84 protein-coding genes, 1 tRNA gene and 4 pseudogenes are annotated in these 85,375 nt (G+C 70.6%); 51 read left to right on the forward strand and 38 right to left on the reverse strand.

What is annotated here, in order from left to right; all coding sequences use genetic code 11:
* The 4 genes and pseudogenes from ABR571_RS13045 to ABR571_RS13060 form a co-directional block, all read right to left on the reverse strand.
* On the reverse strand, window positions 1–304 hold a 304-nt coding region (locus ABR571_RS13045; RefSeq protein WP_409453638.1), incomplete at its 3' end, for a TerD family protein.
* Between the two features lie 46 nt (window positions 305–350).
* Window positions 351–482 (reverse strand): annotated as a pseudogene (locus tag ABR571_RS13050) (TerD family protein); the annotation flags it as partial.
* A gap of 163 nt (window positions 483–645) precedes the next feature.
* A pseudogene (locus tag ABR571_RS13055) lies at window positions 646–1,029 on the reverse strand (TerD family protein); the annotation flags it as partial.
* A 37-nt stretch (window positions 1,030–1,066) separates the two neighbouring features.
* Complete coding sequence (locus ABR571_RS13060; RefSeq protein WP_409453639.1) at window positions 1,067–2,659, reverse strand: TerD family protein; 1,593 nt, start codon at window positions 2,657–2,659, stop codon at window positions 1,067–1,069.
* Window positions 2,660–2,764: 105 nt separating this feature from the next.
* On the opposite strand from ABR571_RS13060, the gene ABR571_RS13065 reads away from it, so the two are divergent.
* From ABR571_RS13065 to ABR571_RS13075, 3 genes are read left to right on the forward strand one after another with little or no spacing between them, the layout of a single operon-like run.
* Window positions 2,765–3,925, forward strand: a complete 1,161-nt coding sequence (locus ABR571_RS13065; protein ID WP_409453640.1) for an HpcH/HpaI aldolase/citrate lyase family protein — start codon at window positions 2,765–2,767, stop codon at window positions 3,923–3,925.
* Entirely contained in the window at window positions 3,922–6,258 is a 2,337-nt protein-coding gene (locus tag ABR571_RS13070; RefSeq protein WP_409453641.1) for a phosphoribosyltransferase, read from the forward strand. Before ABR571_RS13065 ends, ABR571_RS13070 begins: the two co-directional genes overlap by 4 nt.
* Complete coding sequence (locus tag ABR571_RS13075; RefSeq protein WP_409453642.1) at window positions 6,255–7,073, forward strand: HAD family hydrolase; 819 nt, start codon at window positions 6,255–6,257, stop codon at window positions 7,071–7,073. Before ABR571_RS13070 ends, ABR571_RS13075 begins: the two co-directional genes overlap by 4 nt.
* A gap of 21 nt (window positions 7,074–7,094) precedes the next feature.
* Here the strand turns inward: ABR571_RS13075 and ABR571_RS13080 are convergent, their stop codons facing one another.
* The 7 genes from ABR571_RS13080 to ABR571_RS13110 all read right to left on the reverse strand — a co-directional run bounded on the left by ABR571_RS13080 (window position 7,095) and on the right by ABR571_RS13110 (window position 15,080).
* A complete protein-coding gene (locus tag ABR571_RS13080; RefSeq protein ID WP_409453643.1) occupies window positions 7,095–7,982 on the reverse strand; it encodes an SRPBCC family protein in 888 nt (295 codons plus the stop codon).
* 27 nt (window positions 7,983–8,009) lie between these two features.
* Window positions 8,010–8,867: an FAD binding domain-containing protein gene (locus ABR571_RS13085; protein WP_409453644.1), complete on the reverse strand. Its 858-nt coding sequence runs from the start codon at window positions 8,865–8,867 to the stop codon at window positions 8,010–8,012.
* Between the two features lie 58 nt (window positions 8,868–8,925).
* Window positions 8,926–11,391 carry a xanthine dehydrogenase family protein molybdopterin-binding subunit gene (locus tag ABR571_RS13090; RefSeq protein WP_409453645.1) on the reverse strand — a complete coding sequence of 822 codons (2,466 nt, stop codon included), beginning with the start codon at window positions 11,389–11,391 and terminating at the stop codon, window positions 8,926–8,928.
* On the reverse strand, window positions 11,388–11,876 hold the full coding sequence (locus ABR571_RS13095) for a (2Fe-2S)-binding protein (protein WP_409453646.1): 489 nt from the start codon (window positions 11,874–11,876) through the stop codon (window positions 11,388–11,390). The genes ABR571_RS13090 and ABR571_RS13095 overlap by 4 nt, the downstream gene beginning before the upstream one ends.
* 87 nt (window positions 11,877–11,963) lie before the next feature.
* Window positions 11,964–13,082, reverse strand: coding sequence for an XdhC family protein (locus tag ABR571_RS13100; RefSeq protein WP_409453647.1), 1,119 nt, complete (start codon window positions 13,080–13,082; stop codon window positions 11,964–11,966).
* Window positions 13,075–14,202 (reverse strand): vWA domain-containing protein, encoded by a 1,128-nt coding sequence (locus tag ABR571_RS13105; RefSeq protein ID WP_409453648.1) that lies wholly within the window; start codon window positions 14,200–14,202, stop codon window positions 13,075–13,077. The genes ABR571_RS13100 and ABR571_RS13105 overlap by 8 nt, the downstream gene beginning before the upstream one ends.
* Before the next feature lie 5 nt (window positions 14,203–14,207).
* Window positions 14,208–15,080, reverse strand: a complete 873-nt coding sequence (locus tag ABR571_RS13110) for an AAA family ATPase (RefSeq protein WP_409453649.1) — start codon at window positions 15,078–15,080, stop codon at window positions 14,208–14,210.
* Between the two features lie 47 nt (window positions 15,081–15,127).
* Between ABR571_RS13110 and ABR571_RS13115 the strand changes: the two genes are divergently transcribed.
* A complete protein-coding gene (locus tag ABR571_RS13115; RefSeq protein WP_409453650.1) occupies window positions 15,128–15,700 on the forward strand; it encodes an NTP transferase domain-containing protein in 573 nt (190 codons plus the stop codon).
* Between the two features lie 18 nt (window positions 15,701–15,718).
* Here the strand turns inward: ABR571_RS13115 and ABR571_RS13120 are convergent, their stop codons facing one another.
* Window positions 15,719–16,558, reverse strand: coding sequence for a phospholipid scramblase-related protein (locus tag ABR571_RS13120; protein ID WP_409453651.1), 840 nt, complete (start codon window positions 16,556–16,558; stop codon window positions 15,719–15,721).
* A 158-nt stretch (window positions 16,559–16,716) separates the two neighbouring features.
* On the opposite strand from ABR571_RS13120, the gene ABR571_RS13125 reads away from it, so the two are divergent.
* Complete coding sequence (locus tag ABR571_RS13125; RefSeq protein WP_409453652.1) at window positions 16,717–17,232, forward strand: DUF2231 domain-containing protein; 516 nt, start codon at window positions 16,717–16,719, stop codon at window positions 17,230–17,232.
* 3 nt (window positions 17,233–17,235) lie between these two features.
* On the opposite strand, the gene ABR571_RS13130 is transcribed toward ABR571_RS13125, so the two are convergent.
* Both ABR571_RS13130 and ABR571_RS13135 read right to left on the reverse strand, forming a co-directional pair.
* Complete coding sequence (locus ABR571_RS13130; protein WP_409453653.1) at window positions 17,236–17,766, reverse strand: gamma carbonic anhydrase family protein; 531 nt, start codon at window positions 17,764–17,766, stop codon at window positions 17,236–17,238.
* A 13-nt stretch (window positions 17,767–17,779) separates the two neighbouring features.
* Entirely contained in the window at window positions 17,780–18,919 is a 1,140-nt protein-coding gene (locus ABR571_RS13135) for a CapA family protein (protein ID WP_409453654.1), read from the reverse strand.
* A gap of 57 nt (window positions 18,920–18,976) precedes the next feature.
* Between ABR571_RS13135 and thrS the strand changes: the two genes are divergently transcribed.
* From thrS to ABR571_RS13160, 5 genes are all read left to right on the forward strand, one after another.
* Entirely contained in the window at window positions 18,977–20,989 is a 2,013-nt protein-coding gene (gene thrS / locus ABR571_RS13140) for a threonine--tRNA ligase (RefSeq protein WP_409453655.1), read from the forward strand.
* On the forward strand, window positions 20,982–21,527 hold the full coding sequence (locus tag ABR571_RS13145; RefSeq protein WP_409453656.1) for an HIT family protein: 546 nt from the start codon (window positions 20,982–20,984) through the stop codon (window positions 21,525–21,527). The genes thrS and ABR571_RS13145 overlap by 8 nt, the downstream gene beginning before the upstream one ends.
* 72 nt (window positions 21,528–21,599) lie before the next feature.
* A complete protein-coding gene (locus tag ABR571_RS13150) occupies window positions 21,600–24,521 on the forward strand; it encodes a S8 family serine peptidase (RefSeq protein ID WP_409453657.1) in 2,922 nt (973 codons plus the stop codon).
* A 19-nt stretch (window positions 24,522–24,540) separates the two neighbouring features.
* Complete coding sequence (locus tag ABR571_RS13155) at window positions 24,541–25,617, forward strand: amidohydrolase family protein (protein ID WP_409453658.1); 1,077 nt, start codon at window positions 24,541–24,543, stop codon at window positions 25,615–25,617.
* Window positions 25,618–25,639: 22 nt separating this feature from the next.
* On the forward strand, window positions 25,640–26,983 hold the full coding sequence (locus ABR571_RS13160) for an MFS transporter (RefSeq protein ID WP_409453659.1): 1,344 nt from the start codon (window positions 25,640–25,642) through the stop codon (window positions 26,981–26,983).
* Window positions 26,984–26,996: 13 nt separating this feature from the next.
* Here the strand turns inward: ABR571_RS13160 and ABR571_RS13165 are convergent, their stop codons facing one another.
* Together ABR571_RS13165 and ABR571_RS13170 are read right to left on the reverse strand one after the other, a co-directional pair.
* A complete protein-coding gene (locus ABR571_RS13165; RefSeq protein WP_409453660.1) occupies window positions 26,997–28,460 on the reverse strand; it encodes a glycoside hydrolase family 1 protein in 1,464 nt (487 codons plus the stop codon).
* A gap of 45 nt (window positions 28,461–28,505) precedes the next feature.
* Window positions 28,506–29,531, reverse strand: a complete 1,026-nt coding sequence (locus ABR571_RS13170; protein ID WP_409453661.1) for a LacI family DNA-binding transcriptional regulator — start codon at window positions 29,529–29,531, stop codon at window positions 28,506–28,508.
* Window positions 29,532–29,783: 252 nt separating this feature from the next.
* On the opposite strand from ABR571_RS13170, the gene rpsP reads away from it, so the two are divergent.
* The 13 genes from rpsP (at window position 29,784) to ABR571_RS13235 (ending at window position 39,436) form a co-directional block, all read left to right on the forward strand.
* A complete protein-coding gene (gene rpsP / locus ABR571_RS13175; RefSeq protein WP_409453662.1) occupies window positions 29,784–30,257 on the forward strand; it encodes a 30S ribosomal protein S16 in 474 nt (157 codons plus the stop codon).
* Entirely contained in the window at window positions 30,250–30,498 is a 249-nt protein-coding gene (locus ABR571_RS13180; protein WP_409453663.1) for an RNA-binding protein, read from the forward strand. Before rpsP ends, ABR571_RS13180 begins: the two co-directional genes overlap by 8 nt.
* 7 nt (window positions 30,499–30,505) lie before the next feature.
* Entirely contained in the window at window positions 30,506–31,030 is a 525-nt protein-coding gene (gene rimM, locus ABR571_RS13185) for a ribosome maturation factor RimM (RefSeq protein ID WP_409453664.1), read from the forward strand.
* Window positions 31,027–31,740, forward strand: a complete 714-nt coding sequence (trmD, locus tag ABR571_RS13190; protein WP_409453665.1) for a tRNA (guanosine(37)-N1)-methyltransferase TrmD — start codon at window positions 31,027–31,029, stop codon at window positions 31,738–31,740. Before rimM ends, trmD begins: the two co-directional genes overlap by 4 nt.
* 162 nt (window positions 31,741–31,902) lie before the next feature.
* Window positions 31,903–32,259: a 50S ribosomal protein L19 gene (rplS, locus tag ABR571_RS13195; protein ID WP_409453666.1), complete on the forward strand. Its 357-nt coding sequence runs from the start codon at window positions 31,903–31,905 to the stop codon at window positions 32,257–32,259.
* A 257-nt stretch (window positions 32,260–32,516) separates the two neighbouring features.
* The gene (gene lepB, locus ABR571_RS13200; RefSeq protein ID WP_409453667.1) at window positions 32,517–33,434 is read left to right on the forward strand and encodes a signal peptidase I; all 918 of its coding nucleotides are present in this window, start codon (window positions 32,517–32,519) and stop codon (window positions 33,432–33,434) included.
* Window positions 33,435–33,470: 36 nt separating this feature from the next.
* Window positions 33,471–34,199 (forward strand): ribonuclease HII, encoded by a 729-nt coding sequence (locus ABR571_RS13205; protein ID WP_409453719.1) that lies wholly within the window; start codon window positions 33,471–33,473, stop codon window positions 34,197–34,199.
* A 43-nt stretch (window positions 34,200–34,242) separates the two neighbouring features.
* Window positions 34,243–34,566 carry a DUF2469 domain-containing protein gene (locus ABR571_RS13210; protein WP_409453668.1) on the forward strand — a complete coding sequence of 108 codons (324 nt, stop codon included), beginning with the start codon at window positions 34,243–34,245 and terminating at the stop codon, window positions 34,564–34,566.
* Window positions 34,567–34,568: 2 nt separating this feature from the next.
* Window positions 34,569–35,174, forward strand: a complete 606-nt coding sequence (locus ABR571_RS13215; RefSeq protein ID WP_409453669.1) for a transposase — start codon at window positions 34,569–34,571, stop codon at window positions 35,172–35,174.
* 39 nt (window positions 35,175–35,213) lie between these two features.
* A complete protein-coding gene (locus tag ABR571_RS13220) occupies window positions 35,214–35,585 on the forward strand; it encodes a YraN family protein (protein WP_409453670.1) in 372 nt (123 codons plus the stop codon).
* Window positions 35,585–37,117, forward strand: coding sequence for a YifB family Mg chelatase-like AAA ATPase (locus ABR571_RS13225; protein ID WP_409453671.1), 1,533 nt, complete (start codon window positions 35,585–35,587; stop codon window positions 37,115–37,117). The genes ABR571_RS13220 and ABR571_RS13225 overlap by 1 nt, the downstream gene beginning before the upstream one ends.
* 7 nt (window positions 37,118–37,124) lie before the next feature.
* The gene (dprA, locus tag ABR571_RS13230) at window positions 37,125–38,375 is read left to right on the forward strand and encodes a DNA-processing protein DprA (protein ID WP_409453672.1); all 1,251 of its coding nucleotides are present in this window, start codon (window positions 37,125–37,127) and stop codon (window positions 38,373–38,375) included.
* Between the two features lie 95 nt (window positions 38,376–38,470).
* Window positions 38,471–39,436, forward strand: coding sequence for a tyrosine recombinase XerC (locus ABR571_RS13235; protein WP_409453673.1), 966 nt, complete (start codon window positions 38,471–38,473; stop codon window positions 39,434–39,436).
* 4 nt (window positions 39,437–39,440) lie between these two features.
* Here ABR571_RS13235 and ABR571_RS13240 read toward each other — a convergent pair whose 3' ends face one another.
* Window positions 39,441–39,980 carry a murein hydrolase activator EnvC family protein gene (locus tag ABR571_RS13240; protein WP_409453674.1) on the reverse strand — a complete coding sequence of 180 codons (540 nt, stop codon included), beginning with the start codon at window positions 39,978–39,980 and terminating at the stop codon, window positions 39,441–39,443.
* Between the two features lie 264 nt (window positions 39,981–40,244).
* Between ABR571_RS13240 and ABR571_RS13245 the strand changes: the two genes are divergently transcribed.
* From ABR571_RS13245 to ABR571_RS13280, 8 genes are all read left to right on the forward strand, one after another.
* Entirely contained in the window at window positions 40,245–43,154 is a 2,910-nt protein-coding gene (locus ABR571_RS13245; RefSeq protein ID WP_409453675.1) for an AAA family ATPase, read from the forward strand.
* 300 nt (window positions 43,155–43,454) lie between these two features.
* Window positions 43,455–44,297 carry a 30S ribosomal protein S2 gene (rpsB, locus tag ABR571_RS13250; RefSeq protein WP_409453676.1) on the forward strand — a complete coding sequence of 281 codons (843 nt, stop codon included), beginning with the start codon at window positions 43,455–43,457 and terminating at the stop codon, window positions 44,295–44,297.
* Window positions 44,298–44,334: 37 nt separating this feature from the next.
* Window positions 44,335–45,156, forward strand: coding sequence for a translation elongation factor Ts (gene tsf / locus ABR571_RS13255; protein ID WP_409453677.1), 822 nt, complete (start codon window positions 44,335–44,337; stop codon window positions 45,154–45,156).
* A 55-nt stretch (window positions 45,157–45,211) separates the two neighbouring features.
* Window positions 45,212–45,979: a UMP kinase gene (pyrH, locus tag ABR571_RS13260; RefSeq protein WP_409453720.1), complete on the forward strand. Its 768-nt coding sequence runs from the start codon at window positions 45,212–45,214 to the stop codon at window positions 45,977–45,979.
* Complete coding sequence (gene frr, locus ABR571_RS13265) at window positions 45,976–46,533, forward strand: ribosome recycling factor (RefSeq protein WP_409453678.1); 558 nt, start codon at window positions 45,976–45,978, stop codon at window positions 46,531–46,533. Before pyrH ends, frr begins: the two co-directional genes overlap by 4 nt.
* Window positions 46,534–46,536: 3 nt before the next feature.
* Entirely contained in the window at window positions 46,537–47,559 is a 1,023-nt protein-coding gene (locus ABR571_RS13270) for a phosphatidate cytidylyltransferase (protein ID WP_409453679.1), read from the forward strand.
* Between the two features lie 48 nt (window positions 47,560–47,607).
* Entirely contained in the window at window positions 47,608–48,723 is a 1,116-nt protein-coding gene (gene rlmN, locus ABR571_RS13275; protein ID WP_409453680.1) for a 23S rRNA (adenine(2503)-C(2))-methyltransferase RlmN, read from the forward strand.
* Window positions 48,724–48,785: 62 nt separating this feature from the next.
* A complete protein-coding gene (locus ABR571_RS13280; RefSeq protein ID WP_409453681.1) occupies window positions 48,786–50,864 on the forward strand; it encodes an FUSC family protein in 2,079 nt (692 codons plus the stop codon).
* Between the two features lie 14 nt (window positions 50,865–50,878).
* Here ABR571_RS13280 and ABR571_RS13285 read toward each other — a convergent pair whose 3' ends face one another.
* Window positions 50,879–51,076, reverse strand: coding sequence for a hypothetical protein (locus tag ABR571_RS13285; protein ID WP_409453682.1), 198 nt, complete (start codon window positions 51,074–51,076; stop codon window positions 50,879–50,881).
* A gap of 149 nt (window positions 51,077–51,225) precedes the next feature.
* Complete coding sequence (locus ABR571_RS13290; RefSeq protein ID WP_409453683.1) at window positions 51,226–51,477, reverse strand: nickel-binding protein; 252 nt, start codon at window positions 51,475–51,477, stop codon at window positions 51,226–51,228.
* Window positions 51,478–51,525: 48 nt separating this feature from the next.
* On the opposite strand from ABR571_RS13290, the gene ABR571_RS13295 reads away from it, so the two are divergent.
* The 3 genes from ABR571_RS13295 to ABR571_RS13305 are packed head-to-tail and all read left to right on the forward strand — an operon-like array spanning window position 51,526 to window position 53,706.
* Entirely contained in the window at window positions 51,526–52,551 is a 1,026-nt protein-coding gene (locus ABR571_RS13295) for an AraC family transcriptional regulator (RefSeq protein ID WP_409453684.1), read from the forward strand.
* A 4-nt stretch (window positions 52,552–52,555) separates the two neighbouring features.
* Window positions 52,556–52,906, forward strand: a complete 351-nt coding sequence (locus tag ABR571_RS13300) for a YidH family protein (RefSeq protein WP_409453685.1) — start codon at window positions 52,556–52,558, stop codon at window positions 52,904–52,906.
* 20 nt (window positions 52,907–52,926) lie between these two features.
* Window positions 52,927–53,706: a trypsin-like serine protease gene (locus tag ABR571_RS13305; RefSeq protein WP_409453686.1), complete on the forward strand. Its 780-nt coding sequence runs from the start codon at window positions 52,927–52,929 to the stop codon at window positions 53,704–53,706.
* Between the two features lie 59 nt (window positions 53,707–53,765).
* On the opposite strand, the gene ABR571_RS13310 is transcribed toward ABR571_RS13305, so the two are convergent.
* Window positions 53,766–55,310 carry an MFS transporter gene (locus ABR571_RS13310; RefSeq protein WP_409453687.1) on the reverse strand — a complete coding sequence of 515 codons (1,545 nt, stop codon included), beginning with the start codon at window positions 55,308–55,310 and terminating at the stop codon, window positions 53,766–53,768.
* 124 nt (window positions 55,311–55,434) lie between these two features.
* Between ABR571_RS13310 and ABR571_RS13315 the strand changes: the two genes are divergently transcribed.
* Window positions 55,435–56,064 (forward strand): TetR/AcrR family transcriptional regulator, encoded by a 630-nt coding sequence (locus ABR571_RS13315; RefSeq protein WP_409453688.1) that lies wholly within the window; start codon window positions 55,435–55,437, stop codon window positions 56,062–56,064.
* On the opposite strand, the gene ABR571_RS13320 is transcribed toward ABR571_RS13315, so the two are convergent.
* Genes ABR571_RS13320 through ald form a run of 3 tightly spaced genes read right to left on the reverse strand, consistent with a single transcriptional unit; the run spans window position 56,040 to window position 59,179 of the window.
* Entirely contained in the window at window positions 56,040–56,696 is a 657-nt protein-coding gene (locus ABR571_RS13320) for a pyridoxamine 5'-phosphate oxidase family protein (protein ID WP_409453689.1), read from the reverse strand. The genes ABR571_RS13315 and ABR571_RS13320 overlap by 25 nt on opposite strands.
* A complete protein-coding gene (locus ABR571_RS13325) occupies window positions 56,693–58,060 on the reverse strand; it encodes an NAD(P)/FAD-dependent oxidoreductase (protein WP_409453690.1) in 1,368 nt (455 codons plus the stop codon). Before ABR571_RS13325 ends, ABR571_RS13320 begins: the two co-directional genes overlap by 4 nt.
* A 3-nt stretch (window positions 58,061–58,063) precedes the next feature.
* Window positions 58,064–59,179 (reverse strand): alanine dehydrogenase, encoded by a 1,116-nt coding sequence (gene ald / locus ABR571_RS13330; RefSeq protein ID WP_409453691.1) that lies wholly within the window; start codon window positions 59,177–59,179, stop codon window positions 58,064–58,066.
* Window positions 59,180–59,275: 96 nt separating this feature from the next.
* Between ald and ABR571_RS13335 the strand changes: the two genes are divergently transcribed.
* Complete coding sequence (locus tag ABR571_RS13335; protein WP_409453692.1) at window positions 59,276–59,788, forward strand: Lrp/AsnC family transcriptional regulator; 513 nt, start codon at window positions 59,276–59,278, stop codon at window positions 59,786–59,788.
* A 4-nt stretch (window positions 59,789–59,792) separates the two neighbouring features.
* Here the strand turns inward: ABR571_RS13335 and ABR571_RS13340 are convergent, their stop codons facing one another.
* Entirely contained in the window at window positions 59,793–60,665 is an 873-nt protein-coding gene (locus ABR571_RS13340) for an SCO6745 family protein (protein ID WP_409453693.1), read from the reverse strand.
* 93 nt (window positions 60,666–60,758) lie between these two features.
* Here ABR571_RS13340 and ABR571_RS13345 point away from each other — a divergent pair, with 93 nt between their 5' ends.
* Genes ABR571_RS13345 through ABR571_RS13355 form a run of 3 tightly spaced genes read left to right on the forward strand, consistent with a single transcriptional unit; the run spans window position 60,759 to window position 64,149 of the window.
* Window positions 60,759–61,370 carry a hypothetical protein gene (locus tag ABR571_RS13345; RefSeq protein ID WP_409453694.1) on the forward strand — a complete coding sequence of 204 codons (612 nt, stop codon included), beginning with the start codon at window positions 60,759–60,761 and terminating at the stop codon, window positions 61,368–61,370.
* A 35-nt stretch (window positions 61,371–61,405) separates the two neighbouring features.
* A complete protein-coding gene (locus ABR571_RS13350) occupies window positions 61,406–63,352 on the forward strand; it encodes a PAS domain S-box protein (protein WP_409453695.1) in 1,947 nt (648 codons plus the stop codon).
* Between the two features lie 47 nt (window positions 63,353–63,399).
* Complete coding sequence (locus ABR571_RS13355) at window positions 63,400–64,149, forward strand: response regulator (protein WP_409453696.1); 750 nt, start codon at window positions 63,400–63,402, stop codon at window positions 64,147–64,149.
* Here ABR571_RS13355 and ABR571_RS13360 read toward each other — a convergent pair.
* From ABR571_RS13360 to ABR571_RS13370, 3 genes are all read right to left on the reverse strand, one after another.
* Window positions 64,143–64,523, reverse strand: coding sequence for a hypothetical protein (locus tag ABR571_RS13360; protein WP_409453697.1), 381 nt, complete (start codon window positions 64,521–64,523; stop codon window positions 64,143–64,145). The genes ABR571_RS13355 and ABR571_RS13360 overlap by 7 nt on opposite strands.
* A 68-nt stretch (window positions 64,524–64,591) precedes the next feature.
* Entirely contained in the window at window positions 64,592–65,356 is a 765-nt protein-coding gene (locus ABR571_RS13365; RefSeq protein WP_409453698.1) for an SDR family NAD(P)-dependent oxidoreductase, read from the reverse strand.
* A 72-nt stretch (window positions 65,357–65,428) separates the two neighbouring features.
* Complete coding sequence (locus ABR571_RS13370) at window positions 65,429–66,916, reverse strand: MFS transporter (protein ID WP_409453699.1); 1,488 nt, start codon at window positions 66,914–66,916, stop codon at window positions 65,429–65,431.
* A gap of 138 nt (window positions 66,917–67,054) precedes the next feature.
* Between ABR571_RS13370 and ABR571_RS13375 the strand changes: the two genes are divergently transcribed.
* Entirely contained in the window at window positions 67,055–67,960 is a 906-nt protein-coding gene (locus ABR571_RS13375) for a DMT family transporter (RefSeq protein WP_409453700.1), read from the forward strand.
* Here the strand turns inward: ABR571_RS13375 and ABR571_RS13380 are convergent, their stop codons facing one another.
* From ABR571_RS13380 to ABR571_RS13390, 3 genes are all read right to left on the reverse strand, one after another.
* Window positions 67,961–69,361, reverse strand: a complete 1,401-nt coding sequence (locus ABR571_RS13380; protein ID WP_409453701.1) for an aspartate aminotransferase family protein — start codon at window positions 69,359–69,361, stop codon at window positions 67,961–67,963.
* A 26-nt stretch (window positions 69,362–69,387) separates the two neighbouring features.
* Window positions 69,388–69,852, reverse strand: coding sequence for an Lrp/AsnC family transcriptional regulator (locus ABR571_RS13385; protein ID WP_409453702.1), 465 nt, complete (start codon window positions 69,850–69,852; stop codon window positions 69,388–69,390).
* Window positions 69,853–69,994: 142 nt separating this feature from the next.
* On the reverse strand, window positions 69,995–71,584 hold the full coding sequence (locus ABR571_RS13390) for an APC family permease (RefSeq protein WP_409453703.1): 1,590 nt from the start codon (window positions 71,582–71,584) through the stop codon (window positions 69,995–69,997).
* Window positions 71,585–71,706: 122 nt separating this feature from the next.
* Here ABR571_RS13390 and ABR571_RS13395 point away from each other — a divergent pair, with 122 nt between their 5' ends.
* Complete coding sequence (locus tag ABR571_RS13395) at window positions 71,707–72,924, forward strand: saccharopine dehydrogenase family protein (protein ID WP_409453704.1); 1,218 nt, start codon at window positions 71,707–71,709, stop codon at window positions 72,922–72,924.
* Window positions 72,925–73,007: 83 nt separating this feature from the next.
* Window positions 73,008–73,952, forward strand: a complete 945-nt coding sequence (locus tag ABR571_RS13400) for an acyl-ACP desaturase (RefSeq protein ID WP_409453705.1) — start codon at window positions 73,008–73,010, stop codon at window positions 73,950–73,952.
* A 9-nt stretch (window positions 73,953–73,961) separates the two neighbouring features.
* On the opposite strand, the gene ABR571_RS13405 is transcribed toward ABR571_RS13400, so the two are convergent.
* Window positions 73,962–74,240, reverse strand: a complete 279-nt coding sequence (locus tag ABR571_RS13405) for a DUF2631 domain-containing protein (RefSeq protein ID WP_409453706.1) — start codon at window positions 74,238–74,240, stop codon at window positions 73,962–73,964.
* Window positions 74,241–74,316: 76 nt separating this feature from the next.
* On the opposite strand from ABR571_RS13405, the gene ABR571_RS13410 reads away from it, so the two are divergent.
* Window positions 74,317–75,939 (forward strand): Rieske 2Fe-2S domain-containing protein, encoded by a 1,623-nt coding sequence (locus ABR571_RS13410; RefSeq protein ID WP_409453707.1) that lies wholly within the window; start codon window positions 74,317–74,319, stop codon window positions 75,937–75,939.
* Here ABR571_RS13410 and ABR571_RS13415 read toward each other — a convergent pair.
* The 4 genes from ABR571_RS13415 to bcp form a co-directional block, all read right to left on the reverse strand.
* Window positions 75,928–76,782 carry a DNA-methyltransferase gene (locus ABR571_RS13415; RefSeq protein ID WP_409453721.1) on the reverse strand — a complete coding sequence of 285 codons (855 nt, stop codon included), beginning with the start codon at window positions 76,780–76,782 and terminating at the stop codon, window positions 75,928–75,930. The two genes, ABR571_RS13410 and ABR571_RS13415, sit on opposite strands and share 12 nt — an antisense overlap.
* A gap of 38 nt (window positions 76,783–76,820) precedes the next feature.
* Window positions 76,821–76,893, reverse strand: a tRNA-Leu gene (locus tag ABR571_RS13420).
* 108 nt (window positions 76,894–77,001) lie between these two features.
* Complete coding sequence (locus tag ABR571_RS13425) at window positions 77,002–77,322, reverse strand: TraR/DksA family transcriptional regulator (RefSeq protein WP_409453708.1); 321 nt, start codon at window positions 77,320–77,322, stop codon at window positions 77,002–77,004.
* A 20-nt stretch (window positions 77,323–77,342) separates the two neighbouring features.
* On the reverse strand, window positions 77,343–77,813 hold the full coding sequence (gene bcp / locus ABR571_RS13430) for a thioredoxin-dependent thiol peroxidase (protein WP_409453709.1): 471 nt from the start codon (window positions 77,811–77,813) through the stop codon (window positions 77,343–77,345).
* A 77-nt stretch (window positions 77,814–77,890) separates the two neighbouring features.
* Between bcp and ABR571_RS13435 the strand changes: the two genes are divergently transcribed.
* The 3 genes from ABR571_RS13435 (at window position 77,891) to ABR571_RS13445 (ending at window position 79,850) form a co-directional block, all read left to right on the forward strand.
* The gene (locus tag ABR571_RS13435; protein ID WP_409453710.1) at window positions 77,891–78,124 is read left to right on the forward strand and encodes a DUF3618 domain-containing protein; all 234 of its coding nucleotides are present in this window, start codon (window positions 77,891–77,893) and stop codon (window positions 78,122–78,124) included.
* Between the two features lie 96 nt (window positions 78,125–78,220).
* Window positions 78,221–78,838 carry a DUF47 domain-containing protein gene (locus ABR571_RS13440; protein WP_409453711.1) on the forward strand — a complete coding sequence of 206 codons (618 nt, stop codon included), beginning with the start codon at window positions 78,221–78,223 and terminating at the stop codon, window positions 78,836–78,838.
* Between the two features lie 4 nt (window positions 78,839–78,842).
* Window positions 78,843–79,850 carry an inorganic phosphate transporter gene (locus ABR571_RS13445; protein ID WP_409453712.1) on the forward strand — a complete coding sequence of 336 codons (1,008 nt, stop codon included), beginning with the start codon at window positions 78,843–78,845 and terminating at the stop codon, window positions 79,848–79,850.
* On the opposite strand, the gene ABR571_RS13450 is transcribed toward ABR571_RS13445, so the two are convergent.
* From ABR571_RS13450 to ABR571_RS13460, 3 genes are read right to left on the reverse strand one after another with little or no spacing between them, the layout of a single operon-like run.
* Window positions 79,831–80,658, reverse strand: a complete 828-nt coding sequence (locus tag ABR571_RS13450) for a biotin-dependent carboxyltransferase family protein (RefSeq protein WP_409453713.1) — start codon at window positions 80,656–80,658, stop codon at window positions 79,831–79,833. The genes ABR571_RS13445 and ABR571_RS13450 overlap by 20 nt on opposite strands.
* Window positions 80,655–81,257, reverse strand: coding sequence for a 5-oxoprolinase subunit B family protein (locus tag ABR571_RS13455; protein WP_409453714.1), 603 nt, complete (start codon window positions 81,255–81,257; stop codon window positions 80,655–80,657). The genes ABR571_RS13450 and ABR571_RS13455 overlap by 4 nt, the downstream gene beginning before the upstream one ends.
* On the reverse strand, window positions 81,254–82,009 hold the full coding sequence (locus tag ABR571_RS13460) for a LamB/YcsF family protein (RefSeq protein ID WP_409453715.1): 756 nt from the start codon (window positions 82,007–82,009) through the stop codon (window positions 81,254–81,256). Before ABR571_RS13460 ends, ABR571_RS13455 begins: the two co-directional genes overlap by 4 nt.
* Window positions 82,010–82,166: 157 nt before the next feature.
* Here ABR571_RS13460 and ABR571_RS13465 point away from each other — a divergent pair, with 157 nt between their 5' ends.
* From ABR571_RS13465 to ABR571_RS13485, 5 genes and pseudogenes are all read left to right on the forward strand, one after another.
* Entirely contained in the window at window positions 82,167–82,529 is a 363-nt protein-coding gene (locus ABR571_RS13465; protein ID WP_409453716.1) for an FTR1 family protein, read from the forward strand.
* A complete protein-coding gene (locus ABR571_RS13470) occupies window positions 82,421–83,116 on the forward strand; it encodes an FTR1 family protein (RefSeq protein ID WP_409453717.1) in 696 nt (231 codons plus the stop codon). Before ABR571_RS13465 ends, ABR571_RS13470 begins: the two co-directional genes overlap by 109 nt.
* A gap of 70 nt (window positions 83,117–83,186) precedes the next feature.
* Window positions 83,187–83,474 (forward strand): annotated as a pseudogene (locus ABR571_RS13475) (deferrochelatase/peroxidase EfeB); the annotation flags it as partial.
* A gap of 142 nt (window positions 83,475–83,616) precedes the next feature.
* Complete coding sequence (locus ABR571_RS13480; protein WP_409453718.1) at window positions 83,617–84,786, forward strand: lactate 2-monooxygenase; 1,170 nt, start codon at window positions 83,617–83,619, stop codon at window positions 84,784–84,786.
* Window positions 84,783–85,375 (forward strand): annotated as a pseudogene (locus ABR571_RS13485) (1-deoxy-D-xylulose-5-phosphate reductoisomerase); the annotation flags it as partial. The gene ABR571_RS13480 and the pseudogene ABR571_RS13485, both read left to right, overlap by 4 nt.

Here is an 85,375-nt window from a genome sequence, read left to right on the forward strand (position 1 = left end):
CGTCGTGGAACTCGCCGATCGCTCGCATCTCCCACGGCCCGGCACTCGTGCGCCGCAGCATCGCCATGATCACAGCGCTGCGCGGCTCGGCCTCGGACAGGTTGTACCGCACGAGCTCCTGCCGGCTGTTCGTGTCCACCACCCGACAGAACGCATTGGCCACCTCGTTGAAGGTCTGCCCCCTGAATGACGTGATCGTGAAGACGATCGACGCGACCTCCGGCGGCAGCTCGGCCAGGTCGACCAAGATCATCTCGTCGTCGCCCTCGCCGTGGCCGGTCAGGTTGTCGCCGGCATGCAGCAACGCACCCTTGAACTTCCTTCAGATGGGTGAACCACACCATGCCGAGCCGCTGGCCATGCGCGTCGAACGCGATCGCCGATGCATCGAGATCAACTCCGCGCTTGCCGGGCGCCGGGTCCCACCCCAGGCCCATGGTGACCTGCACGAGTGGCGGTTGGCCGGTCTTGACCAGGCTCACCCGGGCGCCCTTGACGAGGCTCGCCCGGCCTGCGTCGAGGGTGTCCGACTGGACGGGCGCGGCCGCGCCCGGCGGTGCAACAGGTGTCGGCGCGGCGGGCCCCCCACTCGGAAAAGGAGGCGGGACGAGTCCGGGCGGCGGCGGTGGGGGGACGAGTCCGGGCGGCGGCGGTGGCGGGGCGAGTCCGGGCGGCGGCGGTGGCGGCGTCGGAGACCGTGAGGCGCAGGTCCGGCACCTGGCCGAACGTCCCGCCGTCCGCGGACGCGGCGAGGACCACCCGCTCGACCTCAGACTTCAACGCCGACAGGTCGACGACCTCGACGGTGTCGGCCGTCCCGCTTTTGCCGGCGTGGCGCACCGCGCCGCTCGGGTGCCGCGGCCGGTTGTAGAAGACGAAGTCGTCGTCGGAGGCCACCCGCCCGTCAGCCCGGAGCAGGAGCGCCGAGCCGTCGATGTCGGGAACTCCGCTTCCGGCGGTCCACGACAGTTGCGCGCGGACTGCGCTTGCCGGCACGGGCAAATTCGCGCCCTTGGAGATGGTCGTCATGGGTTCATCGTGGCCCATCGATCAGTGCGGCCCCGGGTCACTGACTGACGCGCGCGCCCAGCTGCACCTGTCGCGCGGCCGCGGGCACGAGCTTCTTCACCGTTCGGTAGTCGTGGAACTCACCGATCGCCCGGATCCGCCATTGGCCGGGCTGCTCGCTGCGCCGCAGTTCGGCCATCAATACCGCGGTGCTCGGTTGCGTGTCGGTCAGGTCGAAGCGGACGAGCGGCTCGCCGGTGTCGACATCGCGCACCGCGCAGTACGCGTTCTGGATGTCGGTGAATGTCTGCTTGTGAAACGAGTTGATCGCGAACACCAAGGACGTGACGGTGGCCGGCAGCCGGCCGAGGTCGACCAGGATCTGCTCGGCGTCTCCGCCGACGCCGCCTTTGCGGTTGTCGCCGGTGTGCTGAAGGCATCCGTAGAACTCGTTGGTGTGCATGTACCAGACGATCGCCAGTTTCCCGGCGTTGGCGTCGAAGGCGATCACTGAGGCGTCGAGGTCGACGTCGTGTCCTTCCGCCGGTGTCCAGCCGAGGCTGAAGACGACCCGGGTCAGCGGCCCGGCCGTGGTGTGGGTGAGCTCCACGTGCTGGTTCTTCTGCAGGTTGACGCCACCTGAGTTGGGCGGAGCGGCAGCGGTCTGGATGAAGGCCGGGTCGGGCACCGGCGCGGGGGGCGGCTGGTAGGCCGGCGGCGGCGGAAGCGGGTTCTGATCGGTCGGCTGCGGTGGTACATACGGGGGCGCGGCCGACGCGGCGTACTCGGTCGCAGCTGGTGCATCGGTTGTTGGCGTAGCGGGGTACGTCAGCGGGGCGGTCGGCGGAGCGAGTGGGGGAGGCGGTGGCGGAGGCGGCGGCAGGAATGCCGCCGGGGCGACCGGCGGCGGGGGCTCCGCCGGTGCGGCCGACAGCGGCGCGGAGGTGCTCCCGCCGAAGCCGGCGTCGGTGCCGAGGTCCAGCCCGGTCGACACCGGCTGCGGAGCCGGCGGCGCAGCTGGAGGTGCCGGCTCCGGAGCGGGCGGCGCAGCTGGAGGTGGAGGTGGCGGTGCAGCGGGCGGCGGCGGCGCGGGCGCGGCAGCCGCCGCTGGCTCGCTCGTCGGTTCGGCCGCACCGGTGTCGATTCCGAAGTCGCCGGCCAGGCCGGCGAGGCCGGACGCGTAGCCCTGTCCCACGGCGCGGAACTTCCACCCGTTGTCGCGGCGGTAGATCTCCCCGCTCAGGAACGCGGTCTCGGCGCCCGCCTGCATCGGGAAGGCGGCCAGCGCCTGCCCGGTGGAGAGATCGGTCAGCACCAGCTGCAGGTCGGGGACCTGTCCGAACGTGCCGCCGTCCGACGAGGCGACGAGGACGATCCGCTGATAGTCGGCGGGAACCCGGGGCAGCTCGATGTCGACGGAGTCCGAAGCGTGCGGGACGGTCGTCTTGCCGCCCATCCGCACCGCTGCGCTGTAGTGCTGTGGCTGGTTGTAGAAGACGAAGTCGGCATCGGAGCCGACTTCGCCGTTCTCCTCCAGAAGCAGCGCGGACGCGTCCACGTCGGGCACGCCCGGTCCCGCCGTCCACCACAGTGTCGCGCGCACTGCAGCGGCGGGGATGGCGATGTTGCTGCCCATGCTCATCTGCGTCATGAGCGGATCGTGCCAGACGTCATCCTGGTCGAACAGGAGGCGAACAGCCCGGAAAGTCGTGTTCTACACAGCTATGACCTCCTCCGCACATGGCACCATGCGCGGATGCGGCATTTCGACTTCCTGGGACGCAGCGAGCGGGAGCGGCTCTTCCTGCATGCTCCCCGGCCGTTCCTGGCCGACGCGGAACCCCAGCGGCTGGGCGTGGCTCTCGGCGCGACCTTGTACTGCCCGGCCACGCGTCCCCACCTCGGCCGCGACATCGCGAAGCGCGCCGCCCAGGGCGTGGTCAGCATGGTCGTCTGCCTCGAGGACTCCGTGCCCGATGCCGAGGTCGCGGGCGCTGAACGCAACGCGATCACCCAACTGGCGGAGCTGGGACGCTCCGGCGTCCCGTTGCCGATGATCTTCATCCGGGTGCGCAAGGTCGCCCAGGTCTCCATGATCGTCGCCGGCCTGGGCGACCAGGTCGGAGTGCTGACCGGTTTCGTCGTGCCCAAGTTCGGCGAGGAGACGGGAGGCGCCTACTTCGACGAGATCATCGGCGCGGGCGACCGGACGGGGCACCGGTTGCTGGTGATGCCGGTGCTCGAGTCGCCGGACCTGAGCTACATGGAGTCGCGGATCAGCAGCCTGCTCGGTGCCCGCCGGCTGGTGGACAAGTACCGCGACTACGTCCCGGCGGTGCGGATCGGCGCCACCGATCTCTCCGGCCTGTACGGCTTGCGCCGGGCGCGCGAGTTCACGGTGTGGGACCTGCGCGTGGTGGCCGACGTCATCTCGGCCGTGGTGAACGTGTTCGCCCGGGTGGAGGGCGATGGCTATGTCGTGGCCGGCCCGGTGTGGGAGTACTTCTCGAGCACCGAGCGCATCTTCAAGCCGCAGCTGCGCCTCTCACCGTTCGTCGGCCAGGAGGAGCGCGCGCTGCGCACCCAGCTGATCGCGGCCGACCTGGACGGGTTGATCCGCGAGGTCGCCCTCGACCGGGCCAACGGGTTGATCGGCAAGACCGTCATCCATCCCACGCATGTCGCCGCCGTGCACGCGCTGTCGGTCGTCCCGCACGAGGAATACGCCGACGCCTGCGACGTCGTCGCCACCGATGCGCAGGGGGGCGCCGCCGCGTCCAGCTTCGGCAACAAGATGAACGAGAGCAAGCCGCACACGGCGTGGGCACGGCGGGTTCTCCTGCGGGCCGAGACCTTCGGCGTCGCCCGCGAGGGCGTTTCCTTCGTCGACCTGCTCGGGGCGGGGCTGCATCCATGAGCTGGGTGGCCGACCGGTTCGGCGTGCGGCTGGAGGGTGACTCGGCGCTGACCGATCTCGTTCAGGTCGCGCTCCGCCGCAACCCGAGGCGGGCCCACCTCCTGGTGTCGACGGTCCTCGGAAAGCATGTGCCGGCCGATCCCCGGACCGTCCACGACACCGGGCTCGAGCTCGGCCGCGTGGTCGGCAAGACGCTCGACGGACGCAGCGCGCTCGTCCTGGGCTTCGCCGAGACGGCGACCGGGCTCGGTCACTGCGTGGCTGAGGCGCTCGGGGCCGACTACCTGCACTCGACGCGACGGTCGGTTGCGGGTGTCGCCGCGCGCGGTTCGTTCGAGGAGGAGCACAGCCACGCGACGTCGCATCAGCTGTTGCCGGAGGATCCCGGGCTGTTCGCGCGCACCGAGACCCTGGTCCTGGTCGACGACGAGCTGTCGACCGGTCGGACGGCGCGCAACACGATCAGGGAACTGCACGGCGCGGCTCCACGGAGCCACTACGCGATCGCCGCACTGGTGGACCTGCGAACGGACGAGGACCGGGCCGCGATGACGCGGTTCGCGGCCGAGCTCGGCGCGCAGATCGACGTCGTCGCGCTCGCGTCCGGCACCATCAGCTGGCCGGCCGACTTTCCTGCGGCGGCGGCCGAGCTGGCCGACCGAACGCCGGCGCCGAGCGGAATGGTCGGTCACCGGCCGGCGGCCGTTGTCGAAGACGTCAGAACGTGGCCCGCCGGCGTACGCGAGAGCGGCCGGCACGGGTTCGGAGCCGACGACGTCCGTGCCGCCCGCGAGGCCACCGCCGTAGTGGCCGAGGCCCTCGCCGTCGGCGAGCGGGTCCTGGTGCTCGGCACCGAGGAACTGATGTACGTGCCGACGCTGATCGCACTCGACTTGACCGGGAGGGTGGCCAACGTCTGCGTCTCGTCCACCACTCGCTCACCGGTGGTCGTACTGGACGAGCCGGGCTATCCGATCCGCACGGCGCTGACGTTCCCCAGCTCCGACCCGGCCGCCGACGGTCCGGGTTCGCGCTTCGCCTACAACGTCGGCGACGACTTCACCGACGTGGTGCTGGTCGTGGACGCCGACGCCGACACTGCGGCGCTTCGCACCGGCCTGGTCCAGCAGTTGCGCGAGCACACCGATCGGGTCCATGTCGTCGTCCTGCCGACGTCCCGACCGCTCCCGCCGCCGCTGCGCGGACCGCACTTCGGCACTTACGCACCGGACGACGTGGCGTGGTTGCTCACCGACCTGTCCGCCGTTGCCCTCGAGGCGCCGATCGAGGAGCGCGAGGAAGCAATCCAGTCCGGCGGCGCGCACTACGCCGAATCGCTCCCCGTCGAATACCAGCCCGACGCCGAGTACCAGCAGCTGTTCGAGCAGGCGCTGACCGAGACGGCAGCCCGGATCGCCCACGCCGTGGGCGTGGTGAGCGAGACGGTGCTGGCCGAGCGGGGACCGGCGCCGGTACTGGTGTCGCTGGCACGCGCCGGCACGCCGGTCGGAGTGTTGATGCGCCGCTGGCTCCGGTTCGCGCACGGGGTCGACGTCGCGCACTACGCGGTGAGCATCGTGCGGGGACGCGGCATCGACGTCCAGGCGCTGCGTTATCTCGCCGCCCACCACGACCCGGCCGAGGTGGTCTTCGTCGACGGCTGGACCGGCAAGGGCGCGATCGTCCGCGAACTCGCCGCCGCGGTGCAGGCGGCCAACGTGATGCTGGATACCGCGTTCTCGCCGGAGCTCGCCGTGCTCGCCGACCCCGGGTCCTGTGTGTCGACGTTCGGCACCCGGGAGGACTTCCTCGTCCCGTCCGCCTGCCTCAACTCGACGGTGTCCGGGCTGGTGTCGCGGACGGTGCTCAACCCGGACATCCTCCTGCCGGGGCAGTTCCACGGCGCGAAGTTCTACCGCGAACTGGCGCCGGCCGACGTGTCCGGCCATTTCCTGGCGGCAGTGGCCGCCCGCTTCGCCGACGTGGCCGGCGACGTGCGCCGCGATTGGCCGGCCCTGCAGGCTGCCGACCGCACGCCGACCTGGGCCGGCTGGGCCGATGTCGAGTCGCTCAGCGAGCGGTACGGCATCGGCGACGTCACGCTCGTCAAGCCCGGCGTCGGCGAGACGACGCGGGTGCTGCTGCGGAGGGTGCCCTGGGCGGTGCTCATGCGCCCGGACGCGGGTCGCGATCTCGACCACGTCCGTCTTCTCGCCCAGCGTCGCGGCGTGCCGGTGCACGAGGTTCCGGATCTCACCTACCGCTGCGTCGGGCTCATCCATCCGCGCTACACGCGCGGGGCAACCGGCGCCGACGGGCGAGCCGTGCAGTGACCGCACTGATCGCCACCGATCTCGACCGCACCCTCATCTACTCGCGCGGGGCGGTCGAGGCGCATGGCGGCGGCGACCTGGACCTCGTGGCGGTGGAGCGCCACGAGGAGAAGGACGCGTCGTGGATGACCGGGGCCGCGGCGGCGGCGTTCGCGGCGCTGCACGAACGCGCGCTCGTCGTCCCGGTCACCACCCGAACCCCTGAACAGTGGCACCGCATCCGGCTGCCCGGGCCCCCCCCGCGGTACGCGATCACCGCCAACGGCGGCAGCCTGCTCGTCGACGGACGAATCGACCACGGCTGGGACTCGGCGGTCGCGGCCGAACTCACTCAGGCGGCACCGCTTGCCGAGATCTGGGATCACGCATCGCGGGTCTGCCGGCCCGAGTGGACGGTCAAGCTACGCAACGCGCGCGGTCTGTTCTGCTACGCGGTGCTGCATCGCAAGCGGATACCGGCCGGTTTCCTGGCTGAGGCGGCTGGCTGGGCCGAGCAGCGGGGATGGCAGCTGTCGCTGCAGGGCCGCAAGCTCTACTGGGTGCCCCGCTCGCTGACCAAGAGCGCCGCGGTGGCCGAGGTCGCGCGCCGCGCCGGCACGGACAAGGTCTTCGCGGCGGGCGACTCGCTCCTCGATGTCGACCTGCTCGAGGCGGCCGACCGGGGGATCGTCGCGCGGCACGGCGAGCTGGTCGCCAGCGGCTGGCGCTCGCCCTCGGTTGGCGTGACCGCCGCAAGCGGAATTCGGGCCGGCGCCGAAATCGTCGGTTGGTTCACCGCGCAGGTGGAGAGTTGTCCGCGCTACACCGGGACGTGAGCCGGGGAAGCGCGGACGAGGTCAGGTGTTGCGCTTGCTCCGGCGGCGGCGGACACCGAGCAGGACAACGACCACGGCCACGGCGACGGGCGCGATCCGCTTAGCGACGGCCGGACCCGCGGACTCGAGCAGATTGATGGGCTCAACCTCTCGTTGAAGTGGACCCGCGGTCGCGGCTGAATGCCCGTTGACGGAGCTGACGGACGAGACGGCGTTCGGGATCGTCGCGGGCGGTTCCGCGGCGGCGGGCTCGTCCGCCGCGAGCTCGACGGCCGGCAGCGGGGAGTCGGCCGGTGCGGGCGGTTCGGTGGGCGGCTCCCCGGCCAGCGTCACGGCCTCGCCGACGGGCGCCGACGTTTCATCCGGTGGCGCCGCCTTCACCGGCTTCGGTCGAGTTCGCTTGGCCGGCGCCTTGGTGGCGCCCGCCGTCCCCGCCGCGTCGGCCCGCTCCGACCCGCCGTCGCCGGCGGCTATCGTGCCGGCCAACGAGTCGGCGAACTGGCCGATGAGCTTGTTGCCCACGTCCACCATCACTCCGCGGCCGAACTGCGCCGGCTTGCCGGTGATGTCCAGATCGGTGTTCACCTTGACGGTCGTGCGCGCCGCGCCCGTCTCCGTCAGCACCGCGGTCACCTTCGCGGCGGCCGTTCCGTTGCCGCGCGCGTCCTTGCCGCGGGCGTCAATCACCGCCCGGTGCGCCGCCTCGTCCTTCTCGACGAACGACGCCTTGCCCTTGTACGTGAGGTTGATCGGACCGAGCTTCACCTTCACGGTTCCGGTGAAGTCGTCGCCCTCGACCGAGTCGATCGCGGCGCCGGGCATGCAGGGCCCGATCCGCTCGATGTCGAGCAAGATCCTCCACGCCTCGTCGATGCCTACCGGAACGCTGAAGGAATGCTCGAGCTGCACGACTGGTGTCCTTTCTGCGATGTCTCCTCAGTGCCCGGCCGCTGCCAGGACAGCTCGCTTGGTGAGCACCCTAGCGAGGTGCTCGCGGTAATCGGCTCGCCCCGACAGGTCCGACGGCGGTGTCGTGCCGTCGGCCGCGTGCGAGGCCGCCGTTCCCACCCCGTCGGCGTTCGCCGCGACCCCGCTCAGCGCCGATTCGGCCGACCTCGCCCGCAGCGGGGTTGAACCCATGTTGGTCAGGCCGATGCGGGCCTCGGCGATCGAACCGTTCTCGCGGCGGACGAGCGCGGCCACCCCGACGATCGACCAGGCCTGCGCGACCCGGTGGAACTTCTCGTAGTGCGACGACCAGCCGGCGCCGAGCTTGGGCACCCGGATCGCGGTCAGCAGCTCGCCCGGGCTCAACGCTGTCGTCAGGTAGTCGACGAAGAAGTCACCGGCGGGGATGCGCCGCTCGCCGTTCGGCCCGGTCGCCACGAACTCGCACTCCAGGGCGAGAGCCACCGCTCCGAGGTCGCCGGCCGGATCGGCATGGGCGAGAGCACCGCCGAAGGTTCCGCGGTGGCGCACCTGCGGGTCGGCGATCGTCTCGGTCGCCTGCCTGATCAGCGGCGCGTGCTCGGCCACCAACGGGTCGTGCAGCACGTCGTGATGCGTCGTCATCGCCCCGATGACGATCGCGTCGCCGTCGTCGCGGACGCCGCGCAGTTCGGGCACCCGGCCGACATCGACGACCGTGGACGGATACGACATCCGCAGGCGCAGCACCGGGATCAGCGACTGGCCCCCGGCCAACACCTTGCCGTCCTCGCCGGCTTCAGCCAAGGCTGACACCGCCTCGGACACTGACGACGGCCGCACGTACTCGAACGCCGCGGGGATCATTTCGGGCCCCGGCGGAACTGCGGAGCGCTTTTTGCGGAGCAGTTTCGTTGGGTGTCGATCATGCCGTGCCTCCGTCCGTGCGGCCGCCCTTGGAATCGGTACTCGAACCGCCGTAGGCGGTGGTGCCCGCCTCGGCCCGGTCGGAGTGCTCGGCGCCGTGGACCGCTCGCCAGACCCGTTCCGGGGTCGCCGGCATCTGGATGTCGCTGACTCCGAACGGGCGCAGCGCGTCGACCACCGCGTTCATGACCGCCGGCGTGGACGCGATCGTGCCCGCCTCGCCGACCCCCTTGACACCCAAGGGGTTGGACGTGGCCGGCGTCTCGGTGCGCTCAGTGGTGAAGGAGGGAAGGTCGGCGGCCGACGGCAGCGTGTAGTCGACGAACGTGCCGGTCGTCAGATTGCCCGACTCGTCGAACACCGCTTCCTCGAACAGGGCTTGCGCGATGCCCTGCGCGAGGCCGCCGTGCACCTGGCCCTCGATGATCAGCGGGTTGATCGGCGTCCCGACATCGTCGACGCAGACGTACCTGCGGATCTTGGTCATCCCGGTCTCGGTGTCTACCTCCACCGCGCACAGATGGGTGCCGTGGGGGAAGGAGAAGTTCTCAGGGTCGTAAGCGGCGTCGGAGTCGATCGACGGCTCGACCCCGTCGGGCAGGTTGTGGGCGGCGAAGACGGCCAGCGCGACGTCGGCGATCCCGACCTCGGAGCCCGGTGAGCCCTTGACCGAGAACTTGCCGCCCGCGAAGTCGAGGTCGTCCTCATTGGCCTCGAGCAGGTGGGCGGCGATCTTCTTCGCCTTCTCGATCACCTTGTCGGCCGCCTTGACGATGGCGATCCCGCCGACGGCCAACGACCGTGAGCCGTAGGTGTCCAGGCCGCGGGGCGAGCTCGCGGTGTCACCGTGGATGAGCTCGACGTCTTCCCACGCGACTCCGAGGCGGTCGGCCACGATCTGGGCGAACGCCGTCTCGTGACCCTGTCCGTGGGGTGACGCACCGGTGACGACCTCGACCTTGCCGGTGGGCAGCATCCGGATCGACGCGTGCTCCCAACCACCGGCGCCGTAGTCGAGCGAACCGAGCACGCGCGAGGGCGCTAGACCGCACATCTCGGTGAACGTCGAAATGCCGAGGCCGAGCTGCACCGGATCCTTGGCGTCGCGCCGCCGCTTCTGCTCGGCCCGCAGCTCGTCCCACCGCATCAGCTCGAGGGCTTTGTCCGTGGCGGTCTCGTAGTTGCCGCTGTCGTAGGTCAGCCCGGCGACGGTGGTGAAGGGGAACTCCTCGTGTTTTATCCAATTCTTGCGGCGCAGCTCCATCGGGTCCATGCCGAGTTCGACCGCGAGCTCGTCCATGATCCGTTCGATCGCGTACGTGGCCTCCGGGCGGCCGGCGCCACGGTAGGCGTCGGTCGGCGTCTTCGTCGTGAATATGCCTTCGCACACGAAGCGGTACGCGGGAATCTTGTAGATGGCATTGAACATGAACGCGCCCAGAACGGGGACGCCCGGACCGACGAGCCGCAGATACGCGCCCATGTCGGCGAGGAGGTGCACGTCCAGCCCGGTGACGGTGCCGTCGCGCTTCGCCGTGATCGTGATGTCCTGGATCTGGTCGCGGCCGTGGTGCGCCGACATCAGCGATTCCGAGCGCGACTCGGTGTACTTCACCGGCTTGTTCAGCCGGCGGGCCACAAGCACGCTGATGATCTCCTCCGGGGTGACCGGGATCTTGCCGCCGAAGCCGCCGCCGACGTCGGGCGCGATGACCCGCAGCTTCTGCTCGGGGATGCCGAGTGTCAACGCGAGCATCACCCGCAGGATGTGCGGGATCTGGGTGGTCGACCAGACGGTGACGTTGTCGCCCGACGGCTGGACCACCACCGACCGCGGCTCCATGAATGCCGGGATCAGGCGCTGCTGGATGAATCGGCGTTTGACCGTCACCTCGGCCTCGGACAGCGCCTGCTCGATCGGGGCGCCGGTGCCGGCCGCGCCGGACTCGAACGGCCAGGTGTAGGACCGGTTGGACTCGGTGTGCCCATGGACGAGCGGCGACCCGTCCTTGATCGCCTCTTCCATGTTCAGCACCGGTGGCAGCGGCTCGTAGTCGACGTCGATGCCCTCGAGCGCGTCCTGCGCCTCGACCTTGGTGCGGGCGACGACCACGGCGACGCACTCGCCGACGTGGTTGACCTGGGTGACGGCCATGGCCGGCGCGCCGGGATTCACCATGTCCGGCGTGACGGGCCAGGCGCAGGGGACGTCGCCCTGGACGTCCTTGAAGTCCTGGCCGGTGAAGACCGCGACGACTCCCGTTCGGCCCTTGGCCTCAGTGGTGTCGATGGCGGTGATCTTGGCGTGGGCCATCGGGCTGCGCAGGATGGCCAGGTGCAACATCCCGGGAAGCGACATGTTGTCGGTCCAGGTCGTGCGCCCGGTGATCAGGTGCGCGTCCTCCTTGCGCCGCCGTGCCTTGCCGATCTCGGCCGTGACCGGAGCGTCCTCCACGGCCGTCATGCCTGCGCCCCCGCGGTCGCGCCGGCGGCGCCGGCGGCGGCCTGGGCCGCCTTGACGATGTTCTGGTAGCCGGTGCAGCGGCAGAGGTTGCCCTCGATGCCCTCCCGGATCTCGTCCTCGGACGGGTTGGGGTTGTTCTTCAGCAGGTCCCGGACGGCCATGATCATTCCCGGCGTGCAGAAGCCGCACTGAAGGGCGTGGTTCTCGTGGAAGGCCTGCTGGACGGGGTGCAGCGTCCCGTCCTCGGCGGCGAGTCCCTCGATCGTGGTGACCCCGCCACCGTCGGCCTGGACGGCCAGGACCGTGCAGCTCTTCACGCTCTGCCCGTCGAGATCGACGGTGCATGCGCCGCAGTTGCTCGTGTCGCAGCCGACCACCGTGCCCACCTTGCCGATCTGCTCACGCAGGTAGTGCACGAGCAATGTTCGGGGCTCCACCTCGTCGGTGTAGGCCACTCCGTCGACTTTGAGATTGATCTTGGTCATCAAGCCTCCACAAACCGGTGCCGGTTCCTCGAAGCTAGCGTTGTGTGACCTGGATTACGAGAGGCAGTTCGCGGGCGGAAGGTTCTCCTAGGTACGCAGATCCATTTCGCGGTGAATGGGACCCGCGATCTGGCGAAGTTGGGCCCCCGTGCCGCCCCACCGCGCCGCGATGATCTCGGCCGCCACGGAGATCGCGGTCTCCTCGGGTGTGCGGCCGCCCACGTCCAGACCGATCGGCGCGTGCAGGCGGGCGAGGTCGGTGTCGGTGAACCCGAGTTCCTTGAGCCGGTGCGCCCGGTCCTCGTTGGTGCGCCGGGAACCCATGGCCCCCAGATAGGCCAACGGCATGCGCAGCGCGATCTCCAGCAGGGGCACGTCGAACTTGGGGTCGTGGGTCAGCACGCAGACCACCGTCCGCTCGTCCACCTCGGTCGCGGCCAGGTACCGATGAGGCCAGGCAACGATGACCTCGTCGGCGTCCGGGAACCGCTTCTTGGTCGCGAAGGTAGGACGGGCGTCGCAGACGGTGACCCGGTAACCGAGGAAGGCGCCGACGCGGGCCACCGCCGCGGCGAAGTCGATGGCGCCGAACACGATCATCCGCGGCCTTGGCGCGTAGGACGCGACGAAGAGACCCACCTCGTCACCTCGCCGCTCGCCGTCCGGCCCGTAGTGGATGACGCCGGTCGTGCCCTGCAGGAGCAGGCCCTTGACGTCGTCGCCCACCGCCGCGTCGATGCGGGCGCTGCCCAGCGATCCGGTGACCGAGTCCGGCCGGACGATGAGCCTGGTGCCGAGCCGCTCTGGACCGACGCCGCTGATCAAGGTGGCGACGGCCACCGGACGACCGGCCCGGATGTCCTCGACGACTGCGCCGAGTTCGGGGAAGGTCTGTTGGTTCACCGGCTCGACGAAGATGTCGATGATGCCGCCACAGGTCAGCCCGACCGAGAACGCATCGTCGTCACTCACCCCGTAACGCTGCAGCACGGGGGCCAGTGTCCGGCGTGACTGCTCGGCCAGCTCGTACACCGCCCCCTCGACGCAGCCGCCTGACACGCTGCCGACGGCAGTGCCGTCCGGGCCGACGAGCATCGACGCGCCCGGTTGCCGCGGAGCGCTCTTCCAGGTCCCCACGACCGTGCCGAGGCCGACGGTCTCACCGGCGCGCCACCACGTCTCGAGGTCGGACAGGACGTCACGCATGGGCAATCACATCCGCCAGGGTATGGAGCGCGTCCAGGGTGTGGCCAGCGAGCAGCTCGTCGACGTGGGGGAGCGCCGCGGTCATCCCACCGGTCACCGGCGCGAAGCCGTCCTTGCCCCGGTGCGGGTTGACCCAGACGACCCGGTACGCGAGCCGGGCCAGGCGACCCATCTGCTCGCCGAGCAGGGCCGAGTCGCCGCGTTCCCAGCCGTCGGAGGCGATGACCACGACGGCCCGCCGGGCCGTGCCGCGCTGGCCCCAGAGATCGAGGAAGGCCTGCAGTGACTGGCCGAGCCGGGTACCGCCACTCCAGTCGGGGATCGCCGTGCCGGCCGTGGCCAACGCCTCGTCGGCGTCCCGCAGCCGGAGTTGACGGGTGACGCGCGTCAGCCGGGTGCTCACCGTGAAGACCTCGGTACTGGCCGGGGCGACGCGGACAGCGGCGTGGGCGAAGCGCAGGAGCACGTCGGCGTACGGGCTCATCGAGCCGCTGACGTCGAGCACCAGCACGAGACGCCGCGGCTTGCTCCGCGGGCGCAGCCGGGCCAGCTCGGCCGGCTCACCTCCGTCGCGCAGCATGGCCCGTACCGTGCGCGGGACGTCGATGGCGCGGCGACCGCCCGGCCGGTGCCGCCTGGTCCGGCGCCGGCCGACCCGAGGCGTCAGCAGGGCGATGAGCCGGTTGATCTCGTCCCGCTCGGCATCGGACAAGGCGGTGACGTCGCGGTGCCGCAGCACTTCGGCGTCGCTGGCCGCGGTCCGCAGCGGGTCCTCGTCGTCGTCGACTTCGGTGTCCCCGGGCTCCCCGCCGGCCGGGCGAAGCTGGACGACCTGGCCGGGTCGCCCGGGCTGGGCCGGCGGCGCCACTGGTGCAAGCCGGCCGCGGAACCAGGCGTCGAAGACGGCGTCGTAACGCGGGAGGTCGTCCGGTTCGGCGCACAGCGTGACCCGGCCCGTCCAGTAGACCTGCTCGGCGTCGAGGGGATCGACGTGGGCGAGTGCCTCGATCGCGTTCGTGAGCCGGGTCGGGTCGGCGGCGACGCCGTTGGCCCGCAGGGCGCGGGCGAACCCCGTCATCGTGACGACCGGATCAGCTGCGTCGCCGGTCCCCGCGCTCATTGCGGTCAGCCGCCGATCAGCGTGGCCAGTTCGCGCTGAACGCGGACCATGTCCTCGCGGTACTTCAACGCCGCCCCGAGCGTCGCTTCCGCAGTTTCCGGGTCGAGCCGACTCACCCCGAGCACATGCAGCGCCTGCGTCCAGTCGATCGTCTCGGACACGCCCGGAGGTTTCAGCAGGTTGGCCTCACGCAGCCGCCCGACGGCGGCGGCGACGTCCTGGACGAGCTCGACGGCGGCATTCGGGATTCGTCGACGGACGATGGCCACCTCGCGCGTGAAGTCCGGATGCGGCACCCAGTGGTAGAGGCAGCGCCGCTTCAGCGCGTCATGCACCTCGCGCGTGCGGTTGGACGTGATCACTACCAGCGGTGGGACGTCCGCCGTGATCGTCCCGAGTTCCGGGATCGTGACCGCGTTGTCGGCCAGCACTTCCAGCAGGAACGCCTCGAACTCGTCGTCGGCGCGATCCAGCTCGTCGATCAGCAGGGCGGACGGGCTGTGCTCGAGCGCCTGCAGGATCGGCCGGGCCACGAGGAAACGGCGGTCGTAGAGGGATGCCTCCAGCTCGGCCCGATCGGCGGTGTCGCCGGCCGCGCGCAGGTGCAGGATCTGACGCGGGAAATCCCAGTCGTAGAGCGCCTGGCTCGCGTCGATGCCCTCGTAGCACTGCAGGCGGACCAGCCGCGATCCGGTGATCGTCGCGAGCGCATGCGCCAGCGCGGTCTTGCCGACGCCGGGGTCGCCCTCGAGGAACAAGGGCCGCTGCATGACGATCGCCAGATAGGCCGCGGTGGCCAGTCCCGTGTCGGGCAGGTAACCGGCCGAGTCGAGCGCGTCGGCGACGGCGGCGGGATCGGCGAAGGTCACGGGGTCCATCCCTCGAGCATGGTCCGTTCCGGCGCCGCGCGCATAGTGTCGATCCCATGGTGGCGGTGCGGGTGGCGGCGGCGGTCCTCGCCGCGGGCGCCGGACGGCGGATGGGGACGCCGAAGGCCGACCTCGTCGTCGCCGGGATGCGGTTGCTCGACCGGGCGGTGACGACGGCCCGAACCGCCGGCTGCACGCCGGTGATCGCCGTGGTTCGGCCCGGCACCGCGGTCGCGGGCACCGAGATCGCCGGCGCCCAGATCGTGGTGAACCCCGACCCGGACCGGGGGATGCGCAGCTCGTTGGCCCTTGCCGTCGAGGCGGCCGGCAGCGCCGACGCGCTGGCCGTGCTGCTGGTGGACGTTCCCGGCATCGGAGCCGACGCGCTCCGGTCGGTGGTCGGCGCCTGGGCTCCGGGGCGCATCGCGGTCGGCCGGTACGCCGACCGGTGGGGTCACCCGATCGTCATGGCGCCCGAACTGTGGCAGACGGCGCTGGCGGCCGCAGGGCCCGACGAGGGTGCCCGCGGACTGCTGGCCGGGCGGGCCGACCTCGTGGACCTTGTCGACGTGACCGGCGATCCGACCGACCTGGACACCCCGGACGACCTCGCCCGCTGGCCGGGCTGACCGGCCGGCGCGGGTCGGTCAGCCGAACCCGCGCGAGTCCTGCTTGAGCGCGGTGTCCACACTGACCGCCGCCGCCACGACCAGGGCCTGTAACGGGCCTTGCAGCGGCCGGTGCACCTGCACGACGTAGTTGTCCGCGGTGGTGAACATCGTCTTCGCGAGGCCCTCCCACGTCTTGGTGATCCGCGCGATCTCGGTGTCGGTGTGGTCGCGGATGCTGAAGTTCCACGCGCGCCAGTTCTCGGCGTTGATCGAGCCGAGCGTCTGCCCGCCGGACTCGAGCGCGAACCGGATCTTGCCGATCATGTTCTGCTGGACGATCTGGCCGACCTCGTTGCCGGCCGGATCCTGCACGATCAGCCGCGACTTCATGACCTTCGCCGGGCGGGTGATCGTCAGCAGGGGCGTGCCCTGCATGTCGACGATCTGCAGCTTGTGCGTCAGGAACTGGTCGTAGGAGCTGAGCAGCCGCACGGCCTTCTTCAACCCACTCTGGCCGACCTCGCGGACCGCCGCGATCTGCCGCGCGTTCTGGTCGTAGATGGCGTACTCGTTGTTGATCTCGATGAGCTTCGCCTTCTGGTTCACGACGAGGACCGGCTCGGTGAACACCGACCCGCCGCCACTGGGGGATCGGTAGGACGCGTCAGGTGTGATCCCGGCCCGCTGCACGTCGTGCTGCACCTTCTCCGGCGCCCGCTGGACGGTCGGGACGTGGCTGACGCCGCCGGGCGGGTCGACGCCGGCTCGGCCGTGGGACGAGACGTGCTCGGTCCAGTCCGAGCCACTGAAGTAGCGGGCCTCGTGCCGGCCGAAGGGATCGGCGTACCAACCGGCGGGCGGCGGCGTCTGAGTCATGCGCAGAGCGTACGGACTCCGCCGGCTGTCGCGACGACGGCACGGCGGGGCTCGCCGGAAGAAGGGGCGCGGAGAGTCGCCTGGTCCGCGAGTCTTGACTCCGGGTGGGGAATATGACCAAACTTCATTGTCTAAATTCGACGCCGGCGGAGGTCGGAATGGCTACTGAAGTGCAGTCCGCAAAACAACCGGTCAATGCCGTCCTGGCCGGCCCGTACGGTCATCCGTACCACCCGATGCTGGTGACCGTGCCGATCGGCAGCTGGGTCGCGAGCCTCGTATTCGACATCGGCTCGCACGTCGTCGCCCACCCCGGGTTCCTCACCCGCGGCTCGGAATGGCTGATCGCGATCGGGGTCATCGGCGCCGCGCTGGCCGCCAGTGTCGGCCTGCTTGACCTGCTGGCGATTCCGAGGGGTACGAAGGCGTTCAAGACCGCGCTCATCCACATGAGCCTGAACCTCACCGTCACCGCGGCCTACGTCGTCAACTTCTTCTGGCGGCACGGTGAATACACCCACGCCGTGAAGAGCGGCCAGCTGGTGCTGTCGATCGTCGCGCTCGCCCTGCTCGGGGCGTCCGGCTGGCTGGGCGGCAAGCTGAGCTACCGCTACGGCGTTCGCGTGGCCGACGAAAGGACCCAGGCGGAGGGCTTCACCGCCGGTCGCGCGTAGGGGTCAGCGTTCGATGCGCTTGATCCCCGCGATGTGCCGCTTCGCCAGCTCCGGGTAATACACCGGGTTCATCTTGACCCAGAACTCCGCGGCCGTGCCGGCGATCTCCTTCTTGACCTGGGCCGGGACGCCGGCCGCGAGCACGCCGGGCGGGATCTGGACGCCGGGCTGGACCAGCGACATGGCGGCGATCATCGAGCGGGCACCGATCCGGGCGCCGTCGAGCACCACGCACCCGTTGCCGACCAAGGCCTCCTCCTCGAGCACCGCCCCATGGATCATGCATTGGTGCGCGACGGTCGCCCGCGGGCCGATCTCCGTCGTCACCTCAGGCGTCGTGTGGATGACCGTTCCGTCCTGCACGTTCGCCCGCTCCCGCACGATGATCGGGCCGTCGTCGCCGCGCAGGACGGCGCCGTACCAGATCGACGCGCCGGCCTCGATCGTCACGTCACCGATGATCGTCGCGGTCGCCGCAATGAACGCGTCGTCGGCGATCGTCGGGCGCTTCCCCTCGTACTCGAACAGGTTCATGCGGCGGTTCTCCTCAGCGCGGTGCGGTGACGGCGAGATCGGTGCACTTGCGGGCAGCCTTCCACTCGGCCGCGATCCGCTCCTTCTCGGCTCCGGTCGCCGGCAGCGGCACGCCGCGGCTGTCCAAGTGTGACGGCGCGAAGGCGTCCGACACCACCGACGCGTGCCGGAACGTCAACGTCAGCACGCCGTTGTCGTCCTGGTTGTTGCCGAACGACATCCACCAGAGGTAGTTGCCGAGGCCGTAGGCGACGTAGGTCCCGTCCGGTCGCCAGCCGGCGCCCTGCAGGACGTGCGCATGCGTACCGATCACCGCATCGGCCCCGGCGCGGGCCAGCGCGCCCGCGAGGGTCGTCTGCAGGCCGGACGGGCAGGTCTTGTACTCGATGCCCCAGTGCACGTAGACGATCACGACGTACCCTGCGGCCTTGGCCTTGCGCACGGCCTCGGTCAGCTGAGGCGAGAAGGCGTTCGCGACGCCGGGTTGGTGCGGGCCGGCGCTGAACAGCCGCAGCGTCGTCTCGTCCTGCACCTGGTCGGCGCCGATGAGCGCGACACGCACCCCGTTGAGCGTGGTCGTGTACGGCGCGAACGCATGCGCGGCGTCCTGGCCGATCCCGATGACCGGGAAATGCGACGACCGGATGGCGGCCAGCGAGTCGCGCAGCCCGTCCGCACCGAAGTCGGCACCGTGGTTGTTCGCCATCGTCGCGACGTCCACGCCGGCGTCGCGCAGGGCAGTGAACGCCGTGGGCGGCGCGCGGAACGTGAATGCCTTGTTCTGCGCCTGGCCACCCGTCGTGATCGCGGTCTCGAGATTGACGACCGTCAGGTCGGCCTTCGCCAGGCCCGGCGCGGCCTCGCCGAACGCGGTGGCCGGGTCGTCGACCAAGCGCTTCGCCACCCGACCGGCGAAGTGGACGTCGCCGGCGAAGGAGATCGTGAACTCGCCGGCGCGGTGCGGACCGGACGGGGCAGTCGCGGTCGGTGGCCTGGCCGACGCTGTCCGCGGATGGCTGGCCGGACTCGTCCCGGCTGTCGACTCGGGCCCGCGGGGCGGCGGCACGTGCGTCCCGCCGCTGGTGCAGCCGGCGATCAGCAACGCTGCGGCGGAGACGACGAGGCTGATACGCAGTCGGTCCCTGGCAATCACGCCACTAGCATCCAGGGCGAGCCGTTCGGTTCCCCAGCGACCCACCGAGGAGTTCCGTTGTCCGCCAGCGCCCGCGCGTCCGATCCCGCCCAGCCCGTCCGGGTCGCGGCCGGGACGACGGCGTTCGACGCGCTGCGGGAAAGCGGCGCCGAACTGAACGGGCCACTGGGCGCGGTCGTCGTCCGCGATCAGGACGGCGCCCTGCGCGATCTGGACTGGGCTCCGGACGCTGACACCGACGTCGCCCCGGTGCCGGCGCAGTCGCCCGACGGCCTGGCGGTTATGCGTCACTCCGCCGCACACGTCATGGCCCAAGCGGTGCAGGACCTCTTCCCCGGCACGCTGCTCGGCATCGGGCCGCCGATCGAGGACGGCTTCTACTACGACTTCCTGCCGTCGCGGCCGTTCACCCCGGAGGATCTCGCCGCCATCGAGAAGAAGATGGGCGAGATCATCAAGGCGAACCAGCGCTTCGCCCGCCGGCCGATCGACGACGACGCCGCCCGCGATGAGCTCAAGGGCGAGAAGTTCAAACTCGAGCTGATCGACCTCAGGTCCAGCGCCACCGGTGAGGAAGTCACCGAGGTCGGGGCCGGCGGGCTGACCATGTACGACAACCTCGACAACAAGACCGGCGAGCGCGTCTGGACCGATCTGTGCCGCGGCCCGCACCTGCCCTCCACCCGGCGGATCCCCGCGGTGAAGCTGATGCGCAGCGCCGCGGCCTACTGGCGCGGCAGCGAGAAGAACGAGCAACTCCAGCGCATCTACGGCACCGCGTGGGCGAGCCGCGACGACCTCAAGGCCTACCTCAACCGACTCGAAGAGGCGGCCAAGCGCGACCACCGCAAGCTCGGCATCGAGCTGGATCTGTTCAGCTTCCCGGACGAGCTCGGTTCCGGCCTCGCCGTCTTCCACCCGAAGGGCGGCATTCTGCGCCGCGAACTGGAGAACTACGTCCGGCAACGGCACATGGACGAGGGCTTCGACTTCGTCAGCACCCCGCACATCAGCAAGGACGGGTTGTTCTACACGTCCGGCCACCTGCCGTACTACGCCGACACCATGTTCCCGCCGATGGAGCTGGAGAACGCCGAGTACCGCCTCAAGGCGATGAACTGCCCGATGCACAACCTCATCTACCGGTCGCGCGGACGCTCCTACCGCGAGCTGCCACTGAGGCTGTTCGAGCTGGGCAGCGTCTACCGATTCGAGAAGTCCGGCGTCGTCCACGGCCTGACCCGGGTCCGCGGCCTCACCATGGACGATTCGCACAGCTATTGCACCCCGGAGCAGGCGCCGGGTGAGATCAAGAAGCTGCTCGAGTTCCTGCTCGGGCTGCTGCGCGACTTCGGCCTCGACGACTTCTACCTCGAGCTGTCGACCCGCGACGCCACGTCGGACAAGTTCATCGGCTCGGACGAGGACTGGCAAAGCGCGACGAAGACCCTCGAGGACGTCGCGATCGCGTCCGGTCTTGAGCTGGTGCCCGACCCGGGCGGCGCTGCGTATTACGGCCCGAAGATCTCGGTGCAAGCGCGTGATGCGATCGGTCGCACCTGGCAGATGTCGACCGTGCAGCTCGACTTCAACCAGCCGGCCCGCTTCGAGCTCGAGTACCAGGCCGCCGACGGTTCGCGGCAACAGCCGGTGATGATCCACTCGGCGAAGTTCGGTTCGGTCGAGCGCTTCATCGGGGTGTTGACCGAGCACTACGCCGGTGCCTTCCCGGCCTGGCTGTCGCCGGTTCAGGTGATCGGCATCCCGATCAGCGCCGATCAGAACGAGTACCTCGACGGCATCGCCGGGCAGTTGCGCCGGCGTGGCATCCGGGTCGAGGTGGACGCGTCCGACGACCGGATGCAGAAGAAGATCCGGACCGCGCAGAAGTCCAAGGTGCCGTTCATGCTGATCGCCGGTTCGACCGACGTGGACGCGGGCGCGGTGTCGTTCCGGTATCGCGACGGGTCGCAGCGCAATGCGGTCCCCGTGGCCCAGGCGATCGAGGAGATTGTCGACGTGGTCGAGCGGCGCGACAACGCGTCACCTTCCGCGGAGTCGCATGACTGAGGACGCCGGAGAGTTCGCCGGCGATGCCGATGGTTTCGGTCGGCTCTGGACGCCGCACCGAATGGTCTACATCAAGGGCGAGGGCAAGCCGGACTCCGACGCCGCTGGTCACGGCTGCCCCTTCTGCACGGCTCCGCACCGGTCGGACGAGGACGCGCTGATCGTCGCCCGTGGCGAGCACGTGTACGCGGTGCTCAACCTGTATCCGTACAACTCCGGCCATCTGATGACGGTGCCGTACCGGCACGTTGCCGACTACCCGGAACTGGACGAGCCGGAGACCCTGGAGCTGGCGCAGTTCACACAGCGGGCGATGCGCGTCATCCGCTCGGCCATGAGCCCGCACGGCTTCAACCTGGGCATCAACCAGGGGAATGTCGCCGGCGCCGGCATCGCCGCGCACCTGCACCAGCACGTGGTGCCGCGATGGGGTGGGGACACCAACTTCATGCCGATCGTCGGGCACACGCGGGTGCTCCCGCAGCTGCTTGCCGACGCGCGGGCCGAACTTGCGGCGGGGTGGCTGGCCGTCGGTTGATCATGCTGCTACCGTGCCCGTGCCGCTGACCGTTCCGCGGTGGTTAAAGCCGGTCTACCTCGGAGTTCCGTCATGCGCGCTCGTGTTCCTTTTTCCGTCACCGTCGCCCTCCTGGTGATCGCCGGCACCACCTCAGCCCTTGCCACCCCCACGTCGGTGACGGCGGCGCACTCCGGGTCAACCCGCCTTGTCGCCAATTCACGCGAGTGGCGCGGCCCCAAGTGGCCCGGTTCGAAGCCGCGCGCCGCCGCGCACCGCGACGTCCGCGCCCTGGCCGCGGGCCGAACGCACGCAGCGCCGACAACGGCCCTCGATCCGAACCTCACGGCGGACGCTCGTTCCCTGCGAAACGTCGAGGTGACCGTTTCCGGGGCCACGACGCGTATCACTTCAGCAATCGCCGCCGTGAACGGAAAGGTGATCGCGGCGGTCCCTGGGAAGGTCACCGCCCAGGTGCCGCGCGCGGCTCTCAGCCGGCTGGCGGCGAGCGCCGGTGTCGAGGCCGTCGACAAGCCTGTGCGCGGCTTCGCCCAGTCCACTGTCACGTCGGAGGGCGTCGCGGCCAGCAACGCCGGGCCGGCCGCGACACCCGGCACCTGGCAACAGGCCGGGGACACCGGATCCGGGGTCGCCATCGCGATAATCGATGGCGGCTTCCAGGGGCTCGCTGCGGCGGTCACGGCCGGCGATCTCCCGGCCGGGCTCACGATCACCGGAGACCACTGCGCCGACTCGTCCCTGTCGTCGCATGGAACGGCAGTCGCGGAGATCGTCCACCAGATGGCGCCCGACGCCACCCTGCACCTGTACTGCGTGGACGATTCGGTCGGAGTGAATCAGGTGGTCACCGATGAACTGGCGCTGCCGGTTCACGACAGCATCGTCTCGTGCTCGCTCGGTTTCCCCGGTGACGGCCGGGGCGACGGTACGGGCGCGAGCGGTTCGGTCGCGGCTGCGGTGCGCAAGGCGCGTCAGGCCGGGATCCTGTGGGTCGAGGCAGCTGGGAACTCGGCGTCGGACCACTGGGGCGGCACCTTGGCCGACGCCGACGCCGACGGTCTGGTCGACCTCGACGGCAGCGCCGATGAGGTGGACGGGGTTCTCGTGGCCGGCACGAATCTGGCTGGTCCGAGCGGAGGGCAGGCCGACCTGCACGTGCAGTGGGATCAGTGGCCGGCCTCGTCCGCCCCCCTCTCGATCGCGGCCTTCCCGTTCCAATGCACCGACGCGGCGTGCGACGCGGGCTACGACCTGCCTACGGTTGTGATCGATCAGCCGGCAGGAGCAGCGCCTTGGTTGGAGATTCCTGTCTCCAACACGGCCGCGTTCGATCAGGAATGGGATGTCGCCGTCTTCGTCGACCCTGGGTTCCCGAAGGTGCGTTACGACCTGACCTACTTGGGCGACGTTTCTCCGTCGTACTTGTCGGGCCAGAACCCGGCTCGTGCCGCGAGCCGCAGCATCGCCTCGCCGGCGGATTCTCCGTATGCCCTCGCGGTCGGAGCCGCCGACGTCGGCTTGGACGGTTTCCCGGCCGGCTCCCTCGAACCCTTCAGCTCGCAAGGGCCGACGATCGACGGACGGGCGAAGCCGGACATCACCGGTTGGGACGGCGTCAGCTCCCCGGTGTACGGCGTCCCGTCGCCTGGCGGCGGCGATGGGTTCTTCGGGACCTCGGCGGCCGCCCCTCACGTCGTCGGCGCGGCGGCTCTGGTCGCCGGAGCGAACCCCAACCTCGACGCCGCCCAAATCCAGAACTTCCTCGAGCAGCGCGCGAACTCCGGTGCGCCGAACAATCCGCCGACGAACACTTTCGGCCACGGCCTGCTCACCCTGGGCGCGCCGAGCGATGTCGCGGCGCCGCCGGGGTCGCGCTACCAGCCGACCGGACCGACCCGCATCCTGGACACCAGAACGACGACCGGTGGGCACAAGGCGCCACTCGGGGCCGGCGGAACCGTGCAGGTGACGGTGCCGGGACTCCCGGCGGACGCCACGGCGGTCGCCGTCAACATCACGGGAACCGGTCCGACGGCGAACACCTACCTGTCGGCCTACGCGGGGAACATGCCGTTCCCGAACACCGTGAACCTGGCGCTGCCGAAGGTCGAGGTCACCGCGTCGGTCTTCGCGATCGTGGCCGTGAAGAGCGGCAAGATCACGCTTCGCAACTCGACCGGTTCGGTCAACGTCGTAGTCGACGAGGTGGGCTACTTCGGCACCGCCGCGGAGCCCGGCCTGATGACCTCGTTCGCCGCGCCCAGTCGGGTCCTCGACACTCGCACGACCGTCGGGGGGCACCACGCGAAGATCGCCTCCGGCGGCACCGTGACGGTGACCACCGGTGCGCCCGCCGGGGCCACCGCGGCATTGGTCAACCTGACGACCATCGGCATGCTGGCCGGTGGGCGAGCGGGTGGCGGGCCCTCCTGCGCATCCGCCTGGTCGACGCTGTACTACAGCAAATACGTGCGCTCCAACCAGGCGATCGTGAAGCTGAGCCCAGCCGGCCAGTTCTGCCTCAAGGTCACTGGTGGCACGGCGGACTTCATCGTCGACGTCGAGGGCTACCTCGGCGCGTCCGGGTCGCACTACGTCGCGCTGGGTTCCCCGCAGCGGATCGTCGACACCCGCACCGGTACCGGCGGCTTCGCCGGCGGCCGGGCCTCCCTGCCCCTTGCACCCGGCGGCGCGCAGGTGATCTACGGTTCCAACCTCGGCGACGTGCCGGCGTCGGCAACCACGCTGGTCACCAACCTGCTCGAGGTGTCCGCCACGGCCACCGGCTATCTCGGGCACTATCCGGGATCGTCCCGGCCGTCCGGGCTGAAATCGGTGCTCAGCTTCACCGCCGGTCGGACGGTGTCCAACGCGGCCTTCGTGGGTCTTCCGCCCGGTACTGCGGCGCCGACCACGCTGAACCGGTTCGGGCTCTACAACAGCGCCGGTACCACCAACGCGGTAGTCGACCTGTCCGGCTACTTCCTGCCGTAGCGGTGGATAGGTTCCAAGCATGGTCGTCCACCTGCGCGGAATCTTCCTGCCCGACGAAGCCGAACGTGATGCGTGGGTGCTGGACGGACGACTGACGTTCAGCCGCCCGAGCGGCCCGGCCGACACCGTTGCCTCCGGCGGCTGGATCACGCCTGGGTTCGTCGACGCCCACTGCCATGTCGGGCTCGCGCCGAGCGGCCCGGTACCCGATCCAAACGGGCAGGCGGACCAGGCGCTGCTCGACCGCGCTGCCGGCGCGTTGCTGCTGCGCGATGCCGGCTCACCCGTCGACAACCGCAGCATCCAGTCCCGCGCCGACCTGCCCCGCCTCATCCGGGCGGGCCGGCACATCGCCCGGCCCAAGCGCTACGTGCGCGGTCTGGGCGTCGAGGTGGAGCCCGACGACCTGGTGGCCGAGGTCGAGCGGCAGGCGGCGGCCGGCGACGGATGGGTGAAACTGGCCGCGGACTGGATCGATCGGGAACTCGGCGACCTCGCGCCGGTCTGGCCCGACGACGCCCTGCGTGCAGGGGTCGCCCGTGCGCACGACCTCGGCGTGCGCGTCGCCGCCCATGTCTTCGGTGAGGACGCCCTGCCTGGTCTGATCGCCGCCGGCATCGACTCGATCGAGCACGGGACGGGGCTGACCGACGACCTGATCGCCGCGGCGGTGGACGCCGGTTGTGCGCTGGTCCCGACGCTGATCAACATCGACAACTTTCCGCAGATCGCGCACGCGGGCGCGGGGAAGTTCCCGGTCTACGCGGCGCACATGCGCGCCTTGTTCGCCACCTCGCGCGAACGCGTCCGCACTGCGCACGAGGCGGGGCTTCCCGTATTCACCGGAACCGATGCCGGCGGCTCGCTGCCGCACGGCCTCGTTCGCGACGAGATCCGGGCGCTCATCGGGGCCGGTATCCCGCAGCCCGAGGTGATCGCCCAGGGGTCGTGGCGCGCCCGGGAATGGCTGGGGCTGCCCGGCCTGGACGAGGGCGCGCCGGCCGATCTTGTGGTCTACGACAGCGATCCCCGGGTGGATCTGGCCGCAGTGCTGAAACCGCAGCGCATGATCCTGCGTGGCGTGGTGGTGGCCTGAGCGACCGTACGATTGAGAGGTCATGACCGCCTCGTCCGCAACCCCGAGTCGAGCGACGGCGGAGCGGCGGCGGGCGGTGTTCGGTTGGGCGCTGGCCGTCTCGGTGTACCTGCTCGCGGTGCTGCACCGGACGTCCCTGGGTGTCGCCGGGCTGCTGGCCGAGCGGCGATTCGGCATCACCGCCGCCCAGCTGAGCGTGTTCATCTTCCTGCAGCTGGGGGTGTACGCGGCGCTGCAGATCCCTACCGGCGTTCTCGTCGACCGCTACGGCCCGCGTCGGCTGCTCGTGGTGGCGTCCCTCGTGATGGGCGCCGCGCAGCTGCTCTTCGCCGCTGTCCCGTCCTATCCCGTGGCGCTGCTCGCCCGCTTCCTGCTCGGAGCCGGCGACGCGTTGACATTCGTCAGCGTGCTGCGCTTCGCGGCCCTGCGCTTCGGGCCGCGGCGCTATCCCCTGATCGTGTCGCTGACGGGCATGACCGGAATGATCGGCAACGTCCTGGCGACCTTGCCGCTGGCCCTCGTCCTGCGGCATGCCGGGTGGACCACCGGGTTCGGGGTCGCCGCCCTCGTCTCTCTCGTTGCCGCCGTCGCGGTGTTCGCGCTGCTACCTGACAACACCCCGGCGGCGCGGCCGGTCCGCGGCGTCGGCGACTTCCGCGCCGGAGTCGGCAGCGTGTGGACGCGGGTACGGGGCGCCTGGGCGCTGCCCGGCACCCGGCTCGGCTTCTGGGTGCACTTCGCCTGCATGTCGACGACGACCGCGTTCGGCGTGCTGTGGGGCAGCCCGTACCTCGTCAAGGCCGCCGGGCTGAGCACGGCCGGCGCGGGCACCGTGCTGATGTGCGGTGTGATCGGCGCCGGGGCCGCCAGCCCGGCTCTCGGCTGGCTGATCGGCCACCGCCCGGTCGTCCGCGTCCCGATCGCGCTGAGCGTGTGCCTGCTGACGATCGCGGGCTGGCTGGTCCTCGTCCTCGCCTACGCCGACCACCCGCCGACCGGCTACGTCGTCGCGCTGTTCGTGTTCATGGCGCTCGGCGGTCCGGCGTCCATGACCGCGTTCGCGCTGGCCCGCGACTACAACCACGCCCGCACCCTCGGCACGGCGTCCGGTGTCGTCAACGTCGGGGGCTTCCTCGCCACGGTCCTGATCGCACTGGGGATCGGCTGGGCGGTTGACGCCCAGGGCGCGACCACCGCCGGCACGCTGCGGTGGGCGGTGCTCGTGGCGGTCGCCGTGCAGGCGTTCGGCACCGTCCAGCTGACGATCTGGTACCTGCGGGTGCGTTCCTTCGCGCTCACTCGGCAACAGGTGGGCGAGCCGGTGCCGGTCCCGGTCGTGCGGCGGCGCTGGGACCTGTCCGGGTGAGCGGACGGCTGGCTCAGTTCAGGCCGTGCGCGGCGATGACGTCGCGGTACCAGACCGCCGAGTCCTTGAGCCGGCGCTGTCCCGACGCGTAATCGACGTGCACGATCCCGAACCGCTTCGACAGGCCCCACGCCCACTCGAAGTTGTCCATCAACGACCAGACGTAGTAGCCGCGGACGTCCACCCCCTGCGCGATCGCGTCGTGGACGGCGGCGAAGTGGCCCTGCAGGTAGTCGATCCGCCGGGAATCGTGGATCGCCCCATCGTCCTCGACCACGTCGTCGAAGGCCGCCCCGTTCTCGGTGATCATCAGTGGCAGGTCGGGATGCTCGCGGTGCACCCGCAGCAGCAGCTCGGTCAGCGTGCCGGGCTCGATGCGCCAGTGCATGGCCGTGTACGGCCCGTCCTGGGGAACCGACACCGCGAGGTCGGTGCCCGGGAACGGCGACGGCCCGTCGGTGCTCATCGGGTCGTTGACCCAGCGCCCGGACATTTCCGCCTGCAGCGCGGGTGTCGCCGCAGCCACCCGGGTGGGGGAGTAGTAGTTCACGCCGAGCAGGTCGATGGGCGCGTTGATGGCGGCCGCGTCGCCGTCCCGGATGAATGCCCAGTCGGTGATGTGCCGCAGGTCGTCCAGGACGTCCTCCGGGTAGTGCCCGTTGAGCACCGGATCCAGGAAGATGCGGTTCGCCAGGCCGTCGACGTGCCGGGCAGCGTCCCGGTCGGCCGGACTCTCCGTTGCGGCCCGGACGACGGCCAGGTTGAGGGTCAGCGAGACTTTGCCGGTGGCGGGCAGCTCCGCGCGCAGCGCGGCCGCGCCGAGGCCGTGCGCCAGGTTGAGATGATGGACCGCAGCGAGGGCGGCCGCGTTGTCGGTGATGCCCGGCGCGTGCACGCCCGATGAGTACCCCAGGAAGGCCGAGCACCACGGCTCGTTGAACGTCGTGATCGTCGGTATCCGATCGCCCAGCGCGCCTCCGACCACAGCCGCGTACTCGGCGAAGCGGTTCGCGGTATCGCGGTTGGTCCAGCCGCCGGCGTCCTGCAGCGGCTGCGGCAGATCCCAGTGGTACAGCGTCGCGAGCGGTTCGATGCCGCGCTCGAGCAGCGCGTCCACGAGCCGGCTGTAGAAGTCGATACCGGCCCGGTTCACCGCGCCGGAGCCGGTCGGCACTATCCGGGGCCACGCGATCGAGAACCGGTACGAGCCGAGGCCGAGCTGCGCCATGAGCGCGACGTCCTCGGGCATGCGGTGGTAGTGGTCGCACGCCACGTCGCCGTCGGTGCCGTCGATGACGCGCCCGGGGTCGTGCGTGAACGTGTCCCAGATGGACCGGCCGCGCCCGTCCTCGTCCACCGCGCCTTCGATCTGGTAGGCCGCGGTGGCGGTTCCCCAGACGAAGCTCCCGGGAAAGCGCAGTCGAGGCGGCACCCCGGTCGCGTGGGCGGCGGGACGGGCGGTGTCGATCGAACTCATGCGGTGACGGCTCCTAGCGGCGGGGGTGAGAGCGCTCCCAGCGTCTCATGCGGTCCCGCGGCGCACCAGTTCGGTCGGCAGCACCGTTCGCTGCGGTACCTCGTCGCCGCCGATGCGGGCGAGCAGCACCCGGGTCATCGACCGACCGAGCTCGTCGAGCGGTTGGCGCAGGGTCGTCAGAGGCGGCGTGGTGAGCTGTGCCTCGCGCACGTCGTCGAAACCGACGACCGCGACGTCAGCCGGGACCCGGCGCCCGCGCTCGGTCAGGGTCCGGATGGCCCCGAGCGCCATCAGATCCGAGGCCACGAACACGCCGTCCAGGTCGGGCTGCGCCTCGAGCAGCCGGGCCATCGCCTCGGCGCCACCTTCGACTGTGAAGTCGCCCTCCACCACCGCGCTGCTCCGGTACGGCAGTCCCGCCGCCACGAGCGCCTGCTGATAACCGCTGAGCCGGTCCTGCCCTACCGCCATGTCCAGCGGCCCGGTGATGGTGCCGATGGAACGGGCGCCCCGGGCGACCAGCACGTCGGTGGCCCGCCGGCCACCGCCGACGTTGTCCGAATCGACGCTGAAGATGCCGGTGTCGGGGGTGAACGGCCGGCCGTTGAGCACCGTCGGAACGCCGAGCGTCTCGAGGCGCCGTGCGAGGTGGTCGTCGCCGTGCAGAGACACGAGCAGCACCCCGTCGACGTGCCCACCGCCGACGAAGGTGGTGAAGTGCTCCACGTCAACCGCCGACGACGCGATCACGAACACCAATTGCATCCCGGCGGCGGCGGCCTCGGCCTGCGCCCCGCGCAGGACCCCGAGGAAGTACGGATCGCGGAACATCCGGTCCTCGTTCTCGGCCACGAGGAAGGCGATCGAGTCGCTGCGCCGCGTCACGAGGGCGCGGGCGGCCCGGTTGACCGTGTAGGCCATCTCGTCGGCGGCGAGCAGCACGGCTTCCCGGGCGCTGCCGCTGACCTTGCTCGATCCGCGAAGAACCCGGCTCGCGGTGGCCCGGGACACCCCGGCGCGCGCGGCCACCATCTCCAGCGTGGGCCGCGACGAACCGGAGGGAGGCTGCACTCGGCGCACCGTCATGCGCGCTCGCCTCCTCTGCTGCGGCACCTCCGCCGGGCGAAAGTGTAGGGGCGAGCAGGCCCGAATGACGTGTGGCGGCCACTGCCCGGTCCATCTGGCAGAATGGCGGGCTGAGTACCGGCAGGCGCGCGGCCCCTCTCACCTAGTGCCCGCCAGTCCATCCGGACGCCCGGACCCGGTGTACCCCACCCGGAACCGGTCCGTCCACACTTGACCAAGTCTGGAGCACCCACACTCGTGGCAACCAAGATCAAGCTGATGCGTCTGGGCAAGATGCGTGAGCCGCACTACCGGATCGTCGTCGCGGACGCCCGCACCAAGCGGGACGGCCGCTCGATCGAGACGATCGGCGAGTACCACCCGAAGAGCGACCCATCCGTGATCAAGGTCGACGGCGATCGGGCCGCCTACTGGCTCGGCGTCGGCGCACAGCCGACGGAGGCCGTCACCGCCATCCTGAAGGTCACCGGCGACTGGCAGAAGTTCAAGGGCCTGCCGGCTCCCGAGCCGATGAAGCTGCCCGCCGAGAAGCCCGACAAGCAGGCGCTCTTCAACGCCGCTCTGGCCGAGGTGTCCGGCGAACCCGGCGCCGACTCGGCCGCGACCACGCCGAAGAAGAAGGCGACCAAGGCGAGCGCGCCGAAGGCTGAGGCGCCGGCCGCTGAGGCGCCGGCCGCTGACGAGCCCTCGACGGAGACCGCTGGTGCTTGAGGAGGCCCTCGAGCATTTGGTGCGCGGAATCGTCGATCACCCCGATGACGTGCAGGTCGACATGATCGACAACCGGCGCGGTCAGCGACTCGAGATCCGCGTGCACCCCGACGACCTCGGCCGGGTGATCGGCCGCAACGGGCGCACCGCCAAGGCGCTGCGCCAGGTGATCAAGGGTGTCGGCGACGGGGTGGGCGCCCGTGGCATTCGCGTCGACGTCGTCGACGTCGACCGTCGCTGAGCCTGTCGTGTCCGCGGACCCGGACGATCTCGTCGTCGTCGGGCGGATCGGTCCGGCCCGCGGCGTGCGCGGCGACCTCTTCGTCGCGCCGTTCACAGACGCCCCCGAGGAGCGTTTCGCGCCGGGCGCGGTCCTGCGCACCGATCCGCCGTCGGCCGGTCCGCTGACCGTCATCTCCTCGACGTCGGCCAGCGGCAAGCTGGTCGTCCATTTCGACGGGATCGACGGGCGCCCCGCGGCCGAAGCCCTGCGCGGCGTCCAGCTGGTGGTGTCGGCGGCCGATCGCCCGCCCCTCGAGGACCCGGACGAGTTCTACGACACCGACCTCCTCGGGCTCACCGCGCGCACCGTCGCAGGCGAGGAGCTGGGACCGGTCTCCGACGTGATCCACGTGGGCGGCGCCGACTACCTGGTCGTGCAGATGGACGCCCGGGAGCAGCTGATCCCGTTCGTGGCGGCCATCGTCCCCACCGTCGACCTCGCCGGCCGGTCTGTCGTGATCGATCCCCCCGAGGGGCTGTTCGAGGTATGAGCGACGGCCCTCAGCTCAAGATCGATGTCGTCACGATCTTTCCCGACTATCTGGCGCCGCTGCGCCAGTCGCTTCTCGGGCGCGCGATCGAGCGCGGCCAGGTCGGACTCGGGATCCACGACCTGCGCCGCTGGACCGACGACGTCCACCGCACGGTCGACGACACGCCGTACGGAGGCGGCCCGGGGATGGTCATGCTGCCCGAGCCGTGGGGCCGGGCGCTCGACGAACTCGCCCCGCCGAACGGTCCGCAGCCGCGGCTGATCGTGCCGTCCCCGGCCGGACACCGCTTCACCCAGGCGACGGCCGCCCGGCTGGCGGCCGAGCCGTGGCTGCTGTTCGCCTGCGGCCGTTACGAGGGCATCGACGCCCGGGTCATCGACTACGCCGCGCAGCGGATGGAGGTCGAGGAGCTGTCGCTGGGCGACTACGTGCTTTCCGGAGGAGAGGTTGCGGTCCTCGTGATCGCCGAGGCCGTCTCCCGGCTGCTGCCCGGCGTCCTCGGCAACGAGCACTCCGCCGTGGACGATTCGTTCGGCGCCGGGCCGGCCGGACTGCTCGAGGCACCGGCGTACACCAGACCCGCCACCTGGCGGGGGCTCGACGTCCCGGACGTCCTGCTCTCGGGCAACCACGCGGCGATCGCCCGGTGGCGCTCGCAGCTCAGCCGGGAACGCACGGCGCAGCGACGCCCCGATCTGCTCGGCTGAGCGGCGGCTGGCAGCGGGCGGTCGATTACGGCCCGGACCCCTGGATGTGGCATCATCGTGGGGTTGCCCGCTGCGCTTCAGCGCGCGGGACCAGCCCGCATCCGGGCACCGGGCGAACGGTCCGGTCACCGTACGAGCCGACGAGAACGAGAGCGAAACCGCATGAACACCCTCGATTCCCTCGATGCCGCATCACTGCGCAGCGACGTCCCCGACTTCCGGCCGGGTGACACCCTGAAGGTGCACGTGCGGGTCATTGAAGGAAGCCGCTCCCGCGTCCAGGTCTTCCAGGGCGCGGTGATCCGCCGCCAGGGCGGTGGCGCCCGCGAGACGTTCACCGTTCGCAAGGTCAGCTTCGGCGTCGGTGTCGAGCGCACCTTCCCGGTGCACACCCCGGTGATCGAGAAGATCGAGGTCGTCACTCGCGGCGATGTTCGACGCGCCAAGCTGTACTACCTGCGCGATCTCCGCGGCAAGGCTGCCAAGATCAAGGAGAAGCGCGAGACCGTTACGCGCTAGGGCGCGGCAAGCGGGCGAGGCGCATGACAGATCAGGGCGGCACCGGCGGCTCCGTGCCGCCCGCCGACGGCGTGCCGTCGGCGTCACCTCCTCCCTTCACCCCGCCGCCCTTTGCTCCACCCCAGTTCGGCCCGCCGCCGGCCGCCCCCGAAGCGTTTGGGCCGGATGCTTCCGCGCCGCCCGCACCGTCCGGTCCGACATCGCCTTTCGCACCGGCCGCGGCGGCTCCGGAGACGGGCGACCCGCAGACCCAGGCGATGAGCTCCGTTCCGCCGGAAACCGTGGCGGCGCGTGAAGCCGCGAGTGGCCGGGCCTACACCGGCCGGCGGCGGGCGCCGAAGGCCGCCAAGAAGCAGAAGACGCGCCGGAAGGCTCCTTGGTGGGAGCTGCCCGGTCTCGTCCTGCTCGCCATCGTGATCGCCATCCTGGTCAAGACGTTCATCGTCCAGCCGTTCTACATCCCGTCGGAGTCGATGGAGAAGACGCTGCACGGGTGCCCGGGCTGCCACGGCGACCGGATTCTGGTCAACAAGCTGATCTACGACTTCCGCGATCCGCATCCCGGCGACATCGTGGTGTTCGACGCGCCGCCCGGCTGGGACGAGCCGACCAGCAAGCCGCCCAGCAACCCGATCGTGAGGACGATCCGCGGCTTCGGGCAGCTGATCGGTTTCGTGCCGCCGGACGGCCAGGTGCTCGTCAAGCGGGTGATCGCCACTGGTGGACAGACCGTCAAGGGCGACGCGGAGGGCCACGTCATGGTGAGCACGAAGGGTCCGAACGGGCCCTTCCGCACCCTGCACGAGCCGTACACGTACATGCCCGGGCCGGCCGCTCCCAGGGCGTTCGCGGCGGTGACCGTGCCCAAGGGCCGGCTCTGGGTGATGGGCGATCACCGCAACGACTCGGCCGACTCCCGCTACCACTGCGGAACAAGCGCGTCGGACTCCGGCGACGACAGCACCTGCGATCCGAGGACCAGCACCGTGCCCGTGGCCAACGTCATCGGCAAGGCCTTCGTGATCGCCTGGCCGCCGTCGCGCTGGCGCACCCTCGGGACCCCCTCGACGTTCAAGAGCGCGGCGCTCGCCGCCTCGTCCGACGTAGCGGCGTTCGTCTCCGGCGCGGTGCTGCTGCCTGTCTTCGCCGTGCGCCGTCGCCGTCGTCGCCGCTGACCCGACGGGTAGCCTCGGCCTGTCATGAGGGCGTCGATGCAAACCGCCGGGTCAAGCTTCCGGCCGCCGCGCTTCGTTGTGCGGCGGGACGGCCCGCTGGGCGGCTACGAATCCGCGCTGGCCCGCGCCGGGTTCGAACGTGTGGCCGGTGCGGATGAAGCGGGCCGCGGCGCCTGCGCCGGCCCACTGGTCGTCGCGGCCTGCATCCTGCCGGCCGGGCGCCGCATCGACGGGCTGGACGACTCGAAGGTTCTCACCGCGGCGACCCGGGAACGGCTGTACCGGCAGGTGACCCGCCGCGCCGTCGCCTATTCGATCATGGTGATCCCGGCCGCCGAGATCGACGCCTACGGCCTGCACGTCGCGAACCTGGCCGGGATGCGCCGCGCCCTGGGCACGCTCGCGCCGGCCGCCGACTACGCGCTGACCGACGGTTTCGCCGTGCCGGGCCTCGGTGTGCCGTCGACCGCCGTGTGGAAGGGCGACGCGACGGTCGCCTGCATCGCGGCCGCCTCGATCCTGGCCAAGGTCACTCGCGACGCGATCATGACGGAGCTGCACGACGAGTGGCCGCACTACGACTTTGCCCAGCACAAGGGCTACATCACGCCCTCACACGCCGCCGCGCTGGCGAGTCACGGCCCATGTCCGCAGCATCGCCGCCGCTACGTCAATGTCCGGCGAGCTCTGCGCGGGCTGGACCCGGTGGGTGAGAATGAATGGATCGACCTCGAGGTGCCCGAAGCGGCCGCGGTGATCGCATGATCACCGCGGCTCGGGCGGCGGGGGCTGGGGAGAGGATCGAAACATGAGCGCTGAAGATCTCGAAAATTACGAGACCGAGATGGAGCTGCAGCTCTACCGCGAGTACAAGGACATCGCGGCCCAGTTCAGCTACGTCGTCGAGACCGAGCGGCGCTTCTACCTGGCCAACGAGGTGGAGTTGCGGCCGCTGAATACCGAGGGCGAGATCTACTTCGAACTCACGATGCGTGACGCGTGGGTGTGGGACATGTACCGACCGGCGCGATTCGTGAAGAACGTGCGGGTGGTCACGTTCAAGGACGTCAACATCGAGGAACTCGACAAGCCCGATCTGTCGCTGCCGGAAAAGGGCGGCTTCGGCGCCTGACAGTGATCGATCGCCGGCTCCCGAGCGAACCGCGCACCGAGGCGGCGGCCTACGAGCTGCTCGAGCGGCTGCGGTGGGGCGGCGGCGCACCGTCGTGTCCGCACTGCGGGGCGGGAGGCCGCAGCCACTACCTCGCTCCCGCCGCGGGCACCTCGCGACCGACCCGAACGGGAACGCGATCCGAGCGCCGGGTGTGGAAGTGCGGTGCCTGCCGCCGGCAGTTCTCCGTGCTGGTCGGGACGGTGCTTCAGGGCACTCGGATCAGCGTGCGGACGTGGGTCGCCGTAGCGCAGGCGGCGCGCGGGCCAGAGGGCAGCCCGACGCCCGGCGAGGTGGCGCGCCGGCACGGGCTGAGCCGCGACGGCGCCCGCCAGCTGATCCGCCGGCTCGACCTCGCCTTCCAGCGTCGCCCGGTGGAGGCGGGAGACGACCCGCTGGCCGCGCTACTGCGCATACCGGCGGCCGAGGCGGACAGGATCCGGGCCGCGACGCCCCCGCGGGTGCGGCCGAGGCCGCAGCTCGGACCGAGCGCCGACTACGGGCCGGACCGGCAACCCGGCGGGTGTGTCAGTCCGTCGAAGGGCCGCCATCCACAACTGCAGCGCTGAGCGGGATCGCGGTCAGCGCTATCGGGCACGGTTGCGCCCATGCGAGTGAAGGACGCCGTCGGGCGCTACGGGGAGCAAGTCGCCGCCGACCATCTCGAGACGGCCGGGCTGGTCATTCTTGAGCGCAACTGGCGCTGCCGCGAGGGTGAGCTCGACATCGTCGCCCGCGACGGCGCCGAACTGGTCTTCGTCGAGGTCAAGACGCGGTCGTCCTTGGCGTTCGGCTCGCCCGCCGAGGCGGTCGGCCCGGTCAAGTCCGCCCGTATCCGCCAACTGGCGTTGCGCTACCTGTTAACCCGGCGGGAGGCGGGTGACGACTCTTCCTGGGCGGCTCTGCGCTTCGACGTGGTCGCGGTCGTTCGCTCAGCCGGCACCGGGCCTGAGGTCGTCCATGTCAGAGGCGCGTTCTGATGCCGCTGGCCTGCACGCTCGCGGTCGCCCTCACTGGGCTCGAAGGTCAGCTCGTCGAGGTGGAGTGCGACATCTCAAACGGCCTTCCCGGCCTGTCGTTCACCGGCCTGCCCGACGCCTCGGTACTCCAGTCCCGGGAGCGGGTGCGGTCGGCTGTCTTGAACTCCGGCGTCGACTGGCCGCACCAGAAGATCACCATGGCGCTGCTCCCGGCCGATCTGCCCAAGGTGGGCTCGCGCTTCGATCTCGCGCTCGCGCTGGCGGTGCTCGCAGCCGCCGGGTCGGTGCCGGCCAACTCGGTGGGCCGGGCGGTGTGGATCGCTGAACTCGGGCTCGACGGCCGCCTCCGGCCGGTACGGGGCGTGCTGCCGTCGGTGCTGACGGCACGCCGGCTCGGGGCGCGCCGCGTCGTGGTCGCCACCGCCAACGCCGCCGAGGCGGCTCTGGTCTCCGAGGTCGATGTCCGGTCCGCCGAACACCTCGGCGAGATCGTCGGCTGGTTGACCGGCGAGGGCCCGGCGCTGCCGCCGGTCTCGGCCGGCGATCCGGCGCCTGACCCCGCCGCCGGCGCCGACCTCGCCGACGTGGCGGGTCAGACGTTCGCCAAACGAGCGCTCGAGATCGCTGCGGCCGGTGCGCATCACCTGTACATGGTGGGCACCCCCGGCGCGGGCAAGACCATGCTCGCCGAGCGGCTGCCCGGGCTCCTTCCCCTCCTCGACGACGCCGAGTCGATGGAGGTCACCGCCATCCACTCCATCGCCGGCCTGCTGAGCGAACGACCACAGCTCGTCCGTCGGCCACCACTGCAAGCGCCGCACCACACCGCGACTGTGGCATCCCTCGTCGGCGGCGGCTCTCGCCTGGCGCGTCCGGGCGCGATCAGTCTGGCCCACCACGGAGTTCTCTTCCTCGACGAGGCGCCGGAGTTCTCGCCGAGAGTGCTCGATGCACTTCGCCAGCCGCTCGAGTCGGGCTCGGTCGTCCTGCACCGCAGCGGGGGAGCCGTGCGTTACCCGGCGCTGTTCCAGCTCGTCCTGGCCGCCAACCCGTGCCCCTGCGGAAAGCCGGCCCTCAACTGCACCTGCCCGCCCATGACCAAGCGGCGTCACGAACAGCGGCTCTCGGGCCCTTTGCTGGACCGCATCGACCTGCGGGTACAGGTCGACCCGGTTGCCCACGCCGACCTGTTCGACAAGACCGCCGGCCGTGAGTCGAGTGCCACCGTGGCGGCTCGGGTGGTCGCCGCACGGTCGGCGGCGGCCGCTCGGTGGAAGGCAACGCCGTACCGGCTGAACGCGGCGGTACCCGGTTCGATCCTGCGCAACGGGCCGTGGGCGTTGACCAGCGAGGTGCTGCGTCCGGCCCGCCACCAGCTCGAGAAGGGCGCGTTGAGCGCCCGAGGCTTCGACCGGGTACTGCGGCTCACCTGGACCCTTGCCGACCTTGCCGGACGGACGGTGCCGAGCGTGGAGGACATCTCCGAGGCGCTCTACTTCCGCACCGGGCAGGAGACCTCGTGGGCGGCATGAGCGACGCGTGCGAAGCGATCTGGCGACATGGCCGCTCGGCATGAACGAAGAGGTGCTGATGGCGCGCGCGTTCCTCAATCGCGTCGCCGAGCCGGCCTCGATCCCGGTGTGGGACATGGTCCGGCGCGACGGGCCGGTGCAGGCGGCAGAAGCGATCAGGGCCGGACGGGTCGACGACTGTGTGTCCGACGCGACCGCGGCCCGCGCCGCACATGCCGATCCGCTTGCCGACCTGGAGGCCGCGCATCGGCACGGAATCCGGCTCGTGGTCCCGGAGTCCGACGAATGGCCGCACTTCGCCTTCGCAGCGCTCGAGGCCACCGCGCTGCGCCGGCTGGAGACCTACCGCTCCGGCCAGCGCAGACACGCCGAGGGCGGCGAACTCATTCCGCCGCTTGCTCTCTGGGTGCGCGGGACGACCGACCTCGCCTCGGTCGGCGTGCGCTCCGTCTCCATCGTCGGCGCCCGGGCCGCCACACCGTATGGGGAGCGGGTGGCGCGCGAGCTGGCCAGCGGCCTCGCCGAACGAGGCTTCCTCGTCGTCTCCGGCGGCGCGTACGGGATCGACGCGGCCGCCCACCGCGGGGCGTTCGCCGTCGCCCAGGAAACCGTCGTCGTCTCCGCCGGCGGGCTCGACCGGGCCTACCCGCCGGGGAACACCGCCCTCTTCGAACGCGCGGCCGAGTCGGGACTGCTGATCTCGGAGAGCCCGCCCGGCTCGGCGCCGCAGCGCCGTCGCTTCCTCACCCGCAACCGGGTCATCGCGGCGCTGGGCACCGGAACGGTCGTCGTCGAGGCGGCCCGGCGGTCCGGGGCGATGAACACCGCACATCACTGCGTCGGGCTCGGCCGCCCTTTGATGGCCGTACCCGGCCCGGTCACCTCGGCGATGTCGGTCGGCTGCCACGCCTTGATCGCCGCGGAGTCCGGCGCTGCGCGCCTGGTGTCCGACGTGGACGACGTGCTGCTCATGATCGGTTCGGCCGGTGACCTGCCGGTCGACCCGCAACCGCCGTCCCCGCCGGACCTGAGGAGCCGGCTCGACCAATTGGATCAGCCGGCCCGCCAGGTGTTCGACGGGTTTCCCGCTCGCGCCTGGGTTCATCCGGACCGGTTGGCGGTGCGCACCGGCCTGTCGCCCCTGGCCGTCATCCGCGCGCTGCCGATACTCGAGATGTCCGGGCTGATCGAGGCGGCGGACGGTGGTTACCGCATCGCGCGGGCGACCCGCCCGACGACATCCACGCAAGCGCCATGACGGGTCGGTCGCCGGCGACCTGGATGGGCGGCGCTCCCAGCCGCCCGCGCGTGGCGGCTTGACCGAGCCATACCCTGCGCGCGACGGTTCGACCCATGTCGGCCGATCGAGCGCCCAGCGAGCGGATCGATGTCGCCCGCCTACGCGCGGAACTGCCGCCCGCTCTCGCCGATGCCGTCGACGCGTTCGAGAGGCATCTCCGCCTCGAACGCAACCGGTCGGCGCACACCGTCCGCGCCTACCTCGGCGACGTCGTCGGCTACCTCGATCACCTCGCCCGGCTCGGGGGCCGCTCGGTCGCCGATGTTGAGCTGTCGAACCTGCGCGGTTGGCTCGGCGTCCTGCGCGCTCGCGGCGTCTCCCGGGCAACCATGGCCCGCCGGTCCGCCTCTCTGCGCACGTTCTCCGCATGGGCCCATCGAGCGGGGCTCATCGCGTCCGACCCGGGCCAGCTGCTGGCCAGCCCGAAGACGCGGCGCACGCTGCCGGCCGTACTGCGGGTGGACGAAGCGCAGGAACTGATGACGGTCGAGCTCGACCCCAACGCCCCGCGCGAGATCGCGCTGCGCGACCGGCTCGTCGTGGAGCTTCTCTACGCCGCGGGCATCCGCGTCTCCGAGCTGGTGGGTCTGGACATCGACGACGTCGACCGCCAGCGGCGCGTGTTGCGGGTCCTGGGCAAGGGCGCCAAGCAGCGGACCGTGCCCTACGGTCTGGCCGCCGACCGGGTGCTCGACGACTGGCTGAATGACGGCCGGCCGGCCCTGACCACTGCAGCCGCCGGCCCGGCGCTGATCGTCGGCGTCCGCGGCAACCGGATCGACCAGCGCACCGTGCGCACCATCGTGCACCGACGCGCTGCCGCGGTCCCGGGGGCGCCCGGTCTCGGGCCGCATGGCCTGCGGCACACCGCGGCGACCCACCTGCTGGAAGGCGGCGCCGACCTGCGCAGCGTTCAAGAGGTCCTCGGCCACGCCAGCCTGTCGACCACGCAGATCTACACCCACGTGTCGGTCGAACGCTTGCGCCGCAGCTATCAGCAGGCGCATCCCCGGGCCTGAAGCGTCAGCCGTCACCGGGCCACGGGAGCAGCACCACCGGGCCCAACGGCCTCAGCAGGGTCAGCGGGTCGAAGTAGTCGTCGGCCCGCCGGGCGCCCCAATGCAGGCACGTGCCACGGCAGCCTGGATGGGTCCCCCGCACGTGACCGATCAGCTGGCCGGCCCGCACCAGGGCACCGGCCCGGACCGACGGCGCTACCGGTTCGTACTCCGTGCTGACGCCGTCGCCGTGGGCCAGGACGATCACTCCGCGGCCGGCGACTGATCCGGCGAACCGGACGATGCCCGCGCCGGCCGACCTGACCGCCCGGTCGGCACCAACGGCGAGGTCCACCCCCCGGTGCCCGGGGCCGTACCGACTCGCCGGCGCTCGGAACGGGCGAACGACGCGCAGCGGGTTGGCCGGCGCGACGTAGGTGACGACGCCGACCGCGCCCGGGCGCACCGCTCTCGGCTGCGGCGCCGGCCCTGCGCGTCCCGTAGCCGGCGGCGCGCTCGACGAGAGCGCCAACAGGCCCAGCGCGACGACGGCGCGGATCAGCATCGGTCCAGCCTGGCGAATTCGCCGCCGCTGCGGCGCCGGTTGTGGACGAGGGAGGTCCGCCGTCCACAACCCGGCGGCATTCTCGGCTAAGGCATGCCCGGCGCCGGAATAGGACGTTCTGCCGATGTAGCGGGTCCACTCAGGAGCGCACTGTCAGCCATGTGAGCGACAGGACCATGCCGTGAACCGTTCGCCCGTCGCGAAACTGCACGCGATCACGTGACCGGGCTCATATCTGTCGGTGGGCAGGGCCAAGATAGGACCGTGCCTCGTTCCACCGCGCCGCTGGTCGGCCGGGCTGCCGAGATGGCCACGCTGATCAACGCCATGTCCGAAGCCCGGGCCGGTACCTCGGCCGCGGTCATCATCGGCGGCGACGCCGGCGTGGGCAAGACCCGACTGCTCGCCGAGTGGCTCGGCGCGGCCACTGCCGATGGCGTCCTCTGCCTGATCGGGCACTGTGTCGACCTCGGTGACACGCCACCGCCCTACCTGCCCTTCACCGAGGCGTTCACCCGGCTCAGTGCCGAAGACCCCGAACTCGGCGAGAAGCTGGTGTCGAGTTTCCCGGCGCTCGCCCGGCTGCTGCCCGGCCGGGCGGCCGAACACCAGTTCCCGGTCGAGCGCGGGGAGCTCTTCGACTCGGTGCTCGCCGGACTTGCCTTCCTCGCCGCAGAGCGGCCGGTCGCCCTGGTCGTCGAGGACGCGCACTGGGCCGACCAGGCGACCCGCGATTTGCTCGGCTTCCTCTTCACCCGCATGGACGGTGAACGGGTCGCCCTCGTCGTCACCTATCGCAGCGACGACCTGCACCGCCGCCACCCGCTTCGCCGCACGCTGGCCGAATGGTCACGACTGCTCGCCGTGACGCGCATGCAGCTCGACCCCCTCGAGGCCGACGATGTCCGGGCGCTGGTGCGCTCGGTGCACGCAGGCCGCATGGCCGACAAAGAGATCGACAGCATCGTCACCCGCGCCGACGGCAACGCCTTCTTCGCCGAAGAGCTGATCAACGCCGCCGAGCAGTGCGCCGACGCCCGGCAGCTGCCGTGGCACCTCGCCGATCTGCTGCTCGTCCGCCTCGACCGGCTGTCCGACGATGCCCGACAGCTGGTCCGCGTCACGGCGGTGGGCGGCCGCCGGGTCACCCACGACATGCTCGAGGCGGTCGCCGATCTGCCCGGCTCGCGGCTCGACGACGCGCTGCGCGATGCGATCGACGCGCACGTCCTGCAGCTCACCTCCAGTGGCCGCGGCTACGTGTTCCGCCACGCGCTGCTGGCCGAGGCGATCTATGACGACCTCCTGCCCGGAGAACGGGTGCGCCTGCACGCCACCTACGCTGCCGTGCTCTCCGCCCGGCCCGACCGCCGCGCGGCCGAACTGGCCCGGCACGCCCGCGCATCCCACGACCTGCCGACCGCCTACTCGGCCAGCGTCGCGGCCGGTCACGAGGCGATGGCGCTCGCAGCACCCCAAGAGGCACTGCAGCACTACGAGACCGCACTCGAGCTGGCCCCCCAGGTCCCGAATGCGCCCGAGGACCGATCCGATCTCATCCTCGCCGCCGTCGAAGCCGCGGATGCCGCGGGCCATACCCAGCGGGGGCTCAAGCTGGCCCGGCGCGCGCTGGCCGAGCTGCCACCCGACGCCGCACCGGAACGGCGGGCGACGCTGCTGCTGGCCGTGGTCATCGCGGCGCTGGGCAACGAGATCGACGACGAGGCGATGGCGTTCACGTCTGAAGCGCTGCATCTCGTCCCGGCCGAGCCGCCGACTGCGTTCCGGGCGCGGCTGCTCGCCGTGCATGCGCGGGTCGCCCTGATCATGGGCCAGGAAGTCGATGCCGAGCGGACCGCGCGCGAGGCCCTAGCGGTCAGCGAGGCGATCGACTGCCGCAACTCGGCCACCGATGCCCGCACCACCCTCGCTCAGCTGGCGCGGCGCACGGTCGACCCCGGCGAAGCGGCCCGCCTGATCGCGACCGTGGTCGAGCAGGCGCGCGATTCCGGTGACGCGGCCTCCGAGCTGCGCAGCCGCTACAGCCTGGCCAGCCTCTGGCTCGAACAGTGCGAACTCGACAAGGCGCAGGACGAGTTCCAGCTCAACCGCAAGCGGGCCGTCGAGCTGGGCCGCACGTGGGACGCCTTCGGTCTGCACTCGCGGGCAATGTCGGCGACCATGCAGTACGTCCGAGGTGACTGGGACGGCGCGCTGCGCACGCTCGACACCCGCGGCCAGCAGCCGACGATGATGGCCGACGCGGTGTTCCGGTCGACCGCGCTGACCGTGCAGGCCGGCCGCGGCGAGGTCGATGCGTTGCCCGTCGTCGACGAGCTACGGCCGTACTGGCGCCGGGAAGGCCGCGTCGGCCTCTACTCCGTCTTCGGCGCGCTCGAGATCTACGAGCAGCAGGCGCAACCGGCACCGGCGTTGGCGCTCATCGACGACCTCGTCGAGGCGCTCGGGACCCTGTGGCTCGATCCGTGGTTCCTCGCCCGGATACAGCTGTCGGCGATGGGCATCGCCGTGTTGGGGGCCGCGGCCGCCCGCGCGCCGGAGTCCCAGCACGAGCTGCTGGCGGCCGACGGCGCCCGCCTGCTCGCCGACGGGTGCAAGAGCGCCGACAAGGGCCTGCCCCGCGGTCGAGCGCTCGGCCGGGAGGGCCAGGCCTGGCTGGCCCGGCTGGAAGCCGAGGGTGCCCGGCTGCGCTGGCTCACCGGGCAGAATCCACCGGCCGCCGAGGAACTCGTCGAGGCCTGGCGCAAGACCGTGGACGCCTTCGACTACGGGCAGGTGGTGGCGCAGGCCCGGTCGCGGGTGCGGCTGGCCGAGGCGCTGCGCGCGACCGGTCGCGCCGACGAGGCGGCCGAGCAGGCCGACCTCGCCCGGACCGCGGCCAAGACGATGGGCGCCACCCCGATGCTGATGGAGCTGCGGGCGCTGGGCACCACCGGCCGGCGCCCTGCTGATGACGAGCGGTCCGGCCTGATCGCGCTGACCGACCGCGAACGCGACGTGCTGAGCCACCTCGTCGAGGGCCGGACGAATCGCCAGATTGCCGGCACGCTGTACATCAGCGAGAAGACGGTCAGCGTCCACGTCTCCAACATCCTGGCCAAGCTCGGCGTCCGCAGCCGGGCCGAGGCCGCCGCGCTCGCCCGCCGTTCGTAGGGCGCCGGTCGCAGGCTGGGCCGGGCATGGTCCCGGCACCGGCCGGCTACGGGGTAAGCTTCATGTGCACCCCGAGAGATCGGGGTGACTTCGCGTGCCCGGCTCCTGAACGAAACAAGGGGCTTGGCGGCCAGCCTCGGTCCGTCCCGGCGACTTTGCCGGCCCGGCCCCCCTGACCGCGACACCGGGTACCAGGGCGAATCGGTCACCCGGCCGGTCCGCAACAACCGAGGCCGCGCACGACGTGGTGCTGTGCGAGCAGCGCCGCCTGCGCACGAACACGCAAGGAGGACGACCGGCATGGCCGTCGTCACCATGAAGGAGATGCTCGAGTCGGGCGTCCACTTCGGACACCAGACCCGTCGCTGGAACCCGAAGATGAAGCGCTTCATCCTCACCGAGCGCAACGGGCTCTACATCATCGACCTGCACCAGACGCTCACCTACGTCGACAAGGCGTACGAGTTCATCAAGGAGACCGTGGCCCACGGCGGCACGGTGCTCTTCGTCGGCACCAAGAAGCAGGCGCAGGAGTCCATCGCCGAGCAGGCGACCCGCGTCGGCATGCCCTACGTCAACCAGCGTTGGCTCGGCGGCATGCTCACCAACTTCCAGACCGTGTTCCAGCGGCTGCAGCGGCTCAAGGAGCTCGAGGCCCGCCAGCAGGCGAACTGGGAGGGCGTGGCGACCAAGAAGGAACAGCTCATGCTGACGCGTGAGATGACCAAGCTCGAGCGCTCGCTCGGCGGCATCCGGGAGATGACGAAGGTGCCCAGCGCGGTGTGGATCGTGGACACCAAGAAGGAGCACATCGCCGTCGGCGAGGCCCGCAAGCTCGGCATCCCGGTCGTCGCCATCCTCGACACCAACTGCGACCCCGACGAGGTCGACTACAAGATCCCCGGCAACGACGACGCGATCCGCAGCGCCGCCCTGCTCACCCGGGTGGTGGCTGACGCCGTCGCCGAGGGCCTCGTGGCCCGCGCGGCGAACGCGGCCAACGCCGGCCGGGACGACAAGCCGGAGCCCGCCACCGGTCAGCTGGCCGTCGACGAGCCGATGCCGGAATGGGAGCGCGAGCTCCTCCAGCCGGCCGCCGGAGCCGAGGCCGCGGCGACGCCGCCCTCCGCACCGTCCGCCTGACCCACTTCGACCACCAGGAACGGAAACAGAGACTGACATGGCGACGATTTCCGCCGCAGACGTGAAGAAGCTCCGCGACGCCACCGGCGCGGGGATGATGGACAGCAAGAAGGCGCTCGAAGAGGCTGAGGGCAACCACGAGCGGGCCGTCGAGATCCTCAAGGTCAAGGGCGAGGCCAAGAACGCCAAGCGGGGCGAGACCCGACAGGCGTCCAACGGCCTCGTCGCCGCGGCCGAGGGCGCGATGATCGAGATCGCGTCCGAAACCGACTTCGTGGCCAAGAACGAGCAGTTCCAGACGCTCGCCGGTGACATCGTGGCGCACTTCGCCTCCTCTCCGGCCTCGGACGCGGAGTCGCTCAAGGCGGAGAAGCTCAAGGACGGCAAGACGGTCGAGGAGAGCATCAGCGGCCTGGCTGCGATCATCGGCGAGAAGCTCGAACTGCGCCGCGCGGTCAAGCTCGACGGACAGGTCGCGACCTACCTGCACCGCAAGTCGTCCGACCTGCCCCCGCAGGTCGGCGTGCTCGTCCAGTTCACCGGCGACAACACCGAGGCGGCCCGCGGCGCGGCGATGCAGATCGCCGCGATGCGGCCGAAATACCTCACCCGCGACGAGGTGCCGAGCGAGATCGTCGACTCCGAGCGCCGGGTGGCCGAGGAGAAGACGCGCGCCGAGGGCAAGCCCGAGGCCGCGCTGCCGAAGATCGTGGAGGCCCGCGTGAGCGCGGCGCTCAAGGACATCGTGCTGCTCGACCAACCCTCCGTGGTCGAGGACAAGAAGTCCGTGAAGCAGGTCCTCGACGCCGCCGGAGTGTCCGTGTCGAAGTTTGTGCACTTCGAGGTCGGGCAGGCTTAGCGGTTAGGGTTCTTCCGAGAATCTCCTGACGACGAGAGGGGCCGCTGTGAGTGACATCGAGGTGGCCCCTCTGTCGTCGGCGCCGGCGCCCTCGGGGACGCCCGCGAACTGGTACCGGCGAGTCCTGCTCAAGCTGTCCGGCGAGGTGTTCGGTGGCGGCAAGATCGGCGTCGACCCCGACGTGGCCCACTCCCTGGCCGAGCAGATCGCCGAGGTCGTCGCCGGCGGGACGCAGGTGGCGATCGTCGTCGGCGGCGGAAACTTCTTCCGCGGCGCCGAACTGAGCCAGCGCGGCATGGACCGCGACCGCGCCGACTACATGGGCATGCTCGGCACGGTGATGAACTGCCTCGCCCTGCAGGACTTCCTCGAGAAGGCCGGCGTACCGACCCGCGTGCAGACGGCGATCACGATGGGCCAGGTCGCCGAGCCCTACATCCCGCGCCGCGCCGAGCGGCACCTCGAGAAGGGCCGCGTCGTCATCTTCGGCGCCGGCGCCGGCCTGCCCTACTTCTCCACCGACACCGTCGCCGCCCAGCGCGCGCTCGAGATCGGGTGCGAGGTGCTGCTGCTGGGCAAGAACGGCGTCGACGGCGTCTACAGCGCCGACCCGAATACCGATCCGACGGCAACCCGGTTCGACGAGATCACGTACGACGACGTGCTCCAGCGCGGCCTGAACGTCGCCGACGCCACCGCCTTCAGCTTGTGCCGCGACAACGGGATGCCGATCATCGTGTTCGGCCTGGCCGACGGCAACATCGCCCGGGTGGCGCGCGGCGAGAAGATCGGCACACGAGTGCGAGCGGAAGGAACGACGTGATCGACGAGATCCTCTTCGAGGCCGAGGAGAAGATGGAGAAGGCCGTCCACGTGGCCCGCGACGACCTGTCGGGGCTGCGCACGGGCCGCGCGAACGCCAGCGCTTTCGCCCGCCTCGTCGTCGACTACTACGGCGCTCCCACGCCGATCCCGCAGATGGCCACCGTCAACGTCCCCGAGGCGCGGATGGCGATCATCAAGCCCTACGACGCCGGGCAGCTCAACGCGATCGAGAAAGCGATCCGCGACAGCGACCTGGGCGTCAACCCGACCAACGACGGAACGATCATCCGCGTCGTCTTCCCGCAACTGACCGAGGAGCGCCGGCGCGAGCTGGTCAAGGTCGCGAAGGGCAAGGGCGAGGACTCCAAGGTCGCCATTCGCTCGATCCGCCGCCACGCCAAGGACGCCCTCGACAAACTCGTCAAGGACGGTGAGTCGGGCGAGGACGACGTCCACCGCGCCGAGGCCGAGCTCGACAAGTTGACCGGTACCTACACCGGGCGCATCGATGAGGCGGTCCGGGCCAAGGAATCCGAACTGCTCGAGGTCTGACGCGTGGCGTCCGACGACGAGCAGCGACCCGAGCCGGCCGCCCCGTCGGCGGTCTCCCGGGCTCGGCGCGTCGCCGGACTGGGCCGAACCGGGGGTGTCGCCGCGCCGCCGCCGCGGCCCAGACCGCCGGCCCGTGTCGCTGCCGAGACCGCGCCGACCGATCGCGCCGCGGCCGGGGGATCGGCGCCGTCCGACGCGGGCACCGCTGAACCGCCTCGATCGCGATCCGGACGCAACCTGCCGGTGGCCATCGGCGTAGGCGTCGGTCTCGGCGCGGTCATCGCGGCCAGCCTGTTCGCCTACCGGCCCAGCTTCGCGGTCATCGTCGGCGCCGCCGTCCTCTACGGCATCTACGAGCTGGCCCGGGCACTCGGATCGGCCGGGATCAGACCGGCGCTCACCCCGCTGCTCGTCGGTAGCGCCGCGTCACTCGTCGCCGCCTGGCAGCGCGGACCCAGCGGCCTGGTCGTCGGTGTGCTGATCACGCTAACCGGCGTCGTGGTCTGGCGCATCGCCGACGGCGCACTGGGATACACGCGTGATGTCACGGCGTCGGCGTTCATCCTGCTCTACGTCCCGGCCCTGGCCGGATTCGCAATCCTGCTCGCCCATCCCGGCGACGGAGCGGCCCGGGTGCTCGCCTTCGTCGCCACCGTCGTCTGCAGCGACACCGGTGGCCTGGCGGCGGGCGTCTTCTTCGGCCGCCACCCGCTCGCGCCGATCGTCTCGAAGGCCAAGACCTGGGAGGGTTTCGCCGGCTCCGCGCTGGCCTGCGCGGCCGCCGGGATCCTGTTCATGACGCTCACGTTCCACGAGGCATGGTGGAAGGGATTGCTGTTCGGGCTGGCCATCGTCGTCACCGCCACCCTCGGCGACCTGGGCGAGTCGATGATCAAGCGCGACCTCGAGATCAAGGACATGGGCAGCCTGCTGCCCGGGCACGGCGGGATCATGGACCGGCTCGACTCGCTGCTGCCCTGCGCCGCCGTCGCGTACCTGTTGCTGTCGGCGTTCGCCCCCGTGTGACGCGACCCGCGCTGACCAATCGATGAATCTGGGACAATCGACGGTGTCATGACTGCGCTTCCCCTCGTTTTCGACGCGCCCCGCCGCGGGCTGCCGCCGACCCACCTCGCCGACCTCGACCCAGCGGCCCTCCGGTCGGCGGTCACCGAGCTGGGGCTACCGGCGTTCCGGGCCGACCAGCTGGCCTGCCACTACTACGGCCGCCACGAGAACGACCCCGCCGCGATGACCGACCTGCCGGCCGGCGTCCGCGCGCAACTCGGTGCCGCCCTGCTCCCGACGCTGCTCACCGAGGTTCGCTCGCTCGAGACCGACGCGGGGACGACTCGCAAGACGCTGTGGCGGCTGCACGACGGCGCCCTCGTCGAGAGCGTCCTCATGCGCTATCCGGCCCGCCACGGCAGCCGGGAACGCATCACCGTCTGCATCTCCAGCCAGGCCGGCTGCGGCATGGCCTGCCCGTTCTGCGCGACAGGCCAGGGCGGGCTGACCCGCAACCTGGCCACCGCCGAGATCGTCGACCAGGTGCGCGCGGCCGCGCGGGTCGCGGCCGGCGGCCAACTGGGCGGGGGACCGGGCCGGCTGTCGAACGTCGTGTTCATGGGCATGGGCGAACCGCTGGCCAACTACAACCGGGTGGCGGCGACGCTGCGCCGGTTGATCACGCCGGCGCCGGCCGGCTTCGGGCTGTCCCGCCGCTCGATCACCGTCTCCACCGTCGGGCTCGTGCCGGCGATCAACCGGCTCGCCGACGAGAACCTGGACGTCACGCTGGCCGTGTCCCTGCACGCCCCGGACGACGAACTGCGCGACACGTTGGTGCCGGTCAATACCCGATGGAAGGTGGGCGAGGTGCTGGCCGCCGCCGACGCCTACGCCGCGCGCACCGGCCGTCGCTACTCCATCGAGTACGCGATGATCCGCGACGTCAACGATCACGCCTGGCGGGCCGACCTGCTCGGTGACCTGCTCGCGCCGCGGCTCGCGCACGTCAACCTCATCCCGCTCAACCCGACGCCGGGTTCGCAGTGGGACGCCTCGCCGAAGGCGGTCGAGCGTGAGTTCGTCCGACGCCTCGACATGCACGGGGTCCCGGTGACCGTGCGCGACACGCGAGGCCAGGACATCGACGGCGCTTGTGGCCAGCTGGCGGCCGCACCCTGATCGACACTGCCTCGCCATCCCCGCGGTCAGCTGTCGCCGGCTTGCTTCGGGATGCGGCTCGGTTGGACCGGACGCAGTCGGATCCGGTCGTCTCGTTCCGCAACGCGGTCGGCGTCGTCGCTCCGCTGGTGATCGGCACGGTGTCCGGCTCGGCCGCCTTCGGTCTGGCATCCACGATCGGGGCCCTGCAGACTGCATTGGCCGACCGGCCCGGGCCCTACCGATTGCGGATCCTGCGGATGCTGGGCACCGCGCTCGCGGCGGCGATCACCAGCGGCCTGGCCATCGCCGCCTCCCGCAGCGATGCGGCCTCGGTCCTGCTCCTGCTCGTCCTGTCCTTCGCGGCGGGGCTGTTGCTCGCCGGCGGACCGAGTGCCACGCAGGTGGGCATCGCGGGTGTCGCGGCCGCCCTCATTCTCGGCCACCTCTCGTCGCCCGGGTCGGCTGCTCCGCACGTCAGCCTGCTCGTGCTTCTGGGCGGCGTCGGGCAGACGCTGCTGGCGATCGCCGGCTGGCCGCTGCGGCGCCATCAGCCCGAACGCAGGGCGCTGGCCACGCTCTACCGCGAGCTCGCTGCCGCCGCCCGTGCGCAGCAGGGCAGCGTCGCCGGCCCGCCGGCCGGTATCACGCTGACGACGGTCCGGCAGACCCTCTACGGGCTGGGCCACGACCACGGCCCGAGCGTCGAGGCATATCGTGTGCTGCTGGACGAGGCCGAGCGGATCAGGCGCGAGATCGTCGTGCTCGTCGCCGTGGCCGAGCGGCTGGCCGACGAGGGCATGCCGATCCTGGCCGGGCTCGTCCGCGGTTCCCTGACGTCGGCCGCCTCCGTGCTGAACGAGGCCGGCGACGCGCTCGCCGAGGCCCGGCCCATCCGGGAATCGGCGCTGGCCGCCGCCCGCGCCGATTTCGGAAAGACGATCGAGCGCCTGGACAGCGACGATCACGCGGGCAACGAGCTGACCCGCCGGGCGGCCGCGGCCAGGCTGCGGGCGCTCGGCGGCCAATTGCGCGCGGTGGTGGAGAGTTCGCGCACCGGCGCCAGCGAGGGCCGCCGGGGTGAGGACACCGACCGCCTCGGGGTCCAGCTGTTGCGCGACCCGATCGCCATCCTGCGGGCCAACTTCTCGCTCGAGTCCGCCGTCCTGCGCCACGCGATCAGGCTGTCGGTGGTCGTGGCCGCGTCCGACCTGGTGCTGCGGTTGTCCCGCGTCGATCGGGGCTATTGGGTCTCCCTCACGCTGCTCGTCGTCCTGCGACCCGACTTCGCGACGACCCTGCAGCGATCGGTGATGCGCGTCGTGGGCACCGCGGTCGGCCTGCTGCTCGCCACCGGCCTCGTGCACTGGATTCCCGGCCGGGACTGGTGGCAGATCGCCCTCATCGCCCTGTTCGCCTTCGGCATGAGGTTCGCCGGCCCGGGCAACATCGCGCTCACTGCGGCCTGTCTGTCCGGCCTGGTGGTCGTGCTGCTGGAGATCAACGGGGTGCCGGCGCACACCACAGTTGTGAGCCGGGCCTTGGCGACCTTGGCCGGCGGCGGACTGGCGGTGCTGGCGGCGCTGGTCTGGCCGGCTTGGGAACGACGCTTCGTGGCGGTCCGGCTCGCGGAACTGCTCGACGCCTACAGCGACTACGCGCGCGTCGTCGTCGATCCGGATGCTGATCGCGGCACCGTCCAGCGGGCCCGGGCTGCGTGCCGGCTGGCCCGGACGAACGCGCAGGCCTCGGTCGACCGGGCCGGCTCGGAACCGGTGCGCGGTCAGGGCGAGGTCGAGCTGGGCCGGGCTGTCCTCGCGCACACGCACCGGTTCATCCACGCCATGCTGAGCGTGGACGCGGTGCGCCCGGCGATCCGCCGTGCCGGTGGCATCGATGCGCTGATCGAGTTCCTCACCGCCGCGGCGGGCGTGCTCGAGGCGGCGCACGACGCACTCAGTCGCGGTGAGCCGCCGGCCGCGGTCGCGTCGCTGCGCGGCCGGCAGGACGAACTGGCCACTCGGCTCGGCGCCGACCCGGACGCGGCGGACGGTCTTGAAACCGTGTCGACGCTGATCGAGGCGAGTGACCGGATCACCAACAGCCTCGACACCCTCGTCGAGGAGCTGCAGCGGCAGCTCCCGCTGACGTCGGGTCGGTGAGCACCAATTCCCCCTCAGCGCGGAGCGTGGGGCTTGGCCGAACGCCAGAGGTCGGCGGTACCGGACGGGATGTAGCAGTCGTCGGCGGGCCGGCGCCCCGCGGTCTTGCCGGCCGGATGCCGCACGGGCCAGTCGGCCTGCTGGCGCCACCAGAAGAACGGCATGCGGGCGAGAGCGGAACGGGACAACGACTGGCTGGACAGCGCGGTCATGGCGATCTCCTCGGATGCGGCCGCCGGAGCGGCGACGACACAGGGGAGGAGTGTCGGAACTAGAACGTGATACAGCTCGGATCGACGCGGCCGCAGTGTCCGCGGCCACTTCCGAGGCGCCGGCTCGGGAGCCGGCGCCTCGACAGCGGTCACTGCCCTTCCGACACCGGGTAGATCTCGCCGGCGACGAGGCCATGCGCTTCGTGGTGCACCTGCGCGGCTGCTTCGGCCGACGGCGCCTCGACGAGGCAGAAGATCTTGCCGTTCTGCTCGTCCACCCAGTGGCGCCGGTAGTCCACGCCGTACTTCCCCTGGGTGTTCAGATCGGCCTGATGCGCCTGCGCGGCATCGGCGAGGCCGATCGCTCCGTCCATCGTGTGGACATCTATGTACAAACCCATTTCCTTCTCCTTTTCTCGGCCGTGCGGCCGCTGTGAGGATCCAGTCTCATGCCCGCCGCGCGGCCCGACCATGACCGCGAAACCGGCGTACTTGACCCGGTGACCAGTCCTCCGTCACTCCAGATGGAAGCCGCGATCGCGCGGCTGCGGTTGCAGGGTGCGGTCTTCCTGCGGGCCGAGTACCGCGACCCGTGGGCCTACGAGTCGCTCACCGGCGCCACCGCGGCGTACCTGCGGCCCGGGACCGATCGCGTCATCCTGTTCCACGTCGTCAGTTCGGGCACCTGCTGGGTACAGGTCGGTGACGGCCCCAAGCACTGGGCCGCAACCGGCGACGTCATCGTGCTGCCCTACGGCGATCAGCACCAGATCGGCGGCGAGACGGAGACCGACACGGTGCCGATCGAGACGTCCCTGCAACCGCCGCCCTGGACGACGATGGCCGTGCTGCGGCACGGAACGGGCGGCCCGCGCACCGACGTGGTGTGCCGGGTACCTGCACATCACCGATCCGCTCTTCAACCCAGAGCTGCGCGTGTTCCCGCCGGTGTTCGTGGTCCGACCGGCGCCGCCGCCGAGTGGGTGAGCGCCAACATCGCCTTCGCGCTGCAACAGACGTCCGCGTCCCCGGCGACCCCGCCAGCAGGTGCGACCCGGCTGCCCGAACTGCTGTTGGTCGAGGTCCTGAGCCTGCATCTCGCCGGCGCGCCGGCGTCCGAACACGGCTGGGCGGCTGCCCTCACCGACCCGATCCTGGCGCCGGCCCTCGCCGCCATTCACGGCGCCCCGAAACGCCGCTGGACCGTCACCGAGCTGGCCGCGGCCGCGGCGGTCTCGCGCTCGCTGCTCGACAGCCAGTTCCGCAAGGTGCTCGGGCGCTCGCCGATCCGCTACCTCACGGAGTGGCGCATGCACCTCGCCCAGGATCTGCTCGCCACCACCGATCTCGGAGTGGTCGCCGCCGCGCACCGCGTCGGCTACTACGCCGAGGAGGCTTTCAGCCGGGCGTTCAAGCGCGTGGTCGGGTCGCCGCCCGGGGCCTGGCGCGCTGCTTTTGGGCAGCGCGGAGAATGACCGGGTGACCGACTCCGACGACGCGGCCGAGGGCGAACCGGACTACCGCGCCAGCATGGCCGCCGAGCGGACCTATCTGGCCTACGTCCGGACGGGGCTGGCCCTGCTCGTCGCCGGCGTGGCGGTCGTCGGCGCGCTGCCGCACGCCGGGGCCGACGTGCTGCGCCGGGTGATGGGAATCGGGCTGATCGTGCTCGGGGCGATCGTGCTGGCCACCGCCCGTCCACGCTGGCTCGCGATCGACCGAGCGATGCGCCGGCGCGAGCCATTGCCGGGCGCGCCGGTGGTCGGCGCACTGGGCTTCGTGCTGGTCGCGGCGGCGGCCCTGGCCGTCGTCATCGTCTTGTCCCTGTGACAGATGCGAGACCGGGCGGTATGAGTCTGCGTCCGTGCGGAGCCGTCCTGACGGCAGCGGGACTGATCGGGGTCGCCGCTGTCCTCCTCGGCGCGTCCCCGGCCGCCGCCGTGGCCGGCGCAACGCCGGCGACGGCCGGCCAGGCCCCGTTCGCAGTTCGCCTGACCATGACCCACATCCCACGCAGCGACGGCACGTTCTACGACAGCGCGTGCTCGGCGGCGTTGATCTCGCCGACCACGATCATCACGGCGGGGCACTGCTTCCACGATGTGAATCGCAACCCGGTGAGCGGTCCGGTCCCGTATTCGACGATGGCCACGTTGAACACCAACGACCTGGCGGTGTCGTCGGGGGAGAGCCGCAGTGTCCTGAGCGTGCAGCAGTCCCGCTCGACCGACGTCGCGATCGCGCGGCTGTCGGCCTCGGTCACGGACGTCACGCCGCTCGGCCTCAACCGGACCAAACCGGCCACCGGATCCATCGTGACGTTGGCCGGCTGGGGAGCGACGTCGTCGGTGAACCCGTCGCCGTCGACCGTTCTGCGCGTGGGTCGGCTGAAGATCACCAGCGTGAAAAACAGCTACGTCTACGTCGTCGGCTACGCGCCGTCGACCGAGACGAGTGCCTGCCTGTACGACTCCGGGGCTCCGTACTTCACGACGCCGGTCGCGGGAGCGCCGCTGCTCGTGTCGGTCGAGAGCGACGGGCCGGACTGCCCGCACACGACCCCGGAAACGACGGCACGGGTGGACAACATCGCAAGCTGGATCAGATCCGTGGTTGCGGACCTGCCGTAGCGCAGCGAGCCCGGTACCGCGTCGCCCGAACGCAGTACCGGGCTCCTCCGGCTCTGGTCTCAGTCGGCGAAGGCCGGGACCGGTTCGCCGTCGGGGGCCGATGCGGTCGGCTTGCGCTCCGAGCGGATCGCGAAGCTGACGAGCAGCAGCGTGCCGACCAGGAAGATCGTCGCCGTCCAGAACGACTTGTCCGCGGCGGTCACGAACACCCGCCGGGCCGCCTCTCCACTGGAGATGCCGGCCGGAAGATGCGCCGTCGCCGACTTGCTGGCACTGCCGAAGACGGTGACCAGCACAGCCAGACCGAGCGATCCGCCGACCTGCTGCATGACGTTGACCAGCCCCGACGCGGCGCCGGCGTCCTTCGGGTCGACCCCGTCGAGCGCTGCCGTCGTCAGCGGGACGAAGGCCAGCCCGTTGCCCATGCCGAACACGAGCAGCGGACCGACGAGCGACAGGTAGCCGCTGTTCTCGCCGAGCTGGGTGAGCCAGAGCATGCCGAGCGTCGAGAACGAGATGCCGATGATCATCAGCCGGTGGGCGCCGACCTTCTCCACCAGGTAGCGCGCGCTCAGCTGGGAGGCGGTGAACACGATCGCCGTCAGGGGGATGAAGGCGAAGCCGGTCTTCAGGTCGCTGTAGCCGAGCACGCCGCGCAGGAACTGGGTGAGGAAGAAGAACATGCCCATCATTCCGGCGACGAGCAGCAGCCGGGCGACGTAGGAGCTGCTCCGGTTCCGGCTCGCGAACAAGCGCAGGGGGGTGATCGGCGCTTCAGCGGTCAGTTCGATCCGGACGAAACCGGCGATCAGCACCAGCCCCACGGCGAACGATTCGATCGTGCGGGCGTTGGACCAGCCGTCGGATGCCGCATTCACGAAGCCGTAGACGAGCGCCGTCATGCCGAGCGTCGACGTCACCGCGCCGGCCAGGTCGAACCGACCGGGCTGACGGGCGGTCTCCGGCAGCGTGGGCCGAGCCAGAACCAGCAGGACCAGGCCGATCGGGACGTTGACGAACAGCACCCAGCGCCACGACGCCCATTGCGACAACATCCCGCCGGCGATGAGCCCGACCGCGCTGCCGCCGATGGAGACTGCCGTGTAAAGCCCGATCGCCCGCGTGCGCTCGCGCGCCTCGGGGAACATGGTCATCAACAGGGCGAGGGCCGACGGCGACGCCAGCGCTCCGCCGACGCCCTGCACAGCACGCGCGACGAGCAGTTCGCCGGGGTTGGTGGCGAAGCCGCCGACGAGCGAGGCCAGTGTGAACAGGGCGATCCCGGCCAGGAAGACCCGGCGCCGGCCGAGGATGTCACCGGCGCGGGCGCCGAGCAGGAGCAGGCCGCCGAAGGTGAGCGTGTACGCGTTGACCACCCACGACAGACCGGCGGAGGAGAAGCCGAGCGAGTTCTTGATGTCGTGCAGCGCGATGTTCACGATCGTCGCGTCGAGCACCACCATGAGCTGGCTGGTGAGAATGAGGGAGAGGACGAGCCCGGGGTGCCCGTGCCGCAGCCGGAGCCGGCGCCGCGGGGCCTCGGCCAGCTCGGCCGACGCTGCGGAGCGTGGGTCCGATGGGCGGGTAGCAGACTGGATCGTCACGAGCAATTCCTCGGTTCGGGTAGTAGCATCGATCTAAGCGGAAGGGCCCTCCGGTAATTCCGAACTATACGGAGGTGGCCTCCGGTTAGCAATCTGATTATCAGGAAATCCTTCGGAGGGCCGAGTGGTGCGGTCGGCGAGCACTCCGTACGCGTCGCGCGACGGCACCGTCGAACCAGCAGACGGTGCGGTTGCGCGGCCCTTACGCGCCGACGCCCAGCGCAACCGGGCCGCCCTGATCGCTGCCGCCCGCACGCTGTTCACCGAGCGCGGTTCCGAGGCGTCGCTGGAAGAGATCGCCCGCCGGGCCGGCGTCGGTGTCGGCACTCTGTACCGGCATTTCCCCAGCCGCCAGGACCTCATCGAGGCGGTCTACGTCGAAGAGGTCGAGGCGCTGTGCCGCTCGGCCGAGGACTTCACCGGCGGGTCGTCGTGGGACGCCCTGGTGCACTGGTTCGACCGGTTCGTCGACTACGTCGCCACCAAGAAGGCGCTGCTCGAGGAACTGATGGCGACCATCGGCCAGGACGCGCCGGTCTTCCGGACCTGCCACGATGCGATCTTCGCCGCCGGCCGGCCCTTGCTCGACCGGGCCAAGCGCGACGGCGTCGTCCGTCCCGAGGTCGAGTTCATCGACGTGCTCCGCATGGTCAGCGGGGTCACGATGATCCGTAACGCCGAGCCCGAGGACATCCGCCGGGTGCTGTCGATGGCGCTCGACGGGCTGCGCTACCGCCCGACCGGCCCAGCCTGACCGAGCTGACGCACGGAGGCCGGCAACGCGATCGCGCTTCGGAGATCGGGCGCCGGGACCGGCGTGGTGTAGCTCGTGACCATCGGCACGACGCCGGCCCACGCGTCGCCCGCGACGTCCTCGGGCGGGTCGTCGGGCCAGCCGTCGGACACCTTCAGCGACCACTCGACGATCGGCAGGGCGAGCACCTGTGTCGCGTCGAGTTCGCGCGGCGTCGGCCGGCGCAGTTCGCCCGATCGTCCCGGCAGCAGCGCCTCGGTGATCAGGTCGAGCGCCGATTCGCGCTCGTCGGCCCCGACCACCCCACACTCGCCGAAGATCACCGCACTGCGGTAGTGCAGCGATGACTCGAACGCCGAGCGGGCGACGACCAGACCGTCGAGCGCGGTGACCGCGAGGCACGCCGGCGCGCCGCCGGCCAGGGCGCGCATCCACGGCGAGCCGGTCGACCCGTGGGCCAGGACCCGGTCGCCGTCGCGCACGACCGCGGTCGGGATGACCATGGGCCGGCCCAACGGGTCGTTCAGCCCGAAGTGGCCGACCCGCGTCGAGTCCAGCAACGCGTCGAGCTCGGCCCGTTCCGGGCGTGCCTTCTTGCGCAGCCGGGTGATCGCCGTTCGTTCGATGGTCACGTACCCATCATCGCCGTCACCACCGACGCCAAGCGGGACGGGCGCCCGCGGCGCTGTTCGGCGGCGTCGGCCCAGGTCATGGCCCGCAGTCCGGCATTGGCGCCGAGCCAGCGCAGCGGTTCCGGCTCCCACCGGCGGCTGCGGTGCCCGACCCAGGGCAGGCGCGTCAGCTCGCTGTCGCGGCCGAGGATCAGGTCGGTGAGCGTCCGCCCGGCCAGGTTGGCCGTCGCGACGCCGTCCCCGACGTAGCCGCCCGCCCACCCCAGGCCGGTCGTGCGTTCCAGGCCGACCGAGGCGTGCCAGTCGCGCGCGATACCCAGCGGACCGCCCCAGCGGTGCGTGATCGCCACGTCGCGCAGCACCGGGAACAGGTCGACCAAGGATGCCTGCAGGGCGGCGAACACCGCGGGAACCCGGTCGTAACCGGCGGAGATCCGCGAGGCGTAGTGATACGGCGCGCCGCGCCCGCCGAAGACGAGTCGGCCGTCCGCACTGCGCTGGCCGTAGATGATGAGGTGCCGGTGGTCGCTGAACGTTTCCCGCTCACTCAATCCGATCTCGTCCCAGACCGCATCGTCCAGCGGCTCGGTCGCGATGATCAGCGAGTACACCGGGGCCAGCACCCGCTTCGATCCCGGCAGCTGGGCCGTGTACCCCTCGGTCGCCCGAATGACGTAGTCGGCCCGGACCGTCCCGCGATCGGTGGCAACGGCGTGCGGGTCGAGCCTGGCCACCGTCGTGTTCTCGGCGATCAGCGCACCCCGCTGGGCCACGACGTCGGCCAGTACGCGGACGAGCTTCGCCGGCTGGAGTGCGGCGCAGTGCGGCGTGTAACTGGCGCCGAGCACGCCCGTCGCGTCGAGCCGCGCCCGGGCCGCGGCCTCGTCGAGCAAGGTCACGCCGAGTCCGAACTCGGTCGACTCCGCCACCTCTTCCCGGGCGCGCTGCAGTTGGGGCACCGAGCGGGCCAGGACGACGGTGCCGCCCATCACGACGTCGGCGTCGATCTCCTCCGTCTCAGTGACCCTCACGACCTCGGCCACCGAATCGCGCATGGCGGCGTACTGAGCGGTGGCGGCGGCACGGCCGGCCTCGCGCGCGAGGGTGCTCGCGCCGACCGGGAAGAGCGCCGAGCACCAGCCGCCGTTGCGGCCGGACGCGCCGAAGCCGGCGACCTCCTTCTCGAGCACCGCGATCCGGATCGACGGTTCGGCCGCCTGCAGGTAGTACGCCGTCCACAGCCCGGTGAACCCGGCCCCGACGACGGCCACGTCGACGTCGAGGTCGCCGGCCAGCGCCGGCCGCGGCCGCAGCGGCTCGGCGAGCTGGTCGAACCACAGCGACACCGTGCGGTAGTCCCCCACCGGTCAGGCGAGCACGTCGTCCAGGGCCACCGCGGTGTAACCGTGCGCTTCGGCGACCGGCCCGTTCGTCAGCTGTCCCTCGTGGGTGTTCAGCCCGAGCGCCAGCGGTCGGTCGGCGCGCAACGCATCGCGCCACCCCCGATCGGCGAGTTCCAGGGCGTAGGGCAGCGTCACGTTCGTCAACGCATACGTGGACGTGTGGGGGACGGCGCCGGGCATGTTGGCCACGCAGTAGAAGACCGACTCGTGCACCTTGTAGGTCGGGTCGGCGTGCGTCGTGGGACGGGAGTCCTCGAAGCAGCCGCCCTGGTCGATGGAGATGTCGACGAGTACCGAACCCGGCTTCATCCGCGAGACGAGCTCGTTGCTGATCAGCGTCGGCGCCTTGGCGCCCGGGATGAGCACCGCGCCGATGACGAGGTCGGCATCCAGGACGGCCCGCTCGACCTCATAGGCGTTGGACGCGACCGTCTGGCAGTGACCCTGATAGATCGCGTCCATCTGCCGCAACCGGGCGACGTTCTTGTCGAGCAGCAGGACCTCGGCCTGCATGCCGAGCGCGATGGCGGCGGCGTTCTGCCCGGACACGCCGGCACCGATCACGACGACCTTCGCGGCGTAGACGCCGGGCACGCCGCCCATCAGCGTCCCGCGGCCGCCGCCTTGGCGCATCAAGTGGTACGAGCCCACTTGCGGTGCGAGGCGACCCGCGACCTCGGACATGGGGGCCAGCAGCGGCAGCGAATTGTCGGGCAGCTGGACGGTCTCGTAGGCGATGCCGGTCGTCCCGGCGGCGAGCAACGCGTCGGTGCACGCCTTGTCGGCGGCAAGATGCAGGTAAGTGAACAGCACCTGGTCCTTGCGCATCCGGTGGTACTCCTCGGCGACCGGCTCCTTCACCTTCAGCACGAGGTCGGCGCTGCCCCAGACCTCGTCCGCGCTGGGCAGGATCTGTGCGCCCGCGGCGACGAAGTCGTCGTTGGTGATCGCCGAACCCACGCCGGCCGCGTCCTCGATGAAGACCTCGTGGCCGTGCCGGGTCAGCTCGTTCACCCCCGCCGGAGTGATGGCCACCCGGTACTCGTTGTTCTTGACCTCGCGGGGAACGCCGACCTTCATCTCCGGACTCCTTCACGGTAATGGCAGCAGAGGCCAGAATGAAGGATCAGGCGATAAGTGGCTAGATCCCTGAACAAGATTCTGTAAGCTATGTCCATGCCGCGCAAATCAGCGAGTATCGCCGCAGATCCGGTCCGCCGGCCGAACATCCTTCGGCCGGTTCCCGACGAGGTCGACCGCCGGTTGCTCCGCGAACTCGCCGCCGACGCCCGGATACCGAACAACGCGCTGGCGCAACGGGTCGGCATCGCGCCGTCCACGTGTTTGGGGCGCGTGCGGGCGCTGCGCGAGAGCGGTGTGATCCGCGGCTATCACGCCGACATCGACCCGGCGGCACTCGGCCGGCCCATCCAGGCCATGATCGCGGTCCGCCTGCAGTCCCATGCTCGCGGACACATCCCCGACTTCATGGCCAAGATCGCAACGCTGCCCGAGGTGCTCAACGTCTTCTTCCTCGGCGGGGCCGACGACTTCCATGTGCACATCGCCGCGTCCAGCACCGACAACCTTCGCGACTTCGTGGTCGTCAACCTCAGCGGCGACCCCGACGTCGCGCTGACCGAGACGAATTTGATCTTCGACCACGTGCGGGCCGGGTTGGCGAACTGAGACGTCAGCCGCCGGAGCGGGCGAAGACCTCTGCCGAGAACGCTCCGGACGCGAGCAGCTGACGCGACAGCCCGCGGCCGAGCTCGATCAAGCGGTCGGTTGCCTCCGGCCCGATCGTGATCCACGGCGCCGCCCCGAGCTCGTCGGTCGCCCGCTCGACAGACTCCCGTAGCTCCAGGCCCGCAGCAGTGAGGCCCCCGTCGCCGTCCAGGATCCCGGCCGCCTGCAGGCGATCCGCGGCGGCGTCCCACTCGTCGTCCGACCAGCCGCGCGTCGCCTTCGCGGCCGGCACGGTGAATCCGCGGCCCGTCGCGGTGTGAGTGATGAGCGCGTCGAGGCCGGTCAGGCCCGACCCCAACAGGGTGGCGACGTGACCGTCGCCCCGGTATTCGCGTAACAGGGTCACGGCGTGCCAGAGCAGCAGATGTGGCTCGGTCGGCCAGGGGAGCTCGGCATGCGCCGCGTAGAGCGGGCGGCCTTGCGGGCTGAGGTCGACGGTGGCGGCCCGGGCCAGCTCGGCGGCCTCCTCGACGACAGGCGAAAGCGCAACGTCGTCGCCGAGCAGTCGGCGAAGGGCCCGGTCCGCGGCCCGCACGCGGGCGGCCAAGATGTCGTCGAGCGAGGCCAGCCCCCACGCGCGCGGGATGTGCCGCGCGACCAGGGCGGGATTGAAGTTGTAGAACGTTGCCGTCGTCACGCCGGCCGACACGGCGCCCATCGGGGCCGAGCGGCTGGCGAAGTAACACATCCGACCCGGCCGAAGCCCCACCGCGGTGAGCTCCTCGTCGGACTCCGGGGCGAAGTACAGCATCGCGTGCAGCGAGTCGACCGCTCGGTTCGCGCGCCCGGCCACACCGGCAGGAAGGGGAACGGGCACGCCGCCACCTTAGCCGCAGGCTGAGGCCACTGAACGCGATGGAGCGCCCGTCCGTAGTTTCAAGCAGGTCCCCAGACGAGACGGAGCGCACCTGTGCTGAACAAGATCCACGGCCTGCCCGCACACGTGCTGCTCATCCATGCGGTGGTGATCCTCTTCCCCCTTGCCGCGGGGATGCTCGTCGCCAGTGCGGTGTGGCCGGCCGCCCGTCGCAAGCTGACCTGGCTGACCCCCGCGCTGGCCTTCGCCGTGCTCGCTCTTGTGCCGGTGACCACGAACTCCGGCGAGTGGCTCCAGAAGCGGCTTCCCGACACCGCGGCGATCGAGAAGCACGCCCACCTCGGGCACGATCTGTTGCCCTGGGCCGTCGGGATCTTCGCGCTCGCCGCGGCGGTCTGGCTGCTCGACCGGCGCTACGACCTGTCCTGGCGGCCGACGCCCATCGACCGGGGCGAACCCGTGGAACCCCCGCCTCCGGCGCCGGCCGACAGGGGCGGTTCGGCGATGGCCACCCTGACCCGGCCGGCTGCGGCCGCAACGGCCCGACCGCTCCCGGTGTGGGTCACCGCCGTCGTCGCCGTCCTGGCCATCGGCGTCTCCACCGGCGGTGTCGTCCAACTGGTCCGGATCGGTGACTCCGGCGCCAAGGCGGTCTGGGGCAGCACCGCGGACCTGCCGGTGCAGAGCGGTTCCGGGGGCGACTGACTGGCGGTCGCGCCGGTATTGGATACCGTCGCGGGGTGAGTGCGGACCCCACCACCATCGTCATCGTCGACGATGCCGCCGAGGTGCGCGCGCTGGTCAAGACCCATCTGACCCTCTCTCGCCGCTACACCGTCCTCGCCGAGGGCGCCGACGGCCAAGAGGCGATCGACCTCGTCTCCCGCCACCAACCCGAGATGGTGCTGCTCGACGTCTCGATGCCGCGGATGGACGGGCTCACGGCGCTGCCCCGGATCGCCGAGGTTGCGCCGCAGGCCCGGGTAGTGCTCTACACCGGCTTCGACGAAGGTGGTCTCTCGGCCCGCGCTCGCGAGTTGGGCGCGGCCGGCCTGATCGAGAAGTCGGGCCAGATCGGCGAGCTGGCCGACCATCTCGACGCCATCAAGAACACCACCAAGGCCGGCCAGGCAGGCACGACGGCCTCGCAGGCAGCCCGCGCGCGCCGAGACGAACCGACCATCCTCGACGAGCACCTGGAACGGTTCCGGGAGGTGTTCGAGGAAGCCGCTATCGGCATGGCGACGATGACGCTCACCGGTCACATCGTCCGCGCCAACAAAGCGCTGGCTGCCCTCGTGGGTCGGCCGGTGCACGACCTGGTGGGCACGCCCTACTCGGACCTGGTCTCGAACAGCGACGGCGAAGCGGTCGCCCAGGCCCTGCGCGACGCACAGGACGGTCGCGCCGCCGCGGTCCAGTTCGAGCTGCAGGTCGGCCCCCCCGTCGAGCGACGCTGGCTGTTGGCCACGGCGGCGCCGGTCCGCGACGCGCGCGGCCGTCCGCTGTACCTGTTCGTGCAGAGCCAGGACATCAGCGCCCAGCGGCGAACCGAGGAGCAGCTGCGGCAGAGCGAGGAACGCTTCCGCCTGCTCGTCGAAGCCGTGCAGGACTACGCGATCTTCATGCTCGATCCGACCGGCGTGGTGATCAGTTGGAATGCCGGTGCGCAACGGATCAAGGGGTACGAGGCGCACGAGATCATCGGGCAGCACTTCCGGCAGTTCTATCCGGCGGAGATGCAGTCGATCAAGCATCCCGAGCACGAGCTCGAGTTGGCCCTGCGCGACGGTCACTACGAGGAAGAGGGTTGGCGCATCCGCAAGGACGGCAGCCGGTTCTGGGCGACCGTCGTGATCACGGCCGTCCACAACCCGCAAGGGGAACACATCGGCTTCGCGAAGGTGACCCGCAACATCGACGAACGGCGCCGGATGTTGCTCGAGGCCGAGGCCGCCGCCCATGCGCTGGCCACCGCCAACGCCGAACTCGAGGCGGCGAACGCCCGGCTCGCCCGTGAGGCCGCAGACCAGGCCCAGTTCCTCGCCGTGACCGCCCACGAGCTGCGCACACCGGTGAGCGTGCTCAGCGGATCGGCCTCGTTGCTGGTGCAGCACTGGGACCAGCTGACCGATAGTGAGCGGGCCGAGCTGTCCCAGTCGATGACGACCAGCGCGGGCCGGCTGCAGCGCCTGCTCACCGATCTGCTGAGTGCCTCACGCCTCGAGTCCAAAGTCATCAGTCTCGAGCTGCAGCCGGTGGAGGTGGCCGGCTTGCTCACCCGGGCGGTCGCCGCGGCTCGCGCCGCCGTGCCCGACGCCGACATACGTCTCGAGGAGCCCTCGGAGCTGTACGTCCTCGGCGAGCCGGATCGACTGGCTCAAGCCATCGACAACCTGATCACCAACGCGCTCCGGCACGGCGTCCCTCCCGTCTCCGTACGCGCCGACCGGCGCGCCGACCGGGTGGAGATCACCGTCAGCGATCGAGGAGCCGGGGTGGCCGAAGGCGTCGAAGGCCGCCTCTTCGAACGGTTCGCCACCGGGACTCATCGCGGCGGGACCGGCCTCGGACTGTTCATCGTGCGGGAGCTGGCCCGGGCCCACGGCGGTGATGCCTTCTACGCACCTGCGGCGGACGGGAGCTCGAGCTTCGTCGTGTCACTCCCGGTGTACGAGCGGGCCTGAGGTGGCCGCCGCACCGAATCGCCTCGCTCTGCCCTAATGTCAGGGAGGTGCCGATACGGGTCCTGCTCGTCGACGACGTCCCTGACGTCCGGCGACTCGTCCGGACGGCCCTGCGGTTCCGCGGCGCGTTCACCGTCGTCGGTGAGGCCGCCAACGGAACTGAGGCGATCGCCCTCACCGAAGAGCTGCGCCCCGACATCGTCGTCCTGGACATCGGCTTGCCCGACCTTGCGGGCCAAGAGGTGCTCACCCGGATCCGCGCGCTGGATCCGGCGACGAAGGTGGTCGTGTTCTCCGGCACCGAACCGCGCGATGTGGCCGGCCTGGCCGCGCGGGTCGACGGCTATGCCCTCAAGGACAGCCAACTCGACTACCTGGTGGAGTTGCTCGAAAGCCTGGGCGAGCGACGACCCTCCCAGACTTCGCGGCATCTGGACGGGTCGGTCACCAACGCCCGTGACGCCCGCGTCTTCACCCGGCAGACGCTCGAGGAATGGCGCATTCCCGACGACGTCGTCGACGACGTCCTGCTGGTCGTCACCGAACTGGTCAACAATGCCGTCACCCATGCGCAGTCCGGCAGCGAGCTGCGGTTGTCCCTCACCTCGACGTCACTGCGCGTCGAGGTGATCGACGAGGGGAGCGGGACGCCCGATCCGCTGCCGCCCAGCTCCACCCGCAACCACGGGCGGGGCCTGCACCTCATCGATGCGCTGACCGCCGCCTGGGGCTACGAGCCGATCGAGGCAGGCGGCAAGATGGTGTGGGCGGAACTGCTGCCGAGCTCCGCTCAGTAGGACTCGCGCGGGACGCTCAGCCGAGGTACGCCACCCAACCCCAGGTTGTACCGGACGCTGTCGGCGTACTCGGCCAGCTTGTTCCACAAGGCCGCGTGGGCCGGCCACGGGATGGGCTCGTCGCCGTCGAGCCAGCGCTCGCCGAACGTAACCCAGACGAGGGTCCAGCCGGCCGCGACGTCCCAGGCGCCCAAGCGCTGCTCCACCAGCGATCGACGGATCTGGAAGGCCAGGCGCGGGGCGTCGGGGAAGGTCGTCACGGTGTGCACGGTCCACACCCGGAAGTCGTTCGACATCAGATCGAGCTCGAAGTCGCCGAGCACGCGCGGGTCGACCAGCACGGTCGCGACGTTCTCGTAGCCCTGCCCTCGCACGATTCAATTATCCACCAACGCGGGGGCCCGACCACAGAGGTGGCCCGCGCTGTTGATGTTCGTAAGGCTCATTGCTCCTGTTCTGTGGGCCTGATCAACAGCTCGTTGACGGCCACGCGACGCGGTCGCGTGACGATGTACCCGATCGCGTCAGCGATGTCCTCCGCCTCCATGCGCTCCATGTTCGAGAAGCGGCTGCGCAGTCCTTCCTGGATCTCCGGCCGGTTGTGGCCGGCCAGCTCGGTCGCCACCGCGCCCGGTTCGACGAGTGACACCCGGACATGGCGGCGGGTGACCTCCTGACGCAGCGATTCGCCGAACGCCCCGACGCCGTGCTTCGTCAGGTTGTAGACGCCGCTGCCGTTGCGGGCGACGCGCCCGGCCACGCTGCTGAGCAACACCAGATCGGCGACATTGCGCGGGCCGGACGACGCGGCGGTCAGCAGATGCGGTAGGGCGGCATGCGAGGTGTACAGCAGGCCCAGGATGTTGACGTCGACCATCCGCTGCCACTCGTCCACGGGCGCGCCTTCGATCGGGCCGAGCAGCATCATGCCGGCGTTGGCCACGACCGTGTCCAACCGCCCGAGCTGCCGCACGGTCTGCTCGACCGCATCGCGCGCCGCTGCCTCGTGAGTGACATCGGCCTCGATCACCAGGGCTTCGCCGCCGGTCCCCGAGATCCGGGCGGCTAGGTCGTCCAGGCGCTCGCCCCGCCGGGCCACCAGGGCGACCTTGGCGCCGTGTCCGGCCAGTTCGAGGGCGGTCGCCTCGCCGATGCCACTGCTCGCGCCGGTGACGAGTGCGACGGTGTCGTCCAGTCGTTCTGCCATGCCACCATCCTTACCGCATGCCGCCCGCCACCTTATCGATCGGTGGTGACGGGGTGCCTACGGCGAGCGTCATCAGACCGACGCCGGTGTGGTCTCCGCCGCCGGCGCGGGCTCTGCGGCCAGGTGCACTTCCGCGCCCCGGGCATTGTGGGTCCGCAACCCGATGAGGGCAGCACCGAGCAGGAAGATGCTGGCGACCACCAGCGCGCGACCGAAGCCGTCGGTCAGCGCCGTCGGGACGGGATGCCCGGACCGCACCTGAGCATTCGTGCGCGACGTCGCGACGGCCGAGAGCACGGCCAAGCCCAACGCTCCGCCCACCTGTTGCGACGCGTTGATCAGCGCCGCTGCCAGCCCGGCCCGATCGGCCGGGACCCCGGCGTTGGCTGCGGTCGTGACAGCGACGAACACGAAGCCCAGGCCGACCGCCATGACCAACATGCCGGGCAGGAGGTCCGAGGCGTAGGAGCCGTGGACCGGGATGCGCGACAGCCAGAAGACGCCGCCGGCCGCGATCACTGAACCGGCGACGATGAGTGGCCGGGTGCCGACGCGGGCGAGCAGGTTGGACGCGATGCCGGCCGCGACACCCACGACGCCGCACAGCGGAAGGTAGGCCACGCCGGTCTTGATCGGCGAGTAGCCGAGGACGTTCTGCATGTACAGGGTGAGGAAGAAGAACATCGCGATCATCCCGGCCAGCGCGATCAGCTGGGTGACGTTGGCCGCGACCAGCCCCCTGATCCGCAGCGTGGGAAGGGGCAGCAGCGGCGTGCGACCGCGGTGCTCGACCCACAGGAAGGCCGCGAGCAGGACGGCCGCGCCGGCGAACTCGGCGATGGTCCGCCCAGCGCCCCACCCGTCGTCCGGCGCCTTGACCAGGCCGTACACCAACAGCAGCATGCCGCCGGTGACAAGCGTCGCGCCGAGCACGTCGAAGTCCCGTCGCCGACTCGTCCGGCGGTCGTTCGGAAGCAGCCGGAACACCGCCGGGAGCACGAGCACGCAAGCGATGGGATTGACCAACATCACCCAACGCCAGCCGGGGCCTTGGGTGAGCACGCCGCCCAGGAAGACGCCGACGGCCGAGGCCAGGCCGCCGACCCCGCCCCAGGCCCCCAGTGCCTTGTGCCGGTCCGTCCCCTCCTGAAACGTCGTCGTGAGGATGGACAGTGCGGCCGGCAGCATCAACGCAGCACCGATGCCCTGCGTGAGCCGGGCCGCGACCAGGAGCCCGGCGTCGCCGGCCAGGCCGCCGGCCAGTGACGCGAGGCCGATGATCACGGTGCCGGTGGCCAGCACGCGGCGCCGGCCCAGTAGGTCGGCGACCCGGCCGCCCAGCAGCATGAAGCCGCCGTAGGTGAGCAGGTAGCCACTCGGTACCCATTGCAGGTTCTGTACCGAGAAGTTCAGGTCCTTGCGGATGTCGGGCAGCGCGACGTTGACGATCGAGGCGTCGACGAAGTCCAGGAAGGCAACGGCGCAGAGCAGGGCGAGCACGAGTTTCCCGTGCCTGGTCGCGAGCGTTGACGAGGGCGAAGGCAGTGATGCGTCCTTCATGGGGCGGTCCCTTCGAGAAGCGGATACGTCGCCGGCGATGGGTGGCCCGCCGCGCGACCGGTCATCCGTATGACGGATCGTCGCCGGGCGAGGTGACCGGCCGGGGCGTGACGGTGGCCTCGGTTAGGCTCCCGACTCGTGCCGGGTCAGGATGCGTCGCACGTCGCCCTGGCGGTCGGGCTCGCGGCGTCGGCCGCGCTCGCGTTCGCGGTGGCAACGGTCACCGAGCAGCGGGCGGCGGCCCAGTCGTCAGACCGCGACGCGCGCGGCCGGAAGTTCCTGGGCCAGCTCGTCCGCAATCCGCGATGGCTCGCGGCGATGGGCGGCAACATCGTCGGCTACGGGCTGCAGGCCGCCGCGCTGGGGGTGGGATCGGTGGTCGTGGTCCAACCGATCCTGGTCACCTCGCTCGTCTTCGCCCTGCCCTTGAGTGCGCATCTTTCGCATCGCCGGATGGCCTGGACGTCGATCAGCTGGGGCATCCTTCTCGCGGCCGCGCTCGCCGTGTTCGTGGTCCTCGGCGACCCGAGGCACGGTGTCGATCATGCGTCGACCGGGGACTGGCTGGTGGTGACGCTGGTGGTGACTCCGCTCGTCGTCGCCTGTCTGGTCATATCCCACCCGCTGTCCGGTGCGGCCCGGGCCAGCCTGCTGGCCGTCGCCGTCGGCCTGCTCGGCGGCGTGCTCGCCGTCCTCACCAAGGCCGTGGTTGCGTCGGCCGGGCAGGGCCTGGTGCACCTGCTGGTGACGAGCGAGACCTACGGTCTTGCCGTCGTCGGGCTGGCCGGGGCGTACGTGCAGCAGCTGGCGTTCCAGGCCGGGGATCTGCACGCATCCCTGCCGATCCTGACCGTCCTCGAACCGGTGGTCGCCGTCCTGTTGGGGCTGACGGTGTTGCGCGAGGACCTGACCGCGCGCGGGGGCCAGCTCGTCGTGCTCCTGCTGTCCGTCGGCGTCATGACCGTGGCGACGCTGGCCCTGGCCCGGGCCCAGGCGGTCAGCGTCGGGCGGCCCACCGACGTTTCGGCGGGCCGGGCGGGCTGATCAGAGGCGCGTCCACGCCTCCGTCAGCACCGACCGGAGGATCTGCTCGATCTCGTCGAACTCCGGCTGGCCGATGATCAGCGGCGGAGCCAGCTGAACCACCGGGTCACCGCGGTCGTCGGCTCGGCAGTACAAGCCGGCGTCGAACAGGGCGCGGGACAGGAAGCCACGAAGCAGCCGCTCCGACTCGGCCTCGTCGAAGGTCTCCTTGGTCGCCTTGTCCTTGACGAGTTCGATGCCGTAGAAGTAGCCGTCACCGCGGACGTCACCGACGATCGGCAGATCGTTCAGCTTCTCCAGCGTCGACCGGAAGGCGCCCTCGTTCTGCAGGACGTGCTGGTTGAGTCCCTCGCGCTCGAAGATGTCCAGGTTGGCCATCGCCACCGCGGCCGACACGGGGTGACCGCCGAACGTGTACCCGTGCGGGAAGTAGTCGCTGCCGGAGTAGAACGGCTCGGCGATCCGGTCGCTGATCACGGCCGCACCGATGGGGGAGTACCCGCTCGTCAGGCCCTTGGCGCAGGTGATGATGTCGGGCACGTAACCGAACTTGTCGCACCCGAACATCGTGCCGAGGCGGCCGAAGGCGCAGATGACCTCATCGGACACGAGCAGCACGTCGTGCTTGTCGCAGATCTCGCGCAGGCGCTGGAAGTACCCGGGGGGCGGCGGGAAGCAGCCGCCGGAATTCTGCACCGGCTCGACGAAGACCGCGGCGACGGTGTCCGGGCCCTCCATCTCGATGGCGATGTCGATCTGGTCGGCGGCCCACCGGCCGAAGGCCTCGAGGTCGTCGCCGTATTCGGGGGCGCGGTAGAAGTTGGTGTTGGCGGCTTTGTGGGCACCGGGGACCAGCGGCTCGAACCACTTCTTCGCGTCCGGGATGCCGGTGATCGACAGGGCGCCCTGCGGCGTGCCGTGGTAGGCGATGGAACGGCTGATGACCTTGTGCTTCATCGGCTTGCCGGTGAGCTTGAAGTACTGCTTGGCGAGCTTCCAGGCGGTCTCGACGGCCTCGCCGCCGCCCGTGGTGAAGAAGACCTTGTTGAGGTCACCGGGCGCGTATGAGGCGAGCCGGTCGGCGAGGGCGATGGCCGGGGGATGTGCGTAGGACCAGAGCGGGAAGAACGCAAGCTCTGACGCCTGCTTGTAGGCGGCCTCGGCCAGCTCACGGCGCCCGTGACCGGCCTGCACGACGAACAGGCCGGCCAACCCGTCGAGGTAGCTGCGGCCGGTGGAGTCGTAGATGCGGGCGCCTTCGCCGCGGACGATCGTGGGAACCGGCGCCTCGGCGTAGGACGACATCCGGGTAAAGTGCATCCACAGGTGCTCGCGGGCGTCGGCCGAGAGCTGGTCGGTGTCATGGGCGGTCGAGCCGGGCTGGACGGGGGTGGTGGTCACGGGAACTCCGATGTCAGTGGGCGCGCTCAGCGCGCGCCCCAGTTGTAGGTCTGCTTGACGAGCTTCAGGTAGAGGAAGGTCTCGGTGCGGGCGACGCCGGCGATCGCCCTGATACGGCCGTTGACCAGACTCAGCAGGTGGGCGTCGTCGGCGACCACGACCTCGGCGATCACGTCGAAGGACCCCGCGGTCACCACGAGGTAGTCGACCTCGTCGATCTTGGCGAGTTCGTCGGCGACCGCTTCCACGTCGCCGTTGATCGAGATCGCGATCATCGCCTGCCGGGCGAACCCGATCTGCGTCGGATCGGTTACGGCGACGATCTGCATCACGCCGCTGTCGACGAGTTTCTGCACCCGCTGCCGAACCGCCGCCTCGGACAGCCCCACCGCCTTGCCGATCGTCGCGTACGGGCGGCGACCGTCCTCCTGGAGCTGCTCGATGATCGCCTTGGAGACGTCGTCAGGAGCGGTGCTCTGCGTGGAAGCCACCGGCCGACCCTTCTCTTCCTTCGTGTACTTCGCGCGGCCCGATCCACATTCGCGACCCTCGGGAACAAGCGAATTCGTTGTCTACAACGTATCAGACCACTGAATCAGCATCGAAATCCGCGTCAACAACGGAAACCGTTGCTCAGCGGACCACGTCGGGATCCGGCACGAGCGTCGGTGTTCCCTCGTGCAGCACCTCGCCGCGGAAGAACGCGGGAGCTGCGATCCGCCACGCGATCATCAGCAGCAGACCGACGACGAAGGTGACCGCGCCGATCAGGAACACCCCACCGATGTGCCAGTGCGGAGCGAAGGGCATGTCCCACACCGTGTAGCTGGTGCTGACGTCGCTCGGGGCCAGCCAGTCGTCGCGCAGCGCCCATCCCAGGACGAAGAACAGGATCAGACCGCCCAGGCCGGGGATCACCCCCTGCATGAAGAAGTTCCGCGGACTGCTGCCCAGGTTGCGCCGGTAGTACCAGGCACAGGCGAACCCGGTCAGGCCGTAGTAGAACGCGATCATCAGCCCCAGCGCGGACACGCAGTCGCCGATGACGCTGGTCGGGTTCTTGCTGTAGTTCAGGATCGCGTACAGGACGATGGAGACGGAGCCGAACGCGACGGTCGAGACCGACGGGGTGAGGTGGCGCGGGTGGATGCGCGCGAACGCCTTGGGCAGCGCCCTGTAGACCGCCATCGCCAGCGATGTCCGAGCCGTCGGCAGGATCGTCGTCTGCGTCGAGGCGGCGGCCGAGGTGAGCACCATGAGGATCAGCAAGTGGCTCATCGTCGTGCCGAATGAGCCGGAGCCGAAGACGGCCTTGCCCAGCACCGACAGGACGTCGCCGGCGTTGTCGGAGTTGTTCAGTCCGATGCCCTTGTCGCCGACCCCGGCGAACGACTGAGCCGCGATGGTCACCAGCGCGTAGGTGACGAGCAGCATCACGGTCGAGATGATGGCGGCCCGACCCGGCGTGCGCGTCGGATCCGCGGTCTCCTCATTCACCGAAACGGCGCTGTCCCATCCCCAGTAGATGAACAACATCAGCACCAGGCCGCGGATGAAGGCGGAGAAGCTGCCGATGTCGAACGGGTTCAGCCACGACCAGGCGAACTTGATCGATGTTGCGGCTCCGTTGTCGGTGCCGACCTTGACCAGGGCGGTCACCGCAAAGACGAGCAACATGATCAGCTCGATGGTCAGAAGCACTTTCTGGATGTTCGCCGAGAGCTCGACGCCGACGTAGCAGATCCAGGTCATCAGGGCGATCCAGCCGATGCCGACGAGAAGGACCCATCCGCTCGTCGGATCACTGCCGATGCCGTTGGCGTTGAACAGCAGGAACACGTACTGGCCGGCTATCTGGGCCAGGCTCGCCATGACCAGGATGTCGGCGGCCAGAATGCCCCAGCCGCCGAGCCAGCCCGTCTTCGGCCCGAAGGCCCGCGTGGCCCAGGTGAAGGTGGTGCCGCAGTCGGGGTCGGCCTTGTTCAGCTCCTGGTACCCGATGGCCGTGAAGAGCATGGGGACGAAGGCGAGGATGACGACGATCGGCGACTGATGCCCCACGAAGAAGACGATGAAGCCGAGGGTCGCGGCGAGACTGTACGCCGGAGCTGTCGACGCGACGCCGATGACCACGCTGGAGAACAGACCCAGCGCACCGGTCTTGAGGCCCTTCGGCTCCCAGGTGTCGTCGAGCGGGTGCGCGGACTCGGTCGCAGCGGTCACAGTCACTCCTGTCGAAAGAGGGAAAGATGCGTTTATCGCAGGATCTGAGGCCCTAGGCAAGGGTTTCCCGGTACGAAACGCCGGGCATCGATGGAATTCGTCGCTGACCCTATAGTCGGCCGATGCGCATCCTCATCCTCGGGGCCGGGGGCGTCGGTTCCGCGGCCGCCCGCATCTCCGCCCGGCGCCGGTTCCCGTCCGCGGTCGTCGTCGCCGACTACGACCCGGCCCGCGCGGAGGCCGCGGCCGCGGCCGTCGCCGACGATCGCTTCGTCGCCCGGCGGCTCGACGCGTCCGACCAGTCCGCCGTCGAAGCCTTGATCCGGGCCGAACGGATCGATGCCGTTCTGGGTGCCACCGACCCGCGGTTCACCATGCCGATCTTCCGCGCCGCGCTCGCGACGAAGATCCACTACCTGGACATGGCGATGTCGCTGTCGCGACCCCACGAGTCGGAGCCCTATACGCGAACCGGCGTGAAACTGGGCGACGACCAGTTCGCCCTCGCCGGCGAATGGGCCGCCTCGGGACGCGTGGCGCTGGTCGGCATCGGCGTTGAACCCGGGCTGTCCGACGTCTTCGCCCGCTACGCGGCCGATCACCTGTTCAGCGAGATCGAGGAGCTCGGGGTGCGCGACGGCGCGAACCTCGCGGTTGCCGGATTCGACTTCGCCCCGTCCTTCTCGATCTGGACGACGATCGAGGAGTGCCTGAATCCGCCGCTGATCTACGAGAAGGACCGCGGCTGGTTCACGACCGAGCCCTTCAGCCAGCCGGAGGTGTTCGACTTCCCGGAGGGGATCGGGCCCGTCGAGTGTGTGAACGTCGAGCACGAAGAGGTCGTGTTGATGCCGCGCTGGATCGACGCCAAGCGGGTCACCTTCAAGTACGGCCTGGGCGACGAGTTCATCAGCGTGCTCAAGACCCTGCACAAGTTGGGCCTGGACCGCACGGACACGGTCCGTGTCGGGGGGGTGGAGGTGAGCCCGCGCGACGTGGTCGCGGCCTGCCTGCCCGATCCGGCCACGCTCGGGGATCGGATGACCGGCAAGACCTGCGCCGGTGTCTGGGTGCGCGGGACCGGTACGGACGGCGCGGCCCGCTCGACGTACCTCTACCACGTCGTCGACAACGAGTGGTCGATGCGCGAATACGGCACCCAGGCGGTCGTCTGGCAGACGGCGGTCAACCCGGTCGTCGCGCTGGAGCTGCTGGCCACCGGCCAGTGGAGCGGCTCGGGCGTGCTCGGGCCCGAGGCGTTCGACGCAGTCCCCTTCCTCGACCTCCTAGCCGGCGAGTACGGATCGCCCTGGGGTTCCCAGGAGCTAGCGGCCACCTGAGAGCGGTGTTTGGTATCACGGCCCAACGGGCAATAACCGACGGTAACGTAGCCGTAGGTTTGACCCGACGATCTGGAGCCCCCTTGCCGACCCTCGAAGCCGACACCCGCGACGGTGCCGAGGCACGCCTGCTTCACGACCTGGAGCCGGTCGTGGCCGAGAACCTCGACCGCCACCTGCGGATCGCCAAGCCGTGGCACCCGCACGACTACGTCCCCTGGAGCCAGGGCCGCGACTTCGCCTTCCTCGGCGGGACGGACTGGCGGCCCGAGGACTCGCCGCTCGATCCGGTCGCTCGCACGGCGATGACGGTGAACCTGCTGACCGAGGACAACCTGCCCTCCTACCACCGCGAGATCGCGACCCGGTTCGGCCGCGACGGGGCCTGGGGCGAGTGGGTCGGCCGGTGGACGGCCGAAGAGGGCCGGCACGGCATCGCCCTGCGCGACTACCTCGTGGTCACCCGCGGGGTCGACCCCGTCGAACTCGAGAACCTGCGCATGGTCCACATGCAGGCGGGCTACGACTCGGGCGACAAGTCGGCGCTGCAAACGGTGGCTTACGTGTCGTTCCAGGAACTTGCGACCCGGGTGTCACACCGCAACACCGGAGCGGCCACCGGCTGCCCGCTGGCCGAACAGCTGCTCGCGCGGATCGCGACCGATGAGAACCTGCACATGGTCTTCTACCGCAACCTCGTCGCGGCGGCGCTCGACCGCGACCCCGACGTCACGATGTGCGCGATCCGTGAGGAGGTCGTCGGATTCCAGATGCCGGGGCAGGGCATGCCCGGCTTCGTCCGGAACTCGGTGACGATCGCCAAGGCGGGCATCTACGACCTGCGCCTGCACCATGACGAGGTCATCGCGCCGGTGCTCCGGTTCTGGAAGATCTTCGAGCGCGACGATTTCGGGCCGATGGGTGAGCAGGCCCGCGAGGAACTCGCGGTGTTCATGTCGGCGCTGGACGTCCAGGCGTCCCGCTTCGTCGAGCGACGGGAACGCCAGCGCGCCGCAGCGAAGGACTGAGGTCCGGCGCTACTGGCGCCAGGCGTTCTTGCGCCGCTGCCGGTCCCAGATGAGGGCGATGATGATCGCCGCCGCGAACGCGCCCAGGAACAACGTCCCCTGCTGGTTGTAGTGGGTGGTGGTGATCATCACCAGCAGGATGATCGCGACGATCCAACCGGCGACCCGGGCCGCGCGACCCCACTCGCCGTGCCAGCCCCAGTCGGTGGGGTGCTCGTCCGGGTGGTGGTGCTTGTAGTCGTCGGGCAGGCTCAGGTCGGCCGGCTCGCTGTCGGCGTTGAGGGCCACTACGCGCTCCTGTCGGACTGGTCGTTCGGCGGGTCTGCCTCATTCTGGCATCCGGCGCGCCGGTTACCGTGGGCGGATGCGAATCACCGGCCTTGGGCACGCCAGCGTGTTCATCGAGACCGCGCACGGCTCGGTCCTGACCGATCCGTGGGTCAACCCGGCCTACTTCGGTTCGTGGTTCCCCTTCCCCGACAACTCGCAGCTGGATTGGGACGCGTACGGGCGGCCCGACTACCTGTTCGTCTCCCACCTGCACCGCGACCACTTCGATCCCGAGCACCTGCGCAAGCACATCTCCAAGGACACGACCGTCCTGCTTCCCGAGTTCCCGACGAGTGAGCTCGAAGACGCTCTGCGCGACTGCGGCTTCACGTCGTTCGTCAAACCGGCCTCCGGCGACCCGATCGAACTCGACGGCTTGCAGTTGATGATCCACTCGTTGACCTCGCCCACGGACGGGCCGATCGGTGACTCGTCGCTGTGGCTGTCAGACGGGCAGTACCGCGTGCTCAACCAGAACGACGCGCGGCCGTCGGACCTCGATCTCTTCCGTGAGCTCGGTCCGGTCGACGCGTACCTCGTGCAGTTCTCGGGCGCGATCTGGTGCCCCATGGTCTACGAACTTCCGGCCCGCGCGAAGCAGGCGATGGGGCGGTCGAAGCGCGACCGGCAGTTCGACCGCACGCTGCGCTACATCGACGAGCTCGGCGCCGCGTACGTCTTCCCGACGGCCGGCCCACCATGCTTCCTCGACGAGGAGCTGTGGGGCTTCAACGACATCTTCGGCGACGAGTCGAACATCTTCCCCGACCAGACGGTGTACCTCGACTTCCTGGCGTCCAAGGGGCATGACGAAGGACGGCTGCTGCTGCCGGGCACGGTGGCCAAGTTGGACGAGCCGGGCTGCCCGGTCGTCCATCCCTACGACCCTGCGACGATCTATGCGTCGAACGCCACCAAGACGGCCTACCTGCGGCAGATGCAGGAGCGCCGGATGCCGCAGGTCGAGGCGCTCCGGGCGACCTGGGCCCATCCGGAAGTAGATATCCTCGCCTCGCTGACCGAGTGGTTCGCGCCGCTGCTGGCCGAGGCCGACCACCTGGCGGCCGGCATCGACGGCGGGGTGCGACTGACCTGCGAGGACTCCCGGCGTGGCGACGTCGACGTCCTGATCGACTTCGTCGCCCGCGAGGTCCGTCCGTACGCCGGTGAGAAGATCCGCTACCGGTTCCGCACGCGGCGGGCCTACGTCGAGCAACTGGTCGCCGACCACGAGATCGACTGGGTCAACTCGCTGTTCCTGTCCTGCCGGTTCTCCGCGCACCGCATCGGGCCGTACAACGAATTCGTCTACGTCTTCTTCAAATGCCTGTCGGAGGAACGGCTGAACTATGCCGAGGGCTGGTTCGCCGAGCAGAACGAGGCCGAGGCCAAGGAGACGATCACGCTCGGCGACTGGGACATGCAGCGACGCTGCCCGCACCTCAAGGCCGACCTTTCCCGCTTCGGGTCGATCGAGGACGGCGTCATGACCTGCCAAATGCACGGCTGGAAATGGCGCCTGTCCGACGGCAAGTGTCTGACCTCAGTGGGGCACGACCTGCGCTGCGCGCCGGCTGGCGAAGCGGTTCCGGGCGCCGAGCCCGTGGTGCACGACGACCACCGCGGTCAGCACGAGATGAGCGAATCAGTCGACTGAACCGGCTGTCGTGACCGTGGCCGCCGGCAGCCGCCGGCGCATGATCTCGACAGCCTCGGGATTGCGGTCGACGAGGAGGTAGCGGCGGCCCAGCGCACCGGCGACAGCGCCGGTGGTCCCGCTGCCGGCGAAGAAGTCGAGGACGCGGTCGCCGCGGCGGCTCGACGCCGACACGATCCGACGCAGAATGCCCTCCGGCTTCTGGTTGGGGTAGCCGGTCTTCTCCGGCCCCGCCGTCGGCACGATCGTGTGCCACCAGACATCGGTCGGCAGCTTGCCGCGAGCGGCCTTCTCCGGCCCCACGAGCCCCGGGGCGAGGTAGGGGATCCGCTCGACCGCGTCCTGGTCGAAGAAGTGCCCGCCCGGCGTGCGGACGTAGACCAGGATCGTGTCGTGCTTGGCCGGCCAGCGGTCGCGGGCCCGGCCGCCGAAGTCGTAGGCCCAGATCAACTCGTTGAGGAAGGCGTCCCGCCCGAAGACCTCGTCGAGCAGCAGCTTGACGTAGTGCGCCTCGCGGTAGTCGATGTGCAGGTAGAGGGTGCCGCTGGCGGTCAGCAGCCGCCGCGCTTCGACGAGCTTCGGCTCGAGCATGCCGAGGTAGTCGGCGTGCACGTCGTCGTACGCGCGCCGCGCCAGCTCGGTGGTGGTGTAGCGGCGGCCCTGGAAGCCGGTCCGGTCGCCGTCCGGGTCAGACACGGTGCGGATCGTGCGCCGCTTCTGGGCCTTGCCGGTGTTGAACGGCGGGTCGATGTAGATCAGCTGAAATGAGGCGTCGGGCAGCGCGGGCAGGACGACCGCGCAGTCGCCGAGCACGACGTAGTCAGTGGCGGCGTCCACGTCGATCACGGCCGGAGTCTAGGTCCGGTCGCGCTGATCCTCGGTAGGGCCGGGGGGATTCGAACCCCCACTGGACGGCACCTAAAGCCGCTGCCTCTGCCGTTGGGCTACGGCCCCGCTGCGCGACAGCCTACGAGCACTCGATCCGGCGCGTGTGGCGCGGCAGCGGGGCGACACGCCGGTGCCGCGCCCGCTGGGTCGCCACACACCGACGCAAGCGCGGCGTCAGCGGGACCGGGCGGCGCAGTGCACGCACCGGTTCGCGCTCGGCCGGGCGGCCAGCCGCTCCGCCCCGATCGGTTCGCCGCAGTCCACGCACAATCCGTACCCGCCGCCGGCGGCCCGGGCCAGGGCGTCGTCGATCTCGGCGAGCCGGGCCCGCGCCCGGTCGAGCAGCGACTGGGCCTGGGCCCGCTCGAAACCGACGGTCGCGCCTTCCGGGTCGTGCTCGTCGTCGCCCGTGGTCGACGACGCCGATGACAGGATGTCGTCCAGTTCGGCCTGCCGGGCCGCGATCCGCTCGAGCGCCTCCGCCCGGGCGGCCACAAGTGCGGCAAGCGGGTCGCTCAGCTGTCCAGCCCCAAGTCGCGGCGCAGCTTGGCGACGTGCCCGGTGGCCTTGACGTTGTACTGCGCCACTTGGACGCGGCCCTCTTCGTCGACCACGAACGTCGAGCGGATGACGCCGGTGACCTTCTTGCCGTACATGGTCTTCTCACCGAAGGCGCCGTAGGCCTCGAGAGTGGCCTTGGACGTGTCGGACAGCAGCGGGAAGTTCACCGAGTCACGCTCGCGGAACTTGGCGAGCTTCTCCGGTTTGTCCGGCGAGATGCCGAGGACGGAGTACCCCGCCGACTTCAGCGAGTTCAGGTTGTCGCGGAAGTCGCACGCCTGGGTGGTACAACCCGGCGTCATCGCAGCCGGATAGAAGTACACGACCACCTTGGAGCCGCGGAGGCCGCCGAGCGAGACCTCCTTGCCGTCCGCGCCGGGCAGGGTGAAATCCGGGGCGGTGTCACCGGGAGCTAGTCGGGCCATGCCCAAGACGCTACCGAGCGATCCGGCGCCCAATCGACGCACTAGGCTCGGCCGAAAGCTTACGAGAGGGGTCGCGAGTGGCCGGCGGAGAGCGAAGTGCGGACGACATCCAACGCGACATCGAGACGTCGCGGGCCGCGCTGGCGGAGGCGGTCGACCAGCTCGCGTATCGGACGAATCCGAAGCGGGCAGTCGACAACGTCAAGCAGACGCTGCGTCAGAAGGCCGAGTCGACCCAGGGCCGCATCGTCATCGGGGTGGCCGGCGGGCTCACCCTGCTGCTCATCATCCGCCGCATCGCCAAGCACTGAGACCGCGCGGCCAGTCGTCGCGCGGTGCCGGGGCCGACGAATGGTAATCACCGGACCGTTAGTCTCACCCGACCGCTTCCAACGCCGAGGAGCACTGTGGCCTTCCGGATAACTCCCCGGGACAACGCGTTCTACACGATGTTCACCGAGGCCGGCCGCAATGTGGCTGACACCGTCGACATCCTGAGCGGACTCATCGACCCCAACGCGAATCGCGAGGCCATCGCGAAGGAGCTGCGGGAGCGCGAGCACGCCGGCGATGCTGTGACCCATCGCATCATGCGCCAGCTCAACACCAGCTTCGTCACGCCGTTCGACCGCGAGGACATCTACCGTCTCGCGTCGGCCCTGGACGACGTGATCGACGCGGTGGAGGCAGCGGCCGACTTCATCGTCCTGGCCGACGTCGGGAAGCTTCCCCCGCTGATGATGGAGCAGATCCAGCTGCTGCAGCGCTCGGCCAACGAGACGGCCGAGGCGATGGGCCGGCTCAAGACGCTGCGCGACCTCGAGCCGTACTGGATCGAGGTGAACCGGCTCGAGAACGAAGCCGACCGGGTTTACCGCAAGCTGCTGTCCAAGTTGTTCAGCGGTGATTACGACGCGCTGACGATGGTGAAGCTGCGTGAGGTCGCCGACGGCTTCGAGGACGCGGCCGACGCACTCGAACACGTGGCGCACGCCGTCGAGTCGATCGCCGTCAAGGAGTCCTGATCCGGTGGACTCCACTGTCCTGGTGGTGGTCATCGTCGTCGTGGCCCTCGGCTTCGACTTCACCAACGGCTTCCACGATTCGGCCAACGCGATCGCGACGTCGATCTCGACGAAGGCTCTGACTCCGCGGGTCGCGCTCGCCATGGCGGCGATCTTCAACATCGTCGGCGCGCTCATATCGACGAAGGTCGCCAAGACCGTGGGCAGCGGCATCATCAACCAACCGGGCAAGGACCACGTCACGCACGGGCTCGTCGTGGTTCTCGCCGCACTGGTCGGAGCGATCGTCTGGAACCTCGGCACGTGGTACTTCGGGCTGCCGTCGTCGTCCTCGCATGCGCTGATCGGCGGACTGGTCGGCGCGGCGCTCGCGGCCTCGGAGACGGTCCACTGGCACGGCGTGGTCGACAAGGTCGTGATCCCCATGGTGATCTCGCCGCTGATCGGCTTCGGGCTGAGCTACGTCTTCATGATCGTGGTGCTGTGGGCGTTCCGCCGGGCGAACGCCGTCCGGGCCAACCGCGGCTTCCGATGGGCGCAGATCGCGTCGGCCGCGACGATGTCATTCGGCCACGGCACGCAGGACGCGCAGAAGACGATGGGCGTCATCGCGCTGACCCTGGTCGTGTCCGGTCACCTCGGCGCGAAGGACGAGATCCCGATCTGGGTCGTGCTGTCCGCGGCGGCGGCGATCGCAGCCGGTACCTACTCCGGTGGATGGCGAATCATGCGCACGCTCGGACGGCGCATCTTCTCCCTCACCCCGCCCAGCGGCTTCGCCGCCCAGACCGTGGCCAGCGCGGTGCTCCTCGGCACCGCCCACTACGGGCTGCCGGTGTCGACGACGCACGTGATCACCTCCTCGGTGATGGGCGTCGGCGCGACGCGCCGGGTGTCGGCCGTGCGCTGGGGCGTCGCCGGCAACATCCTCTTCGCCTGGGTGCTCACCATCCCGGCCGCCGCGGGGGTGGCCGCGCTGGTGTGGGCGATCTTCAACCCCTTCCTGGACTGAAGCGCAGTACGTCGCCGGGCCGCAGCTGGGCGGCTCGTCCGAGGTCGGTCACCACGGCGATCACCGGATAGCCGCCGGTCACCGGGGCGTCCGGGCCGAACACGATGGGCCGCCCGTCGGCCGCGACCTGCACGGCTCCGGGCAGCGTCGGTTCGCTGGCCAGTTCCTCGTCCCGCGCTCGCTCCAGCGGGGCCCCGTCGAGGCGGATCCCCACCCGGTCCGATTCGGTCCGCACCGTCCAGGCCGTCGCGAAAAAGCTGTGCCGCGCCTCGACGGTGAACCAGTCATCGCGCGGGCCGAGCTGTACCGGCAGGACGGGATCGCGGAGGGACGGCTCGGCCGACGTCGCGCCGACCAGCGCCCCGGACAGCCCACCGACCGGCAGCCGGTCGCCGGCCCGCAGCGGCGGCGGCCCCAGACCGCTGAGGGTGTCGGTGCTGCGGGATCCGAGCACCGGATCGACGGCCAGCCCGCCGCGCACAGCCAGATAACTGCGCAGCCCCTCCGGCGGCGGGCCGAGCCGTATCTCAGCCCCCTGCGGCAGGCTCACGGCCGCGCCCCAGTCGGGCGCGCCGGGGCAGACGGCGCCGGTGAGGGCGACCGTCGCCGGATCGGCGAGCCGGACATGCAGGCCGCCGAAGGTCATCTCGATCGCCGCCGCGTCGCCGGGGTTGCCAACCAACCGGTTCGCCAGATCCAACGCCGCCCGGTCGAAGGCACCCGATCGCGCCACGCCCAGGGCGGCGAAGCCGACTCGACCACGGTCCTGGACGGTGGCCAGCGGACCGGGCGCAAGAACGTCGATCATCGCGGTCGGAAGCGCACGCGGGCGCCGGGGACGAGTAGCGCCGGGGGAGTCCGGCCGAGGTCCCACAGCTCGGCGTCGGTCCGGCCGAGCAGGCGCCAACCGCCGGGCGAGGCGCGCGGGTAGACGCCGGTGAACTCGGCCGCGATCGCCACCGACCCGGCCGGGACGCGGGTGCGCGGCTCGGGCCGCCGGGCGACGTGCAGGCCGGCGTCCAACCCGCTCAGGTAGGCGAAGCCGGGGGCGAAGCCGCAGAACGCGACGACGTACTCGGGTTCGCAGTGGCGGCGGACGAGCTCGTCGGCGGTCAGGTGGAGTTCTGCGGCGGTGTCGGCCAGATCGGGGCCGTCGTAGCGAACCTCGAGGACGACCTGCTCGCAGACCGGTGCGGGCCGGGCGGTGACGGTCGCCGCCAGGGCCGTCATGCGCGCCCGCAGTCCCGCGAGGAGCGGGGGCTCGGCGCGGACGAGGAACGTCCGGGCGGCGGGTACCACCTCGACGACACCAGGTTCAGTCCGTGCCGCGGCGGCCAGGGCCAGCACGGCCGCCGGGTCGTCCGGTTCGACGAGCAGCGCCGCGTGGCCGTATGGGAGCACCCTCACGACGTGAACGGTGCCAGCGTCACGCCGGCGTCGACGAGCGTGCGCCGGATCTCTCCGGCGAGGTACACGGCGCCCGGCGTATCGCCGTGCACGCACAGCGATCGTGCATCGATGGGAAGGACCGAGCCGTCCGTCGTGGTGACGCACTGATGCAGTGCGAAAGCCGCAGCGCGGGCGACCACGTCGTAGGGATCCTCGATGAGCGCGCCGGCGACGCCGCGGGGGACGAGCCGCCCGCTCGGCAGGTAGGCCCGGTCGGCGAACGCCTCGGGCACGAACGGCAGGCCGGCGGCGTGCGCCGCGTCGGCCATCGCCGATCCCGGCAGCGCGAGCAGCGGCAGTGACCGGTCGTAGGCGGCAATGGCCGAGGCGATCGCCGCCGCCTGCTCAGGATCCTCGGCGGCGGTGTTGTACAGCGCGCCGTGCGGCTTCACGTAGCGCACGCCGGTGCCGGCCGCCCGGGCGCACGCGTCGAGAGCGCCGAGCTGATAAAGGACGTCGGCGGCGAGGTCCTCCGGGTCGATATCCATTCGCCGACGCCCGAAACCGGCCAGGTCCCGGTAACCGACCTGGGCGCCGATCACCACGCCGCGCGCCGCCGCGGCGGCGCACACCCGGCGCATGGTCGACGGATCACCGGCGTGGAAGCCGCAGGCCACGTTCGCGCTCGTGATCACGTCGAGCAGCCCCTCGTCGTCGCCGAGGCGCCACACCCCGAAGCCCTCACCGAGGTCGGCGTTCAGGTCGAGCACTGTGCCGCCTCTCCGAGATTCGCTGCTGTTGTCCGAACCAGCCTTGCACTCAATGGCCGCTGTTGCCCGTCGTTCCGGCCTCTTTTCGCCAACCTCCCATTCCAGCCTTCTCGCCCGTTCTGTTAGGTAGGCATGCCTTACTTACCGGAGGATGGTCATGCTGCCGACGTTCGTGATCGGGCTGCGCGAAGGGCTCGAGGCGGCACTCATCGTCGGCATCATCGCCGCTTTCCTGCGCAAGCAGGGCCGCCGGGACCTGCTGCGATCGGTGCTGCTCGGCGTCGCGGTCGCGGTCGGGTTGTGCGTCGCGGTCGGCGTCGGCCTCGACGCTTACTCGCACAACCTGCCGCAGCGCCGGCAAGAGGGCTCGAGACCGTCATCGGCGCGCTCGCGGTCGGCATGGTCACCTACATGGTCATCTGGATGCGGCGGAACTCCCGCCACCTCAAGGGCCAACTCGAGGGTCTGGCCGCCGGCGCCCTGGCCGGCCGATCGGGCGCCGGGCGCGCGATGGTGCTGATGGCCTTCCTGGCCGTGATCCGCGAGGGCCTCGAGACGGTCGTCTTCCTGCTCGCGGCGTTCAACGAGAGCGGCAGCGGGTCGGCCGCGGGCTTCGGCGCCGTCTTCGGCCTCGCGGTGGCGATCGCGCTCGGCTACGGCATCTATCGCGGCGGCGTGCGGCTCAACCTTTCCAAGTTCTTCCGGGCGACCGGGCTGGTTCTCGTCCTCGTGGCCGCCGGTCTCGTGGTCAACGCCTTGCACGCCGCGCACGAAGCCGGCTGGCTCGACGCCGGCCAGGGTGTCACCGTCGACTTGAGCCGACTGGTCGCTCCCGGCACCGTTCAGGCCGCGCTGCTCACCGGCATGCTCGGGATCCAGCCGCGTCCCGTCGTCATCGAGGTCGTCGGCTGGCTCCTGTATCTCATCCCGGTCGGCTGCTACGTCGCGTGGCCACCCGGGCGCCCGGTGCCCGGCCGCGCACTGGCGCGCGTCGGTGCGGGCGTCGGCGTCCTGGCCGGCATCACCGCCGTCGTCCTCGCGCTCCTAGCCCCCGGCCGACCGGTGGCCCGCCCACGACAGCCGCGCCGGGCCTCACCGCGACCGTGATCGACCGTAGCGGCACACAGGCCGTTGTGCGCACGGTCGACCACGAGCCGGTCACTGGCGCGACCGGGCCGCGCACATCCGCCTCGCCGCGCCGGAGACCAACGCGAACCAGAAGATCCTGCGCCGGGGCTACTCCTACACCGACGGGATCGACGCCGGCACCGGCCTGCTGGACGCGGGCCTCTTCTTCATCTGCTTCCAGAAGGACCCGCGGCGGCAGTTCGTGCCGATCCAGCGCAAGCTGGGCCGCCACGACGCCCTCAACGGGTACATCCGGCACACCGGCAGCGGGCTGTTCGCGGTGCCGCCGGGGCTGCGCGGACCCGGCGACTGGTGGGGTAATGCCCTGTTCACCTGAGGCCGTCCGGACGAGACCATCGGCTTTTCCTCCCTGGGGGACGCAATGGCGACCCGTCAGCGACGCCAGGGGAGGAAAACCTGATCGCGGAGTCGGATCCGGGGGGGACGCGCCCCGGCGGGCGGGTTGGCAAGATGCACGCATGACGACCCCCCCGCTGTCGATGTACTCCAGCGAGATCTACCTGCGCGGCATGGCCGGAGAGCGCCCGCCGTTCCCGACCGACCTGAGCGCCTTCGAGTCCTACGCCAAGGAACGGATGGAGCCTGAGCCCTACTGGTACGCCGCCGGAGCGGCGGGTTCAGGGGCCACCAACCGGGCCAACCTCGAGGCCTTCGACCATTGGCGGATCGTCCCCCGGATGCTCACCGGGGCGACGGCGCGCAATCCGCAGACGACGGTGCTGGGCACGACGATCCCGGCGCCCGTCCTCACCGCTCCGGTCGGGGTGCAGGGGATCATGCACCCGGACGGCGAGCTCGCCGTCGCCCGGGCCAGCGCGGAACTCGGCATCCCCATGATCCTGTCCACCGTGTCGTCCTATCCGATCGAACAGGTCGCCGAGGCCAACGGCGACGGTGTGCGGTGGTTCCAGCTGTACTGGCCCAACGACGAGGACGTCTGCGCCAGCTTCCTGTCCCGGGCCAAGGCGGCCGGCTTCTCGGCCCTGGTGGTCACCCTCGACACCTGGCTGCTCGGGTGGCGCCCGCACGACCTCGACCACGCCTACCTGCCCTTCCTGACCGGCAAGGGTCTTGCCACCTACTTCACCGACCCGGTGTTCCAGGCCGGCCTCGACAAGGCACCCGAGGACGACATGCAGGCCGCGGTTCTGCGCTGGCTGCCGATGTTCACCGGCGCCGACCACACCTGGGAGAACCTCGCCTTCATCCGGGACCACTGGGACGGTCCGATCGTGCTCAAGGGCGTGCAGCACCCCGACGACGCCCGGCGCGCGGCCGACGCCGGCATGCAGGGCGTCGTCGTGTCCAACCACGGCGGCCGGCAGGTGGACGGCGCCATCGCCTCGTTGGACGCACTGCCCGGCGTCGTCCACGCGGTGGGGGACCGCCTCGAAGTCCTGTTCGACTCCGGGGTCCGGACCGGCTCCGACGTCCTCAAGGCAGTCGCGCTGGGTGCGAAGGCGGCGCTCGTCGGGCGGCCGTGGGTTTACGGGCTGGCCCTCGGTGGCTACGACGGCGTGCGGCACGTCCTGCGCTGTCTGCTGGCCGACCTCGATCTCGGTCTTGCCCTGTCCGGCAACTCGAGCCTCGCCGACCTCGGCGCGCACACCCTGCAGCGTCGCCGATGACCGCGCGGCGCGACGTCGTCATCCTGGGATCCACCGGCTCCATCGGCACCCAGGCCGCTGACGTCGTGGTGGCCGCGCCCGACCGGTTCCGGGTCACCGCGGTCGCGGCCGGTGGCGGCAACGTGGCGCTGCTCGCCGAGCAGGCGGCCCAGCTGCGGGTGCGGGCGGTCGGCGTCAGCCGCAACGATGCCGCCGACGAGTTGCGGGCCCGCCTGGACGCGACCTGGCCGGGTGACGTCCCCCCGCCGACCATCCACGTCGGCCCCGATGCGACCACCCGGCTCGCCCAGCTCGGCTGTGACGTCGTGTTGAATGCGGTCGCCGGCTCGCAGGGGCTGCGCGCCACCCTCGCCGCGCTCGAGGCCGGGCTGGTCGTTGCGCTGGCGAACAAGGAGTCGCTCATCGCCGGCGGCCCCCTCGTGACCGCCCGGGCCGCGCCCGGCCAGCTCGTGGCCGTCGACTCCGAGCACTCGGCGCTGGCCCAGTGCCTGCGCGCCGGCACGCTCGATGAGGTCCGCCGCCTCGTGCTCACCGCGAGTGGCGGGCCGTTCCGGGGCCGGCGGCGTGTCGAGCTGGCCGACGCCACACC

Source organism: Jatrophihabitans sp. (assembly GCF_046262535.1).
Classification (GTDB): Bacteria; Actinomycetota; Actinomycetes; order Mycobacteriales; family Jatrophihabitantaceae; genus Jatrophihabitans.

What these genes read in the sequence shown, in the direction of transcription:
- ABR571_RS13335 (WP_409453692.1), top strand. Translation starts at nt 59,276, where the DNA reads ATGCCGCGCAAATCAGCGAGTATCGCCGCAGATCCGGTCCGCCGGCCG.
- rpsB (WP_409453676.1), top strand. Translation starts at nt 43,455, where the DNA reads ATGGCCGTCGTCACCATGAAGGAGATGCTCGAGTCGGGCGTCCACTTC.
- rlmN (WP_409453680.1), top strand. Translation starts at nt 47,608, where the DNA reads ATGACTGCGCTTCCCCTCGTTTTCGACGCGCCCCGCCGCGGGCTGCCG.
- bcp (WP_409453709.1), bottom strand. Translation starts at nt 77,813, where the DNA reads ATGGCCCGACTAGCTCCCGGTGACACCGCCCCGGATTTCACCCTGCCC.
- ald (WP_409453691.1), bottom strand. Translation starts at nt 59,179, where the DNA reads ATGAAGGTCGGCGTTCCCCGCGAGGTCAAGAACAACGAGTACCGGGTG.
- ABR571_RS13395 (WP_409453704.1), top strand. Translation starts at nt 71,707, where the DNA reads ATGCGCATCCTCATCCTCGGGGCCGGGGGCGTCGGTTCCGCGGCCGCC.
- ABR571_RS13285 (WP_409453682.1), bottom strand. Translation starts at nt 51,076, where the DNA reads ATGACCGCGCTGTCCAGCCAGTCGTTGTCCCGTTCCGCTCTCGCCCGC.
- ABR571_RS13225 (WP_409453671.1), top strand. Translation starts at nt 35,585, where the DNA reads ATGCCGCTGGCCTGCACGCTCGCGGTCGCCCTCACTGGGCTCGAAGGT.
- ABR571_RS13110 (WP_409453649.1), bottom strand. Translation starts at nt 15,080, where the DNA reads ATGGACCCCGTGACCTTCGCCGATCCCGCCGCCGTCGCCGACGCGCTC.
- ABR571_RS13130 (WP_409453653.1), bottom strand. Translation starts at nt 17,766, where the DNA reads ATGAACCTGTTCGAGTACGAGGGGAAGCGCCCGACGATCGCCGACGAC.
- ABR571_RS13240 (WP_409453674.1), bottom strand. Translation starts at nt 39,980, where the DNA reads ATGCTGATCCGCGCCGTCGTCGCGCTGGGCCTGTTGGCGCTCTCGTCG.
- ABR571_RS13365 (WP_409453698.1), bottom strand. Translation starts at nt 65,356, where the DNA reads ATGGCAGAACGACTGGACGACACCGTCGCACTCGTCACCGGCGCGAGC.
- ABR571_RS13210 (WP_409453668.1), top strand. Translation starts at nt 34,243, where the DNA reads ATGAGCGCTGAAGATCTCGAAAATTACGAGACCGAGATGGAGCTGCAG.
- ABR571_RS13220 (WP_409453670.1), top strand. Translation starts at nt 35,214, where the DNA reads ATGCGAGTGAAGGACGCCGTCGGGCGCTACGGGGAGCAAGTCGCCGCC.
- ABR571_RS13085 (WP_409453644.1), bottom strand. Translation starts at nt 8,867, where the DNA reads ATGATCCCCGCGGCGTTCGAGTACGTGCGGCCGTCGTCAGTGTCCGAG.
- ABR571_RS13305 (WP_409453686.1), top strand. Translation starts at nt 52,927, where the DNA reads ATGAGTCTGCGTCCGTGCGGAGCCGTCCTGACGGCAGCGGGACTGATC.
- ABR571_RS13165 (WP_409453660.1), bottom strand. Translation starts at nt 28,460, where the DNA reads ATGAGTTCGATCGACACCGCCCGTCCCGCCGCCCACGCGACCGGGGTG.
- ABR571_RS13060 (WP_409453639.1), bottom strand. Translation starts at nt 2,659, where the DNA reads ATGACGCAGATGAGCATGGGCAGCAACATCGCCATCCCCGCCGCTGCA.
- ABR571_RS13450 (WP_409453713.1), bottom strand. Translation starts at nt 80,658, where the DNA reads ATGATCGACGTTCTTGCGCCCGGTCCGCTGGCCACCGTCCAGGACCGT.
- ABR571_RS13465 (WP_409453716.1), top strand. Translation starts at nt 82,167, where the DNA reads ATGCTGCCGACGTTCGTGATCGGGCTGCGCGAAGGGCTCGAGGCGGCA.
- ABR571_RS13480 (WP_409453718.1), top strand. Translation starts at nt 83,617, where the DNA reads ATGACGACCCCCCCGCTGTCGATGTACTCCAGCGAGATCTACCTGCGC.
- ABR571_RS13470 (WP_409453717.1), top strand. Translation starts at nt 82,421, where the DNA reads ATGGTCATCTGGATGCGGCGGAACTCCCGCCACCTCAAGGGCCAACTC.
- ABR571_RS13155 (WP_409453658.1), top strand. Translation starts at nt 24,541, where the DNA reads ATGGTCGTCCACCTGCGCGGAATCTTCCTGCCCGACGAAGCCGAACGT.
- ABR571_RS13205 (WP_409453719.1), top strand. Translation starts at nt 33,471, where the DNA reads ATGCAAACCGCCGGGTCAAGCTTCCGGCCGCCGCGCTTCGTTGTGCGG.
- ABR571_RS13160 (WP_409453659.1), top strand. Translation starts at nt 25,640, where the DNA reads ATGACCGCCTCGTCCGCAACCCCGAGTCGAGCGACGGCGGAGCGGCGG.
- ABR571_RS13370 (WP_409453699.1), bottom strand. Translation starts at nt 66,916, where the DNA reads ATGAAGGACGCATCACTGCCTTCGCCCTCGTCAACGCTCGCGACCAGG.
- ABR571_RS13295 (WP_409453684.1), top strand. Translation starts at nt 51,526, where the DNA reads ATGCCCGCCGCGCGGCCCGACCATGACCGCGAAACCGGCGTACTTGAC.
- trmD (WP_409453665.1), top strand. Translation starts at nt 31,027, where the DNA reads ATGAGCGACGGCCCTCAGCTCAAGATCGATGTCGTCACGATCTTTCCC.
- ABR571_RS13235 (WP_409453673.1), top strand. Translation starts at nt 38,471, where the DNA reads ATGTCGGCCGATCGAGCGCCCAGCGAGCGGATCGATGTCGCCCGCCTA.
- ABR571_RS13065 (WP_409453640.1), top strand. Translation starts at nt 2,765, where the DNA reads ATGCGGCATTTCGACTTCCTGGGACGCAGCGAGCGGGAGCGGCTCTTC.
- ABR571_RS13145 (WP_409453656.1), top strand. Translation starts at nt 20,982, where the DNA reads ATGACTGAGGACGCCGGAGAGTTCGCCGGCGATGCCGATGGTTTCGGT.
- ABR571_RS13120 (WP_409453651.1), bottom strand. Translation starts at nt 16,558, where the DNA reads ATGACTCAGACGCCGCCGCCCGCCGGTTGGTACGCCGATCCCTTCGGC.
- ABR571_RS13150 (WP_409453657.1), top strand. Translation starts at nt 21,600, where the DNA reads ATGCGCGCTCGTGTTCCTTTTTCCGTCACCGTCGCCCTCCTGGTGATC.
- rplS (WP_409453666.1), top strand. Translation starts at nt 31,903, where the DNA reads ATGAACACCCTCGATTCCCTCGATGCCGCATCACTGCGCAGCGACGTC.
- lepB (WP_409453667.1), top strand. Translation starts at nt 32,517, where the DNA reads ATGAGCTCCGTTCCGCCGGAAACCGTGGCGGCGCGTGAAGCCGCGAGT.
- ABR571_RS13125 (WP_409453652.1), top strand. Translation starts at nt 16,717, where the DNA reads ATGGCTACTGAAGTGCAGTCCGCAAAACAACCGGTCAATGCCGTCCTG.
- ABR571_RS13095 (WP_409453646.1), bottom strand. Translation starts at nt 11,876, where the DNA reads ATGACCAAGATCAATCTCAAAGTCGACGGAGTGGCCTACACCGACGAG.
- ABR571_RS13090 (WP_409453645.1), bottom strand. Translation starts at nt 11,391, where the DNA reads ATGACGGCCGTGGAGGACGCTCCGGTCACGGCCGAGATCGGCAAGGCA.
- ABR571_RS13105 (WP_409453648.1), bottom strand. Translation starts at nt 14,202, where the DNA reads ATGAGCGCGGGGACCGGCGACGCAGCTGATCCGGTCGTCACGATGACG.
- ABR571_RS13115 (WP_409453650.1), top strand. Translation starts at nt 15,128, where the DNA reads ATGGTGGCGGTGCGGGTGGCGGCGGCGGTCCTCGCCGCGGGCGCCGGA.
- ABR571_RS13070 (WP_409453641.1), top strand. Translation starts at nt 3,922, where the DNA reads ATGAGCTGGGTGGCCGACCGGTTCGGCGTGCGGCTGGAGGGTGACTCG.
- ABR571_RS13100 (WP_409453647.1), bottom strand. Translation starts at nt 13,082, where the DNA reads ATGCGTGACGTCCTGTCCGACCTCGAGACGTGGTGGCGCGCCGGTGAG.
- ABR571_RS13410 (WP_409453707.1), top strand. Translation starts at nt 74,317, where the DNA reads ATGCGAATCACCGGCCTTGGGCACGCCAGCGTGTTCATCGAGACCGCG.
- ABR571_RS13290 (WP_409453683.1), bottom strand. Translation starts at nt 51,477, where the DNA reads ATGGGTTTGTACATAGATGTCCACACGATGGACGGAGCGATCGGCCTC.
- tsf (WP_409453677.1), top strand. Translation starts at nt 44,335, where the DNA reads ATGGCGACGATTTCCGCCGCAGACGTGAAGAAGCTCCGCGACGCCACC.